Raw genomic sequence first — 115,343 nt, 5'->3', positions numbered from 1 at the left:
TAGCTGATATTTTGAGTTTCATCCAGTAACTTCTTGATCATTTTGCTCCTCCTTTTATTTTTAAATTATGATAAAGTAAGTATATTACATTAATTCATACTATTGTTTATTTTCACCTAAACTTTAGTGAAAGGGTAGTGAAAATGGAAAAATTATTAACTTATATGAAGACAGTAGGAAATTCTTCTATTCAACGTATACAGCTTCAACATCGCCTAGGGCTAGTACAGGCATTTAATATTGAAAAGGGCATGAGAGTGCTAGAAATCGGGTGTGGTCAAGGTGATACCACAGTTGCATTGGCAGATGCAGTAGGTGAAACAGGATTTGTAATGGCAATTGATATTGCTGGCAGAGATTACGGTAAACCCATAACCTTAGGAGAAGCAACTGACTTTATAAAATCCTCCCCAATAGGTAACCGAGTATCTTTTGATTTAGAAGCAGACTTCCTCATGATGAATATAGAAGAGACATACGATGTAGCTATTCTCTCTCACTGTCTTTGGTATTTTCAAGAACCTGCTACATTGCTTTCTTATCTTAAACGATTAAAGAAGGTAGCTAAGCGCATATGTATCGCTGAGTGGGATTTAGAATGGACTAAGCCAGAGCAGCTTGCCCATTTTTACTCAGCGAGCATATTAGCAATATATGCAGAACAGTTTGAAGACGAGGGTAATATCCAAAATGTTTTTCACAAGCAACAACTTAAGAATATGCTGAAAGAATCAGGTTGGAACCTAGTTGACTCAAAAAATGTGGATGCATCGTTCCTACAAGATGGCAAATGGGAAGTAGATTATGCGATATCAGTGAGAGAGAAATTTAATCGTTCTCCCGTTAAAATACAGACGCTAATTCAGAGTTATTATGCCTTACTAGAGAAAGCTTCAAATAAGAATGTTCAATCATTAAACAGTATAGTATTAATCGCAAACTAGCCTAACACGCCATAAGATTGCTAGACTCTTATGGAATGTTAGGCAGGGTTTGTCTCATCATTCACGATATCGGTTATTTCTTTAACAGCCTTTGATGTTTTCACAAAATGAAGCCACTTTGCATTAGCGGTGATTTTATTTTTCACATGGAGCTCTACTATATCTTTATCCTTTAAAATTGTTTGAAGTGAGCTTATCTTGCCATTTACTTTGGCAAAGGCTAGTTTATTTGCCAAATTCGGATTAAGTGCATATGCAAAGTCAATGATGTTGGAGTTAATTGGTAACTTAATAATATCCATTTTTGGTGTGTATATTTCTATTTCTTTATAAAAAAGTTCTAAAGAGACTAGCTCACAAAATGCAATTGGGTTATTGGTAATGGATTTAGCAAAAGGAATCGAATTCCCTAAAAGAGAGGTACTTAGTGTTGTAGAATCAATGGTCTTTAAGCAAGCGAATATCCCATTCTGGTAGAAGTATTGTGTTTGCCTATCCTGTAAAACAATTGTCATTGGAATCCCAGCTACCCTAACCTTTGTTTTGAGCTGTTTGATAAAGGGGTGTTTTTCAATGGCAATTTGGTCTACAAAATGATCTGGCATTGTTTCAAATGTGGAATGCACGAGACCAAGAGCTGTATAGCAGTTGAAGGTAGAATCAATGGTAATGTGAACAGTAAACATATCAGAAAGGTAAAATCCTTCACTTAACAAGTTGTACCCTTGAAATAAGGGGATATTAATCCATCTATGTTTGGTAATTATGTGTGAAGTATCCTCTTTCATTAGTTTAGTAATAAATTCCTCATATGATTCTTCATAAACTTTTGTATAGTTATTTATCTTCTCTCGAAATTGCTTATACCGTTCCGGATGCAAATAGCTGAAGGCTAGCTCTTCCAACTCCCTTTGGAGTGTAAACAACCCTATTCTTTCTGCTAATGGTGAAAAATAAAGAAGTGTTTCGTTTGAATAGGGAATTTTCTTTTCCGTTCTTTTGATAGCCAGGGTTCTCATATTATGCAAACGATCTGCTAGTTTAATAGCTGCTATTCGTATATCTTGAATAGCATAGGATAGGAGCTTCTCCATATTAATGGCACTATACTCCTCTTTTTCAAACGTACCTTTTTCAAACTTCGTTAACCCATCCACGATAAAGGCGACATCTTTTCCAAATAAAAGCTCGATTTCCTTGAGATTAACTGTTGTATCTTCCACTACATCATGAAGTAAGGAGCAGACTAAAGTCGTTATGTCCGCCTTGTATTCGGACAAAATCAGGCACACCTCGAAAGGGTGGATAATGTAAGGTTCACCAGTTGCTCGTGTTTGGCCAACATGCGCCTTTTCAGCAAAATCCATGGCACTTTTTAGTTGAACTAATTCTCTTTCCTCTAAATAGTTACAGCTATGTATAAGCTGCTCTTTTACTTCCTTCATTGAAAATCACCTCCATTTATTAATATATGTATTAAGTCCTCCTTGAGCAAAGCAATTTAGACTAATAAGTGGTATTTATATTTATTCTACCGAAATGTCAGAATTCCTTTTTAAAGGATAGAACAATCCTAACCATTTGGAGTCTCCCCGTATGAGCGCCAATAAATGAATGGAGAGTGTCCCATAAGAGTGAAAACTCGCCCATAAAATATGAAATAGTGCCCCATAAAGATTAAGAAGTGTCCCATAAACGAGGAAAGCGCCCGTAAATGGTTGGAGAGTGTCCCATAAACAGTGAAAACTCGCCCGTAAAATATGAAATAATGTCCCATAAAGATTAAGAAGTGTCCCATAAATAAGGAAAGCGCCCGTAAATGGTTGGAGAGTGTCCCATAAACAGTGAAAACTCGCCCATAAAATATGATAAGTGTCCCATAAATTGAGTGTAATTCACTCGAGGTCACATGTTTCTAAACTATCTATTCGATGATCCTAATTTTTGATTAAAAGTTTCTTTTTAGATAAATTTAAAGTAATGCTTGAGGAGGGTTTAATATGAAATGTGGTGCAAAATGCTTTTTAGTGGAGATGGAAGTGAATGGAGTAGTAGAGGTTATACCGGTGAACGCCCGATCACCAATTGAGGCAAGAAAAACTATTCGTTTAGAATATGGGAAAGAAACTAAGGTTCTCACAGTTACTCCCGAAAAAAGTTAGCCAATAATTTATAGATTATTTTTCTGAACGTTATATTAAATGACGCAAAAAATGAGCTGGACCACGTACTCCAAGCTCATTTTTTGATTGTGGTGTTTTAATAAAAACACAGTTATTCAATTTAGTCGACCTTTTTAGTAAAAGCCCAGATAAGACTAATTATTACTGAGCTTAATATAGTTGCCATTAATAAGGAAAATAAACTTACAAATAAAAATGAACCATAATCCTCTAATTCCTTAAACGGATTATCTGTAATGAAAGAATCACTTATCAGAAATACTAATAAAGTTGGGATAAAGATATAGGGAAATAATTTCTTGAAATAGCTGTTGAAATCTAGATATTTAGAGTTTTTTGTTTTGCTTATCATATAAAATCCCCCATAGATAAACTACACCGTTGAGTGTCGCTCCAGAATTGAGTAATGCCACTTATATTCATTACTTTACATATATTAACTTATTCGACATAGTCGGATAAAACCTTCCTCTTCACCATAAACTTCAAAGTTAACCATTTACCCATTACAGAGATTGTTAGGAATCATAGTTTAAGTGAAGCATCTAACAATTAAAACTAAAAACTACCTTTTTCCTCTAAATATATTGAGTCTCCTGAAAATTCTCTTTTATTCGTTAATTATTGTGATATGATAATTTCATCGTAAATTTTAGTCACGGGGGATTATTATGAAAGTTTTTTGGAGATGGATGTTTCAGCTAGGTGTTGCGTTTATTGGTATTGTACTGATTAGTGGATTACCGTTGTTAATTACAGGCTTCCAGCAAGGGGAGTTTTGGTGGAAAGAATATAGAGACCACCTATTTGGATTGTTTCCTTTAAGTAAACTATTAGAAAAATATGCGGGTTTGCATATTGGAGAATACATCCAATATTCTCTCGAGACTTTATTTTTGGCACTTATAGTGGCTGTTCTGTTAGCTCTATTTTTTACTGTGATCACTATGTTATGTAAAGAACGAGTTAGACAGCGGATTAAAACTGTTTTTTTCTTTTTAGAATCTTTACCGGATATATTGATTGTTTTGCTCATTCAGCTTCTCGTGATTATCATCCATAAGCAAACAGGGATATTCATGAAAATCGCCGTTACAGGTGGGGAGAAAATTTATTTGCTTCCCGTAATATGCTTGATGATTCTTCCGATGGTTCAGCTTTACCGATTGAGCATGCTTACTTTTGAGGCAGAGGAACGGAAAATGTATACAGAGCTTGCAAGATCGCTTGGATTCGGCAAATTGATTATTTTACTCATACATATGTTTAGAAATGCGATTATTAGTATCTTTTTTCAATCGAAAAAAACGATGTGGTTTATGCTTTCCAACTTATTTATCCTAGAACGTATGTTTAACATGCCAGGTATTATGTTTTATTTGAGTGCCAATATAACTGGAGAGTTATTTTTTATAACAGTGTGTAGCTTCTTTTTCCCAGTGTTCCTCCTGTATAGCTTTGGTGAATGGTATTTTCTACGTCATGTGAACAAGGGGAGAGCAATAGGATGAAGCAAAAATCAGTGTGGAGACAGCCTTATTTTGTGTTTGGATTTATTATATTAGCCTTCTTTTTATTAGGCAGTTTTATATTTGAATGGATTTTTGGACCAGATCCGAAGCAAACCTACTTTTTAATGGAGAATGGCAGAGTTATAGAAGCTGCGCCACTATCCCCTAGCTGGATGCATCCACTTGGGACGGATCAGTATGGCTATGACATGTTTGCTAAAATCATGCTTGGTGCAAAATATACCATCATATCGGCAATGGGTGTTGCAGCTGTCCGAATGCTCATCGCAGTACCGTTAGGGTTTGCAATCGGTACTTATTGGCAGAAGAGACGTACGCTTATTAACAGTGCTATTGATCCTCTACATTATATTCCCATGACGATCTTTTCTTATCTAATGCTTTACCCTGTGTTATGGGAGCCGATGGAGGGATTTTCTACAACAGTATGGGAGCGAATTATTATTCAAGTGGTATTAATGGCAATCATTACGGTACCGATAGTAGCTTCACTTATAGGTAATGAGGCTAACCTTCTCTATCAGGAGGAATATGTTTTAGCTTCTAAAACACTGGGTGCCGGCCGACCAAGAATTATTACTCGTCATCTATTTCCAATGATGAGAGAGAAGTTATTTGTTTTATATGGCCAACAGGTAGTAGAAACATTAGTGGTGTTCACACATCTAGGATTGTTGCAATTATATATTGGAGGTACGGCAGTTAGCTATGATCCTATGTTTGGAGACCCTCCAAAATCGATTGCCTATGAATGGGCTGGACTTTTTGGATCATCTTTCCGATATCTACAAGGTGTGCCTTGGCTCCCACTAGGTCCTGCTATATGCTTTGCCTTAGTTATCTTAGCAATTTCCGCCATGATAGAAGGTTATACTCGGGCTGTGAATGGACAAGTCAGAATACCAAAGAGAAAGAAAGTGGCGTTTGTATCTGAGGACATCGTGGAATGGAATAAGCAACAGCTGCAAGAAAAAATGCAGCTTTTACAAGAGGGTAAGGAAAAGCAGAAAGTCTAGGAAAACCTATTAACCTCCTCTCATGTAAGCCAGAGGTCACTACGTAGAATGAATGAAGCTAGGCTCAGAACAAAGACAATCCTATGTTGTAACTAATGAGTTTACTTCAGAGGCGCAAACATAGTAAACACATAGTAAAGCGCGCTTGAATTCATAATGTAATTCACAGTGCGTTTTTACTGATTTAATTTTTGGGATTTAGTAAGTCAATTACACACGAAGGGCAATGGATATTTATGTTAAAATGATATCACGGATACTGGAAAGATTGTAAAATGGTGTTCTTGCGCTAATCGGGCAGGTTAATAAAATGGGGGTAAATTTTTGAAGAGAAGCAAAGTACTAATTTTCATTATATCTGTGATTTTTTTATTGTGCTTAGTATGGATTTTGTTTCCTAATAAAAGTGCAGAAGTAAAAAGTTTCAACTATGAGATAGAGGAAAACAATGATGACCTTATTTTTGAAGTTAACTTTCAATTCATTAATTATACAGGTGATTTTAGTTATGCAACTATTGTTTTAGACAGTTTTTTTTATCAGCGACTTAAGAATCCAGAATCTGTTGAACCCATTTTTTTAAACGGTTTAGTATCTGGTTCTACAACAATAATTATTAACAAAGAGGATTTAACTCCAGACTTTATTGAATCGTTAAAATCAAAGGAAAGAAATCCTTTTCGTGCTATAAGTATCGGGGAAGAAATTATTTTGTAATAAATCAACTAATTGAGGCATTCGTTAAAAAAGATAGAAAAGATCTGTGACATAACTAGTCAATAAATTAAAAGACGTGAGATCAGCAACTTGATTTCATGTCTTTACTTTTTTAAGATAACTGATTTCTAATAAAAAATAATTCCTCTCTTCTCATTGGTTGGAGCAAAGCGACGAGGAGATTGAAATCGTGCACCGCAGAAAGCGCCAGCCGTAGCGGAAAAAAGCTATATTGTATTTTGAAGAGACTTTTGTTGCAACCTTTTTTATCTTTGAAATATACTGTGATTCATTTTGTGAAATACTGTGTTATTAAGACGGTCATTTTACGTTTTGCACCTCACAAGTAAACCCGTAATTGTAATGAGTTTTTAAATTTAAAATGGCGATCCCAACAAAGGTCAGCCAGTCCGATACACCTCCTCCTCCAATGGTCTACATTACCATTGAATAAGAACGTACGTTTGTAATATACTAAGGAGAACAAATGTTTCTTTTGGGAGGAGAAGCTTTTATGTATGAGGGCTTAGAAAATCGAAGCATTATTTGTATAGACATCCGCAGCTTTTTTGCAAGCTGTGCTGCGGCAGAGGCGGGGCTTGATGTGATGAATACGCCTATTGCGGTTATTGGAAACTTGGAGCAGAAGGGGAGTATTGTGCTTGCTGCGTCACCTCCGATGAAAAAAAGGTTTGGTGTAAAAACGGGATCTAGATTATTTGAAATACCAGACGATCCTTCCATCCATCTGCTAGAGCCAAAAATGGAGTTTTTTGTTCGGGTTTCAATGGAGATAACACGTTATTTAAATCAGTTTGTCCCAAGTGAATCTATTCATGTGTACAGCGTGGATGAATGCTTTGCTGATTTGGGAGGAACTGAAAAGCTTTGGGGACCAATTGAGCGTACAGTCAAACGTATTCAGGATGGCCTGCATTATCAGTTTCAGCTTCCATGTGCAGTAGGATTGGGACCGAATATGCTTGTGGCAAAGCTGGCACTTGATTTGGAGGCCAAAAAAACTGGCTTTGCTAAATGGACGTATAAAGACATCCCTAAAAAGCTGTGGCCTGTTTCCCCGTTAAGTGAAATGTGGGGGATAGGATCACGATTGGAAAAAACGTTAAATAATATGGGGATTTTCAATGTAGGGCAGCTCGCAAACACTTCCTTGGATGTACTGGAGGAAAAATTTGGGGTGATGGGAAATCAGCTGTACCATCATGCCTGGGGGATAGATCTCTCGGAACTGGGAGCACCCATTGTAGATGGTCAGATAAGCTATGGAAAGGGTCAAGTATTGTTTCGCGACTATCGAACGAAAAAAGAAGTAATGGCAGTCATACTGGAAATGTGTGAGGACGTGGCAAGGCGAGCAAGAGAAGCTAATATGGTTGGACGCACTATCCATCTATCGGTCGGTTATAGTAAGGAAGTTTTTGGTGGTGGATTCAATCGTTCGCGCTCTATAGATGAACCGACGAATGCGACCATGAGAATTTACAAAATTTGCGAGCTGATTTTTGATGACTTTTACGACCGCAGCCCGGTAAGGAAGCTATCCATTTCGATCACCAATCTAGAGCCCGAGAACTCGATGCAGCTAAGCCTCTTTGAGGAAGGAAAGTGGAAGGAACGAAAGCTTGGAAAAACGATGGATTATCTTCGGAACAAGTATGGTTCAACAGCTGTTTTACGTGCAGTTTCCTATACGGAGGCTGGAACTGCTGTTAAGCGTGCAGGCCTACTTGGTGGACATAAGAAATAAAAAAGGGAGGACTTGGACGTTGGTCACAAGCCTCCTTTTTTACATGCTAGAACCACTATTTTAGACTAGCTTAATCATAATAGTGTCATGAGGCATTACTTTCATGCTTGGCTTAATGCATTGGTCATTTACCAAAATAGAACCGCTTTTTATTTTATCAACAACAACAGTCCTACTCCAATCAGGTATTTGTTGAGAAAGAAGAGAGTCAATACGATACACCCCTTCTAAAGACTTAATCATTATATGAACTTCCGATACTCGATTTTCTAGATAAAGATGGACGGGTATTTCTGTCAAAATGCTTTTTTGATGTATAGGCTCTCGTCCATAAACCCTCTCATGCTTACGAAAAGCTTTATAAATGTCTGGCTTTTTATTCCATGTATGGTTTTTTTCACATTTGTAAATAGCAAATCGGTATATATGCTTCCTATTAGAATTATGTCTTCGTATGTTAGTGTCGGTAAACGTAGAGTTTCTCCCGCACATTTTACAATGCTTTACCTCTGAACGAACTGTTTCCTTTTTTAGAATTTCCCAATAATGATGTATAACGGTCATTTCCTTCACCTCTATAAGATAAAGGAACAATTGCATCCGTTTGGACATTTGCTAGAATCGTTATTAATTTGTACAACAAAAAAAGAACCTAAAAGGATCCCTAAAAGCATACGAAACTACTAGTTTGCTCTTGTTCCTTTGTAATGGTAGATGGGCAGACTAATCCCTTGGTTAAAATAATTAGGAAAAGTGCTATCCAATTTAGTTAATCCATTACAAAGTAAATGTTGGCATAAGAGTTTTGTATCCTTTCTCCAAACAGATTTAATCGTATTGTAGCATAAAATATTTATTTTTAGAATAGTTAAATTAATTAACTCTGTTAAAGGCTAGAGTTGTTTTTGCGTGAGGCGATTTAGTTTGTGAAATGTTACACTTAAGCTAACGTCGCAGTTTGATTGAACAAGAGGTCCTTTTTATAGCTTTAAAGAATATACATGTAACAATAATTATAAATGGGGGATGTAATGGAGTTTAGTGGGAAGGTAGGTTTAAGTGTTGGTTGGATAACATTGTTTTTAATGGGTATTGACTTATTTGTAGTATCTCCTTTACTACCGTTCATTTCGGAAGCCTATAATGTTAGTTCAGCGATGACTGGATGGATGGTAACAGTTTTTGCAGTCACATATGCTTTTTCCGCTCCTTTCTTTGGATGGCTTTCAGATAAAAATGGACGGAGACCATTAATTACATTTGGCTTATTGTTGTTCGTCATTTCTAACATACTAACTGCCTTTGCTCCTTCATTTTTTTGGTTAATTGTTAGTCGTATTTTAGCTGGTTTATCTGTTGCTTCAATTACTCCTTTGATTTACGCAATCATTGGAGATGCTGCACCACCAAATCGGACAGGGACATGGCTTTCGATTGTTGTTTCAGGACACTTAACAGCTCTTTGGGCAGGAGCTCCATTCGGTATGTTATTAGAGCATTTTCTCGGTTGGCGTTCAGTATTTGTTATAATGGCTGTTATAGGAGCTATATTGGCAGTAGTAAATTTCAACACCTGGAAATATGTTCCTAGAATCTATTTAACAAGGAATCTATTAGAAGGAAATTTGCTAAAAATACTTGGTTCGGTAAGTGTTACAACCTTTTGGGCGATTTCAATGTATGCTCTTTATGTTTACTTAGGAGCTTCTCTTTATTCTGAAAATAGATTCTCATCAACAGAAATCGCATTAGCTATAACTTTTTATGGTATCGGAGCTGTTTTAGGAAGTCTTATAAGTGGTCAATTAACAGATAGATTTGGAGAAAGGAATATATCGAAAGTTACGCTCATGTTCTTGACTCTAATATTTGTTTGTTTAGGTATATTCTTCACATCAGGTGATTGGATCTATTTCTTCTTGTTCTTATGGGCTTTAGTTGGGTATGCAGGATTTACTTCATACCAAGCAAGATTAGCGGTTGAATATTCAAACGAACGAGGAATTGTCATGGCGTGGAATAATACCGCTTTGTATATTGGTATTACCCTTGGCTCAATGATTGGTGGTTTTGTCATTTCTAAATGGGGATACTCTTTCCTTCCGTATGTTTGTAGCATTGCAGCAGTTCTTAGTTTTGTCCTAAGTACCCAAAAAGTCAAAGAAACAAAAAAGGCATCAGCTGTTTCAGATACATGACCTCCGAATAAACTCTTTTTGTTGAACTAACGAGGTGCTTAGTAAAAAATCAATATCAAAGCAAAATGAGCCAGGAGGAAATATCCTAGCTCATTTTTTATGTGTATTTAAAATCAACCTTTACCTTTAACATAGCTAATTAATTTAACTGTTTGGTCATTAAAAGGTGGGGAATACCATCCTCCATGAAAGGATCGGAGGCTGTGTGATAACCAAGTTTCGCGTAGAAGCCCTCGGCGTGCGTTTGACCGTGAAGCTTAACCTTAGAAAGACTCATATCCTTCGCTATTTCCTCTAGGGAATGGATAATGACTTTTCCTAATCCGAGTTTACGGAATGGCTCTAAAATGCAGATGCGTTCTAGCTTTCCTACTCCATCGACTGCTCGAATACGACCCGTGCCTACTGCTTTATGATCGATAGACACTAAAATATGCTGGCACTGCCCATCCCACTGATCAAATTCATCAAATTCATCCTCTAAAGGGACACCCTGTTCTTCAACAAACACACTTTTTCTGATGTCAAAAGCTTCTTGTAATGAAGCATCAGATGCAATCTTTTCTATGTACATTATCATCATTCCTTTATAAATCAATATAAATCTATTATTTCATAAATTGAATCTATTTCCCAATTCGAGTTTTCAGTTAACGCTGTTTTTAAGAAGGTTTTTAACCTTCGAATAGCGCATACTAAATTTAATCGTGAAAGTATTCTTCTTACAAGGAAGTGGAAGCTTAGTTGTTCACTAACCCTAAATATTACTAGATAAGGCTGCCAACTTCTTCAGGCAGCTTTTTCATTTTGATTGGGGATTGCGGGAAATTGGACTTAAACGGCGTTAAACACAATGGAAGTCTTTGGGGATAAGGAAGGTATTTTGCACATAAACAAAGAATTATTAAAACTAGGGGGTGAAAGCTCTGTATTTAATTGTCGCGCTAATAATAGTAATAACCTTTATAGTTTCAACTTTCTTATCCTTGTTTGTGTTAAAAAGGTGGGGTCGACGGAAGGCAATGCTGACAAGCTGTATAGTAAATGTGTGCTTTTTAGGAATAGCCGCGGCTAATTTGTATGCAATGGATGCTAAGGTATTTGTGAAGCTCACAAATAGCTCTTTAATTATCCTGTTATCCGTACCTATTCTCACATGGATCAATTGCTTCGTAATCATGCAAAAAAGTAAAAGATAGTAGTATTTTTATCATTATTTCAGAGCAATGGATAGACAGGAAGGGGGAGATATTTAGTTGAATGAAATTGTAGAAAACCAAATAGACATACATATTTTTAAGTTACTAGAGCTTGCCACGTCAACGGACAAAGTAATAGAAGAATATAATGCTTATCAACAAATAGAAACAAGAACGCTTTATGGCTGGAAAACCAATGACGTCTATGTTGCATGTATAGGAATAGAAATGATAGAGAGACATCATGCAGAAATAAAGCATACAGCAGTTACCCCAGATAGTCGAAAACAAAAGCTAGGAAGCAGGATGCTAGATTATGTCGTGCAGGAGTTAGGGCTTCATCGATTAACCGCGGAAACAGACTGTGAATCGGTAGGTTTTTATCGGCGATGTGGATTTACTGTTTCGAGTCTTGGTGAAAAGTATCCTGGGGTAGAGCGGTTCTTGTGTGTGGGGGAAGAAAAGATCCTTGTTCATCAAACGAGATAGTGTGTCTAAGCATAATAAACGTATGAAGCAGGAGACAAAAACCAATATACAATCAAGTTAAATAACGGAGGAAAGCTAATGTTTTTTGAAATGACGGTCCAGATAAGAGTATCCGATTTCCAAAAAGGTCTTCAATGGTATAAAACGTTATTAAAAAGAGAGGCAGAGCTTATTCCACATGATGGGTTTGTGGAATGGGAAGTAATCTCAGGATGTTGGCTTCAACTTTCAGTAGGCGTTCCAGCAAAGGGGAGCGGTCCATTGCGTTTAGCTGTGAAGGATTTGGAAGCAGAACGTGAACGAGTGATGAAGGAACTTTGTGTAGAATACTTCGAAATTCACTCGAGGGAAGAAGTTGGGGCCAAATGGGCTACTTTTATGGATCCATGGGAAAACCAAATTGGCTTTTTTGAATACATGGATAAACAGGAAGAAAAAGAGCGAATACAGTTGTTGAATAAGAATCAAAGTAATTAATAGCTCGTCTTAAGGAAGAGGGATTTTTTAAATGAACATTAGTATTGAAAGGCTAAAGATGGAGGATATAGAAGAGCTATATCTTTTTGAATCCAAAAACAGGACTTATTTTGAACAGACCGTACCTTCAAGGGGTGGAGATTACTATCACCACGAAATATTTATGAGGAAGAATATTGCTTTGTTAGAGGAACAAGCAAGGGGAGAATCCTATTTTTTTCTCATCAAGGAATCCGAATCTATAATAGGGCGTATTAATTTAATAGATATTGACAAACAACAAAAAAAGGCGGATTTGGGCTACAGAATTGGAGCAGAGCACACAGGGAAAGGGATTGCTAGTCTAGCAGTAGCAGTGTTGCTACAAACCATTTCATGGGAAGAAATTAATCAAGTGAATGCTAAAACCACAGCTAATAACATCGCTTCACAAAAGGTTTTAGAGAAAAACGGATTTCAAAAGGTCCAAGCTAAGGAATTTTACATAGCCGGAGAAAGTATAGAGTTCGTTCATTATACGTTAATAGGTGGACATATTTGATTCCCAATCAGCGCTAAGCAATCTATACATAATAACTTTTACAGATCAGTAGCTTAACGCACCTACAATTAATAGTGAAGTCAGTTCCTAGTGTAATCCTCAAATAATATAAAAAAATATAAAAATCCTTTCACCCTCTTATATAAAAGAATGAAAGGATTTTCTTAATTTAGAAGAGGGACTCATGCCTCATAGATCATCTTTTTTGTCATACCACCATCGATTGTTACATTTGTGCCTGTTACAAAGTTGTTAGAAGGATCCGTCAAATATAGACAGGCCTTAGCGATATCACTTGGTTTTCCTACACGACCCGAGAAATGCTGAGCATGGTCTACCTCCCGGAGGTCATTATAATCCCCAGTTTCAATCCATCCGGGAGATATACAATTAACTGTAATATTGTCCTTAGCTAATGAACTTGCTAAGGAATGGGTCAGTGAAATAATGCCGCCTTTAGTAGCAGCATAGGACTCGGAGTTGGGCTCGGACATAAAAGCTCTTGTAGAAGCCATCGATACGATGGAGCCACCGTACTCATTAGTTCTCATAATTTTGGCTGCTTCACGACTACAAAGGAAAACACTTCGTAAATTTGTATGAATGACGTCATCCCACTCATCCAACGATAAGTCGTAAGGCGAGCTCGGTTGAAATTTCCCTGCATTGTTAATCAGTATGTCAATCGTTCCGAATTCTTTAGTAGTTTGTTCCATTAGATTTATAACGTCTTTTTCCACTCGGACATCCGTTTTTATAAAAAGACAAGAGTGCCCCTGCTGTAAAAGAGATTCCTCCGTTTCTCTACCAAGCGATTCATTGCTATCAGCTAAAATCACGTGAGCACTGTTCTCTGCGTAAACTTGCGCAACTCCTCTGCCAATACCCTGAGCTGCTCCAGTAATGATTACTACCTTGTCATCGAACATTTTAATGCCGCCTTCCTATGTTTTTTTATTGTTTAGGAAATTATAAAATTGTGAACCTGTCGTTAAATTGATGTCTAGCTTCATCGCCTTGCCCCTCGGGGTCAAATGGATAAAAGCTCCGGTGGCTGAGGAACTGCCTCCTCGCTTTTCTCCATTTGCCTGTCGGGGCAGACATAGGCGCTTGCGCTTTTCTAGTTAAATGTATCATAGTTATAATTTCTTGTACGAACACAATTGATATTATTTAATAAAATATTTCTGTTTCCGAATTATTTTGTTTTTCCATCTTTCGTAATGTTCAAACATTTGCTAAACTAGTAAAGTCTTAATTTGTAATATGGGGGAAATATAGTGAAAGTATTCTTGGAGTTGGGCTGGTATTTTAAACAAAGGAAAAAGCAATATTTATTTGGCGTTTTAATGCTTCTATTTGTTGCATTTTTGCAGCTTTTTCCACCAAAGATTATTGGGTTAGTAGTAGACGAGATTCATGCGGGGACACTTACTAACGAGTTTTTATTTAAATGGCTTACTATTTTAGCCTTAGCAGCAATAGGGATGTATGTTCTACGTTATTACTGGCGTATTATGATTTTTGGTTCTTCTATTTATCTCGCTAGGTTATTGAGAGAAAAGCTATTTAATCATTTCACCAAAATGGCTCCTTCCTTTTACCAGAAAAAACGGGTTGGAGATCTTATGGCTCATGCGACAAACGATTTGTCTGCAGTACAACAGACGGCTGGATCAGGTGTTTTAACCTTGGTGGATTCCTTGGCAACGGGGGGCTTTGTTATAGCTGCAATGGCAATTACGATTAACTGGAAGCTGACGATCATTGCCTTACTGCCATTACCATTGATGGCCATTTCTACTAGTTATTATGGAAAGCTGCTCCACCAACGTTTCCGTTTTGCACAGGAGGCTTTTTCTAGTTTAAATGATAAAGCTCAAGAAAGTATTTCCGGCGTAAAAGTCATTAAAACATTCGGTCAAGAGAAAGAAGACACAGACGATTTTGTTAATCTATCAAAAGAAGTTGTCGCTAAAAATATGCATGTAGCCAAGGTAGATTCTCTATTTGACCCAACGATTTCTTTAGTCGTGGGAATGTGTTTCTTCTTGTCTATTGTGTTTGGAACACGTTTTATATTAGCTGATGAGATGAGTATTGGAGACCTATTTGCTTTTACTTCCTATTTAGGATTACTAGTTTGGCCGATGCTAGCATTTGGCTATCTATTTAATATTGTAGAGCGTGGAAGAGCTTCCTATGATCGGATAAGAAATATATTAGAGGAAGAAATTGAAATCGATGACCATGTAGGAGCATTGGATCATAAGCCTAAAGGTGATATTCAATTTAATATTGAAGATTTCAAATTTACTGGTGACGATCGTGTTGCTTTGCACAATATCCAATTTACCCTAAAGCAAGGTGAAACATTAGGAATTGTAGGGAAGACTGGCTCTGGGAAAACAGCAATTTTAAAATTGTTAATGAGGGAGTTTGAGGGGTATCGCGGTACTATTATGTATGGCGACCATTCCATAGTTGCCTATAAGAAGAGAGCTTTGAGAGAGGCGATTGGTTATGTTCCTCAAGATCACTTCCTATTCTCTACGACCGTTGCTGGTAATATAGCGTTCGCAAATGCAGATGCAACGATGGATGAAATCTATGAAGCAGCAAGATTGGCCAATATCCACGAAGATATCCTTCAATTTACGGACGGCTATAACACGATAGTAGGAGAGCGGGGAGTATCGTTATCAGGTGGACAGAAGCAGCGTATTTCTATTGCCCGTGCCTTGATGATGAAGCCAGAATTACTAATACTCGATGATTCTCTTTCAGCTGTTGATGCGAGAACAGAGGAAGCAATATTAGAATCATTGAAGAAAAGTCGTACAGATGAAACGACTATTATTACTTCCCATCGTTTAAGTGCCATTGCGCATGCTCATCAGATTATTGTGATGAATGAAGGCACTATTATAGAAAAAGGGACGCATGAAGAGCTAATGGAGCTAAAAGGAATGTATTATGAAATGTATCAATTACAGCAATTAGAGAATCTTGTGGAAAAAGGGAGGGACGTCTGATGAATGAAAAACAGCCAACACTTACAGGGAAAGATCAATGGCTAGTTCTTAAAAGACTGCTAACCTACTTAAAACCACATAAAAAAATGATTGCTTTTGCATTGTTTTTATTAATATTAACGGTTACTGGAGATATCCTTGGACCATATTTAATAAAAACGTTTATGGATAATTATTTAACACCTAGAGAATTTCCTACTGGACCACTCGTTGGTCTGGCATTGGGATATATATTTATCCAAATTGGAAATGTTCTCGTAAGTTACTTCCAGTTGTTAAAGTTCCAAGAGATTGCATTAAAAATCATTCAACAGATGCGTATTGATGTCTTTTCGAAAGTCCATCGCCTAGGAATGCGTTATTTCGATAAGACTCCTGCAGGTAGCATCGTCTCTAGGGTTACCAATGATACCGAGGCCATTAAGGATATGTTTGTTAGTGTATTAGTAGGCTTTGTACAAAGTGGGTTCCTAGTTATTGGAGTCTATATTGCTATGTTCTTATTGAACGTAAAGCTTGCATTAATTACTACCATTTTGTTGCCTATTTTGTTTGTCATCATCATCACCTACCGTCGATACAGCTCGGTAGTTTACCAGGACTTGAGAGAACGACTAAGTCAGTTGAATGCGAAGCTGGCAGAGTCTTTACAAGGGATGACTATGATTCAAGCATTTAGACAGGAAGATCGGTTGCAGGATGAGTTCAATGATATCAACGAATCACATTGGAAGGCTGGAAGAAGAAATATAAAGCTAGACAGCCTGTTACTGCGACCAGCAATCGATATGGTATATGCTTTAGCAATTATTATTCTCCTCAGCTATTTTGGAGTCACTTCCATGGATAATATCGTGGAGGTTGGGGTGATCTATGCTTTTGTTACTTATATAGATAGATTTTTTGAGCCAATCAACCAAGTGATGCAAAGGTTATCGATTTTTCAATTAGCCATTGTTGCTGCCTCTAGGGTATTTAAGCTGTTAGACGAGAGTGATTTGGCGCCTACACAGAAAAACGTGGAAACAGCTACGATTGACAAAGGGAAAATAGAGTTTCAAAATGTTACTTTTTCCTATGATGGAAAAACGGATGTCTTAAAGAATATCTCATTTACTGCTGAGCCAGGCCAAACTGTAGCATTAGTAGGCCATACTGGAAGCGGGAAAAGCTCAATTATAAATCTACTTATGCGTTTCTATGAATTTGAACATGGAGATATAAAAATTGACGGGTACTCTGTGAAAGATTTCCAGACTGCTGAAATTCGAAACAAGATGGGGTTAGTGCTTCAAGATCCATTCCTTTTTTATGGGGATATTGAGAGCAACATAAGACTTCACGGTCACGATTTGACTGACGAAGAAGTGAGAGAAGCAGCTGAATTCGTGCAAGCCGATAAGTTTATAGAAAAATTACCAAATGGATATAAGCAGAAAGTGTCGGAAAGAGGGTCTACGTTTTCGAGTGGTCAAAGACAGCTAATAGCGTTTGCAAGAACTATCGCAACGAATCCTAAAATCCTTGTTTTAGATGAAGCAACTGCAAATATCGATACTGAGACTGAGGTTGCCATCCAAAGCAGCTTAGAAAAAATGCGTAAAGGAAGAACGACTATTGCTATTGCGCATCGTCTAAGTACAATTCAAGATGCAGAATTGATCCTCGTTCTTCACCATGGGGAAATAGTAGAAAGAGGCACGCATCAGCAATTATTGAATGAGAAAGGTCTATATCACAAAATGTACCTGCTTCAAAATGGGGTAGTCGAGGATATAGCATAAAAAATTCAAAAAGCTGTCACAAGCTTTAATAGGGTAAAAGTAAAGGAAATTTGATACGATAGGAACAGTAATTTGGAAAGGAAGACTGCCGTGAGTACAGATCTTAACTTACTACTGGCGTTCGGTGCTGGGTTTTTAAGCTTTATTTCCCCATGCACTTTACCGTTGTATCCTGCATTTTTATCCTATATAACTGGTATGTCACTAGAAGAAATTAAAACAGATAAAAAGCTAATGCAAAAAAGAGGCATGCTACATACATTATTTTTCTTGCTTGGTTTCTCAGCTATATTTATCGCATTAGGGTTTGCCACATCGTTAATTGGTACATTTTTTATCCAGTATGATGACTTAATCCGTCAAGTTGGTGCAATTTTTATTGTTGTATTTGGATTAATAGTCGTTGGAGTTTTTAAACCGGAATTTTTAATGAAAGAAAAAAAATTACATTTTAAAAACAGACCATCTGGGTACCTAGGGACTTTTTTAATAGGTATGGCTTTTGCAGCAGGTTGGCAGCCTTGTACTGGTCCGATTCTAGCGTCTGTATTATTACTAGCTGGATCTAATCCTGGTTCAGGCGTCTGGTATATGCTTGCATATGTTCTAGGCTTTGCAATCCCATTCTTTGTTCTGTCCTTCTTTATCACTAGATTGAACTGGATTCGTAAAAATAGTAATCTGATTGTTAAAGTCGGTGGCTATATTATGATTGCTTTAGGGATTCTATTGTTTTTCGACGGATTAACTTATATAATTCGTATATTAAGCCCTATTTTTGGAGACTTTACTGGATTTTAAATAAGGAGGCAACGATATGCCGACAGTTTTAGTAGTGGATGACGCAGTATTCATGCGTACAACGATTAAACGAATGCTAGATGATCATCCATTTGAGATAGTGGGCGAAGCCGCTAATGGGCTTGAGGCTATCGAGCAATATAGAAAGTTAAAACCAGATGTAGTCACAATGGATGTTACTATGCCAACGATGACGGGACTCGAAGCAGTAAAGCATATTATTGCAGAATTTCCAGAAGCCAGGATAGTAATGATTACTGCACTTGGGCAGCAAAAGCTTATTGTCGATGCGTTGGAATACGGAGCAAAGGATTTCATCACTAAACCGTTTGATCCGGACCAACTCATCAATGTGTTACGCAATGTAACAGACATATATTAAATCTACAAAATGAAGAAACTAAAAGATATGGGGAATACCAATGTTAGAAAATATTCCGGCCAATGTTATGATTATTGTCTCAACAGTCATTGCGCTAGGTATGGGGATTCTAGTAACAACCTTACGGGCAAAATCAGCAAAAAAACCAGCAAGTGCTAAAAAAATATTATTGCCCCCTTTGTTTATGTCAACCGGGGCATTAATGTTTGTGTTTCCCTTCTTTCGAGTAACATTAGCGCAAATAGGTGAAGCTTTGTTAATCGGAATGTTATTTTCTATTGTTCTGATATGGACATCTAAGTTTGAGCATAAAGATGGAGAAATCTATCTGAAACAGTCAAAAGCATTCATCTTCATATTAATCGGGCTTTTAATCATTCGTTTAGTTGGTAAGATTGTTCTTAGTTCTACAATTGATGTGGGAGCATTAAGTGGAATGTTTTGGATTTTAGCATTTGGGATGATTGTCCCTTGGAGAATTGCAATGTTCATACAGTTTAAGAAAATGCAAAAACAGCCAATATAAAAACGAGCATCCTTTTTATGGGGTGCTCGTTTTTTTTCGATCCTCTGACAAAGCAAAATACTTTTCAAATGGTGAAACATCTACTTCCATTTCCTTGAGTTTCTTACGTAAAAACTTATGATCTCTTTTAGGAGTAGCGATGATATAGCCACGTATCAACAGTTCCTGTGTGATAGCCTTGGCATTTTCTTTTAAAGCAATTTCTCCAATTTTCCCAGCTATTTTTTGTTTTGCAACAGGTCTGAATAAATCAGGTACTGGAGTAACTAGCTCATTTAACAAAGCTTTTTGTTCATCGTTCCATAGGTGTATCGTTTTATCTACATAATATTCTTCCCAGTCGAGATCAGATTTACCATCTCTTTTAGGCATCGATTTGAGGAACTTTCGGAACATGAAAAATCCGCCTATTCCCATCAAAGACACTAAGACAACAACCCAAAAAAGTATAAACCACATAAACCATCCTTCTAACAATCTCTTCACCTCATTCTTCTATCTATTAGTATAAGGTGTTTGAAATAATTTTTCATCAGGAATGTATCCTTTCGAGTAAAAACTTTCTATATAGAGAGTGAAGGGAGGTGATTCAGATGGCTAATTTAGAACACAAGCATTCCGTATTAAGAATTACTTTTGAAGCTGGTATGGGTGGAAATGGCAAGTTAAAAACAAAGTCAAAAACGTATCGAAATGTAAAAGCTAGTGCTACTGCAGACCAATTAGAAGCTGCGGTAATAATTCTCTCAGGCTTATCCGCAAGTCCATTTATCATAGCAGAGAAAGTACAAACATCTAATTTAAACTAAAAATAGGGAGGGTAAAACATGGCTAAAACATTACAACTTCAATTTGAAACAGATAATGGGAAGGAATTGACCTTATCAGTAGACGAGCCTCGCGAAAATCTAACTCGTGAGGAAATAGAAGCAGGGATGCAATCACTCATTAACAGCAACACTTTTCATGTAGATAGCTTTAGTCTAAGCGGTATTAAAGGTGCTAAAGTTGTGGAACGTAATGTCAATTCTATAATCTAACATGGTTAGGGGGGTATTAAGAGAGAACTGCTCTTAATACCCTTTCAATTTTGAACCGGAGATTGGAAAAATAGCAGAGAGCATGTTTGAAAAATGGCTTGGATCTTCTAGTAAATAGTGTTATAGTCGCTTGTACTTTTGGAGAAGATGAAAAGGAGGTTATCCCTATGGACCAGTGGCTTTCAGTTATTCAAGATGTAGGCTTTCCTATTTTTGTGTCATTCTATTTAATGCACAGAGTAGAGAGCAAGCTTGAAGAAATTAAAAATGCACTGTTATCCTTGAGCAATGTATAGACACAAAACTGTTGAAATCTAAAAGACAGAGTAGTTGAACGCAATATCCACATTGGTTAAGATTAGGCTAGGATGTTATAAAGGAGTCATACAATGAAAAAAATATTGGGTATTATAATGATAAGCTTATTGGTACTAGCAGGTTGTGGAAGCAGTGACTTTAAAGCCCAAACAAACTGGGAAATAGAAGAATTTGAGTTTGACAATCAACGAGGCGAAGAAACTTCTTTAGAAGATTTAAAGGGAACGGTTTGGTTGGCTACTTTTATCTTTACGAATTGTGAAACAATTTGTCCGCCAATGACCTTTAATCTTGCAGAAATACAAGGAATGCTAAAGGATAAAGGTATAGAGGATTATAAAATTGTGGGATTCAGTGTAGACCCTGAGGTGGATACGCCGGAAGTTTTACAAGAATACTTGGACATGTTTGAAGTGCCTGATCAAAGTAACTGGGAGCTTTTAACTGGTTATTCTCAGGAATATATCTCCCAATTTGCCGAGCAATCGTTTAAAGCACTCGTTCGAAATAATCCAAATGATGACCAAGTAATTCACGGATCTCGTTTTTATTTGATCGATCAAAACGGTGTTGCAGTTAAAAATTACACCGGATTCGAAGACGTACCTAAAGAAGAAATTGTAATTGACATGGAAACATTGATTGAAGAAGGTAAATAAATTTATACTTAAAACCTATTAAAGATTCCTTGGAGTTTTTAATAGGTTTTTTTATTGCCTAATTAGAGTGAGCTTTCAGCTCAAGTTCAAATCAAACTATTTTTAACAACCACAGGCTTTTAAATTCAACAAAAAAAGAGGCTACCTCCAATTTTTGATATTAATCAAAGCTTGGGGCAGTCTCTTTTTTTAGAAATGATTTTTTAAATCCGTGTTAGCTTCATTAAAATTATTTACGCATACTTTTCAAGATTAAACTTAAAATAGCAACTAGGATAATAGCACCGATTAATGCTGGAATAATTGCCATGTCCCAAATTACTGGTCCCATATCAGGGAAAATCATTCCACCGATCCAAGCACCAATGATACCAGCGATAATGTTTCCTATAATTCCACCAGGAATATCCTTACCAAGAATTAGTCCTGCTAGCCAACCGATGATCCCACCGATGATTAAGTATAAAATTAGTCCCATTTTCTTTCATCTCCTCAAATATTTATTATTTCGATTACACTCTTTGTATAGCCAACATGAGAAGACGTTAAACCTCATACTTTTTAATTTAAATATTCCGTCTTTAGTTTCCCGGAAAATTCATGATTTATTTCTCGAATAGCATACTGAGAAACACACAAGCTAAAATAACATAATCATATTTCTCAATATAGTTTCTAAGAGTATAATGAAAAACACTAGGAATTGGTTACCGACTTCTATAAAAGGACTTAACTATGGAATAGAAAACGATTAACACACCATTCTAATAAAAACCAAATAATAGTGATTCCATGGTGATTGCCTTAATCGCATACCAATACCGAGCGTGTCCGATTATACGAAAGGGAAACAATTAATTCACCTTTTGTAAAGTACATAGATATTAGAAGTAAAATAAGTGAAGTATAAAGAGAGAAAAGAAATTAGATTGCAAGGTTGTATAGTGGGTATAAGAATAGATATAAACAAAACATAGTGTAGTGGAGGTAAATAATGTTTCTTGAAAAAAACAATACAATACGTGCAGAGCTTTTTAGACTTGTAGATTCATTAAGCGAGGAGGAGTTCAATCGAAAACCTGATCAAAACTCTTGGTCACCAAAAGAGATTATGGAACATTTGGTTAAAATGGAGAATACGATTGTAAAAGGGATTAAGTCGGAGTTAGCTAATCCTAATAGTCCGCATGCGAAAAAAAAGCCGATTCAGGTTTCGACCCTTCGTTTGATCAAAGTTAAGGCGCCAAAGTATACCGTGCCGAAGCCAGATTACGAGACAAAAGAGGTGATGAAAAGTCAATTACATGCAGCTAGAATGGAATTATTAAAAGTATATGCTAATAATGATTATCAAGTTTTTCAAGATAAATCACTAAAGCATCCTTTATTCGGCAGGGTACCACTTGTACAGTGGTTTCCATTCGTTGGTTTACATGAAAAAAGACATTTAAAGCAATTAGAGAAAACTATTAAAAAGATAAAAGGTCATAAGAATTAATTATTACTTATAATAATTTTAATGTAATTTACTTATCGCTAGAGTTAAGTTATGATTAATGGTGGAGAAAAGTTACTTGAATAGAGTCTTTTCAATAGATATTAGGAGGAATACAAATGGCAAAAGATAGCTTACACAATAGCCGTACTTCTTTCACGCTAAATGGAAAAGAATATACTTATTATCGTTTAGCTGCTTTAGAAGAAGCAGGAATTGCAAACGTATCACGTCTACCTTACTCAATTAAAGTATTACTAGAGTCTGTGTTACGTCAACATGATGGATATGTAATTAAAGATGAGCACGTTGAACAATTAGCAAAATGGGGTAAAGATGCGGATCCAGAAGCAGAGGTTCCATTTAAGCCTTCTCGAGTTGTCCTACAAGATTTCACAGGAGTACCAGTAGTAGTTGATTTAGCAGCATTACGTTCTGCGATGAACGAAATGGGCGGAAATCCAGATAAAATCAACCCTGCTATTCCAGTTGACCTTGTTATCGACCACTCCGTACAAGTAGATAAATACGGTACGGCATCAGCTTTACAAGCAAACATGGATCTTGAGTTTGAACGTAATGCAGAACGCTACAATTTCTTGAAATGGGCACAAACTTCATACGATAACTTCCGTGCTGTACCTCCAGCAACTGGTATCGTTCACCAAGTTAACCTAGAGTACTTAGCACCAATCGTTCATGTGAACGAAAGTGCTGACGGAACACTAGAAACATTCCCAGATTCAGTAGTAGGTACTGATTCACATACAACAATGATCAATGGTCTTGGTGTTCTTGGATGGGGTGTAGGTGGTATCGAAGCTGAAGCAGGAATGCTTGGTCAACCTTCTTATTTCCCAATCCCAGAAGTTATCGGGGTAAAATTAGTAGGAGATCTTCCAAACGGAACTACTGCAACTGACTTAGCGCTTAAAGTTACTCAAGTACTTCGTCAACGCGGTGTTGTTGGTAAATTTGTTGAGTTCTTTGGTCCTGGTGTATCTAAATTACCACTTGCTGACCGTGCAACAATCGCTAATATGGCTCCAGAATATGGTGCAACATGTGGATACTTCGCAATTGATGAAGAATCTCTTGAATACTTGCGTCTAACTGGCCGTGAAGAAGAGCATATCGAAGTAGTTGAAGCTTACCTAAAAGCAAATGACATGTTCTTTGATCCAGCTTTAGAGCCTGTTTATACAGATGTAATTGAAATTGACCTTGGAGATATCCAAGCTAACCTTTCAGGACCAAAACGTCCACAAGATCTAATTCCTCTTACTGATATGAAATCTCGTTACCGTGAAAGCGTAGTAGCTCCTCAAGGTACACAAGGCTTCGGATTATCAGAGAAAGAATTTGATAAATCTGCAACTGTTAAATTTGAAGACAGAGATGTTGTTATGCCAACTGGTGCTGTAGCTATTGCTGCAATCACTTCTTGTACAAACACATCTAACCCATATGTAATGCTTGCAGCTGGTTTAGTTGCGAAAAAAGCAGTAGAAAAAGGATTGAAAGTTCCTGCTTACGTAAAAACTTCATTAGCACCAGGTTCTAAGGTTGTTACTGGTTATTTACAAGATTCAGGACTAGACAAATTCCTTGATGAAATCGGATTTAACACAGTTGGATACGGCTGTACAACATGTATCGGTAACTCTGGTCCATTATTACCAGAAATCGAGAAAGCAATCATTGACGAAGATCTTTTCGTAACTTCTGTTCTTTCTGGTAACCGTAACTTTGAAGGTCGTGTACATCCATTAGTAAAAGCTAACTACTTAGCTTCACCACCATTAGTAGTGGCTTATGCTCTTGCAGGTACTGTTGACATCGATCTTCAAAAAGATTCATTTGGTAAAGACGCAGATGGTAACGAAGTATACTTTGCTGATATTTGGCCTTCAACTGAAGAAGTTAACCAAGTGCTTTCTAAAGTAGTTACTCGTGAGCTATTCCAAAAAGAATATGCACGCGTATTTGATGAAAACGAAGCTTGGAATGCTATTGAAACTTCAACTGAATCATTGTATTCATTTGATGACAAATCAACTTATATTCAAAACCCACCATTCTTCCAAGGATTATCTAAGGAGCCAGGTTCAATTGAAACGCTTGCTGGACTTCGCGTAGTTGCGAAATTCGGTGACTCTATTACAACTGACCATATCTCTCCAGCAGGTGCTATCGGTAAAGATACACCAGCAGGTAAATACTTGCGTGAGAATGGAGTAGAAATTCGTGATTTCAACTCATATGGTTCACGTCGTGGTAACCATGAAGTAATGATGCGTGGTACATTCGCTAATATCCGTATCCGTAACCAAATTGCTCCTGGTACAGAAGGTGGATACACTACTTACTGGCCAACGGGCGAAACCATGTCTATCTATGATGCTGCTATGAAGTACCAAGAAGAAGGTACTGGTTTAGTAGTAATCGGCGGAAAAGATTACGGGATGGGATCATCTCGTGACTGGGCAGCAAAAGGAACAAATCTTTTAGGTATTAAAGCTGTTATTACAGAAAGCTTTGAGCGTATTCACCGTTCAAATCTTGTAATGATGGGTGTTCTACCACTTAACTTCTTACCAGGAGAAAATGCTGAAACTTTAGGATTGACTGGTAAAGAGGAAATCAGCATTAACATTGCTGAGGGAGTTAAACCTCGTGATATCCTGAAAGTAACAGCTAAAGCTGAAGATGGTTCTGTAAAAGAATTCAACGTGCTTGCTCGTTTCGACTCAGAAGTTGAGGTAGATTACTACCGTCATGGTGGTATCCTTCAAATGGTATTACGTAACAAAATGCTAGAAGCTTAATAAATAAATGAAAGAACCTAAATCTTAAATGATTTAGGTTTTTTTTGTGGGAAATTAACAAAATATTCTTTATGGGAACATGTATTCGTGTTAGAATCTAAATAATAACTACAGGGGTGATTTTTTGTAAATAGATGGTTATAAACTGGCAGAGCGAATGAAATTTTATAACGTACCTGGTGTAAGCATTACATTTATTGATCAAGGGCAAATAAGTGAGTGTGTAAGCGAAGGTTTATTAGAAAAAGGTTGTGAGAAAAAGGTTAAAGATGATACTCTTTTTAACGCTTGTTCGATAAGCAAGTTTTTAACAGGAGTGTTAGTCCTGAAGCTCACACAATTAGGAATACTAGACCTAGATGAAGATATAAATAAGAAACTTATAAGTTGGCATTTACCCGAAAATAAATTCACAAAACTAAAAGCGGTGACACTACGGAACTTACTTAGCCATCAGTCAGGTATTAAAGATCCTACTAATAGTTTTACAGAATTAAATTCAAACTGTAGTGCTCCATCCATGATTAAAATTTTGGAAGGAGAAAGTCAATACAATCCTTATCCTATACATGCAATATATGAACCGGAAAGTGAATTTCATTATTCAGATGCAGGATATTGTATCATTCAGCAAATCATAGAAGATGTTCAAAAAAAGCCATTTCCGCAGGTAATGGATGAATTTATTCTTGGACCATTAAATATGGAACATAGCAAATATGTTAGTAGTTCGTCTAGTATAAGCAGTGAAAACTTTTCATGTGGTCACAGCAAGCACGGAGAAGTAGTGGAGGGTAAATATACCATCTATCCCTACGCTGCTGCTTCAGGTTTATGGTCTACATCTCAAGATATAGCCAAGTTAGTCTTAGAACTAATGAATGCACTAAAAGGAGAAAGCATAACAGGCATTTCTTCGACGGTTGCAAAGGGATTGATTACTTCCCAAGGAAGAAAAGAATGGTCTGGACTTAGTGTGTTTCTTGATAAAGTGGAGAATGAGCTAGAAATTACATCACTTGGATGGGGTGTTGGCTATCAAAGTATGGTGGTGGCATTTCCATTTTTAAATAAAAGTGCTGTGATCATGACTAATGCTGATCTTGGTGTTCATCAGCTAGATGGTATCATCGGTGAACTATATAAAGCATGGTTAAATTCTTAAGGGAGGGGAATGAATGCAGATAATAATAGCTTCACCAACTGAAATACATAAAGTTAATTCCTTTTTCACAGAGCATTTAAATCCTAATAGCAGTGAGTTATACTCTGCTGAGTTTTTATGTCCTCTTGGCATACAAGCAGCCATTAGAAGAAATCAAATGGTTATAGCCGTAGTAGATGGAGAAATAGTTGGAGCAATGCGGTTTTATCCAAAGAAAACAAATAATACTATCTCGCTTTATCAATTTGCTATAAGTAAAGAGCATCGTGGAAAAGGGATTTTAAAGAAGATGTTACTTTTTATAAAGGCTGCACCTATTCTTGCTCTCTGCCCAGTTGCTTCTGAATTTAACCATTACTTTTTAAAAACAGATTGGCAGCTGCAGAAAAAAAGAGGAGAGTATAATGAGTGGATATTTAAATAAGAGCAGCTTTACAAAATTCTTAAGTTATTTAACTACCAAGGCTGAATAAAAAAAGGGCAATAGTGATTCCCAATTATTTAAGACAATCTTCTTTAAAGAGGTAGGCGGATTCTAGCGGGGAAGTGAAGCAGATAGGGTCTCACAACGTACACGAAAGCTACCGCCTTGAGCAAAAATATCTGAAACTATACGGGCAAATCGTTTTGAATTTGGCGATTTAATGGTACACAATTGTGTCTAAGATTTATTAATTCCTTGACAATTCTCTACTTGGACCAAATCCGGTATAGGGTACTTCACTTCTGAAAAGTTATGGATTAGCAACTCTTCTTTTATCATTTGTCCTGTTCTTTTATCGATAGTCTTTCTCCAAATCTCATTTTGACGATAGTTTTTTCCGTCTCGTTTTAAAAATTGGTGTTTTCTTTCCTCTATATGATAGGAATAAGGCATTTCTTCATTGGAAAAAATAGCTCCCTTCAAATGCTTATCGGTTAGCCAAACCTTTATTTGAAAAGAGCTAGACGTTGGATTATAAAATCTTAAATCCACGTAATTGTAAAAAACACTTGCCCCACTTCCAAATGGGAGGGTACGCCCTGAATCGGGGAAGGGGTCGAAACTATGATGATGTCTCTCGATCACACTAAGAGGTGTATGTAGCGTCATCCAATATAGTAGATTTGCAAGCTGACATATTCCACCGCCAATTCCCTTTTTAACTTCTCCTCTGGATAGCTGCATGCCTTCTATGTAGCCCTTAGCTTTTGTTGTTTTCCCTACTAGTTTCCAAAAGGAAATAGTTTCACCAGATTTTATAATGATTCCGTCTATTTCTCCGGCAGCAATCTTCAAGTTTATGATTTTGTTTTCTTGCAATTGAGGATCGCTATCGCCCAATGTCCTTCTCAGCAATGACTGGTGCTTCTTACAAGTATAAGGAAATGTAGTGGATAGCAATTTCCCAATGGCAAACCTTTTTTGATCTTTTAAATCGCCAAGAACTCTAAAAAATCTTTTTTGTTGGATTCGTAGGTGATAGAAAAGAGGATGTAATTCAGAAAGTCTCAACTTTGCAACTCCTTCTTTTTCTTTAAATATTAAAACCCTAAATATAGGAGATTTAGCTTAACGTAATTTCCAATCAGGCTGAGTAAGGGAAAAGATAAAAGCATCATGTGATTCGTTATCTTGATATAGATAACCTTTTAAAACACCTTCTTTTTCAAAGCCCAGTTTTAATAGTAATGTGAATGATGCCTCATTTTGAGGAAATGTTACAGCCCCTATCCGATAAAGTTTTAATTCATTAAAGCAATAAGCAATCACTGCTTCTACAGCTTCCGTCACAATTCCTTTTCTCCAATGGGCGGGCAATAAATCATAGCCGATTTCTGTTCTTTTGCTAGTGAAGGATAGGTTGTTTAACCCTACTGTACCTAATAATTCTCCTGTTTCTTTCCAAACTATTCCCCAACGCATAGATCTTTTTTGCTCAAACCCATTCGCAAAGGATTTTAACATGGTTGCTGCTTGGTCGATGCTTGTTAATGGAGACATTCCGTAATACTGAATGACTTCTTCATTGGAAAAAATCGAGTAAATACTAGCAACATGTTCTTCTTTTATCTCTATTAAATTTAATCTTTTTGTAGAAAGTACTGGGAAACTCATTTGAAAACCCCTTTTTATTATAGTTATCTTATTATTCATTTAATTATATAGTAATATGTATATATATGGTAGTTATGTTTAGGGTAACAGGCAGCAATAAAATTGGTGAGGTTAGCTATAAAATGGTGATGCTGCTTATATAGATGAAGATACACCTATATATGAAGTAGAAGGCCTTCCTTCTTCGCTAGCCGTACTAGCGAATGGAAGAGTTATCGTGGAAACAAACAAAGAAGCAACAACTGCTGGAGAACTTTTTCCTATAGAAGGGTTTGTGAAAAATATTTATATTGAAAGCACGGAGGATGGAAGAAGAATACACACGTTTCATCAGGAATCCGTCAAGCGTTTATACTGGAGTGGCAAAAGTTAAGCATTGAGGATGTTGAAAGTTTACATAAACAGGAGAAAATGGAGGGCAACCGAGTATTCCTAGGACTGGAGTTAATCAATGGGGTTTCCTTTACACAGCTATATTGGATAGATTCTAATGTATTTAATAACGGGGCAATTGGAACAGAAGATATAAAAGAGATTATTAATTATGAGTTATCTATGTTGAAATAATGGGATAAGTTAACAAAATACTCTAATATAAATAATAGCAGGCACCGACATAATCATTTTTTCTATATGCTTTTTTCAAAAAGAGACGTTTGTAACGACCCATATAAGCTTTTTTAACAATATTTTTGTATAATAAAGAGCGAGGTGACATTAAAATGTTTATAAGTGAAAAAGAAATTGAAGTACGATACGCAGAGACCGATCAAATGGGAGTCGTATACCATGCAAATTATTTAGTGTGGCTAGAGATGGGTAGAACTCAACTTATACAAGATTTAGGCTTCTCCTACGCTGGTTTAGAGAAAGATGGATACCTATCGCCAGTAACCAATGTGAACATAAATTATAAGGCTCCTGTCAAATATGGAGATAGAGTCAAGGTAAGAACATGGATTGAAGAGCATGGGAGACTAAGAACAACTTACGGTTATGAAATTGTACATACAGATGGCGCACTGTCTTCTACAGCAACAACAGAGCACGTCATCGTTCGAAAAGAAGATTTTAGACCTGTATCGCTTGCTAAGATAGATGCAGCTTGGGATAAAAAATATAAAGAAATCGTGAAGGAATCTTAATTGTGGCATTTGGTATCAATAGAGATGAGCTAAAAAGTTGGAAACAGTCAGTGGAAAATAAGGAAATTGCTTTTCTTACGCACTATTGGTTGGATGAACGCTTTCCTGGATGCAACACGGTTACTAAGGTTGGCTGCAGTGATATTAATAAGCTGATCGAGTGGGGAAAGCAGTATGACTTAAAGGAAGAATGGATTGACTATAAGGAAGGTTATCCCCATTTTGACCTTTTTGGTAAATATGAATATGAGATTATGGAAAAAGAAAATTTATTGGAGCAGTTACAAAGGTTTCGCCCAGTAAAATAACTTTTGACCCTATTCATGACTAATGGAAAAAAGGTTACCTCAAGGAGGTAGCCTTTTTATTTTTCTTTATACGAAGACTATTCTTGTAAACTTTTTTTCTTATAAAAGATGTCAGCAATTTTTATATACCCTTCCTGTTGATGCTTTCAAGCATTCTAAAAGACTTGACGTAATTCAATCTGACCTTCCCCATATCCTTGCGGGTCAGGCATTTGCAACGCCCACTCAACCGCTTCTTCTTTTGACTCCACTTCAATCAGTATAAACCCGGCAATTATATCTTTCGATTCTGTAAATGGGCCTTCCGATACGACTGGTTTCTCCCCGGGTGTTGGGAAAGAAAGACGAATTCCGTTTGAACTTGGATGTAGCCCTTTAGCCATAACACGTACGCCTGCCTTCACTAAATCCTCATTAAATTTTGTCATGGCTTCCATGAGCTCTGGGCTCGGGAGATTTCCGGCTTCTGAATTCCTTGAGGCTTTCACGATTAACATAAATAGCATGATAAATTCCTCCCTCTTTTTAGAAAAGTCATATTCAAACAAATAAATATTAGTGAAAATCCACTCCCTCAAATTGTACTATAACCCTAATTTTACCACAATACGAATTCTTGTAGTTTCTAATAAAATCTGCCAGAGTAGTCAGTATAAAAAAGTTAAAGTTCCTTAAAAAATATCAGCACTTTTTTCATGACTACGTTAAGGAGAAAGGTTGATAAAAGATGAGCTAGGATATTTTATCCTGGCTCATTTTACTTTTTTTGCTAACACAACCCGTTAGTTAATTAAGTACCTTCATCATAATATTGTCTATATAAAACTTCATCCATATGATAAAGTTTACCAGAAGAGGAGGCTACATGATGATTTCATTTTCATACAAGGCAATGGGCTTTGTTTTCTTATTTTCATTAGGATTTATTTATTCATGTTTACGGATTGGACAACTGACGGGAGAAGTATCCGAAGCAGTAACCTCACATATACTTTTCAAATTATTTTTTTCTGTCTTTTTTATAATAAGTTTAATTATATTTATTTACGGGTTGAAGAAGGATAAGTAAATATATGTCTTAAAGTATTCAACGTAATAATGCTAAATTTTACTTAGACTAACTTATGCAGTTTAAGTGTAACACTATAAACAAAACTATCTTACGAAAAATCAAGCCAAGCTATTTAAATAGACTTTTCATTAAAAAAGGCAGTAACGCTTTTGAAAACGTTACTGCCTTTCGCTATCTAGCTTTTTTTATAGGAATATTCAAGCTCATTTGATTGGTCATTAAATGAAACATAAAGGTCATGTCCAGTGAAATACCATTCATCTCTCTCTTCTATAAAGAACATGATTTCTTCATGTAAGAGAGTTACAGATGGTTCGAATGGAGTATCCTTTGTCACACCTAGTGAGAAAGCCTCTTGTATTGGACTTGAGCCTCCATATCGAGCATAGAAACGAATTTTGTCTCCTTTTTCTGCTTCCATTTCCTCGCGGAACCATTTTAAAGCATCACTAGAGATATTGATTTTCAATCGAACCACCAAGCTTTCTTTAAATTTTACGATGTTTTTCATGGGTTTAGTCTAAAGCTTTTTAATAGGTTCCGCAAAGAATTTGTTTAACTCTTTAGAAGCAGGATGCTTCGATTTAATAGTTAAATCCACTTGACCTTTGGCTCAGTTCCATTTTTAATGCGCTCTATATTCGAACGATGACGATAGAAAATAAAGATTGCAAGCAAAAGTACGATTACGATTAGTGGCCAATCTTCTTTGACCGTAAAATAGTAAACAATAGAGTAAATGAGTGCAATGATGGCTAAACACATAGAGGTTAGAGATACCATTTTGGTTATTTTTAATATAATAAAAAATCCTACTACTAAAATTACAAATATCGGCCAGTTATAGCCTAATAGGATCCCTCCTGATGTAGCTACTGCTTTTCCGCCTTTAAACCCAGCGAACACAGGATAAATATGTCCAATTACAGCAACTACCCCTAAAATTAGAGGATGCACGTTTGTTGAAGCAAAAAACGGAAGCAAGCCTAACAAAGTGGCTGCTGTCCCTTTAAGAATGTCCATAATTGTTACGGCCAATCCAGCCTTTTTACCGAGCGTTCGGAAAGTGTTAGTTCCACCAAGATTGCCACTACCATGCTCACGTATATCAATGTTATAAAATAGCTTTCCAACCCATAATCCTGATGGGATTGATCCGATTAAATAAGCAAGCAAAAGTAAAATGAATATTGTCATAGTGTGCTCCTTCTATATGTATCTATTAATGAATATAATAACTTTCTTATTTTACCATGTAGACAACTTTTTATTCAATGACAAGTAATGTCGTTATAACGGAGAGTTCGAGCGCAATATAAGTCTTTTTGGACCACAAAGTAAGTGTAAAACCTATTATAAAAAAATTTTAAGTAGGTTCCTAATGAAAAATTCCAAGTTTATACGATATACTTAATATACAATTGGTCTTTTAAGCAACTGGATGAAAACATTGTTTAAAAGTAAAGAAGGAATTATCTAGGTGAATAGAGAATGCATGAAAAGGGTAGATTGCATTCTAATTGAACTTTCACTACAATTGAAGTCTGGCCTGTCCTTCAGCGCTATTGACATAATGACAATCTGTTTGTAGGCTTAAATAGAAAGAAGAACAAACGTTTTGTTTTTTTGGAGGGAACGAATTGAGTAAAAACAATAATTTAACAAGCTATGGCGATGATGATATTCAGGTGCTTGAGGGCTTGGAGGCCGTAAGAAAAAGACCGGGAATGTATATTGGATCAACAGATTCTAGAGGTCTTCACCATTTGGTCTATGAAATAGTAGATAATGCGGTGGATGAAAGCCTTGCTGGATTCGGTGAACATATTATAGTTACAATCCATTCAGACCAAAGTATAACGGTAAGAGATTTTGGACGAGGTATGCCTACTGGTATGCATAAGACAGGCGTTCCTACTGCGGAAGTGATTTTTACTGTACTACACGCAGGTGGTAAATTTGGACAAGGCGGCTATAAAACAAGTGGAGGTCTACATGGTGTAGGTGCCTCTGTAGTAAATGCTCTCTCCTCATATGTAGATGTAGTCATTCATAGAGATGGGAAAAAATTTGCACAACGCTTTGAAAATGGTGGGAAAGTAGTCGAATCGCTAAACCAAATAGGGACTACAAAAGAAACGGGAACATCCGTACATTTCTTACCAGATACCAAAATCTTCTCTACTACTAAATTTAACTATGAAACACTTTGCGAAAGACTTAGAGAATCCGCTTTCCTCTTAAAAGGATTAAAAATCGAATTATTTGATGAACGTACCGAAGCCCACGATGTGTTTTATTATGAAACAGGCATCGAAGCTTTCGTTGCTTATTTGAATGAAGAGAAAGACGTTTTACATCCAGTGTTTTATATGGAAGGCAGCCACGAAGAAATTGAAGTGGAATTCGCTTTCCAGTTTAATGACGGCTATTCAGAAACGATTTTATCCTTTGTAAATAACGTGAGAACTAGAGACGGCGGTACACATGAAACAGGTGCCAAGTCGGCGTTGACACGTGTATTTAATGATTATGCTAGAAAAACAGGATTATTAAAGGAAAAAGATAAAAACTTAGATGGCTCGGACATTCGTGAAGGAATCTCCGCTATCGTATCTCTTAGAATTCCCGAGAATCTTTTGCAATTCGAAGGGCAAACGAAAGGGAAACTGGGTACTAGTGAAGCAAGAAGTGCGGTAGATTCTGTTGTGTCTGAAAAGCTACAATACATCCTCGAAGAAAACTCCGAGTTGTCCGCCTCTTTAATCCGAAAAGGGATTCGTGCTCAGCATGCTCGAGAAGCAGCAAGAAAAGCACGTGAAGATGCTCGAAATGGGAAAAAGCGCAAACCATCCGAGTTATTATCAGGTAAACTTACTCCTGCTCAATCTAGAAATGCAAAGAAAAACGAGCTTTATCTAGTAGAGGGTGACTCTGCTGGAGGTTCTGCTAAGCAAGGTAGAGATCGAACTTTCCAAGCTATCCTTCCCCTAAGAGGAAAGGTTATAAATACGGAGAAGGCTAAGCTTACTGACATCATGAAGAACATCGAAATTGCTACGATTATTCATGCAATTGGCGGTGGAGTTGGAGCAGACTTTAAGATAGAAGATATTGCTTACGACAAAATCGTTATTATGACAGATGCCGATACAGATGGAGCACATATCCAGGTACTATTGTTGACGTTCTTCTATCGATATATGAAGCCATTGATTGAAAACGGCAAAATCTATATCGCCATGCCTCCTTTGTACAAGGTATATAGAGGAATGGGGAAAAAAGAGGTCTCCGAATATGCATGGACCGAAAAAGAACTCAATGCAGCGATGGAGAGAATTGGAAAAGGCGTTATGCTACAACGTTATAAAGGTCTTGGTGAGATGAATGCCGATCAATTATGGGATACAACTATGAATCCTGACACTCGAACTTTAATACGAGTAACGATTGAAGATGGGGCACGTGCCGAGAGACATATAACAACTCTAATGGGGGATAAAGTAGAACCTCGCAGAAAATGGATAGAAGCAAATGTTGACTTTAGTTTAGATGATGATTCTAACATCTTAGAAAATGACAGAATTCACACGGAGGATGAATTAGTATGACACAAACCGAAAGATATCAAAATTTACCCTTAGAAGAAGTTATAGGTGATCGGTTTGGACGTTATAGTAAATACATCATTCAAGACCGCGCTTTACCTGATGCTAGAGATGGACTTAAGCCAGTTCAGCGTCGTATATTATTTGCCATGCTTCAGGAAGGGAACACCAATGACAAGGCGTTTCGTAAGTCAGCTAAGACCGTTGGAGTTGTAATTGGTAACTACCATCCTCATGGTGACTCTTCAGTCTATGAAGCGATGGTGCGTATGAGTCAGGACTGGAAATTGCGACATATGCTGGTTGAAATGCATGGGAACAACGGTTCAGTGGACGGAGATCCACCAGCTGCTATGCGTTATACAGAAGCAAGGCTTTCTGCGATTTCTCATGAGCTATTAAGAGATATTAATAAGAATACGGTGGATTATATTCCTAACTTCGATGACTCGGACATGGAGCCTATGGTTCTCCCCGCTCGTTTTCCTAATTTACTAGTAAACGGTGCAACTGGGATTTCCGCAGGATATGCAACAGATATACCTCCACATGCTCTACACGAGGCGCTTGATGCCGTTTTAATGCGCATGGAGAATCCAGCATGTACTGTGGACGAACTCATGACCGTTATTAAAGGGCCAGATTTTCCAACAGGTGGGATTATCCAAGGCGTTGAGGGTATTAAAAAAGCTTACGAAACGGGCAAAGGCAAAATCGTTGTGCGCTCTAAGGCTGAAATTGAAACCATCAAAGGCGGTAAAGAACAAATCGTCATCACTGAAATTCCATATGAAATCAATAAAGCTAATCTAGTCAAAAAAATTGACGAGCAACGATTAGACAAACGTTTAGATGGAATTGCAGATGTTCGAGATGAATCAGACCGAACTGGATTGCGTATTGTAATAGAGATGAAAAAAGAAATTGATGCTCATGGTATATTACAATACTTATTTAAAAATACAGATTTACAAATCACCTATAATTTTAATATGATTGCCATTCATAATCGTAGACCAACTATGATGACATTGCCTTTATTACTTGATGCATATATCAATCATCAAAAAGAGGTTGTTACTCGTAGAACAATTCATGATCTGAATAAAGCTCAAGAGCGCCTCCATATTGTCTCAGGTTTGATGAAAGCCTTATCTATTTTAGATGAAGTTATTAAGACGATACGAGCTTCTAAAGATAAAAAAGATGCCAAAAACAATCTGATTAAATCCTTTGACTTTTCTGAGGCACAGGCGGAGGCAATCGTTTCCTTGCAGCTATATCGTTTAACTAATACAGATATAACGGAACTACAAGAGGAAGAGAAAAAATTAAATCTGCTGATCACGAGTTTAGAAAACATACTTGCGAAGGAATCTGTTTTGATGAAAACTATCAAGAAAGAACTACAGGTTGTCCGCAAACAGTTTGCTGAACAACGTAAATCAGTTATCGAAAATGAAATTGAAGAGATAAAAGTTACTTTAGATGTGCTTATACCATCTGAAGAGGTAATTGTAACTGTTACAAAGGATGGCTACATTAAACGAACAGGCATGAGGTCCTTTAATGCATCCAGTGGACAGGACTTTGCTATAAAAGAGTCGGATTACCTTCTTTATCAGCAGTCCATCAACACCCAGCACCACCTGCTGTTGTTCACATCGAAAGGGAACTATATTTATCAGCCAGTGCATGAATTGCCTGATATTCGATGGAAGGACCTTGGTCAGCATATATCTAGCATTGTTCCTCTTGATGCAAATGAGACAATTATAAACGTCATCGGTATTGAATCATTTGATTTAGACTTATGCGTTTTAACTGCAACGAAAGAAGGACAGATTAAACGCTCACTCCTTTCAGATTACGTAGTACAGCGTTATGCTCGACCTATAAAAACGATTAAACTCAAGCCAACAGATGAGCTTATATTGGCTCAGCTAGTAGCACCGTCAGATGAAATACTAATGACAACTCATTTAAGTTATTCTGTTCGCTTCTCTTTAGACGAAGTGCCAATTACAGGAGTAAAAACAAGTGGCGTGAAAGGGATCAATCTGAAAGAGGATGATTATGTCGTAAGTGTAAACGTAATATCACAACAAAGTACAGAAGACATTATGCTGATCACTCAGCGTGGTTCCATTAAACGAATGCACCTTTCTGAAGTCGAGCCAGGAGCTCGGGCAAAAAGAGGACTTGTCACACTTAGAGAATTAAAAACTAACCCGCATCGCGTGTTTGCAGTTGTTCTAGCTAACAAGTCAGAAGGCTTAGTAGTAGAAACGGTAAAAGGACATCAGGAAACGATTGAAGTGAATAGCTTCCGTCCAACAGATCGTTATTCTAATGGCTCATTTGTGATAGATACAGAGAAGGATGGCCAACTTCTAAGAGCTTGGAAGAAGCCAGTAGAACAAGAATCCTAAAAGAGGGAAAAAGGATATGTGGAGAAATAGAAACGTTTGGATTGTTCTAATAGGGGAATTAGTTGCTGGCTTAGGACTTTGGAGCGGTATAATAGGAAACCTGGAATTTATGCAGGAAAAGGTCCCCTCTGATTTCCATAAGTCCTTGCTGCTTGCTAGTGGTTTACTTGCAGGAATTCTTGTAGGCCCACTAGCAGGTAGAATCATCGATCAGTCCAATAAAAAAAAGGTATTAATCCTTTCTGGTATCGGTCGACTATTTAGTGTGTTATTTATGTTTGTTGCCATTGCTACAGGATCCATTTGGTGGATGTTATTATTTCTAATAAGTCTGCAGGTATCCGCTTCCTTTTACTTTCCAGCTTTGCAGGCTACCCTGCCGTTAATTGTTAAGGATGAGGATTTACTTCAGTTAAATGGTTGGCATATGAATGTTTCCACTATTGCTAGAGTAGCAGGTACTGCAATTGGAGGTCTTGCGTTAGTTTACTGGCCAATCCAATCTCTGTATATTATTTCAATGATTGCTTATGCAGGGATTCTTGCATTTACCTTTATGCTCCGAATCGACGAAACTGCTAGAGAAAAAATGCTAGTGAGTAATGGACCTAGAAGAGATGGTTTTAAAGAGGTTTTTCCTATGCTTAAAGGGAATATGCCTGTCATGCTGACACTACTCCTAACCCTAATACCTGTTTTATTTTTAGGTTCCTTTAACTTGATCGTCATTAATATTAGTGAGATTCAAGATTCATCTTCTATAAAGGGAGTCATTTATGCAGTCGAGGGTGTAGCCTTCATGATTGGTACCCTTGCTATTAAGTATATTGGGAAAAGATATAGCACTAAATCTATTCTCTTCACTTTTGTATTTGTCATTGGTCTTGCTGAGATATCTATGTATTTTGTTGCAAACCCAATATTAACACTAGTAAGCTTTGTTTTGTTTGGTTTCTCTATTGGCTGTTTTTATCCAACAGCATTAACCATTTTCCAAAAGCAAGTGCCGAAAGAGTATCATGGTCGATTCTTCTCTTTTCGAAATATGCTGGACCGAATTTCGTTCCAGATTGTTTTGTTATCGACAGGTGCCATGTTAGATTTAATTGGTCTTCCGTACATGATGGTCATATTCGGTGTATTTAGTATAGGGTTAACAACTATTTTTCTATTGCAAATTCAAAAAAGAAAGCTATCGTTTCAGATACCAACTGCATGAACATAATAAAAAGCATTTCCATCGGGGTATAAACCTTGTTGGAAATGCTTTTTATGTTTGTTATGAAGGTGATGCAATTTTTCCTTTTTAGTTTTAGTTTTTCTAACATGCGTGCTGAATTCAATGTCATTTCTCATCGATGATACATCTTTTCCAGTTGTTCTTAGCTGATGAAGTCTTTTTTTCTTGGCATGTGATTTAGCCATATGAATCTCTCCCTTTATAATAGTTTACATCTTCCATATTAGAGAAATTGATTGTAAAATTCAATCTTTATCGTAATTCTATAGAATGTGGTATAAGTAATAGAGAGCACTATATTTATTTAAGCATACATACTACTTTGGAGGTCAAACTTATGAAAAAAATATTAAGCTTAATTGCGATCTGTTTATTTCTATTTGGAGGGAAAGCTTTTGCTCATACAGGTTTAGAAAGCTCAAATCCTTCGGATGGAAGTACAATCACAGATCCAATAGAAGAAATAACACTTACTTTTTTAACTAAGATAGAACAAACTAGTTCTTTTAAGATAAAAGGAACAAATAATAAAGAGATTCCGGTAAAAGACATTGTTGTGGTCGATGATCTAATGACTGGAACAGTAGAAGGTATGGATAATGGAGAGTATACACTAACATGGAATATCATAGGTGCTGATGGACATCCGATTCAAGGAGACCTATCATTTACCGTAAATCTTCCTGTTGTTGAAAATCCAGCGGAGGTAACTGAAGAAGCTAAGACTGATTTTGAAGAGGCTGCTCCTATCGTAGAGACAAACGAGGTGGAAAGTGACTCATCCTCCAACGGTTTCTTTACATGGATGATTATCGGTTTAGTAATTGTTTTAGCTGCTAGTTTCTGGGTGATAAATGGGCGAAATAAAAAATGATGATGCTTTTATCAACCATTAGCGAAGCCTTTCTATATGCCTGCTTTGCATTGTTAATGGGGAGCTTTATATTTTCACTCATCCCAGAAGATCTAAAGCCAACAATTGTAGTTTCTAAAAAGGCAAAGTTAATAGCAGTTGCTGGTGTAGCAGTATTTTCCTTTATGCCAGTATTCAATATCATGATTTATTTGCTGGAGGAATACAGTTTTCTCTATGTATTAGAATCAGTATTATTGACATTTGAAATAGGTAAGGCTTGGATCGTAACGATTGTGATCACCATTTTTCTAGTAGTCTTTATTTGTTTATTTGACGATAGAAATTCACCTGCCTATCCTATTTTGGGGATTGGATTACTGCTTGCGATGGTCGCAGCAATGAGCTGGACTACTCACTCACACGCTGTTTATGGTATACAAGGCTTTATCACGCATTTTATCCATTTTGGGACTGTGACTGTTTGGATAGGCGTATTAACAATGGTAGCTTGGTTTTCTATTAACAAAGAGAATTGGATAGCCTTTTTAAGCTGGTTCCATACAATGGCTGTTTTTTGCTTTGCAATTATCTTTGTGACTGGTCTAACGTTAATGTCATACTCGATGACTATCACGGAATATCCGAATTCATGGATGCAGCCTTATGGTCAAAGTCTTCTGATCAAACATTTACTTATCCTTCCCTTGATAGGCTATGCATTCATTAATGGATTCTTGATGAAAAGAAAGCTACGTGTAAAAGAAAATATGGATCCAAGACCTTGGACTAGGTTAGAATCTGTTATCGTATTATTGATCTTTGCAGCAACAGGTGCTATGAGCCAGCAGGAGCCACCACACAACAATGTGTTGCTAAGTAAAGAAACACTTTTACAAGCCTTCGGTATCTTACCGTCTAGTGAAGGCTCTTTAGTTCCTTTAACTGTGGAGTTTGTGGCAAATTATAAAGGTATTTCTTTTGGTATTCTAGCTATTGCCTTTTTAGCTATTAGCATCTATTCCTTTATCAAAAGAATGCCGCCATTATTCTCATTTATTATGAGTATCTTATTAGTCCTATGTGCATTATTTGCCATCTCATTTAGTGTAATAGCGTATTAACTAAAAAAGCACTTCTTACAAGGGATCTATCCTTTATAAGAAGTGTTTTTTTATTATATTTATATATAAACTCATAATTACTTGTCGTATAATATGAGAAAACATGGAGAAATGAAGGGATAAGGCATGATTCATAAAGAGATTACTATCAGAAAACTCATGGAGAACGATTGGGAAAAGGTGCGCGCCATTTTTATAGAGGGTATCCAAACCGGAAACGCAACGTTTCAAACGGAGGCTCCTACATGGGAGGAATGGGATGCTAGCCATACAGCCAATTGCAGACATGTAGCGGTGTTGGAGGATCAAGTCGTTGGTTGGGTTGCCCTTAGCCCAATTTCAAGTCGAGAGGCCTTTTCTGGAGTTGCTGAAGTAAGCATTTATATATCTGGTTCAGCGACAGGCATGGGGATTGGCGGAAAGCTATTAAAGTATCTGATTGAAGAAAGTGAAGAACAAGGATTTTGGACAATTCAATCCATGATCTTCCCAGAAAATGAAGGAAGTATTCACTTACATAAAAAATATGGGTTTGAAACAGTCGGTACGCGAAAACAAATGGGTAAGCTTAACGGTATCTGGAGAGACGTCGTATTATTAGAAAGAAGAAGCTCTACATTAGGAAAGGATTAAAGTTTATATATGGAAGAGTTATGAGATATAATAGATATTAAATAGATTAGTAATCTCATGGGTGGTTGGCACAATGATCCCTTATGTCACGGCAAAGCGAGACAGGAGGGAGGTGCTGCCTTTTTGACTGTATTTGAATCCCTTGTAATTATGATTAGCTTCGGTTCGCTAATTATTGCTTTAATTACTTTGGCACTTTCAATGACACAAAAAAAGTAACCCACCTGTGAGTTAGCGCTCGGATGGGTTACTTTGCCTTAAGAGCCAATCCCCATTGAAGGGAACTAGTCTATTTTGCCGCTCGGATGCTACCAACATCTAAGCGGTTTTTATTGTTTAGGAAATTCTAAACATATGGACCGATAAAATCGATGTCTAGCTCCATCGCCTTGCCCCTCGGGGTCAAATGGTTAAAAACTCTTGGCTGAAAAGCTGCCTCCTCGCTTTTCTCCATTTGCCTGTCGGGGCAGGAATAGGCGATTGCGCTTTTCTTATTTTATACATTTCTTAACACGAGTATACCAATATTATATGCTAGTATCAATTTAAAGGGAGTGGTGAGATGAATATTAAGCTGGCTGAAAGAAGTGATCTCGTTTCCATTGTAAATATCCTAGACAAAACGACACTGAAGCTATTAAGGAAAGGAATTGAGCAATGGTCTTATCCATGGCCATCATCAATCGTGGAAGAGGAAATAAATAAAGGCTTAGTCTTTAAGATGGAGCTAGATAATGAGATATTGGGAACTTTTATGATAAAGCCTATCCATCGACTAAATAGCCTTCATATTAACCCAAACAGTCTATATGTTGGAAGAATTGCTATTATACCTGAATACCAAGGTAAAAACCTCGGTGCCTCCATTATTAATTTTTGCCGTGCTATTTCTCAGGAACACAAAAAAGATATGTATTTAGACTGTTGGGCCGGAAATAACAAGCTTAAGTCATTTTATATGAGCTGTGACCTTGATTATTTAGGCGATTTTCCTGAGGATGATTATCATATCAGTATATTTCAATTTTAAGAAGTGTATTTAATTAGGAGGTGGTTTGTTTAAGGAACTTGTTCCATAAAGCATCAAACAAATATGCTACAACTACACCTAATGTATATCTCCATAGATCTTCGATTAAAAATCCTCTTCCAAGTATTAAAGCCCCAAGTGTATTTCCTCGAATACTATTAATCCACTCACCTTGATATAACTGACTAAACTCAATTCCAAAACAAAAGAATAAACTGGTGTAGAATGAAGTTTGAGGCAGTTTATTAACGAAAATAAATCGTGCCCCGAAGTACACCATGGCTGCCCAAAGTGTGTCACCAGCATTATCGGCTACCACTTCTATAAGCAAGTAATCATATCTTCTAGAAGCTAGTCCTAACACGATCATGAGAAAAGTAAGTGCCAAATACGTGATGCGAAAATGAATAAATGGCTTCAAAGTATACACTCCTACAAATGAGTAATAAATATGGAAAACCCTATATTTTCTGACAAAATAATAGTTTATTTAGATTTACATAGTATAATTAATATTGTATTTGTCTGAATAAAGAGTTAAATGAAAGATTGCTTAAAGAGAAGGAGAGTGAAAATGGAAAGAATATTATTTAACCTAGCAAGTGCTCCCAGAAGAATTATAGCATTTTTAGTGGATAGCTTACTCTTTTTATTACTGACTATTATCGTTTCATACATTGTCAAAGGTGATTTTGATAGAACTTTTATAGACAGCAAATATTGGGACGCGATCTTTGCATTATATTTAACGATTCTCCCAGTCGTTTGGATCGGCTATACCACTAGCAAGAAAATGTTCAACATTAAAATAGTTCGTGTAGATGGTGAACTGGTAACCTTCCAAAATATGCTATTAAGAGAACTAGTCGGCAGATACTTATTGGGGGTTGTAAGTTTTGGTATAACTAACATTGTAAGCTTTTTTATGATTATATTTCGCAAAGACAAGCGAGCTATACACGATTTAATAGGTGGGACAATAGTAGTTCCAAGTAATAAGAAAAAAATGCATTATTCATCTGAAGAGGAATTATTAACTGGTGAGAGAGAAACTATACGTCTTTAGATTATGAATTTCTTATTGTCTTAGCATACATACTGAGAAATGGTGGGGAGTAGATGAGCGAGCGATTTGATTTGAGTTTTAAAAACAAGGAAGTTAGGATGTGGTTTTATATTATATTGCCGACAGTTGTCGCATGTAGTATAGCCTTATTAATTATTAATCCTTATTACGCTTACATTCCACAAGTGATAATTTTTGTTGCCTGGATCATCTATTACTTATGGAGATTTTTTCATAGACGTCATAGAGATCAACGTGATCCTAATATAGACGGTCATTAATACATTAAATATTAAGTTGTGCTCTGAAATGGAAACGCTGTCTTTTTAATTATATGATTACATACATAGCTAAGAAAGTGACTATCACTAAAGTGTATTAATTTTATTCTAAGATTGTGTGTGCAATATAATTAATAAATTGCGGTCCCATCTTGAGTTCCTCACGGGTTAGATAATAAGAAATTATAATTATATAAAAAGGAATAACTAGTTCAGAAGATAAATATAAATACAAGAAAACGGTTACATAATAACAGGGTTTTCAAAAATGTTACGACTGAGAAATATAGGGTTTTAAATTTAAAATTAAAAAATAAATATAGAGGGGGAAAAACATGTTTACATTTTTAATTTCAATTGTAATTCTTGTGATTGCTTATTTTACGTACGGGAAGTTTATTGAAAAGATATTTGGTCCCAAAGAAGACAGAATGACACCCGCCTATGCTAATCAAGACGGGGTAGATTATGTACCTATGAGCAAGAATAAAAACGCTTTGATACAATTACTAAACATAGCCGGAACTGGACCAATCTTCGGACCAATTATGGGAGCTTTATATGGACCTGTCGCCTTTATCTGGATTGTCGTGGGAGCTATTTTTGCTGGAGCAGTACATGATTATTTAACAGGCATGATTTCTATTCGGAACCGTGGAGCACATATTCCCGAACTTGCAGGGAAATTCCTAGGAAAGTTTTCCAAACACTTAGTAAATGTTTTTGCACTATTATTGCTATTACTAGTTGGTACTGTGTTTGTTACTACACCAGCTTCTTTATTTAGCGCACTCCTGGATAATAGAATAGCACTAGGTTATATTATTGCAGCTATCTTTATTTATTATTTCTTATCTACCATTTTACCAATTGACAAAATCATTGGTCGCTTTTATCCAATCTTCGGAGCAGTTTTATTAATCGGGACACTTGGAGTTGGCGGAGCATTAATGTTCTCTGATTATACAATTCCTGAATTGACTTTAACGAATATGCACCCAGCAGGGCTGCCTATATTCCCAATCCTATTCTTAACGATTACTTGTGGAGCTTTATCTGGCTTTCACGCAACACAATCCCCGATTATTTCTAGGACTACTCAAAATGAGAGTCAGGGACGATACATTTTTTACGGAATGATGATTACCGAAGCAGTTATCGCAATGATCTGGGCTGCTGCTGCAATGAGCATGTTCGATGGGCAAGGATTACAAGGATTAATAAACGAGGGTACCGCTTCTTTAGTAGTTAAAGAGGTATCTATGACCTTACTAGGAGCAATTGGTGGAACAATCGCTGTATTAGGTGTAATTGTACTACCGATTACATCTGGGGATACAGCATTCCGTGCAGCTCGTTCGATTATTGCTGATTATTTAAATATCAATCAAGCAAAAGTATCCAAACGTCTAGCAATCGCGATACCATTGTTTGCGATTTCATTCCTATTAACGAAAATAGATTTTAATATTTTATGGAGATATTTTTCTTTTGCGAACCAAGGAACTTCTGCACTAGCTTTATGGATTGCTACGATGTATCTAATGGTAAAAGGGAAGAATTACTATGTCAGCTTAATTCCTGCACTGTTTATTACCGACATGATAGCAGTCTATATATTAAATGACGCAAAGCTCGGGTTTGGATTAGCTTACGGAACAGCACATATTGGTGCATTAATCTTTACAATCATTATTACGATACTCTTCTTTATGAAGGCGAAGAAAAATAAAAAAGAAGGCTTACAAGTTGATTTAGAAGAAACAAAAGTAGTACCAGTCGCTTAAACAACCGAGATGGGTAGTTCGCTGCCCGTCTTTTTTTATGGTTTAAATTATAAAATTCTGAACCTGGCGCTTGCGCTTTTCTTGTGTCAAACCCTCCATTATAACCCCAGCGAAATAATAATTGTTAGAATTGGCTTTGGTGTTTAAAGGGAGGGCAAACAATGATGGATAAAAAAGAGATAACATATTTTGAAAAGATTGAAGCTGACCTTGAAGAAGCTTATCAACGTCTATCTGAAGATATAAATAATCAGGATCAAAACTATAAAGAATTACAAAAATATACGATTGAGTATAAAAATGAGCTCGATAAATTTGAAGTGTATGATTATCAACAGACGCTAAATATGATTGATAAACAAGGGCTTGCACAAGTATTAGAAAGAGAACAAATAAAAAAGCTGATTGAGTCACCTTATTTCGGTCGATTTGATTTTGTCTATAATGGTGAAGAACAGGACGATGCGGAAACCTTTTACATTGGGCGATTTGGTTTTAGAGATGAAGAAGGTACTTCGCTTATCTATGACTGGCGTGCCCCTATTTGTAATATGTATTATGAATTTGAGCTAGGAAAAGCTTACTACGAAGCCATGGGAAAATGTTTTGAAGGAGAACTCATAGGCAAACGTCAAATCAAAATCGAAAACTCACAAATTAAATATGTCGTAGAAAGCTCATTGACGATTCAAGATGAGGTTCTACAACAAACACTCAATCAACATGCAAGTGAAAAGATGAAAACGATTGTGACGTCGATTCAACGGGAGCAAAACAAAATCGTACGTAATGAGTCTGCCTATAACGTCATTATACAAGGGGTTGCTGGGTCAGGGAAAACAGCGGTTGCATTACACCGTATAGCTTATTACCTTTATAAATATAGAGATACTTTACGTGCAGATCGAATTTTCATACTGTCCCCAAACAAAGTATTTGGAGACTATATCTCTTCTGTACTACCGGAACTAGGGGAGCAGCCTATTCGTTCCTTTACTATTGATGATCTGACGGAAAGCTTATTGCCGCCGGCTGTAGCGTTCACATCCTATGAGCAGGAAACGCGAGCAATTATAATGGACCCTTCTGGAGAGCTAGCTACACGTGCGAAAATAAAGTCTAATTATTCATTTGTGGAACAACTAAACACATTCTTAAGCGACTTAGATACAAAGTTATTAAAGAAAGAATCCATATCGATTGCAGATACAGAATTTACAGCTGATTATTTAAAAAGACGTTTCTTTCAGTATCGAAAAGAACCAGTTGCTACTCGTTTAGAGCTGCTAGCTGATGATATTCTTCAGGTATTAAAAGCTAAACGGAACGGGGAAGGGACATACCCAAGTAAGAATGAGATTGTGAAGAGATTAAAAAAACGATTGCTATACACGACTCCATTAGATATCTATCGTCATTTTATAGAGGAACTGGGAGAAGATTCATTTAAGTACTCAAAAAAGACGTTTGAATTCAATGACGTATATCCGTATCTATACGTTCAGTTATATTTTAAAGGCATTAAAACCTTCGAGTTGGTACAGCATTTTGTGCTTGATGAAATGCAAGATTATACGCCAATTCAATATGCGGTTCTATCGAAAGTGTTTAACTGTAAGCGGACTATAATAGGTGACTTCAGCCAAGCATTACTGCCATATGAAACTATTTCAAAGGAATCCTTTGAGAAAATATTCTCTAATATAGAATACGTGGAATTGACGACAACTTATCGATCCTCATATGAAATAGCCATGTACGCAAAGAAATTTATGCGAACCGGTGATATTCATCCAATTGCTCGCCATGGGGAAGAACCAGGAGAAATCATTTATGAAACTTTTGATGAGATGATAGAGATAATTCATCAAATGATTCAAAATGAATATAAGACGACAGCTATTATTTGCAAGACAGAAAACGATTTAAATAGGCTAACAAGCAGCTTAACCGTTCCATTTCATATTTTAGACGGACAAACAGAAAAATTTGAAGCTGGCCTTCTTGTCACAACCATCCAGTACGCAAAGGGCTTAGAATTTGATGCAGTTCTGGTGCCCTTTGTAGATAAGTTTAACTACCATACGTTATATGACCAAGGCTTACTTTATATAGCCACTACTAGAGCAATGCACCAATTAACAATGTTCATCGATGCAAACAACAAATCTCCATTATTGTAGCTTTTCTAAAATCGCAATGATTAACTTAACGTTATTCATTGCTTTTTTTAGGTTTACCTCCAGTTCATCGGTTACATGGTAAAATTCATCTTTAAATTTAGCAGAGCTCAAAAGGGATTGAATATTCGTTACATGGTTTACCGATTCAATTTCTTCAAAAAGGTGAAGGATACTTGCGATAGAGAAATGGGCGCTACGTAATGTACGAATGATCAACAGCTTTTGCATATCTGAAGCCGCATACTGACGACGATTTTGTGCATTTCGAGAAACTGCAAATAAACCGTTCCGCTCCCAGTTTCGAACCGTTTCCTCTGTTAATTGCAGTTGTTTGCAAGCCTCTTTATGTGTGAAAATAGGCAAATTTGTTGTTTCCTCATGAAGCAATTTATCCACCGACTGAATAGCCTTCGTCATATAGTCGTATTCCGAATATAAGAAGCTTAGATAGGCTTTGGCAGACAGCAAACTTTTATGAAACAATTCCTTTCCGCTAAGTAAAACAATTTCGGTAGCCTTCTTACGTAAATTATTTTGGATAAACTCTTGTTTAAAGGCAAGCCGAGCAATATATAGTTGTTGTAAATGAACCTCACTATATTCCCGGTAGCCATTTTCTTTTCTAGGAACGGGAGAGATAAACTTCCACTCCTCGTAAAGACGAACGGTATTTGGATGAATTTGCGCTTTTTTAGCAATCTCACTTGTTCTCATATAAGATCGCCCTTTCTATCTTTAGGTAGTATAAGTATGTACATCCACATTAAACGTAACATAATAATTTTAATACAGTATAGGAAAGATGCGTACATTTTTATAGATTTATGGATAAAGAACAGTACGATTTAAAAAGGCTTTTAACGGAGCAGCATTAGTAACGTATAAGAGCAGATTCTCTAGATAGCTAGTAGCTAGAGACTGAGCAAGTAGCAAGTAGCAAGTAACCTATTGTCTGAAATTGCCAAGCTATTGTATTCTTTATATAAAGGTTAGTACCTTTAAAAGTGGAAGGTGAGTTACGATGGAAAAAATGATAGAACAAGCATTACATTTAAGAAAAGAGGGCCAATTATTAGAATCGAACCGTATTTTTCTTCAATTGGTCAAAGAATTTCCTCAAGATGCTTATATTAACTACCAATGTGCCTGGAGCTTTGACACACTAGGAGACGAGTCACAGGCCGTTCCGTTTTATGAGACAGCAATTAGCCTAGGTTTACCTGAAAAAGACCAGGAAGGGGCATTTATAGGCCTTGGAAGCACCTATAGAACTCTGGGAGAGTATGATAAGTCCCAAAAAACCTTGGAGCAGGGGCTAAAACAATTTCCAACTAATAGAGCGATGCAAGTTTTTTTAGCCATGACTCTTTACAACTTAGAGAGCCATCAGCAAGCAATGGAACTTTTACTGAAAAATATAATGGAGACGTCGAATGATGAACATATTCAAAGCTATAAAAAGGCGATTGAATTTTATTCAAACAAGTTAGATCAGACTTGGAAATGAACAAATATTTCGATGAAGAAGTAATTGGAATTATTAAGGGACTTTATAAGTATGTTTTATCAAGCTATTATATAAAAACGAAAAATCTGTTGGAAGATAGCAGGCGTTTTTTATCCAAAATGATGAATTTTACGGGATGGAAACAAATGTTCTATTTATGTTTAATGGAAGTTTTGGATGAAGAATGGTGCTAGAAAAAGCTCGTATTGGCTTATTTCGTAAATCTATAACGCTTATAATAGGGAATAACTTTGCTACTAAATCCCTTTAGAACAATAGGTGTCTACTGTCTACGAAGAGGGAGCATAGGCGAAATGAGTTTATTATAGTGTTCTAATAGAAAAAGTTTGCTTACTAATTACCAGTATAACTATCCGACTAGCTGACATGGATATTCGACAAAGGAATACATTAACTCGTGGAATACACATATAACATTTTCCATTTAAGAGGAAGATGTTGAAAACTTCAGAAGGCAATATTTTTTTCTGTGATACAAATATAAAGAGAAAGAATATTTGTTGATCTGGATGGTGAAAAATTATAACGGAACATTGTAAGATAAATTGAACTATTAAAAGAAGGAATATATAACAAGGAATTAAAATCGAAAACAAGGCTAAGAATTGCAAACAAATATTAAAAAGAAAAAATATAAATTTTAATGCTGCCAATAAATCTAATGAAATTTTATAAACAAACCAAAAAAAAACACGTTTTTCTCAAATATCTCACTGTTTCAAGTATACTTATGTAATGAAACGTAACTTCGTATAATTTATATTATGTAAACTAAAATATTTTTAGTAATAGCAATAACCAATCACTTACCTTCCCGTATATGTACATGAACAAGAATCTACCGTCACTTCGGACAATAATATCCAGACACTCCTTTTTCAAATATTAATTCAATTTTTTATGTTAGAAATATTATTTTATCTCTTTTTAGTGGTGTTAATTTAAATGATTAAATATAGTTTTGCTGTTTAATTTGCGATCACTTCACTTAAAAAGTCATTCTAATCGCAGATCTTTCTTCTCCTCTACAAATAACTAATTGATTAGTCATTAAAGCAATACTTACAGTACACAATTGAATTCACTTGCTAAATAGCTTATTAGAGCTACTGGAACTTCATCTGTTACCTTTGTTACTAATATAGTAAGATTATCTCTATAATTTGCAAACGTATCCTCTAGTCTTTCAATTTTTAATCATTTCAACAGTTTTTCATTCATAAAGAATTGTAAAAAGTTCCCATGATAATTCACCAAAGAAGGAAGTCAAATTCTTCTTTGTATATTTTTAATCCAAAAGCCAGTTTTCAATAAAATAAAATACTTTTTCCTAATAATGGTAATATACAATTTCAGGTGTTGACACAAAAGGAGGATGGAATATTTGGAAAAACTACTGACAGTAGCACTCGTTTCGATTATTTTAGCCGGTTGCTCGGACGAGAAAGACAATATGGGCGCAGGTACAGACTACAAGAAGGAAATCGAGGCACTACAAAAAGAGAACCAAGAGTTAAAGGACATCATGAGTGATTACAGCTCGTTCCTACAGGAAACCGACAGAACTTCTAGACGTTTCATGGATCTACTTGCAGCTGAGGATTTCGAGACGCTAAAAGCCGAGTTCCCCGTCGAGTTCGAAGTGATAAACAAAGCGATACACCTTAAAGAACCGGAGAACAACGCACCGTTCGAAGTCGAACTGGCCAAACAATCAAAACACATCGGTTTCTTTAACAAAGACGATGAAATGACCGAGATAGGCTATTACATGTACAACCCTCAATACGACAGCAACAGTCTAGTCGTGTTCCATTACGGCAAGGACAATCAACTGGAGTACGTATACTTGGGTGCCAGATAGAATAAGAGAAGGAGTTCGGAAATCCGACACCCCTTCTTTTTTTGGATTTATTATTCCGGCAATGTTTCGATATAGTTCTTGATTCGCTCAGCAACAGCCCTTCCTGCTGCCTGACTCTTAGCGAGGGTATCTAGCTTACTCACATCGGAATTGTTACTTAAAAAGCCGATTTCGCACAGAACACCTCATGCCTTCTGTTCAAACTATTTTTTTCGATTACGTATTCCCTGTTCAATTAATATACTAAAATATATAAAACGTTACTCTTTGAACGTGTTGGGTTGAAATGAGTGATGAAATTAAGCATTTCAACGACTTGATTACTTCCTTTATCAAAAAATTGTAGATCTTTTGGGTAAAAATCAGACTTGTTTATAATTAGGCTTTTACACCATAGAAACAAAAAACCAGACTCCAGATAATATGTAAGCCCAGTTTCGTTGTTAAGCGTTTATTATAGACTTTTTAAAGGATGGTTTCACTTCCGCGATAATAATAGCGGTAAATATCAGGCAGCTTCCAAAAATCATTCTCCCTGTTAAAATTTCACCTAATAATAATACCGAGAAAAATGTTCCAAATAAGGACTCTGTCGACAGAATTAACGCAGATTTTGTTGGATCTGCATACTGCATTCCAATATTTTGACATACATAAGCAATTAAAGTACAAAAAACAGCTAGATATATTATTGTTAAAACGCCCTCCACACTTGCTGAAGTAGGAATTTCTCCAAGTATAAGAACACCAATCCAACTAAAAATCGAAGCTACGAAGAATTGGACAATTGTTAATGCTAGTGCATCTTCTTTTTTTACGAAGATATTCGTATAAAAAATATCAAATGCAAACGCGAATGCACACAGAATTGATAACATATCTCCGACATTAATTGTAAATGAATCTTGTAGAGATAAAAATCCAATACCTACAATCGCGATGATAGCTGCCAAAATCTCAAAGTGGTCATATCGACGTTTATAAATGATGTAAGCAATAATAGGTACAATGATCACATTAATAGCTGTTAAAAAGGCATTTTTTGAGGGAGTTGTATACTCAAGCCCTAGTGTTTGTAATGAAAACGCAATAAATAGAATAGCACCTAATATAGAGCCTTTCCAGAAAACACTTTTAGAAATTAGTTTTAGTTTTTTAGAGAAAATAATGGCTAATAGAACTGTTGCTAATGTAAAACGAAGCGCCATTAATTGCATTACACTCCAATGTTCTAAGCCTACTGACATTCCAACAAATCCGCTCCCCCACATAACAGCGGTAATAATCATTAATAATTCACCTTTATACTTCTTCATGCTGAACCTTCTCTCTAATACATAGCAAGAACATTAAGATATAATCTTTTTTCAATTTAATCAATATAAGAATCATATTATTACTTTTTCACAATATCAACTAGACAATAAAATTTTTTTTAATTTTTGTTATTAACTATCTCAAAGTAATTACAATAAGCGTAGATTCTCAAAATCTTAGAAAATAAAATAGGACTGCCTATAATAGACAGTCCTTACTGTATTAGTTTTCTATTCTAACTAGCTGAGTTTTTTCTACATCATATTTCAATCCATCAGCACTCGGATCTTTATCATATTTAAGTACAGCCATCGTTTTTTCCGTACCTTCTATTGCATCATAATCTGCATTAGTGACGATTAGGAACATATCTGTGTATGCTCTACCTTCACCAATGATTAAATTACCTTCATATTTTACGTTTTCCATAGCATCCAGTTTTTCCACCTTTTGCTTTGCGAAAAGTAATCCCTCACCTTCTGAAACTTTCGAAAGAGACTTAGCTACTTTTGTTTTTCCTTTTTCTTGGTTAGTTATTTCTCGGATTAATTGTTTGCTTACAAGTTCTTTTGCTGTTTCTTCCGTTAGAACCATTACCTTTTGTTGACCTTGCTCTATCATTTTAATAGTGAACTGTTCTTCTTCGATTATTTCTTTTTTATCACGCTCTACAGAATCTATAATATCTTGTTGTTCGCCATACAGAATGACCCCATTAGCTTTTGCCAAAAGATTGCACCCTGTTAATACGGTTGTTGCTATAACGGTAGTAAGAAATATAATTAGTAATTTTTTCATTTTTTTTAGCCCCTTTGTTTTTTAATCTTCCTTGCTATAACCCTATTATAGGGGAGATTTTTACAAAGAGCCTTCGCTTTAGATGACGTTCACATTACATTATTGCAACCTTGGATTTCCAATTAAACAAAAAAGAACCATTCTACTTCAAGTCGTAGAATGGTTTAAAATGAATACTTTTTATTGTCCCAGTAACGCTAGCTTGCTTTTAGATGGCGTTTCGTATTTTATATTGGAGGACTTCTGGATGTAGCTCCCCCCGCCTACGCCATATAATCCGCCATTGTTGCTCTTGTAATTATATACGCGGTATTCTTCGCCTTTTTTAAGCGTACGGACAGTCGTCAATGAACCGTTGCTATCCATTTTTACTAGGTTTGTATTCGATAGGATAGTAACTTTACCTATTTGTCCTAGTTTAAGTTCAGTTTTCCCCCACATTACCTTTTTAACAGGTTGAGTATTCGTTTTTTTGTTAATGTAAGCAGAGGATATAAAACCAACATGTTTTTTGTCTTCTGTTCTAACTGGATACCATACAAATTGATTTATGCTCGTTAGTGACTGGTCATATAAAAATGTTCCTTCAATAATTAAGGTCGTATTCTTACCTAAAGTAGTTGAAGCAGATGAAGTGCTGGGTTGCGATCTTAGCCTTACATTGTCTTGAGCTACACTAACCTTGTCTCCTTTTTGGAAATGATACGAGGAAGCATGCATAGGACTCGTAAATGTGTACTCTTTCTTCTTAAAAACTATGTTTTCGGTGCTGCTAGTATCATATTCAAAGTCCTCTGAACGGAAGTCTAGCTTTCCTAATTTAGAATTGTTCAAGTAACTGTCCTTTTCGATAAAAGAAAAGACCTTCTCCTGATATGCCTCGGTATTATTTAAACCATTGGATTTATAAACAGGGCTATTAGCTGGTTTTATACCGTTATAAGCCATGACTGGAAAATACCAGCTCTCGATAATTTCTGGTCCTGCTCCTTTTATTTTCGGTAGATCATTACGTTGATACATACTCTTAAGGATTTCCACACCAGCCTGAATATTGTAGGTGACATGGTATTTTAATCGTTCTTGGTCATAAGCTGCCTGATTAGTTATCTGCATAATACCTATCCCTTGGTCCGTTGAAACGATTGGTTGTCCATTTTCATTAAATTGTTTCCATCCACCATTTTCTTTGGACGCCACAGCTTTCACAACCTCCGGAGGAATATTAGCATCTAAAGCTGAATTTGTAAGTAGGCAATTCATATGTTGATATGATGGATTTTGATTTTGCTTAATATCTCCATATGAAGAACATTTAGCTTCCCATGTCGGCTCGGCTGAAGCTGTATCATATATTCCAACTAGTAGTACCAAACAAGTTATATGGCCCGCAATGATTCTAGATATTTTCATTAATAAATACTCCATTCATTGAATATTTTATATTTATTAGTATATTTTACCATAAAATATTAAAGATGAGCTTTATTAATTACAAAAGGTGGATTTAGAAAAAAAGATAATCAGATACAGATATTAATATAAAGTTAGAGTTTTTTCCCAAGTTAACTCATTTCCCTGGTCATCCTTGAAAATAAATTTAACCTGACCTTCCTCGCCTTTCATAGCATCAGAATAGAAGAACCCGGAATACTCGCCGTTTCCACTAATATAGAACCCTTCTTCTCCGCTAGCTCCATGTTCAATGGCTTCTTGAACAGTATTAATAACTTGACTTTTATTTGAAATCCACTGCATTTCTGTTAAGGAGAATCCCTCTGGTACTTCTTTTATGACAAAGTCAAAGCTATTCCCTTCAATTGGTTTAGCTGTTTGGTCAATAACAATTAAAATCTCCTCGTCCGTCACTTGTTTCAGTTGATTGTCTTCAGTTTTAGTTTCATTTTCGTTATCCGATGTTCCTTTTGCTGCTGTTGATTCATTTTGACTATCTTCCGACTTGTCAGATGTAGTAGAATTTATTTGTGTTCCACAGCCGCTGGTAAAGAAAAGTACCGTTATAGCTATAATGTAAATAGATTTATTCATCTTGTTCTCCCCTATCCTCATTTAATGTAAAAGAAAATGCTACTCCTTGATTTGTATTCATCCCTCGATATTCACTTTGATGAAGCTCGAGTATATGTTTCACTATGGCTAGCCCCAAACCGGTACCACCGGATTTGCGGTTTCGTGAGTTTTCAATACGGTAGAATTGTTCCCAAATATTGCTTAGCTCTTCCTCCGCGATGAATGAGCCAACATTTTCTATTATTACTGTCACTTTATTCACCTCTGTTCGAGTAATACTAACGGTTATTATAGTATTCTCGGAAGCATGCCGAATTGCATTGCTCAAAAGATTCAAGATAACCTGTTCAATTCTTCTGTAATCTGCTTTAACTAATATTTGATCAGCTTCAAAGTCATAGCTGAGTAATAATCGCTTGCTCTCCAACTGCTGAGAAAAAGATTCAGCTACATTCTCTATTAAATCGGTTAAAGAGAAGTTTTCCATCTGTAAGCGGATAGCCTTTGCCTCATATTTCGAAAGCTCTAGCATATCTAAAATTAAGGCATTCATCCGATCTGTTTCACTAACGATCAGAGATAGATACCGTTCGCTTTTTTCTTTAGCTATATTATCCTGCAAGCCTTCAGCGAAGCCTTTTATAATTCCAAGAGGGGTTTTCAGCTCATGAGAGAGGTTTGCAATTAACTGTTTGCGAAGTTTCTCAGCCTGCTGTTTCTCTTTTATTTCCCCTTGTAGTTTCCCATTTGCAAGTGTTAAATCATTTAAAGCTGCTTGTAAATTATTCGATAAGGAATTCATGTCTCGCGCAAGCCCACCAAATTCATCCTTGGAACGGATTTCTATTTGCTCAGAAAAGTCGAGTTTAGCTAAGCGCGTTGCAGAACGGCTTAACATTCTTATCGGTCTTGAAACAATCCTAGAGTAAATCATAGACAGGATAATAACCAGAGCAATAACAATAGGAGCTATTAAGATAAAGTATTGTTGAAGTACCTCGACGGCCTCTCCAACAGGCTGTAAAGAAGCCATAACCATTAAATACCTGTCCTGATCCTCTAGTGCGGATGTTAAGACAATGTAATTTACTCCACTCCATTTGTCCTGCCATTGTCTTTGTACGACAGATCCATCTTTCAAAAGTGATAATTCTCGAGAATTAGGTATCCAATCATTTAAGACTTCATCGATGAGAGTGTCTTGATAGAGAGGGTTGTATGACCTTTGTTCTGGTAGTAGAAAATCAGTTACCTTTCCATGCACTCTTGACAGTCCCATTTGGACGTCCCTAAATTGAGGAGGGTTAATCTCAACTGGCTGTAAAATTTTATTTTTTTCATCTATGAAAATTCCATCTATAACTAATGTATTGCCAATCTCGAGTTCTTGTGGAAGTGATCCCACCTCCATCCCCTCATTGGGAATTCGAATAGAGATCAAGGTTTGGTCAACGTTTAGCTCGATACAATATGGTTCTATTGGGATGTGGTTAAAGTATTCATTTAGTATAGAAATTGTTGCATCTTTTTGATTCATTAAGGAAGCAATTTGCTCGTTTATTTGTTGTTCATTTAGTTCCTCTTTATTGATTTGATCTTTTAAATAAATCATATTCTCTTCTAATGTTTGTACCTTTGACGAATGGTAGAACTTTTCGAAAAAGAACACTTCAGCTAGCATGATAAAAGAAAAAACAATTAAAATAAGAGTAGTCGTTACAATAAACAGTTTAAAAACCACACTATTTCTTCTCATGATTCCACTTCAAATTTATAGCCAGATCGTATAACGGTATAAATATATTTCCCTTCTACTCCAAGCTTCGCTCTTAACTTTTTTATATGTGTATCTACGGTGCGTAAATCTCCCATATAGTCATACCCCCATACAGCGTTTAAAATATATTCTCGGTGTAATACCTTGCCATAATGCTTGATAAGAAAGATGAACAAATCATACTCTTTTGGTGAGAGAAGTATCTTTTCGTGAGCAACCGAAACGGTATGTGCCGATCGATTAATACGTATATTCCCGTAAATCTCCGTCTCTCCATCCTGTACGACAATACCTTCCCTTCTTTTTATCAATGCATTGGCACGGGCTACCAATACCCTTGGACTTAGAGGCTTAGTAACATACTCATCTGCACCTAGCTCAAATCCCAAGATTTGATCATCGTCTTCTGATTTTGCGGTAATAATTATGATAGGTACCTCCGATTTTTCACGAATGTACTTGCATACAGACCATCCATCCATTTTAGGCAACATGATATCTAAAATAACTAAGTCAAAGTTTGTTTGATTTAAACATTCAATCCCTGCTTTTCCGTCATCTGCTTCATAAATTTCCCAATTATCCCTTTTGAAATAGTCTGTTATAAATTCCCTCATCAACATGTCATCCTCAATCAACAATACCTTTAGTTTCATAGTTTAAGACACCCATTTCTCCCTCAATCTTAGTCATCACCCCTAAGGCTCACTATAAAGGCCTTATGTGTACTTTGTGTGTATTTTATATTATTTTTGAAAAGAATTATATAATAGTAGTTAAAATCTTCCTATTTTCCTATATTTGTAGTTCCTTAGCACAAGGTCTGTTTTCCATAATAATAACTGTCTAACTCCCTCAAAGATGCTGACATATACTAATAAAGGGTCGAATCAACTGTTATTGGAATGATTGAAAATGTGGACTGAATCACAAATAAGTGCTTGGATTGAAGCAATAGGAACTGTTTTATCTGCTATAGGAAGCACTCCTTCATCCGTTTTATCAGATGAGATACTAAACGATTTAAATGTCATTGGTTTGGCATTACAGGCTATTGGAAGTAGTCTAATCCCTCAAAATCAGGATTATTTATTCGTTGTAGGCAGCCAGCTGGAGGCGATTGGAAACTTGGTATCCTTACAAGCAGAGTTTATAGAAAACGAAAAAGTTAGCTCGGTGTTAGATTCCCAAGGAGATTTGCTCGAGGCAGTAGGAGGAGCATTAACGATTGATTTCACAGGAAACCAATCCATACAGAATGCTCTAAATAATCTAGGTGATGTTATTCAAGTAATTGGAGCTGCTTATCAAGCATTATCGGTTAGATATCCACCTAATAGTTTAAAAAATCAGGAAATCAATACAGTAGGTAGCTGGATACAAGCTGTTGGTGCCGTTCTATCTGCTATTTTTGTGGAGGGGTAAGGAAACTAGTAATTGTATCCTTTATACAAAGCATTTTCGATGATCTTCCTTCCCTTTTACTTAAACCTTTTCTCCAGTCGTATATTCCCTTTTATGTTTGGTCATTATTGCTATGGGTAATTAATCATTATAATGGAAAATTACAATTAGCAATCAAGAAGGGAATGATTCTAGTGGAAAACCGAAAAAATGAAAAAATTCCAGCACAAGAACAGAAACGTCAACCAGGAATTGAAGCAGAAATGGAGCCAAGACCTGACTTCTCTCAAAACCTTGCTGGTAAATCTCAAAGACTAGCCGGAAAAATTGCTTTAATCACTGGTGGAGATAGTGGTATTGGACGAGCAGTAGCAGTAGCTTATGCTAAAGAAGGTGCAGATGTAGCAATCTCCTACTTAGATGAGCATGAGGATGCGGAAGAAACCAAAAAAATTGTAGAGAACGAAGGAAAAAAATGTTTACTACTACCTGGAGATATTGGTGAGGAGTCTGTTTGTCAGGAAATTATAAGTAAAGTAATCGGCGAATTTGGAAAGCTCGATATACTAGTTAATAACGCTGGTGAACAGCATACTCAAACATCTCTGAAAGATATAACAGCTGAACAAATGGAGAAAACTTTCCGTACAAACGTGTTTAGTATGTTCCATTTGACTAAAGCTGCGCTTGATCATTTAAAAGAAGGAAGTACGATTATTAACACTACTTCTATCACTGCATTCCAAGGTGCACCTAATTTGATTGATTATTCCGCTACAAAGGGTGCTATTTTAACGTTTACTCGTTCACTAGCAGGTTCCCTTGTAGAACAAGGAATTAGAGTAAATGCTGTAGCTCCAGGACCAATATGGACGCCGCTTATTCCTGCCTCCTTTGCTGCTGATGAGGTGGATGGTTTCGGTAGTCAAACACCTATGAAACGACCAGGTCATCCAAGCGAGTTGGCTTCGGGCTATGTATACTTAGCATCTGAAGATTCGTCTTATGTAACTGGACAAGTACTTCATATTAACGGCGGTACTCCTTTGTAATACGTTGTATATCATCCTAAAACAGGTTCCTCTTTCTTAAGATGAGGAACCTGTTTTTAGATTTTACATAAATAAGCAATGGGATGTGCTGAATATGGAGATTTTAAATCAGTATGCTTCCCCCTTCACCTCCTCTCCTCTAGTATTATTAAACAAAAGACTAGATAAGACTGCAGACTTAGACAATTTTAGCCACGAGCCTGATAACCAGTTAACACTATTACGGTATGATGAGTTAATAGATGGAATATTTCTGTAAAATAAGAAAAATACAGGAGGAAAAGTATTGAAAAAATCTATTGATACGAAGAAACTAGGCTTTGTTCTTCTTTTAATATTTATCCTATTAGCTAAGTTACCCTTTCCCTTTTTAGGTGAAGTATACGCTAATCACACCTTTAAAACTGAAGACATTGATAAGTTTGTCACTAGCTATTTAAAGCAGCACGGACTACCTGGTGCTTCCATAGTAGTTGTAAAAAACGGTCAATTAATATATGAAAAAGGATATGGTCACGATTCTGAAGGGAATCCTATAACGGAAAAATCGTTAATGAGAATTGGTTCCGCATCTAAATCATTTTCTGCATTTGCTGTTTTACAGCTTGTTGAGGAAGGTAAAGTACAACTCGATGATCGAGTAATTAAGTATTTGCCAGAGGTCACACTTGATGATTCACGCTGGAAGGAAGTTACGATTCGTCAACTTTTGAGTCATACATCAGGTATACCAAATCCGATTATTGTTCCACCAGCGAATAATTTAAAAGCGGGAGTAGAACGTTTAAGTGATTGGAGGCTTCAAGCAAACCCAGGAGAGAAATATTACTATAGTAACGCAAATTACTGGATCATAGCACTTTTAGTAGAAAAAATTAGTGAACAGGAATTCTCTGAATATCTTAAACAAAAGTTATTCTCTCCGCTTGGAATGGACGATTCACTTGCTAATGTTAATTCGGGAGACTTAGTAGTTGGTCTACCTAGAGGATATGTAACCGTATATGGAAAGGCAATGCCTTGGTCAGAGCTAGAAGCGATGAATATGGGGGCTGGAAGTATTATATCTACAGCATCTGATATGGGTAAATGGCTTTCTATGCAAACAAACGAGGGTAAATCTGAAGAAGGAGAGCAATTACTATCAAAAGAATTATTAGAAGAAACTTATTCTCCACAACTTGGAAGTGAAAAATATGGTCTTGGTTGGGAATTAAGCTCACCTAATGTAAAGCCAGCACGCATTTCACATAGCGGGGTGGAAACAACCTATCAAGCGCAACAAGATATAATACCGAATAGTGGTTATGCAGTTGCAGTTCTATTAAATAGCTTTACTCCTACAATTGAACACGCTTATGAGATAAGTACAGGTATTATCCAATTGACCGAGGGGCAAAAACCTGAACTAAAAGCTCCAGTATCTAAAATAATTGATTTATCACTTGGAGTTATTACAATGATCTATTTGTTATTAGGAATTAGAGGTATTCTGCTGAGTAAAAGATGGTCTGAGGAACGAAAAAAACAAACCGCTTGGAGATTTGTCCTTGGATTAATGCCTCAAATAGTTCCAGCATTATTAATCGGATGGTTGTTTTTTATTGTTCCCACATTACAAAATAATAGTTCAACCACGATGAATGCAATTGGTCTTTTTCCAGCTGCGATGTTCTTACTAGCTATTGTTTTCATGATTGGTGTAGTTCTTACCGTTTTAAGAATCTATTATCGAATATCATTCAAGGATAAGAATTACACGAAAAAACGCTCAGAATTACTCTGAGCGTTTTGTTTGCCATTAATTATGTTGAATTTTTTCGAAATATATTGCTAACACTTAACTCTGCCTTTGGAAATATACCTCTTCATAAGGTTGTACAATAACAAAGCCGTCTCCTTGGAACTTCATTTGAATCGACTCTCCACTACCTCTACCGACGAAGGTTTTAAAGGAGACGTCTGTTTGGAAATCAGGCTGAAGGTTACCGGACCAAGCCACGGTAGCATTAGGATCTGTAAAAACAGGCTTTCCTGGAGTCACACGCAATGTAAGAGGCTCGTAATGAGATGTAATAGCCACTAAACCAGTTCCTTCACACTTTACATTAAACAAGCCCCCAGACATCATTCCTGCCACTTTTTTCATGATTTTAATATTATGCTTAATCGTAGGCTCAAAAGCTAGCAAATCATTCCCATTTACAAAGATCGCTTCATTTTGTAGATGAAGGATAATGATTTTCTTTCCACTGTCGGCAAGATATAACTTACCATGGCCATTTGCTTTCATAAGCGAGGCGCCTTCTCCTGTTAAAGCTTTTTTGAACATTGCACCCATCCCCTGCTCAAAAACGCCCTCACGCTCAAACTTAATCTTTCCATGATAAGCAACCATGGATCCTGCCTTTGCCCAAACTAGCCCCTCCAGATTAACCTCCAGTAGACGTTCCGTTTCTAATTCAAAAAAGCCTTCTCCCTTATCTTCCTGCTCCGTACTTTTTATAAATTCAGCTATTGAATATCTACTCATCAACAAACACCCCTTCTACTTATCATATACGTTGAAGATTCAAACTATGATTTAATTCGATTAATAAAATCTATAAATCTAGCATGATATCCATGATCTTGCTACTGATATCACGATGGACGCTACTATCAAAGTTTAAAAGAATGGCGATGCCAATACTTTCCTCTGGTATTAATGATATTAATGCTCTAACTGCCATTTGCCCTCCGCCATGCTCTACAATGGTTTGGCCCTTATAATCCTCTATAAACCACCCTAGCCCATAAAAGCATGTATTCGTCTCGTTATCCCAATCTTGAGAAACGCGACTCTCTCGACTTTGCATTTCCTTTTTTGAAGAAACGTCAAGTAACTGGTTAAAATCTTTGTTCAAATGAAACAACATATAGGCTGCCAAATCTGTTGCGGTAGAGTAAAGGAAGCCTATCGGAGCAGCCAATGAATTCGTTGGATAAGGCGTTTCAATTTTATCAGGCCCCATATAATATTTAGCATAATTGTCATCGTCCATTATGATACGGACATCTGCCGTAGTTCTCTTCATTTGTAATGGTGTAATAAACCGATTTTGAAGGAAGGATTCCCAGCTTTCACCTGTAACCTTCTCTATCAAATCTCCTAAAATAACATAAGCATCCGTACAATAGTTCCAAGTATGTCCAGGAGGGTAATCTAACTCAACCTTGCGAAACCATCTAGTGATATCCTCTCTACTATGGATACTAGTTACCTCTTCTTCTTTTAACCGATAATGGGCTAAAGCCTCACTCCATTCAGTTGGTGTATCTGAATAAATCTCCCTTACATTTGGCGCAACCAAATTGGCTATCCCTAAATCAGCTGGAAAACCAGAAGTGTGACTTAATACTTGCTTTACTGTGATATGATCACTCGAGTCTTTCTCTTTTGTCCGAAAGTAGGGCAGATAATGTACGATAGGCTTGTCTAGTTGAATCAAGTCCTCTTCGACTAATTTCATCATACATACTGCAACAAAATTTTTAGTTACACTCTGAATACTCATATACGTATTTTCATCAATTAATTTAGGGGTAGGTTCCAGCTGAGCGTATCCATACCCTTTAGCAAAAATTAGTTTCCCATTTTTAACAATAGAGACACTAATTCCAACTCCTTTTTCTTCTATCACTCCATTTATTAAAGCGTCTATTTCTTCTAGTTTAGTATTTATTGTTTTCATATTTTCTCCTAAACTTTTACTTTATTAACCGGTTTAGTTCTCGTTTACATAAAATCAAATTTCTTATCTTTTTATTCTTTTAAAATGACTGATTGTTATACCTCTCTACTTCTCTATCTGAGTTGGCTTGGGCAGCTACCTGGTTCATTGTTTTCTTATGCTCCAGATTATATTTTCTACTACCTAAACGATCCACAAGATAGGCAGCTAGTATGATACCTAAAAAGAAGCCCCAAAAAACCCACATAATCCAGTGCATGACACCCTCCCCTTCTACACGCTAGTATACATACGTTTAAATATTTGGAAAGTTTCAATTATTATAACTAAAATAAGAAAAGAACCCTATCGCTAGGATTCTTTTTTAAAACTCCTTCAGTAAGTTCATCTCTTTTTTATATCCAATAATAGCTTTGGTGGTTAAAATAATCCAGAAAAACGTCATAAATGTTATTAGGTACTTTAATACAATAGTAAATGTAGACGAAGGCATATCTAATACCCACTGCATATACAAGGATTGGCCTAAAACTAGTAATAGGAATAGAGTGATTGTTATATTCATTTTAAATGCTTTTTTTATTTGCTGTCGTTTTTCTGCTATATCATAAGTGAACGAAGGTTTAGGTGCTTGCTCACTATAAGGCATTGACCAGATAGAGTAATTCAGCACGGACATATTGGACGTATACTTAAGCTTCCATCCGATTTCCTTGTGAAGCGTATAATAATCGGATTTCAGCTTAGGCTCAAAAGTAACCTCATATGCTATTTTTTCATGCTTAGAAGGAACAAAAGTAAATATGGCAGCATATACGCGATCAAGCTCATAGCCTTTCCTGTGCATTTCATCTAACCACTTTTTAGTTTGAAGCGGTTGATACATCCATGCTAAACGGATTTTCCTTATTCTCTTTCTACTATTTTTGACCTCTTCGTTAAGATTAAACATATATTTTTCATATGCTCTATAGGATATAAAGACAAAAATCGTAACACTTGCTAATAGTAATAATATAAGTAACGGAATAATAATAGATGCAAAGTTAGGATTATTATCATCAAATGATTTTAAAATCAAGAAATTCACGGGACTTGTGGATAAATAAAAGATGGATATGATCAAAAATAAATATGCATGTAATCGAATCCGTTTAAACAAGCTATCGCTAGATGGGTAAAACGGAACATGAGATGCTTCATTTTTGAGAATACTCCATTTACCCGCCTTTAATGGATCTCGCCAACCGGCTTTTTGTAACCGATCGGGTAAACTGCAAGATTTGTATTGTATCGAATAGGTTACTTTCTTAGGTGTTGTTTTATTAAATGTAAATATACGTGTGAATCTATTGAAATCTTTTAACATAAAACCTTTCAAAGCCATGCTTTCTAACCATTTCTCGGTCGATTGTATACGGTAGCTCCAAAACCATCTAAATCTCTTCATCAAATTCCCCCTTATAAAGCGAAATATTGTTTTGCACTTCCTGTAACCTCTCCATTTCCTTTCGCATAATCAGTTTGCCTATTCCTGTAATTTCATAAATTGTTTTTCTTTTTTCATCTGAAAAGACAGTGATCATTTCATCTTTTTGCATTTTAGTGAGCGTTCCATAAATCGTTCCCGAACCTAGATGAAGCCTTCCATTTGTCAGCTCTTCTACTCTTTTGATAATTCCGTATCCATGACGTGGTTCTGTCAAAGAAAAGAGGATATAAAATGCGGTCTCCGTCATCGGTATGTATTTCTTAATTAATTTCTCCAAGCTGCTCCACCCTCTTTATAATATGTCACATCATGACTATATCACAACGTGACATATTAGCCAATATGTTTTTAACTGATTATTTGTTTATTTTACAAAGTAGTAAATATTACCTTTTTCGATATTTATCTCATAAATAATAGTTTAAAGTTCATACTTAAAATAGTTTATTGAATCGGGAGGTATCTTTTTGACTACTAAAAATTCGGCCGTATCTGTATTTGCACTTGGTGGTATAAATGAAATCGGAAAGAATATGTATGTGATTGAATCATACGATGATATTGTGATTATTGACTGTGGTGGAAAGTTTCCAGATGAAAGTCTGCCAGGTGTTGATTTAATTATTCCTGATATTACATATCTGCAGGAAAATGAAAGCAAAATACGTGGATTGATCGTCACCCATGGACATGAGGACCATATTGGAGCAATCCCTTACTTTCTAAAGCAGCTGAATGTGCCAGTCTATGCCACAAACCTCACACTTGGTCTAATTGAGATTAAGTTAAAGGAGCATGGGATTCTTAGGGATAGTAAGCTATTTTTGATAGATGAGGATAGTGTTTTAAGGCTCGGTACCATACGGACAACCTTCTTCCGAACAAGCCATAGTATACCAGATTGCTTAGGAATTACTTTTCAAACTCCATTAGGCACAATCGTTCATACGGGAGACTTTAAGTTTGACTGGACTCCCGTGGATAAACAGGCGGCAGACATTCATCGAATGGCGGCAATCGGTCAAGAAGGTGTGCTGTTGCTTCTTTCTGAAAGTACGAATGCAGAGAGACCTGGCTCCTCCCCTTCTGAGAAGCTTATAGAAGAGCATTTAGATGAAACCTTTAGGAAGGCAACGCGGAAAATTTTTATTACGACCTTTGCGTCCAATGTTCATCGTGTACAGCAAATAGTAGACGTTTGCATTAGAAACAATAGAAAGATCCTCTTACTCGGTAGAAGTATGGTGAATGTCGTTCGAGTTGCTATGCAGCGTGGGTATTTGAGAATACCGGAAGGAATGTTACTGGAGGAAAGTGAGGTGCCAACCATGTCTCCCGAGGAAGTGACGATTCTTTGTACTGGTGGACAGGGTGAGCCTATGGCTGCTCTTTCAAGACTAGCAAGCTCTAGGTTTCGTAAACTCGAGGTTCATCCTGAGGATACCGTAATCTTTTCATCTAGCCCCATCCCTGGTAATGAAACGAATGTCACAAGGGTAGTCGATAATCTGTTAAGATTAGGAGCTAACGTGATTTATGGCTCTGGAAGCAAGACTGGTATGCACGTTTCAGGTCATGCTTACCAGGAAGAGCTGAAGCTCATGCTAACATTGATGAAGCCAAAGTACTTTGTCCCGATCCATGGAGAATATCGCATGCTCCATATACATCGCGAGCTAGCACAGTCCGTGGGTGTTAAACGATCTAATATTTTTCTACTGAACAATGGAGATGTTGTGGATATTGTAGATACTAATGAGGTCATACAAACACGGTCCGTAGAAGCAGGTGACGTCTTTGTAGATGGATCAGGCATAGGAGATGTTGGTGAGATTATTCTACGTGATCGAAGAGTTCTTGCTGGAGACGGGATGGTTGTGATCGTCATTAGTTTACAAAAAGGATTGAAAAAAGTATTAAATGGACCTGATACTCTTACTCGAGGCTTTGTATATGGTCCAGACTCTGAAGAGCTAATCAATTTAATCAATCAAACCGTTCGTACAACAGTAGAAAAATGGGATAACAATAAGAATCAGCGTACACTCAAAAAGAATATTAAAAACTCGGTAGAAAACCTAATATATGCTCGTACAAAGAAAAAACCCATGATTCTGCCAATCCTTATTGAAATATAAACACACTAGCGCATCCTAACTTATAGTAGGATGCGCTTTTTGAAAAAAATTGAACTACCCAAAAGCAACATCTAGAATCATCATGATTGTAAATCCGATCATCAAGCACACCGTTGCTAAATCACCGTTCCCATACTCCTGGGAGCCTGGAATTACCTCCTCCACCACAACAAAAATCATTGCTCCAGCTGCGAACGCGAGTGCAAAAGGTAGAATAGGGGACATAAAGGAGACTGCAAGGACACCGACTACCGCAGCTATCGGCTCGACCATTCCGGAAAATTGCCCATAAAAGAAGCTCTTTCTACGAGACATGCCATCTCTTCTCAAAGGTAATGCAACCGCTGCACCCTCCGGTAGATTCTGAATACCAATGCCTATTGCTAATGCCAAGGCTGCAGTTAAAGAAGAGGTATCTAGTCCTGCAGCGACTGCTCCAAAAGCAACCCCGACAGCAAGACCCTCTGGTATATTATGGAGGGTGATCGCAAACACAAGCAACGTACTTCTTCTTTTGCCTTTTGGCTTTATCCCTTCTGTTTGGTTCGAGTTAGAAGATGGATGCATATGTGGAATGAGTTTATCGGCCAGCCACAAGAAGAATCCACCTAGTAAAAATCCGGTAGCTGCTGGAAACCAGGCAGGGAATGCCCCTTCCTTCGACATTTCAATAGCAGGAGCAAGAAGCGACCAAAAGCTTGCCGCTATCATGATTCCTCCAGCCGAGCCAAGCATGCCATCCATTAACTTTTGATTTACTGATTTTGTAGTGAAAACTAGAGCTGCACCTAATGCTGTCATGCCCCAAGTAAATACAGTTGCTAACAATGCCTGCAGTACCGGACTGAGCGTAGATATGTAAGCAATCATAAGACCTGTCCCTTCTTCTGTTCTTCTACTATCGTATGATTGACCACACATTTTTATCTTTAAACAAGTCCGTTGTTTGTTACTAAATATTTGAATACAAAAACGCCTGGCAGGTATTAAACTGATCGGCGCTTGTTCAATCTATTTCTTCCAGTCACTTGCTAGCATACCGTAGACCTGATGATCCACATAATGATCGTATAGCCATTCCGATTGACGAATGGTGCCTTCATGTGTAAAACCAAGCCTTTCAGGAATTGCTCTACTTTTCTTGTTCTCTACTGCAGCGCGAATTTCTACTCGATTCAATCCTAAATCGATTAAAGCATAATCTACAAATGCTTTTACGGACTTAGTCATGAGACCATTACCCACATAATCTTCGCCCAACCAATACCCGATGCTTGTGGATTTGTTATTCCAGTCTATTTTATGAAATCCGATAACACCTGCAAGATTGCCTTCATACCATATACCTGCTTGGATTCCATTATTGTCACTGAACTGCTTCATCGTCGATTTGATGAAGTTCTCCGTATCAGCAACCGTTTTTGTATAATCAATAAACGGTAGCCATTCTCTTAAGGAATTCTTAGACTCTACAGTTAAAGAGAATAATTGTTCGGAGTCTCGTAAATCTAGCATTTTTAGTTTAATTTTGTCATCAATTGCGTATGTAAACAAAATATATCCCTCCTTATAAAGAGTATAAATTATTTTTAGAATAATAGAAATAGTATTTAGTTTACATAATAAAATTATGGTGAATAAAAATGGTTACCCAATATCTCATGGATAACCATTGTTTAGTTTAACTTAAGCTTGTACTATCTTTTATAATTGCTTTTTGTGAAATTGCACAAGAGTTGCGCACCACAAGCTGATGTGGAATGATAATGCGCTTCACAGGTTCGTTCTCATTTTCCAGTATTTGAATTAAGCTTCTGGCTGCCTGATAACCTAACTCCACGATATTGATATTAATGGATGTCAATGGCGGTCGAGACATTTCTGCAAACAACGCATTGTTGAAGCTTATGATAGAGACCTGGTTTGGGATGTCGATTGCCATTTCTGTAAGAGTGTTAACTACACCTAGGGCCATCAAATCATCCGTCACGATTAAAGCGGTTGGCGAAACACTTGCTGAGAATAGTTTGTTGACCGCTTGCTGGCCCCCTTCTCTCAAGAAGTATTCAGAATGAATGATATAGTCCTCTAGTAATGGCAGATTTTCCTCTCTCAAGGCATTCTTGTAGCCTTGGAGTCGGTCCAATGTAACGGTTAGGCTTGGACTACCTCCAATGAAACCAATATGCTTATGTCCAAGTCCTATAAGATACTCGGTCGCCTCTTTTGCTGCAAGAAAGTTGTCGTTATCTACATGAGTTATTTTTTCTACATGCTCAAAAGGCTTACCGATCATCACAAATGGGAAATGGCGTGTTCTTAAATAACTTAAAATCTCATCATTAACACGAGAGTAAAGAAGTATAATTCCATCCACTCTGCCGCCTTGGACCATCTGTACTACTCCATCAAATAGTTCTTCTTCTGTCGTTCCAGTAGTCATTTGAAGGGCATAATGTTTTTCATGCACACCATCGCTTAGTCCGTGCATAACCTCTGCAAAGAAAGGGTTTTGAAAGAAAGCACCTGAAGAAGGCGGTAATACCAGGCCAATTACTTTCGTGGATTGATTTGCTAGACTTCGAGCAATGAAATTAGGATGATAACCTAGCTGCTCCATCGCCTCTCTTACACGCTTCTTAGTTTTGTCACTAATGCGGGGATTATTGGCAATTACCCGAGAGACCGTCGAGGGAGCTACATCTGCTAATTTTGCTACATCTTTAATCGTAACCGCCAAAGGAATTCACCACTCTTTTTCTGTTTTCTTCAATATTCTTTAGAATATCATTATATAGATAAGGAAAGTTATTAACTAGTCTCTATAGAAGTTAAACCTATTATTTAGACAGATATACTCTGGTCTCATAGGGCTTTAAAGTAGCCTTTTTGGTTAATGTATGAGGTGCCCCCTCAAAATTACTTAGCACGAGGCGATAATCCTTTTGCTCCACCTCATGAAGGTCCAGTTCTACTGTCTTGTTACGGAAATTGCATAGGACAACCGCAAATACATTATCTAAGTATCTTGTATAGACATATACATCTGGATCAGTTTCTAAAAGAAGATTATATGCCCCATAAACAAACACTTCATGTTCCTTGCGAAGCTTAATCATACTCTTAAAAAAGTGGTAAATAGAATGTTCGTCCTTTATTTGAGCCTCTACATTAATAGAGGAATAGTTCGGATTCACTTTCATCCAAGGTGTACCTGTAGTAAACCCGGCATTATCTGTGTTATCCCACTGCATTGGAGTTCGTGAATTATCTCTTCCACTAGTCCAAATAGTTTCCATCACTTCAAGATGTGGACGACCCTTTGCTATTTCTATCTCATAGAAGTTACGCATACCAATATCATCGTAATCATCTATAGAAGGTAGTTGGACATTTGTCATACCAATTTCTTGCCCCTGGTAGATGAAAGGTGTGCCCTGCATAAGGAAATAGCAGGCCCCAAGCATTTTAGCACTCTCATTCCAATATTCCTGGTCATTTCCCCAGCTAGAAACACTTCTTGTTTGATCATGATTTTCTAAAAATAGCGCATTCCAGCCTCTTTCATGGAGTCCCTTTTGCCATTTTGTTAGCGTCTTTTTTAGACCAATGACATCCACAGATTTATTGGCATCCTTGTTCCAAAGCCCTAAATGTTCAAATTGGAAGATCATACTAAATTTCCCGTTTGACTCACCAACCCATTCATCTGCCTCTTCTATACCAACACCATTAGCTTCTCCAACCGTCATGATGTCATATTTAGAGAACGTTTCTTCCTTTAATTCACTTAGGAATGTTTGAATGCCTGGTTGGTTTGTATGCATATCAAAAGAGGAAACAAACTGCTGTCCATCCGGATTTGGCATGTCTGGAAAGCCTTCTCGTTTTTTAATATGACTGATCGCATCTACACGGAAACCATCTATCCCCTTATCCAGCCACCAATTAACCATCTTATATAATTCCGTTCTTACTTCTTCGTTTTCCCAATTTAAATCTGGTTGTTTGATCGCAAAAAGGTGCATGTAATATTGTTCCGTTGCCGTATCATATTCCCATGCGCTCCCGGAAAAAATGCTTTCCCAATTGTTTGGTGGCTCCGTTCCTTTGCCATCACGCCAAATATACCAGTCTCTCTTTGGGTTATCTTTAGAGGACCGTGACTCTATAAACCATGGATGCTCATCACTTGTATGATTGATAACAAGGTCTAAAATAAGCTTCATACCTCGTGCATGCGTTTCTGTTAATAATTCATCAAAATCCTTCATATCTCCAAATTGCTCTGAAATCCCTTGATAGTCGCTAATATCGTAGCCATTATCCGCATTTGGGGATTTAAAAAAGGGAGATACCCAAATGACATCTATTCCTAAATCTTTTAAGTAATCAAGCTTTGTTATGATTCCACGCAAATCTCCTATGCCATCACCATTGCTATCCATAAAGCTTCTAGGATAAACCTGATAGCTGACCGCTTCTTTCCACCAATTTCGATTCATATAAAAAATACTCCCTTCGTTATGAGTTGTGTACATTTATCCCATAACTTTTAGACTTTCTTTTAAAGCTTCTTTCAGTCCTTACAATCTAGACCGTTTGTTCACTTCTTTAATTCCTAGTATAAGAATAATGATGAATGACACAATTACTGCAGATGAAAGAACTATAAATAACCAGTTAGGTCCTGGCTTCTCAGCTAGCTCGAAGATTTCTGCTTGACCACTCTCTAATTTAATCGAGTATTCATTCCCATTCGACTTAACGATAGCTTCAGTGAGCTGGCTAACTAACCGTTTCCCATTTTCAAGCTTATCCTTAAGCACAATGGTTTGATCACTCGACATGTTGTTTATGGCAACAACAATTGTCTCTCCATCTAGTTTTCTAGAATAAACTGCGGTCCCTTCTTCTTCATATAGCAGCTCCATCTCACCATTGGTCAAAGCTGGATGCTCTTTTCTTATTGCTCCAAGCTTTGATATGTAGTCAACTACATTTTTTTCTGTATTAAAATCCAGCATACGACGATTATCCGGGTCATTTCCTCCATCCATCGCCATCTCGGTACCATAATAAATGATAGGCACTCCAGGAGCGGTATATAGAAAGGTGAGACTTTGCTTAAGCTGAGTCAAAGGATTTTCTTTTTGATTGATCACCAGATGACTAAACCTTGTCATATCGTGGTTATCGACAAACTGTCCAAGCAAATGGGACCGATCAAAAACCTTCTCGTTTCTTTCAGCATTTGAGAACAGCCAGCCAAGTGATTGATTTGATCTCTCGAAAGCAGTGCGCAGACTACCATTTTGGGAAAAGTCAAAAAAGCTATCTATTCCTGTCTCCTCATAGCTGGCAACGACATTTGGATTGTCATGCCACACTTCCCCTATCAAATATAAGTCTTCCTTTTCAGCCTTTACAGCAGAAGCGAATTCTTTCCAATAATCCTTTGATACATGTTTGACTGTATCTAAACGGAAACCATCTATATCTGTTTCTTCTATCCACCATTTCGCTGCATCTATTAAATAGGCAGCTACCTCTGGATTGCTTTGATCTAAGTCTGGTAAATCATATAGCCAGCCATTTTCTACTTCCTGCTGGTCATTCCAATTAGCTATGGGCTGTTGGGGATGAAACCAGTCTTCCTTAGAAGGGTCACTTAGCCAGTCATGATTTGGTCCCACATGATTGACAACAAAATCTAAGATAATTTTTATATCTCTTTTATGTGCTTCATCAACAAGGGTCTTAAATTCATCCATTGTTCCGAAATATTCGTTTGTTTTATAGTAATCCTTTGTCCAATAGCCATGGTACCCTTTTGGCATATTTTCAAAGATCGGGGTCAGCCATATAGCTGTGAAACCCATTTCTTCTATATGATCTAGCTTATCCGTAATTCCTTTAAAATCGCCACCATGATAAGCATAAGGGTCATCAGGGTTAGCATCCTTATCATTGGACGGATCACCATTATGAAAACGATCTACCATGATCATATATATAATCTCATCCTGCATCGTACGCTCTCCACTGGCAAAGACTGAAAGTGGCTGGAAGCTAACTAAAAGTATAAGAATGAAAAGTAAATGTCTACCCCTTTTTATAGTCATACACCCCCGATAGTTTCTTTGAACATTATTATCCCTTTGTTCCCCCAGCAGTTAGTCCGGAAACAAAATACTTTTGGAACGCTAAGAACAAAATAGTTATCGGAATTGCGATTAATACGGAGCCCGCAGCAAAAGTGGTGAACTCATTCCCAAATTGCTTAGATACTAGCTCATACAGCCCCACGCCCATCGTAAATTTTTCCTCTGAGCGAAGCATTACGCGAGCCAATATAAAGTCTCCGAATGGAGCGATAAAAGAAAACAACGCAACTACTGAAATAATAGGCTTTGCTAGCGGCATAATGATCTGCCAAAAAATTCGAAGGTGTCCAGCACCGTCCATCCTTGCAGACTCATCAAGCTCTTTTGGAATGGTATCGAGATACCCTTTCATTAGCCACGTATTCATCGGTATTTGGCCGCCTGTATAGATCAAAATTAATCCTAAATGAGTGTCTAAAAGGCCAGTTCTTTGAGCTAAAACAAAGATTGCAATTAGCGCTGCAAAGTTAGGAATCATTTGTAGTACTAAAAACGTTAGTAGGCCATTTTTGCGTCCGACAAAGCGATAACGTGAGAAGGCATATGCAGTTAGTGATACACTGATGACCGACAAAGCCATCGTGATCAAGCTAATCTTCATGGAGTTGATATACCATAAAACATAATTAGAATTATCCATATCAAACAACTCTAGGTAATGCTTAAAAGTCGGGTTTTCGGGAAACATTGTAGACCCGGAAAGACTCTGACCTGGATTTAGTGATGACCCAATTACCCAAAGAAGCGGATAGATAACGACTAGAGCAGCTACTAGGAGAATAAAGTACGAAAGTGTCAGTCTAATAATTTTCTCTGTTTTCGTATTCATATCACATCATATCCTCCTCTTTGAATGAATTTGTACGTTTGAACTGCCATAAAGCTACGGCTACTACAACTAATGATAAAAGCATCGTGATTGCTGCAGCTTTACCATATTGAGCAGAAGTCATCGTTAGCTTGTAAATCCAAGAGATTAAAATATCTGTTCCTCCGGCATTTTGACCAGGTAATGCAGGGCCTCCACCGTTGAATAAGAAAATAACATTGAAGTTGTTAAAGTTGAACGTATATTGCGTGATTATGATAGGAGCAGTTGCGTATAGCACCATCGGCAAAGTAATACTACGGAACTTTTGCCAAATAGATGCTCCATCTACGTTAGCTGCCTCATATAGTTCATCAGGAATTGATTGCAGAACACCTGTAGTCATTGCAAAAACAAATGGGAATCCAAGCCAGGATTGTATTCCTATTAATGCAATACGGGTCCACATTTCAGAAGTCATCCACGGGACAGGGTCTATACCAAGAAAGCTTAATATTCCATCGTTAATAACCCCGAATGATTCATTGAACATACCAGAAAATATTAAGATAGATATAAATGCTGGGACTGCCCAAGGAAGTATTAAAATCGTACGGAAAACCGCTTTTCCTTTTAAATCTTTTTGATTAATGACAACTGCAAGGAATATACCAACTGCAACCTGTAGTGTTGTAGCTCCAAAAGTCCAAACAATCGTCCATCCGAGCACACTGAAGAATGTAGAGCGCCACAATTCTAATTTAAAAATGTCTATATAGTTTTGTATACCAACCCAGTCCACTAGCTTTGCAGGTGGCGTATGGTACAGGTCATAATTTGTAAATGAAAGAAGGATAACGAAAAAGATTGGGAAAATAACTACAAAGATTAACAGTAAAAATCCAGGGGAAATCATTAAATATGGAAAACCATTATCTAATAAGTTATGGTACTGCTCTCTTACGCTATTTAACTCGAAGCCTTCATCTCTCTTTTTTCCATTGTTATAGGCATCATAAATATTAAAAGCATATATACCTAACCCGATTGCTGCTACGAGTAAGGCAATAACTCCATCAACTAAAAGGAACACGGAATGATCTAAACCTGGAATTTCTCCAAGCGTAATTAGTCCCCAAAAGCCCCAGTTAAGGGTTTGATAGAAGCTACTGAAAAAAGCTACTGTTAAAACTAAGAAAATGATTCCTTTAACATACTGTTTATTATAAAGCTGACCCATACCTGGAATAATCGATAAAAGCCCAGCAGTTTTTCTATGTTTGTTTGTGACATTATTGTCCATCGCTAAAGCGGCCTCCCTCTTTCCTTTGAAAGGAGAATTTCTTTTCAAAATTATATTATATATAAGCAAAGCCATGTTCCCATGATAGGAAACATGCCTTTGCAATTTAAATCATCAGTTAGGGTGATTTGTTTCAATATTTGTTTTGATGTTTTTAACTGCATCATCCATTGCTGCTTTAGGCTCAGCTTTTCCTGTTGCAATAGTTTGTAGTGCTGATGCTGCAGGACCCCATACCTCTGACATTTCTGGAATGTTTGGCATTGGTACTGCATATTGAGATTGAAGTGCTACTGCTTTTGCCCCTTCGTTGTCTGCAATAATCGGATCGTCGATTAATGTTTTAACTGGAGGAATTTCTTGTGTTGTTTCAAAGCGAATTTTTGCATTTTCTTCATTTGTTAACCACTCTACTAATTTTGTAGACCAATATTTGTGTTCAGTGAATGCTGTTACATGCCACCCTTTAACTCCCATGAACGTTTTCATAGGTTCACCATTAGGAAGCTTAGGCATTGCAGAAATACCGATGTCAATTCCAGCATCCTTCATGCTTTGGAAAGACCAAGGACCATTCATAACGGAAGCAATTTTACCTTCGTTAAATAGTCCATCTCTTGTAGAACCACCGCTTTCCCCAATAACCCCTTTAGGGAAAAGACCTTCTGAATACCATTTTTGGATATAAGAAGCTCCTTCAACTGCTCCTTCGTTGTTTAAACCAATGTCGTCTCTATCAAGAGCGCCATCATTTTCTTTGAAAACGTATCCGCCCATACCAGCAATTACACCATGTGCAAAATAGAAGTCATCCCAAGTTGCAATGAAGCCAAACTTTTTACCATCTGTAAAGCCTTTAGAAAACTCATAAACATCATCCATTGTTTCTGGTGCTTCTGTCATAAGAGCCTTGTTATAAATAAATACAGGTGTTTCCGTTGCTTTTGGAAGCCCGTAAAGTTTTCCATCATATTTTTGTGCATTTACAGAAGACTCACTAAATGTAGAAAGTACTTCGTCACTTACTTCAATTTCTTGAAGAAGCCCTTCTGTAACTACCTGACCAATTTGGTCATGCGGCAAAGTAACAACGTCAGCACCAGTTCCTGATGGACCATCCATACGTAGCTGGTCGCGCATCTTATCTGCCATTCCTAATTCTTTAAATTCTACTTTAATCCCATATTCCTTTTCAAAAGACTCAATTGCAGGTTTTAAGGCTACAGATTTATCTGTATCTTCCCATACAACAAGTTTTTCAGGCTTTGCTGGTTCTTCCGCGTTGCCTTCACTTTCTTTATCACCTGTGTTAGATGACCCTGTGCTTGTTTCTCGATCTGGTCCACATGCTGCTAACATAGCCATCAATAAAAGTAGAATCGATAAGAATGATAGTGTTTTTTTCATTTCTTTTAACCCTCCCAATTGTTTATCTCTTTTTCCTAAAGTTGTACAACCGTTTGCACAAATGAATAAATGAAAACGCTCACATAAAATTAGAATATGAACATGCTAATCTACTTATTCTAGCTATTTCTAGTATATTAAGATAAATAGAATCATAATGTTTCAATAAAATGTTATGAAAGCGATTGCACAACTTATGGTTTTATTATACATTTAAAGTACGTTTGCACAATACTTTTTTTAATATTTATAAAAATTATTTTATTTCATAATATTGAAGTGTGCTGTTCTCACTTCTAAAAAGGAGCAATCATATGGAAAAGTCCGCTGTATTTCATAGACCAGTAGATAACCTAGCTTATTTACTCGATAACAAAACGTTACACATACGATTAAAAACGAAAGCAAATGACCTTCAAGAAGTTTTACTGATTCATGGAGACCCATACATTTGGGCAGATGGTGAATGGATGCATGATATGGAAAGGATGTACTTAGCTGGCACAGACGGCGTACATGATTATTGGGAGATTAAGATTTTCTCAGAAACAAATAGAATCCGATATGGCTTTAAGTTAATTTCTAGTAATGAAGAAGTAATTTATACAGAAAAAGGGTTTTACTCTACTCCCCCTAAAGATTCAGACTACTATTTTTGTTTTCCTTATTTGCACAATATTGACCTTTTTGACGCACCAGCCTGGGTAAAGGACACCATTTGGTATCAAATTTTCCCAGAACGCTTTGCTAACGGTGATCCTTCTATAGATCCTCCAACGGCTAAAGCCTGGGGCAGCGAGCCCCCCGCTATAAACAATTTCTTTGGTGGGGATTTCGCAGGTGTCATTCAGCATTTAGACTATTTGAGTGATTTAGGTGTAAACGGTATTTACTTCACTCCTGTGTTCAAGGCAAGCTCCAATCATAAATACGATACAATTGATTATTTGGAAATAGACCCACAGTTTGGAGACAAAGAATCGTTGAAGCGACTTGTAAAAGAGTGTCATAAGCGTGGCATTAAAGTGATGTTAGACGCTGTTTTTAATCATAGTGGCTACTACTTCCCACCGTTCCAAGATGTTTTAGTTAATGGGGAAAGTTCACGATATAAGGATTGGTTTCATATCCATAGTTATCCTGTTCGGGGTGGTGAAAGACCCAACTATGAGGCATTTGGTTTTGTCGAGTCTATGCCGAAGCTAAATACTGCCAATCCGGAAGTGAAAAAGTATTTAATGGATGTAGGTGCATTTTGGATAGAGGAATATGACATCGATGGCTGGAGATTAGATGTGGCAAATGAAGTGGACCATAAATTCTGGCGTGAGTTTAGGGAAACTGTTAAAGCAATTAAGCCTGACGTATATATTCTAGGTGAAATTTGGCATGACTCCATGCCGTGGCTTCGTGGAGATCAGTTCGATGCAGTAATGAACTATCCGTTCAAAACAAATCTATTTAATCTTTTAGTAAATGAAAGCATTAATTCTACACAGTTTGTAGAAAATATCACAAGGGTTTACTATAACTATCCTAAAAATGTTTTTGACTATACATTTAATTTAGTTGGTAGCCATGACACTGCTAGATTATTAACAGAATGTGACGACAATATAGGTAAAGTGAAGCAAATATTTACCCTTCTACTAACTTTCATGGGGACGCCATGTATATACTACGGAGATGAGATTGGCTTAACTGGTGGTCAGGACCCTGGTTGTAGAAAATGTATGGATTGGGATGAGTCGACACATAACCTTGATTTAAAAAACCACATTAAAGAACTTATTAGTATACGTAAGCAAGAAAGGCTGCTTGCCAACGAAGGCTCAGTTAGGTTTATCCTTCCTACTACTGAAAATGGGATTTTTGGTTATGAAAAATTCAATGAAAAATATTCTATCACAGTGTTATTTAATCCAGAACGATTGGAGCAATCAGTGGAGTTGGACATAGCTAGTGAGCAGGTGTTGGTGTATAGCGATCCAATGTCTGTCGAGGGCAGTACGCTTACGATTGGAGGAAATGGTTACGTCATTATCAAATCAAGGCTAACGTGATTTAAGCATACTTTGAGGATTTTCCATTAACAGTTAATGCACAGCAAAAAGGTCGGATTCCATCGTTTTGGAATTCGACCTTTTCATTCTGTTAAAATCCTATTTTCATTGGATTATTGAAACCATGTTATTCAGCATTCCTTCTATTATTCTAGCGTTACTATCATTTTTGGGAGCAACCTTACGTACGATAAAGAGAATTTGGTCATAATTTGGGCTCTGTCACATACAATCAATTGATAGACAAATATACAAAACATTATTTATTTATGTATGGAGGTGTAGTCCTTAGATGAGATTCCCGATCCAAGAAAGACGCACTCTATTTCAATGGATAAATATGATAATCCCTTACATTTATACTATTGGAATATTAATCATTGTCGCATGGATGGCCACCTCCTCCTTGCTTATTGGCATTTCTATATGGCAGGAGAACCCCAAGGCATTTTTCCTTCAAAATGCCGAGATTAAAGAAATAGAAGCCGAGCAAGTGATCCAAGACACTGCTTTTTCGATTATCATAAAACCCTTTGTACAATCTAATTTTCATCAGGTCATATTTAGAGGCATCTTTTTGCTTTTTATATGGTTTTTGCTTTTTCTATTGATTCCAGTTGCCTTTAAGAGATTGAAAAGGTTTAAGTTTATGAATTTAGAATTTGAAGTGGATAATATTGAGCAGGCGGCTATTGAAACTGTGGAAATTAGTGGAACAAAGGCAAAGCTCATGGCATATTTTACAGGAGACGATGCCTCAGGTAGGACATTAGAATTTTTGTTCAGATCAGCAATCGATTTCAAAGAGGTCTTGGAGTACTTTTTAGAGGAAACACAAATCGGATACAAAAATTATCCGATCCATGGAGCGTTCTCTTTTCAGGTCTATACAAGAGATACCCCAGAAAAGCTGATTGATTTAATAGAGGAATCGAAGGAAACAGGCGAGGCTGTCGTGTTTAATAAGACAGATGAGTTAAATATATGGAAGAAAAATTTTTTAGTTTACCATTTCACGTATGACGACCTAGAATTTATAACCGTGATTGAAAGCTTTACCTATTCATTTGATATTATTGACAAATATCTCTTTGAGCTGCTTCATAAAACTATTGCAAAAAATATTGAAAACATCGAGTACATGGTAGCTTTAACTAACTCGGAACAAATGGAAAACCAATAAATATTTATTTCTTAAGGAGTGTTGAGTATGCTAAGTGAAAAGGTTCCTATTTGCACGGAAGATGTGAGGAGTCGGGCAGCAAAAAAGCTAAGTGGATTCAATGCATCCAAAAAAAGCAACAAACATGTTAAGACGGTAGCGATTACGGGAGACCTAGTTAAACCAATCCACGTAAAAAAGACAGAGCCATTAGTGAAGAGAATAACTTATTTTGAAAACAACAGTTAGTACCCACTATATTAAAGTGGGTACTTTCTATTTTTTTCTTTGAAATGCTTCGAGTGCTTTTCAGCCATTTCCTGCATAATTGGCGATGGTCCAACCAAGTCTGCTGGATGCTTCACAGGTAATTGGTTTAGCTTTATTTCACTGACGTCTTTGAACTTCTCACCCTTTAGTAAACGATTATATATGTCCCTTATTTTCATTGCTTCCCCTCATCTTTTCATATTCCTGTTGTAGTATATTCGTCCATGAAAAAATGACTTAAGTTATCGGTAAAAAAGGATGAACAATTAGTTTACATAATAATATTATAAGTAAATAAAAAGAAAACAACCGTTATTTTGTACCCTTTCTCTTATATTGTCCACAAGACCGATGCCTTTTAAATGTAGTAGAAGAAAAATAAGGATCTTCGCTTTAATCTAATCCATGACTATCAGCTGTAAGAAAAACAGAAAAAATCGAATCCTTATGTAATCGGACTCGACTTTTTCTGTGTTGATTCTAATGCATTACACTACTCCATTACGATCTAAAGGATAAGAAGTTAACAGAATCCAGTGTTTGTCTTTAGGCTATGTTAAAGGTTAGGGTTGATATAAGATGTACTCTTATTCGGGAAGTAAAATTGATTTCCGCGCCAAACGGACGCTGCGCGCGTGGTTGTGACATCCTTATCTGTCTCCCTAATCCCTGCTTATGTCTCCGTTTAACACCCCGAACGATAAATGGAGAACAGCTTTCATTTATAAAGCTCTATTGGTATAAAACACTCGTATAAACAAAGCCGTAAAAATGACTCCAACACACTTCATAAATTTATTTATTTCTTAATAGTCATTTAAATTGTACTCGGAATAAAAAGAAATGTTAAGTTAAAATCTACCAATAACCTTAACGTAGCTTTCTTAAAACGATTTTAGTTTACATAATAAAGTTATATGTAACTAATTGATTTGATTGAATGGATTGCTCTCTAAAACTTGTTGTATTTCTTTGTCTTCCACATGCGTATAGATTTGGGTCGTGGAAACGCTCGTATGACCTAAAATATGCTGTAGACTTCTTATGTCTGCTCCATGCTTGTACATAATCGTTGCAGCTGAATGACGTAGCTTATGGGGAGTTATTTTATCATTTTTAAGTCCAGAGTCTACGTTGATCTGCTTCACTATTTTAGCAACGGTTTGTCTTGTCAGACGTGTTCCTTTTTGAGATAAAAATAAAGCATTATTGTCTTTTGCCCCTTGAATAGTTGGTCTTTCCTTTTCAAAATACATTTGAATAGAATTAATACAGGCGTTATTTAAGTATACCGTACGTTCCTTGTTTCCTTTACCGACGATTCGAAGGGTTCGATCATGTATCGAATTAAGATCTAGGCTACATAACTCAGAGACACGAAGTCCTAAATTCAAAAACAGCATAATCATACAGTAGTTTCTATAGTAATGATTGCTCCGCTTTATACCTGCTATAAATTGTTCTGCCTCTACCTGATTCATGTAAATAGGAGACTTCTTCCCGATTTTAGGACTTTCCAGCTCATCTGCCGGATTATCCTCCAATAATTTTCGTTTCCCCTTTAAATATTTGAAAAAGGATTTCAGAGTTGCAACCTTTCTCGCTCTAGTTGCTGCACTATTATTTCTCTGTACCTCACAAAATTCAATAAACATATAAAGATCCTCTAACGTGACTTCTCTTATTCGATCAATCTTAATATCTTTTATATTTACTTTTTCTATTTTGTTTGCAGGAATGTCTTCATCCATAGATTTTATAAAACGTAAGAACAGACTAATATCATATTCGTACTCTTTTCTAGTTCGAGGAGATTTTCCTTTAATAGTTGTCAAATATACTAAAAAATCCTTTAATAATCTCGGAATTTCTTGTTGCATTTCGCTCACCTCATAACATCCATTTTATCACAAAATAAGGTTCCCAAATATGAATTTGGGAACCTTTTTAAAATTTATAGTTTTATATTACTTTTACTGGAAAGTTTGCTATCTATTAGGGCGCTTGAGATTAGCTCTGAGAGCGTTTTAAATTATTATTTACGTATAGTAACCCCTAACTGTTCTCTTATTGGAAATTCAGAAAAACTAAGTTGAAAGTTGTAGATATTCCTTTATAGAGTCAAAATCCTTTGAAATATACTGCGCGTTTTGTATAGTTTGGTTATACCAAGTAACTATTTGCTCCTTATCTTTCTGCAAGATCTCTTCTCCTTCTGATTCTTTTTGAACTACGAAATTAACTAAAGCTACTCTATCTCTGTAATACAAAATATGTTGCATGAAACGATCTTTTACTTCTGGATTAAATAACTCCCCCATTTGTATAATTCCATTATTTATATGCTCTTCGGCATAAATTGCTGATGCAGTCACTGCAAGTTCTTCCTTAAACGAGTTACTTTTTACCATTTCATTTTTATATTCCTCACATAATTCTTCTGCTATATGGGCGATTTCTAACAAGCTATTCTTGTTAGGCTCATCTAAACTTTTTTTACTATTAAAAACTTCTGCTATTTCTAGTACTTTTTTTAATTGTTGAGTAATGATATCTATTTTTTCAACATTAAAAGCACCATTATTCAGAATACCTTTTGTTTTTTCAAAAACATATAGTCTTTGAAGATAACCATTTAATAATACTAAACCGTTATATTGTGTAGCGGCATTCATTGGTACACCCCTTTTCTATATTTATTTAGACGCTTCCCTTTATAAGAACCTTGTAAACGAATATATTCCAAAAAGTGGATTTCAGAATCTATTTACTAATTTTTACGCTAAATAAATAGAGAACTATGACATTTATATGCTTTCTAAGGAAGTTAATCAAATAAAAAAATACCTATTTTTCTATATCACATTTCTCCTTCTTCAATTGATATCTTTTTAAGACAGCAACACTTACTGAGCTAAACTTCCCAGTTTCTACAATAAGTAATTCAATTTAAGAAGGCGTTAATCCTTTCCGGATCAATGCCTCTTAATTGAAGTAAGTTAGTTCATATCATTTGTAAGTTTTTAGTTATAGATTATTGTGTCTTTAAGAGAAGTATTCATCTAACCAAGGTGGATAGCTGGACTAACATTAATGAGAATTTAAGTATGTATTGGCAAGTAGATTTCAACTTCTTCCTCACCATTTGCCAATGGATGATATGTTTCTACAATGTAATCATCTAATTTCCTTTTATAACCTTTATTATCCGTCCATTTCAATAATTGATTATGCAGGCTCCCGATATTATTTATATTTCCTCTCGTAGTAACATATACTTGGCTTAATTCAATGTAATCCATTCCAGGTGGTATTTCAGTTATTGTCTGGTTAACTACTACTCCTACATAATAGATACCTTCCAGATGGTTTTTATCTATTTTAGGTTCAAAAATAGATATTTCAGTACCAGAACTATTTTTAATTTCATCTATCCGAACTAGAAATTTTTGGGCAGCTTTTGGAACCTCTGTATTAAAATTCGTAAAAGCTCCATTACCTCTTTGTGCTACTATTTTAAAAATTTTCTTAACTATTTTACACTCCATGCCGTTTTCCTCCTTTCACTTCCTTAACAATATATTTCTACCTAAATCCACTTATTTCCTTCTGTAATACACTATATTCAACTCAAGCAATAACTTACTCAACAAGGAAGCTACGAAAAAGTTGAGTGCTTATGTAAGATATCTCCCAGTTCGGATCCTTATCTTCGATTGCCCAGCAAGTACTCAAAGTTCCCATTATAAAACTAGCTTTAATTAGTTTTTGTTTATCTAAATGTAATAAAGTAGAAATTTTATTTATTCTGTTGTGTATTACTTGTTTCACATCCTGATTTTTCGGAAGATGATTGACCATAAAGGAAGTAAAGTCAAAATATAGATGACCTATCACTCCTTTTGGATCTATAGCTGTCCAACCATGTGAGTCGGAAAATAGGATGTTTTCATGATGCAAATCTCCATGCAAAAGAAATATCTCATCTTTGTTGTTTATAAAGTCGCTAACAAAAGATTTGGCTTCTAATACAAATTCCTTCAAAGGATACTTGTCTGCATACTCACTCCTCAAAAAACGGTCAAAACCTGAGAACCATGTAATGATTTCTGTCATTGAGTATGTTGGATTTACTGTTCTTGGTAGTTTGCTCCATACCTCAACATATGTCTCGATTGCCTCTTCCTCCGGCAAATCAGAAAGCATATTGCCTGGGGATAGTTTTTCGAGTAACATAATCCCATCCTTGTGATTAAAACGAAGTAATTTTACACATCCTGTTCCGTTATATGTAATAAGCGTGTTAATTTCATTAGAAAAATCCCAGTTAGGAACTCCTATTTTGAGAATTGCTTGTGTTCCATCTTGCTGCTTTACGTTTAATACATAGTTATAAGACAAGTTGTCTACTGGTTCCTCTATCGACAAATCCCATTTTTCTTTATATTCTTCGATTATTAGATGTAATCGATCGAGCCATTGCCTTCCTTCTTCTTGGAAAGCTCCTGTTATTTTATCTACAAATGCTGCTGGATACTTCATTTTGCCTTCATCCTTTATTGTTATTTGGCCTATACTTGAAAAACTAGTTTTCTCTATTATATTCCTTGTTTATTTTATAAAGTAAGAAAATTTGGATTTTAAAGTTGCAAAAACATAGCACTCTAGTAAAATAAATTAAAGTATATAGTATAAGTAGGAGACATAGAATGGAAATATTAATAGAATGTGCAACTTTAGATGATTTTAATTCGATTAATTTATTAGTTAAAGAAGGGCATGACGAACATTCCCTTGCCTTACCAAATATTTTTAGACAGGTCGACCAAGTAATGCCGGATGAATACTTCCATTCGTTGTTAACAAATCCATCCAGTGAAATATTAATTGCGAGGCTGGCTAACGAGGTTGTTGGGTTTGCGGTAGTAGAGGTTAAAGAAGCTCCTTTGTTCGACTCATTAATTCCAAGAAAATTTGCATATATCAATGACTTTGGAGTGGCAGGCAAGCATAACAGAAAGGGTGTTGGCAAAAAAATATTCCATGCATGCCTGGATTGGACAAGAAGCCAAGGAGCAACTACATTGGAATTGAACGTGTGGGAATTCAATAATGGCGCCATTTCCTTTTACGAAAGTCTTGGAATGGAAACAGTTAGCAGGAAGATGGCAGTTCGTATAGATGAATAATTTTTAATTCGAGTAGTCTGATATCAAGGTGGATGTAATCAAATATTATGACCTTTCTGGTAAGAACATACAACTATTGATTTGCAAGTAACTATTGATGTGAAGCGCTTCTTGCTTGCACTTTGCAAGGTTCTGGTTCATTTCCGCAAGGTTTGAGTTCATCTCTGCAAGATTGTTACCCATCTCTGCAAGATTCTCTTTCGTCTCCGCAAGATTTATTTACGACTGTGCAAGGTTTTTATACTCTAGTAGGTTTGATCAAAACCTTACCCATTAAAAAAAGAATGAACTATAAAAGTCCATTCTCACTCGTATTATATCTTCTATAAAAATTTATTTAACAGATATACTGCCTAAATCCGTATCCAGCTCAATTTGATACTTGCCTTTGCCATATGTGATGGTTTTATCAGAGGATCCGTAAATATTAATACCACCGAAATCATAGCTTGCTGTAATGGTTGCGTTTGTAGGCTCCTGATCAGAGTTCACTTCAATGCTACCATTATCCGTGCTTAGGCTGATATGCTGATCTAGTGTTTTTGTATTCAACGTGATGGATCCATTGTCTGAATCTGCCTCGATTTTTCCTTCGACATTTTTCATGAAAACTTTACCGTTATTCGTTTCGGCATAGACATCTTTGCCAATAATGTCTTCTAATTCTACTGAGCCATTATCAGATTCAAAAATAAGTTGATTTGCCTTAATCTCCTTCCCTTCCACACTGCCATTCGATGTAGACACCATTATTTCTTCATATTCTTTTTCAGGTAAATAAATGATTAGCTTATTACTGCTCGTGTTTATTACAAATCTAAAATTATTCCACCACTTTTGCTTTAGCTCTACTAATAGAGTATTGTCCTTCACTTTAACCGAAAGATTTTTTCTGTTTTGTTTGGATGAATATTCAACTGACGCATCCGAACTAGACGTAGGTAATACACTAATAGATGCATTGTCAGAAGTGACTTCCACATGATCAAACTGCTCAGTTATGGTTGTTACCTTAGCAGCGTCTACTTGATAAAATCCTCTTACATTAAAGGCAATATTAATAACAACTCCAACCAATAAAATGGTTATACAAACGTATACTATTCTTTTTAAATTCATATACTTTCCCTCCATCCCTTCTATGTCAAAGGGGCTGTGTTTTGAAACAAATATTAATTAAGCGTAATCGCTCTGCGTTATAGGCTTTGAAATAAATGCAAGGTACATCCAACGGCTGTTTACGATCAGCAATAAAATACTAATTCCTATTGCTATAAATAGCTGTATTCCTATCGAATAGATCGCACCAATAATCACAAATGCAATAATTAAAAAGAATATGCTAATTGCACCTAAAACACATGCAACAGCCATAATATATTTCATAAAAGAAATACCGAAGGAATATAAAAGTAAGGGTACTAGATAGCAAATTAATAAGAATGCTAAACCTAGCCACATGCCCGCTGTTCCAAACTTATTTGAGTTTTCACCAATATCAGCCATTGGAGATAAAGAAGTCACGACTAAGAGGATACTGAATAAAATTGCAGAATAAATTGTACAAATAATTAACTTCTTTTTATTGTTTTTCACGAACTCACCACCTTTTTTAGACCTTTCCTAAATTATAGTAAATGGTAGAGTGAACTAAAATAGACCTAAGACTTTTGTTTACTAAGCCTTAGGTCTGATTATTTATCCATGATTGTTTTTTTGAAATTCTTCTGCCAATAATTGCGTCTGGTCATTTAACAGCTCTGTATATAAGGCAAATTCATCTTTATTTTTTACTTGTATAAAAATGGGTTCCCCAAATATGATGGTAGCTTTTTTCATTTGCTTTAATTCCTTTAAAGTACGAGGTCCCTCATAATAAGCTGGAATAATTGGAGTTTTAGATAGGTTTGCAATCGTCACTGCCCCTCTTTTTAATGTAGCTCCTTCGGAATTGCGTGTTCCACTTGGGAAAATACCTACTACTTCCTTGCTTTTTAATAATTTAACTGGAATTTTTATAGTACTCGGTGAAGGATTGTCACGATCTACTGGAAACGCATTGATTTTACGTAACAGAAAACCGATAATTCTATTATTGAATAGCTCTTTTTTTGCCATAAAATGAACTGGTCTTGGAACTGCAATTCCTAATATAACTATTTCCAGCCACCCTCTATGAGTACATGTGACAATATACCCCTCTTCTTTTGGCAAACGATCCTGGTGCAATACCTCTACTTTACCAAAAGATCTTACAATAATTTTAGCTATACCTAATACAAACTTATACATATTAACCACCTTATCATCTACAATTAGTACCTAGTGCCAATTGTAGATGAGTATATAAAAAAATACTAGACATTTTTATATTTACTAGAAGAATAGTTGCTCACTATGTGATCAGGCACTAGCAAAATTCCCTTACGATATTTAAATGACAGGAGCAGTCTTCTTCTACACTTTAGTTATTGATCGGTATACCATTTAGGTATTAAAAGCTGGAAATTATTAAATTGGTCTAACGTAAATCGGGTAAATGCTTGGAACTTTTCTTTTTGTTTGATTGCAACTTGATGTCCCCATACCTCAGCTGAAATTAGATGAACTGCAGCATAAAACCGATGTAACTCCCAAAAGCTAGAAGGTATTTCCCCTTGCTTATGATATCCATCTAATACTCCCTTTGAGTATGATTTACTAACCTGTACATTAAAATATTCAAGCTTATAAAATTCATTGACTGGATCGGCATATCTAATTTTTTGCATATCGATTAAACCACTAAATTTTTCGTCATCTATTAAAATATTACCAGTGTGAAAGTCATAATGCTGAATACAGCTTGGTCTTCCTTTTAACAGGTGAATTTGACTGTCTATAAAAGGAAGTATGCAGTTATAATCAGGATTTGCCTCTACTATAGGTAGAAATTGAGGTGTCAATTTTATAATACGCTTTGTCCATACTTCCTCCCAACAAGGAGTATTAGGTGGAGCTGTGATACTATGCATTTTACGGAGTGTTTCTCCAACCTGTATACCTACTTGATATTGAACCTTTTTTGATAGAGTAGGAAGTTTCATTTCTCCATTTTCGCCTTTTATGTAATCTAAAATTACGTAACTTCTATCCTCTAAAACCCCAACCTCATAGACACATGGGATATGGTGGTCTAATTTATGTACTTTATTTGTGAGCTCGGCTTGATTTTTTAATTGTTGAAGATCTGTATGACTGGATAAACGAAGTAAATATTTTTGATTTACACACCATTTCTCGTCCTCTGAGTAACCTTCCTCTATTAGTTGGAAAGACGAGTAGTTTTGGAGGAAATGTATTTTGTGAAACTCCATAATTAGCACCCTTCCTAAAATTAGTTTAAATAGCAAAGGCACTAACCAAAGCTAGTGCCTCTACAAAGATTTATTTCTTTCATATTGAATATATATGTAAGTTACCTATTCAATAAACTCAAGTATTTCAGGTGGAACTGTCATAAAAATTAGGATTTCTGCATTTTCATATGGCCTATTTGCTAAATAATCCTCGATACTGATCATGCTTTCCCAGTATTGTTTTACTAAGGTTTCCTTAGAAGGGAGCCCCTTAGTAAAATAACCTCCCCCTGTTTCTTCTTTCATATAATCGTCCTCTATGTAAGCAAACAAATCACTAGAGATTTCTCTATTAAAAATGAGGATTTTGTTAGTGAAAATAGGAAACTTGAAACAAGGCTTGGAAGGTGCCGTAAATTCAGCTCCTATTGCTTGACTAAAATCAATCCATGTCGGTGCACGTAATGGTCTATATTTTTCTGTTACTTTAGAAAACAAGCGTCCTCCGTTTGTATAGGAACCTGTTTTTGTAGAAATATTTAAACCATGTTTCATCGCTTGCTCTGGATTGATGTATTCATTACTATCTTGCTGGTATCCTACATAATGGTATAATTCCATTTGTTATTCCCCTTTAATATATGTTCATAATTAGGAAGTTAAATTTATTTACTTTATTAAGTCCCAAGATCACTTCCTATAGGCGACTAGCTCACTTTTTAAATCAAAACCACATGACTTATAAAGACCTATCGCTTCATCGTTACCAGAACTAACGCTTAAAGTAATTTCCGTAATACTTTCGTAGGAAAATAAGTATTGTAAGGCAGCTTGCAGAAGCTGGGTCCCTACTCCTTGTTTCTGATATTCAGTAGAAACTGCTATATACTCTATTGTCCCATCGTTAAAACTAGGCTCTGCCTCTACATAAACATAACCTTTTATTTTTTTATTTCCACCTCCTACCACCATTAGTCTATTATGTTTGTCCAACCTACTTAAAATTTCTGAACTATTATAGTAGGTCTCTGGAAAAGTAACAGTGTGAAGGGCTTCAAATGATTCTTTAAAAGAATGGTCATATTCAACGACTTCTGTACTTTTTGAACAAAAGCTCTCTTTTTTAGCTGTTAGGATCAAATGCTGACCGGTTTCCACTCCGCCAGTTTCACGAATATATTCTCTTGTACGAAAGTTTTCCTTACCGACAAAGAATTCGAAGGTTTTAATTTCAAAAGGCAGCTTTGAAACCAGGTGTTTCCACATGGCATCGGCTATTTCCTTATATTGCTCTGACTCTAAAACAAATGGTCCCCATACCTCAATGGTTCTCTCTTCCTCATCTATGTCAAAGCCAAGAGCACCTTTAATCGTGTCTAGCTCAGAGGCTACCGCAAAGGAGTGCTCTAAATCCAAATCAGAAAACTCATGTAGTATTGTATATTTTATTTCCTCGGCGTCTTGTCCACAATAGCCGATATGATACTTTGCTTGATTGTTGAGTGTTTCGAGAAATGCAGAAAGCTTTGTTAAATTTGTTGCCTTGTTAATTTCAACCATGTAATTGCCTCTATTCTCGTTATAATATAATTATTCTAATGAAATATGGTTACGACCTTCACCTATTATTAGCCTAATACAGTAATTCTATAAATAAGATAGAAATCCTCTTAAATTATAGGACACTAGTAAAAATTACTGGTAGAATTTTTTAATAAAACATTTAGCTTAAGGTTCGTGATTAGAGAAGCGTAACTAATTATGTTAAAATTAGAATAATAAGAAAATTATAAGGAGGGAGATAAAGTATGAACTACATTTTGGACATGGCGCGTATTTTACTACCTATTATAATAGTAGGTGGAATTGCAGTGTTTGTTATTCTTAGAATGAAATATAAGTATGAAAACGGCACACTTGGAAAAAAGAAAACAAAAAGTAGTCAAAATTTGCTGGATAGTTTGATACCACTTGGAATGATGATTGGATTAGTACTTGCCATCGTTTTAAACATGTTTACCACAGTTTCGCTTCTATCAGCTATTACATGGGGACCGGGATTGGGCTTATTAGCTGGGTATTTAGCTTATGAACAGTACAGTAAAAGTGACAGCTATTCCTATTAAATCGTGATATGTTCACTAAAATAAAGCATGGTTGTTTTCCGTTCCCGCTGCTTTCCGAGGGCACGACTTCAATCTTCTCGTCGCTTCGTTAGCTTATTCCCCAGGAGTCGCCCCTCCTCTCCAAACAACGATAATAGAGGGTTATTTACTAAAAAATAAGTTACCTTTATAAAAGTATAGACGAGAAATCAAGTAGTGGATTTCTCGTCTTTTAATTTTTAGACTAGTTATCTAGTTATGATTCAGTCTCTTTCCTATATTTTGGATTAAGCTTAGACTAGCAATCCAATATAATATAGATCGCATTGCCTCATATCTTTAACTTTGTTTTTTAAGAGATTACTTTATTTTTGGAAGCATTTATTAAGTTACTAATTAGCTCTAAATCTTGTTCTCTAAATGCCTCTACAATTGCACTTCCCACGATTACCCCATCAGCCATGACATTCATTTTTTCTACTTGCTCTGGAGTAGATATCCCAAACCCAACCATCACGGGTAGATTACTCAGCTCTTTAATGGTATGTAGGTACTCATCTAAGTCCTTATTCATTCCTTCCCGTGCACCTGTTATACCATTAACGGTGATCGCATATATAAATCCTTCTCCTGCACGCACTATTTTGGCTATTCGCTCTTTAGGGCTAGTCAGCGAAATGAGCGGTACTATTGCTAGATCTGTTTCTTTTAAGGCATCTCTTAAGACCTCACTTTCCTCATAAGGTAAATCAGGTACAATTATCCCTGCAATGCCTAGACGCTCACAATCCTCTGCAAAATTACTTAGTCCGTAACTTAATAAGGGATTGAAATACGTCATCAGCACCAAAGGAACATCAACCTCTTCATAAAACTCTTCTAGCTTAGCTAGAATGTTCGACAAGGTGGCTCCGTTTTGGAGGGCTCTTTCTCCTGCTTGCTGAATGGTAGGTCCATCTGCCACCGGATCTGAAAATGGTATGCCTAATTCAATAGCAGTGGCACCCGCCGCTTGGAGAAATAGAATTCTATCCTTCAGCTGATCGAGACCGCCATCACCTGCCATAATATAAGGGATGAAAGCTTTATGTCCATTACGTAAGCAATTAACAATTGCCTGTTCCAGATTCTTTTTAGTCATGATTCATCCCTCCCAATGCATCTCTGACAGTATGAACGTCTTTGTCACCGCGACCAGAAAGACAAATGACGATTGTTTGATCAGGTCTCATTTCCTTTGCAAGCTTAGCTGCATAGTAGATGGCATGTGCACTCTCTAGGGCTGGAATGATTCCTTCTGTCTTCGCAAGTAACTTTAATCCATCTAATGCCTCTAAATCTGTCACGGAAAGATAGTTGACCCTGCCAATGTCATGTAAATAACTATGCTCTGGACCGACTGCAGGATAATCTAAACCGGCGGATATTGAATGAGCCTCCTGTATAAATCCATTATCATCCTGCAGAATGTACATATAGGCTCCATGCAATACACCTTCCTTAGCCCCAGCTATTGCAGCAGCGTGTTTTCCAGTTTCAATTCCCTCTCCTGCTGCCTCCACTCCGTATAAATTTACATCTGTATCGTCTATAAAAGGATGGAACATTCCAATCGCATTACTTCCTCCCCCGACACAGGCGACGATGGCTTCAGGTAGTTTGCCTTCCTTTTCTAATATTTGTTTTCTAGTTTCTACACCAATTACTCGTTGAAAGTCACGTACTATTCTCGGAAATGGATGTGGTCCAAGAGCAGAACCTAATATATAGTGAGTGTCTTCCACATGTGCGACCCAGTATCTGAGAGCTTCATTCACAGCATCTTTTAAGGTTCCAGATCCTTGATCGACTGATACTACCTTTGCACCTAGCAGCTCCATGCGAAAAACATTTAGCTGCTGTCTACAAACATCTTCTTTACCCATAAAGACGATACACTCTAGATTAAATAATGCACAAACGGTAGCGGTCGCAACTCCATGCTGACCTGCTCCAGTTTCTGCTACAATTTTCTTCTTGCCCATCCGAACGGCCAGGAGCGCTTGCCCGATCGTATTGTTTATCTTGTGGGCACCTGTATGGTTTAAATCCTCGCGCTTCAATAAAATCCTTGCTCCGCCTACTTCCTTTGTGAGACGTTCTGCAAAGTAGAGAGGTGTCTCTCTTCCTACATAATCTTTCAGGTAATAATTTACTTCCTCTATAAAGGTTGAATCCTGAATTGCCAAATCGTATGCCTTTTCTAATTCTATTAGTGCCGTCATTAATGTCTCCGGCACATATTGGCCACCGAAGCGACCATACCTTCCAGCTTTTGTTTGTACCATGCTCATCTCTCCTCATCCTTGACCGTTCGTATGAACTCACGTATCAATTGCTCGTCTTTTCTACCACTTATCTCTACTCCACTCGAAACATCTACCATATAGGGCTTTACTCGATCAATTGCTTCTCTAACATTCGATTTTTTCAACCCACCAGCAAGAATAATCCGGTTGGTAGAGATGCTATGACCCCTTAATAATTGCCAATCAAACGTCATTCCGCTGCCTCCTTTAAAATCTGTACCAGGGGCGTCAAATAACAAGTAATCTGTATCAAACCTTTTTGCTGTCTCCATGTCACTTTTATCTCGGATTGATATCGCTTTAATACATGCAGTTTTAATATCTTTAAAAAAGTCTGGCTCCTCTTCGCCATGTAGCTGTATAACATCTAAAGGAACCTCTAAAATAGCTCGCTCCAGTTCTTCCTGATCCGGATTAACAAAGACTCCTATTTTTAAAACATCTGCTGGAACTATTTTCGCTAGCTCATGCGCCTGGGTTATTGTGATTCTCCTTTTGCTAGGTGCAAAGACAAAGCCTATGGCATCGGCGCCGGCTTCTACTGCTGCAAGGACGTGAGTTTTCTCCATCAATCCACATATTTTCACCTTAGTCATAGGACAACCACTTCCCGTTCGACCTGTAAGCTACGGATAGACTGCTGCACCTCACCGCTTCTCATTAAGGCTTCTCCTACTAATACTGCACTGGCACCATAGCCCGCAACTCTTTTGGCATCCTCGGTAGTCCATATACCGCTTTCACTAATTAACACCCGTCTCTCTTGAAATGGAAAATGCTTTGCCAATTCAGCGGTATTAGTTAAATGAACTTCAAATGAATGTAAGTCTCTGTTATTCACTCCAATAAGTTTTGCATCTAATTGAAGTGCTACATCAAGCTCTTGGGCGTTATGAACTTCCACTAGCACCTCTAGACCATTTGACACTGCATATGCATATAAATCTTTTAACTTTTCCTTCGAAAGTGCTGCGACAATGAGAAGAATGATAGATGCACCAGCACTTTTAGCAAAATCAATTTGTATTTCGTGTATGATAAAGTCCTTGCACAAAATCGGTATGTCTATTGTATCTGCTACAGTCATTAAATCTTCAAAACTACCTTGAAAGAAAGGAGTATCGGTTAAAACGGATATGCAGGCAGCCCCTGATTTTTGATAAAGTAGCGCCTGGTGAGCAGGGTCTACCATTCCTTGTATTAATCCCTTGGAAGGGGATGCTCGTTTAATCTCAGCAATGACTTGGAGCTGCTTGTTCTTATATAAAAGCTCAAAAAGAGAAGATCTTTTACTGTCTTTTTTAGATATCGGTAGCTTTTTTTGCATCAACTGATTAACATAGCTCTCTTTTTCTTTAAGAATTTTTTCGAGAATCGTAGTCATAGTATTACCTCCTGCGCTGCTGATGAGCTATAGGCGATAACCGCCTCCAATTTATTAAAAGCTTTGCCAGAGAGAATGCTGTCTTTAGCTAGTTTTACACCCTCAGGTATATTATTAACCGCTCCATTGGCAAAAAGACCGATACCTGCGTTAAATATAACGCTATCAAAATAAGCATCTTGCTTACCGTTAAGCAAGTTCCGCATGATCATGGCATTTTCTTGAGCAGTTCCTCCTTGTACAGCTGAGGCTGGATATGTGGGTAGGCCAACATCCTCAGGAGAAAGGGTGAAAGGGATCAAGTCACCCTTTTCTACTAACACGAAAGAATTACTGCCTACAAGGGAAGCCTCATCCATACCTCCAGTCCCGCATACTACAATGGCTCGTTCTCTTCCAAGCATATGCAGCACCTTTCCATATTCCATCGTAAAATCTGACCGGTTAATGCCGGTATATTGACTGTTGAGTGGAACTGGGTTTGTAAGTGGACCAACGAGATTAAAGATAGTTGGTTTACCTATTTGCTGCCTCACTAGTCCGATTCTTCTTAGTTTCGGATGTACAATTGGGGCATATAAAAACGTAATGCCTTCATTTTTTAAAATATTTAAAGAACCTTGTATATCAATCATAGGTTCTATTCCAAGTGCCTCTAATACATCTGTACTCCCAGATGCACTGGAGATTTTTCGATTCCCGTGCTTAGCTACCTTTACACCCGCACCTGCCATAACAAACGCTGAGGCTGTACTAATATTAAAGCTATTAGATCCGTCACCACCCGTTCCGCAATTATCCATATAATTTCCGGAAGGTATATCAAGCTTGACGGCTAAAGATTTAATTACCGTAGCAAGAGCTGCTACTTCGTTTGCCGTTTCTCCTTTTTTAGATAAAACAATCAAAAATTCCTGTATCAAGTTTAAATCTGTGCTTTCCTCAAAAATAATTCTGGAAGCTTCCTTCATTTCCTCGAATGATAAATGCTCTTTCTTATTAACCTTTTCAATATACTCTCTCATCTAATCTCTCCTCGTCTCATCTCAGCTAAATAAAAAAATCCTCTCCATAGGAATATAAAAATTCCCATGAAGAGGACGATGTTAACCGCGTTGCCACCTCTAGTTGGAGTATATATACTCCCCCTTTGTTCCTTATAACGTAGGAAATACGTCTACCTCTAAAACAAAAATGTTATCAAGGTAGCTCTGATAAGTCCATTCACATCAGTTGCAAATCAGTTCACACCTACCACTGACTCTCTTGATTGCATCACTGATGCTACTTCTCTTATTTAAACAATTTCTCAGCTATACTCATCTCGGCTCGTCTGTTCTATTGGCGACATTGCTCTCAATGCCTTCTGCCTTTACCCGAACATAAAAGTTATTGTCTATGTTAATAGGAATACTTTAAATTGTCAAACTATTTTTGTTCCTAAATAATAATTTCAATTTCAAGACCACCATGTGTCATACTTGCAAAAGGTATATGATCAGACTCTTTGTCAGGCTTTATGCCAATAATGATACTTTGTGCAGATATTTGATGGCTGTAAATGTAATTAATGAATTGCTCGGAAGCAGTTAACCCCTTTTCTCCTGTTTGGGAAACCTTCACCATTGGCTGAATCCCAGGAGAAGTATTTCGAAGCTTAACCTCTAGTCCCTTTTCATTGCTTTCTATGATTGAAATATAAGATTGTCCACTTTTAAATTGCACGGCACCATTCCCATTATTTGCATTGATAGTAAAGACAACTGAATGACCCTGAAGTGGCTGAAATGCAGCATTTCCTCCATACAAGGTGTTGTGCGCTACTATCCCTGTTGTTTCCGCATCCAAAGGTATTCCTTCTGGACCCATTTTGACCGTATTTCCAACTGCTCCTACGTCCTTACAGTTCCATAATCTTAAGCCGTAAAGAGTCAATGGATTCTGTGTTTTAATCGTGTTACCTAGAACAGAGCCTTCCTCCAAATTTCGAACTAAAATCCCCCCAGCTATTTGTGGATGATTTACATCGATCACGTTATTAGAAATATTACCAGCAAAGTTTGGCTGTGTAGCAATCGAATATCCAACATACATTACATATGGCTCAAAAGTGGTGTTAGCTACGTCTAATTCCCGTGGTGTTCCATGAACGATATTTCCCTCGATAATCAGTCGATCAAATGCCCCAGCAAAAATCACACCTTCTGTACCAAAACAATTCTTTATATGATTATTTGAGATTATCGTATTCATTTCTTGGTTTTCTCTTGATTCTCTTTGTACACCTCCAACATATATCGCTCCAAGAGGATTTTTAGCATATCCGCAATCTTCAATTTTATTATTTGCAACAATACAATCTTTCGTAAACTGATCGACATTTGTCCATTTATAGAACACACCACCGACCATGGAGTCCGAGATTAAATTATCAGTTGCGATTAAGCCACCTGCTGCATGTCCATCAATCGCTTTACGTTTATTTCCTCTTAAGGTGCATCCGGTCACTAAAAGGTCGTTTGCCTTAGGGAACATAGTCCCAAGAGCATTTATTCCATAACCCGGGTCGACATACGTATGCAGCTTAGAGGCATTCGGATGCCCTGCTCGATCGCTTATACAATTGATCACTCGTGGTCTCTCCACAGCAGAAAAAACAAAATTACTTGAGTAATTGTCATGGGCATTACATTCTAGGAAAGTAATGTCTTTATTATCCTCGTATTGTAAATCGGTTGGTAAGTAGTCTCCCAGATGACCAACTGCAAAACCTGAAAAGTTAAATCCACTGCTCTCACACGATTTAAAAAGAACGTTTTTGCAGCCACGATGCACTAATACTCCGCTGCCGACATTCCCGATGAACCCACCACCAAATATTCCAAAAGGTTTTCCATCATTTCTTGCGCGCTCGCTTGTATCAAAGCTATTATTTTTACGATAGTTCCAAAAACCAGACGTGGGATACCCTCCAGCTTTCGTTCCTTTTTCCCCATATCCTGTTACTGGATCTATGCCAGGGAATTCCCCATACCCTTCAAATGTGATTCCCTCGATTACACAATCCTCACATTGCTGAAGCTCTAAAATTCCTTGGGCATGTGTCCTTGTAAACAACACTGCACCGTAGCCAACTAAATGCACTCTTTTTTTCCCTCTAAGGAGCAGGCATGGCTGGTCATTATTGGGGAAATCCTTTAGTTTGTTGTTTTTTTCTAGCCAATAACGTCCTGGTGGGAGAATTAAAGTGTCTCCATCTCTAGCGTGATCAAAAGCAAGCTGGATTAATTCTTGAATCATTGTCCGTCCGGTTGTGTCGGCCTTAATCGTCTTAGCTGTACCACCATCCATTTCATCTAACATTTCAAAATTACGTGTTATTCCTTGAACGAAATCCTTTGAAAGTTTGTCTTCAATGTTAGTTGGAATATAATATTTTTTCTTGGGTGTATAATTAGTCATTTTTATATCTCCCCTTTTAAATTATTTTTTACAGGCTAATTCCTTATCAATGTTCTTTTCCTTCCCCCCTTATGTTTTTATAAAACGATTAACCCCCTACACACGGGATTAGTATTTTACTAATTCGATGTGTAGGGGGTTATTTCCTTTACTATGTATGGCAGAAACGACATTTCAGTAAAAAAGGCTAGTCCAAGATATGCTAATTTACCTACAATTAATTGTTGAAGTAGGATTATTTTTTTATGTGTAAAGTAGAATTGATTTCCGCTCATATCTCGGACGCTTTCCGTGGCTGATGGCTTTTTTGTTTCAAGCAATGTTAAAGTTAGGTTTTTAGCATATAAACTATCATGACATTCCATGCACAATTTTCGAATTCATTCGTTTTTCGCCACTAATATAAAGCGATGTTGTAGACTTTCTATATATCCTTGACTTTCCCTCATTTTCTCTAATTCTATTAGTCGTTCCAGACAGGAGTCGACTGTAAATCCTGGAAATTCCCAATCTATAATTTTTGCATAGTACACAATTGCTCCGACATCCCTAAATTTCAACGAAGGATATGATTCGTTTTTATATAGAAGAGAAAATCCTTCAGCTATAAACTTTTGGGCTTCGTTCTCGAGAGAAAAATTAGGATATAGAGACTTGAAGTTAGGGATTAAATTGTTAGAAAGCCACTCATTATCCCTTCCCCCTACCTGCTGGGTTATAAAGATGCCTTCTTTTTTAAGAACTCTTCGAACTTCCTTCAAATTATAGGATTCATGGCGATTAATAATAACATCAAAGGTTTGGTCCTCAAAAGGTAATAGATTGTCATCAAACACCTGCTTAACACGTATCCCTAATGGCTCCAAAGTCTCCTTGCATAAATTTATATTGAGTTCCCACCCTTCTGTAATGGATGTATTTTCATAGGGATGACCTAAGGTGAGCAGGAACTCACCTCCACCTGTTCCCATATCTAGAAGAGAATGCTCATTAGATAAGTATTGATCTATAATTTTTCGATAATCCCATGGTGTCGCTTGCTCTTCCCAACGGTTTTTTAAATGAGAAAAATCCCATCCTTTAAAGCTTTTCGCTTCTTCCATTAGCCACTCTTCTTTTAGTCTTATTATATTCATCTAGACCATACTCCTAAATTTATTTGCTAATAAAAATGTCTTATGATATTTCAAGTGGAGAGCTATCTAATCAAGTGTTTGGATCACGAATTTATGAAATTTTTCTGCTTCCTCAGAATATGGAAAGTGATTACTTTCGTTAAAAGAAACAAACGTTGAATTAGGCAATAATTGAGCTATCTCTTCTCCATACTTGTATGGACATTGTGTATCAAATCTACCAGCATAAATGTACGCAGGTATAGAGACACTTTTCAATTCTTCTCGAATATCATATGTAGCACATTCTACTTTTCTAAAATAATCAAGCCTTGGTCCCACTGTCTTTCCACTGTTAGGTGTCTTTAAGGCTTCCTTTAAGTTCTCCTCTTTATGATAAGACATCAAAGTCCATTCATAGCTTATGTTTTGGCGAATTTCGATTGGAGTTTGTACATCGTTTAGTAAATCCATTATTTCTATTATTCTTTTAAAATTAGGGTTTTGTTGATTATAAATACTTTCTTCATCCTGACTATAAGCAACACTAGCAGAAGCTCCACCTGCTACTATTTTGTCTAATGACTTCTGAGCTAATGTAGCATATTTTAAAGCAAGCATGCCCCCTGTGGAATGTCCACCAAATGCCCATGTATCTATATTCAAGGCTATCCGTATTGCCTCTAAATCTAATACCGATTCATCCATGCTATATTCCGATTCCTCTTTAGCCTGTACGGAATTTCCGGCGCCTCTAAGGTTTATCAAATAGACATGGTAATGGTCTGTGAAAGGATTTGCAAAATGATTTCCTCGACTATCAAACGCACTATAAAGGTGTGTAATAGCCATAGGTGGTCCAGATCCTTTCTCAAATAATTCAAATGTACCTCTAGTCGTCTCAATAAAACCTTGCGTCCACATACAATGCCCCCTATTTTCGATACTGCTAATATCCTACTTTTGTAAATCATACATTTCAGCCTTCTACCAAAGCTATAAGAATAGCCATAAAAAGAAATATCAAAATGACTACGATGCAAAATTAATTCAAGGTAGACACCCTTATGGAAGATCCTATATTAGTATTCCATATCAGAATAGTTAACTCCTTTAAATTGAAATAACTACTCCTAATATTTTGTAAAAACATGAACAATAACAGAGAGAATAGTATTTCTTTGAATTGTAAAGTAGAATTAATAGGCTATGTTATAACAAGTGGACTAATTTTCGATTGAACGCTTAACCATATATGTTGATTAGGCGGCGACGCTGGTTAGTTTAATAACAATAAACGAAACTTTAACTGAAAATTAACGACTTATTAGGAAAAGGAGGAAAAGCAAATTAGAATAAAATACTTTTTCTTTTCATTAATAGCTATTGCTATCTTATCGGGTTGCACTAACGATTCATCAGCTATTAGTAACAATTCATCGGAGAAAGAAACTACTGAAGAGCCTGAAATTAGCGAACCTACTCCACTGCAATGGATAAATTATGGTGGTGAGAAGTATGTTTTTAAAAGGATTATTCCTAAAGATGAAGTGGATATGAGTCAAATTGTCTCAACAAACACATTAACAGCATTAGGAGATGGTGCTGAATCTGGGAATGAAATTTTTCTTTATAAGAAAGACGGTAGTTTATTCATAATAGATAACACAGGACCTACTGACCAATGGGTTAATTTCACTAAAAATAATTAAAAGGAGCTACGTTTCTTGTTGAAATAACGGTGTGCTTTACTTCGAGAAGGAAATATTTATTTGGAATCTATTCATGTTGACTTTCGTATATAATCCGAGGGGGAATTTCTTTGAAAAATACAAAGTTAAGAATCGCATGGATTATACCTAATGTATTTTGTTACTTAATGCTATTTGGATTATCCATTTGGACAGTGGCAAACGGCGAAGGCTTACTAGAAATCAATAGACTTTCGATTTACGTTATAATTATGCTTTTACTTTTCTTAGCATCAGTGTTCGGAAGTTACCAAATTCGGACATGGATAAAAGAAGGTAAAATATAAAAAGGTCTTATCAAGCTAGAGGGTTCGTTAATCAAAATAATATTAAAGTAAAATGAGCCTAGAAAAAATATCCTAGTTCATTTTTTATGTGTATTTAAAATCAACCTTTACCTGTAACCTAGTCAATTGATATTAGCACAGGTTCCGGTCTCTTCCCGTTCTATGAAATACATCCCTGCAAAAAAGAAGTATTGCTAAACGTTTCCGTTGCAATACTTCTTAATAGTTTTAAATTATTTATAAACTAGTTTCCCATTGCTTATCCTTCCAATACACAGTGATCACAAGCCCCACCAACATAACAAGTCCCGCAAACAGGTAAGGATAATGAATATTCACATCGAAAAGAATACCTCCGAGTGCTGGTCCTACTATATTACCTAGGCTCGTATAAGTGGAATTCATGCCCGCAACAAATCCCTGCTCTTTTCCTCCCGCTCTTGATAAAAATGTCGTTAAAGCAGGACGCAGTAAATCAAATGCTAGAAAAATAAAACTTGTGACTAATAGTACCATAAGGAAGCTTGTAACCATTGTAGAAACAAACGCTAATAAGACCCCAACTATTAAACAGATTTGTATTAACTTTTTTTCTCCTAGCCAATCAACAAGCTTGCCAAACATAAATATTTGCACGACTACACCGAATATCGAGCTGATAGTTATAATGAGAGCAATGTCCTTTGGAGTGAAGCCAAATTTATGATCAGAAAATAAACTGAACACAGTTTCGTAAGCAGACAATCCGAATGCTAACACAAATATAATAATAAAGGCTATGAAGTACATTGGTTTAAATGATTTTTTCAAGTCGCCTATAAAATTGGTTTGCTTACTGTTAGCGGATATTTCTGCAAGCTCTTCTTTAGAGAGTGGTTCCTTTAGGATAAATAAAGAGGTGATACAAGCAATAAATGCTATACCTGCTGCAAAGTAAAAAGGTACTCTTATGCCAAATTCAGCTAAAAACCCTCCGATTCCTGGTCCAATGATAAAACCAGTACTAATAGCTGCTGAAATATAGCCCATCGCTTTTGGACGTTCCTTTATCGTAGTTATATCTGCAATATAAGCAGTTACACCAGGCATTATAAAGGCTGCACTAATCCCACCCAATGCTCTTGATAAGTAAAGCACCCAAACATTTGTTCCAGCTCCAAAAATAAGCTCGGAAATAGCAAATAATAATAGTCCTAGAGTAATCATTTTCTTACGGCCGATTTGATCAACCCATCGACCTGCAAAGGGGGAGGTTATCAATTGGGCAACTGCAAATACCGCAACTAGATACCCCATTGTACTTCCTGTAAGATTCATGATATTCATAAATGATGGCATAACAGGTATTACTAAGCCTACTCCTAAAAAAGCAATGAATATATTGCTAAGAAGTATAATAACTACGGATTTTTGTTCTTTTAATGGTTTGTTCATCCTACGCACTTCTTTCTTTAACTTTAATGATTAGATATACCACGACAAAATACCTTCCAGGAGGCATCTAGTCTCTCTGATAAACGCTTCTCATCGTTGTTATAGACAAGTTCAAGCATCATCGAATCTATCATGCTTAAAAAAGCATATGTCAAAATCAATGCTGACTCACCGTCAACTAGCTTTGCATCTATCCATTGTTGAAATTTTTCTTCTAATACAGCTTGCACTTGTTTCTCTATATCAAGTACATCTTCTTCGATATCTTTAGCTAAGTGCGCTGGAGGAAAAAATGACATCCTTAGCCAAAATTTTAAATGCTCGTCTTTTTGAAAAAGATTAATAACCATTTTTAAGAAGCCATATAAATCCTTTAAAGGATCTTCAGCATCAAGAGGACGAAAATAATGAAGCTTTGTGTTCAGCTCGATTTGCTTGGCATCTCTTAAGACTTGAAGAAAAAGGTCATCTTTTCCTTTAAAGTGTGCATATATGGACTGTTTTTTCATACCCACTTCTTCAGCAATTTGAGATAATGAGGCTCCTTCATATCCATGAATCGTAAAATACTTGAGAGCAGCTTCTTTTAATTCTATATGTTTCACACCTATCGCTCCTTTTAACGAACGTTCGTCAGTTATAATATCAAATGTTCACTTAGGAAGCAAACAATTTATCTCAAAATAAAAAACGTGTCCGGGGATGGTACCCGGACACGTTTTATTTACCTATTGATAAATCCTTTACTTCTTCTACATCTGCTTTATATGTAGTACTACCTAGGTTGGATTTTAGCTGCTCCCCGACTTTACTAAGTGAGTCTTCGTCTGGAACAAAATACCAAAGGTCCAGTCCTGCTTCTTTACTGTAGATCATTTTACCACTGCCATCTAACTGTAAATGCTCAATAGGACTGTTTTTAAATTTTTGATACATTTTGGCTAGTTTTAAATAATCTGAAGACGGGATATTCGTTTTAACATTTTCTCCTACATCCTCAATTAAATCATCGATTTTAGTAATCATGCCCACATTGGTCATCTTGTTTAATAATGATTCGATAACTTGCTGTTGCCGTTCATTACGGCCCTTATCTCCCTCAGGATCTTTTTTTCGCATTCGTACATACGCCAGTGCCTCGTCACCTTCTAAAAACATAGGACCTTCCGTAAAAGTTTTCCACTCAAAGTTAGCGAGTTGAATTTTAAATGTAAAAGGTACATTTACCTCAACGCCTCCTATGGTATCGACTATATCTTGGAAGCCCTGAAAGTCAGTGGAGACATAATAATCGATAGGTATACCTAGCATGGTCTCTATTGCTTCTGATACCCAATCAATTCCCCCGTTTGCATAAGCATGGTTAATCTTATCTTCCCTGTCTAATCCTTCGATATGAACTAACGTATCTCTAGGGATGCTAACCATAGAAATTTTGTTTGTAGACGGATTAACAGTTGCTACAATTAGCATATCTGAACGACCATATTTTTCCGTCTTTCCTCGCTCAACGCCTGTTAAAAGAATAGTAAAAGGTGAGTCATCCGCCTTTGCTACTAGCTCATTCTTAATCGAAGTGTCTTTAAGGTCTTTTTCCAATGGCACAAACATTTTATTGTTTGCATGCTTGGCTTCCCAGGATAAATTAATCGCGAAGAAAATTATAGCCGAAGTCAATGCCATTAAACTAATTAATACTATATTTTTAATCTTTCTCTTTTTTGAAGAAGATTTCTTCTTCAACCTGCTTTGAGAATTTCCCATCCGTTCTTTTCTCCCTTGAACAACAATATATGTATTTGCTTTATTATAAAATCGCTCACTTTTTCTAAATTATACCATTTTGGATTAAAATTACAAGTTGAGGTAACTTCTATATTTTAACCTACTTTAATTTGTTCTGTTAGTGTTCTTAACTGTTCTGCTTGAGTAATATTCCGTTTAAGGTAATCTGGAAACTCTTCCCCATTTAAGATTTCTTCCGTGGTCATCCATATTACTTCATCTAATTCTTCTTTGCATTTCACGTATGGTTCCCCAAAGAAGTGGTCACAAACGAAGACAATATCTACAACAGGTTTTCCTGTATCTGATATAAAGGTCGAGCTATTCACATATTGAAGATTTGTTACTTCAATGCCTACCTCTTCATCAATCTCTCGAATTAGCGTTCTTTCGAAAATATCACTTGAATTCCCTTCTTGATCTACCTGACCACCAACAAGAGCCAGGCCTCCCGCACCATGCTCCTCCTGCTCACTTCGTTTCACTAGAAGCCACTTTCCTTCTTTATATATAGCACCCTCCACATTAACGATGAACATGTAACTCCTCCTTAAAGGTATAGACTTTGAACTCTCCATTATTTGAGGAATAGCGTAAGATATTTTTATCTTTCGGTATACCTTCAAAATAAGCACCTATACAACCTGTCGTACAACGGTGCCCAGAGATGAGTATATTTCCTTGAAACTTGTTGTATGTCTTTTCTAAGTGAAACATGAAATCAAATACTCGTGTAACATATATAGTGATATCTTCCACACCCCTATAAATAGTTGGATCAGGTATCGCACCTGCCAGCTTCACTTCTTCTTTTTTTACTCTGTCTGCCCCACCCAAATCAAAAACATCTAGCCTGGAATCTATGGTAGCTGTTCTACCCGTTACAATTTCTGCAGTTTGTATTGCTCTTTCCTGAGGGGAAGAAAAAACTAAGTGAAAAGGAACTTCTTTTAAAAGTTTTCTTACGTATTCAGCTTGCTGTTTTCCTTTTTCATTTAACGGGAGGCCGTTTCTACCTTGTAAGCGACCTTCCTTGTTTAAATCTGTTTCTCCGTGTCGTACTACATATATCATCGGCTCATGTACCTCCATACGTTAATCGAAGATCGTTTCTTTATCTGGATTAATGAGAAATTCAAACATAGTCTTAATCTGAGATTCTGTATTTCTGTTAGTAGATAGTGTAGGTAAGTTAGTTGGAGAAAAGAATTGAACATGATTTGTCTCCACTCCGCTAGCAGGTGCCCCTCCAGTAATTTCACAACGAATAAAAATTTTATAGTAATGGTAAGCCTCAGGTGGATGGGGATGCTTGTCCTTATCCATTAATGCAAGCAATTTTACTGGCCTTACTTCATAACCAGATTCCTCTTTTATTTCCTTTACGATATTTTCCGCTGCTGATAATCCGATATCACAAAAACCACCCGGTAATGACCATTTGTTGTCCAGGCTTTCACGAACCATTAAAATTTGATTGTCCTTAAAAACTACCCCACGCACGTCTACTTTTGGGGTTTGATATCCCTTATCTGTAGCAAATAAGTCACTTACCTTTTGAAATTCTAAACCCGTTTGCTCCGTCAAAATTTCAACACTTATGGCTCTTAACTCTTCATATCGCTCGATATCGTATATATCCTTTGAAAAAGCCAATCCAGATTGTGATAATGCTTGTATTCGTTTAGCCCACTCCAACCATTTTTGGCTCACTATTAAACACTCCTATTTCCTATTAATTCATACTTTTTTAGAGTTAAACTCATAGTAGAATTTTTAAGTTTTTAATACACATTTTTAAAATTAAATCTGAATGATGATAGGTTAGTCTTCTTTTTATGTGGAAAATCTACGAGTTTATGAGACATATCTAGATTCTTAGGGACTTTTTCTAAGTTTATGGATTACTAGTCCTCCTTAATAGCAAAACGCTCATTGATTGTAGAGACAGGCGGCTACTCCTAGGGGAACAGCACGTGAGAGACTACAGGCTCGAGCCGTGCCCAAGTAAAGCGCCTGCGTGAGAGCGGAAAACTGTGATTTATCATTCTACTTCATAACCTTCTTTTCCCTTTTCTACAACAGGCGGAGCATGTTATACTGTAATTCTGTTGTAAACAAAATAATCAAAAAACTTATAATTAATATATCATCTAACTAGTTATAAATATATATAAATTAAAAAAACTACCAACAATCTGAGGGATTGTAGTAGTTTTTCATGTAATTATTTATTTTCCAGTTCAAAGATGTTAATTAATTTCTTCAGCAATTGTATTTGTAAATCGTATTGACTATACATATTTTCAAAAATGAGCTCTGTAACTTCATCAATTTTCATATGTTCTTTTTTTATTTGGATACCTTTCTTTTGCATCTCTAATTCTTTTTCCAGTATTGTTGTTTGTTTATAAAATGCTTCTAACACATCTTCTCTTGGAAGGTTTTGTATAAAGCTTAATGCAGTATATAGATTGCTTGGCAGGTTTACTGATAGTTCTTCTAATGTATCTTTCAATAATTTCTGAAATTCTCTTACGCCATTCTCGGTTATCTTATATATTGCTTTACTTCTATTCCCAGTCTGTTCAATTGCCTCAACCTCAACTAGCTGTTCCTTCTCCATTTTCTTAAGAGCGTGATAAATAGAGCCAGCTAATATACCTGCCCAACGATCTGCTTCACTAATTTGAAGAGTTTGTTGAATTTCATAACCACTCATTGGCTTCGTTTTTAATAGTCCTAATACCATCAATCTTGTCATAATAATGTTTCTCCCCAATTTAAAATAAACAACATTGAGTATTATTATAGCACAAGACAATAAATGTTTAGTTTGAAAAAACCTTATACTCTGTTTTAAGTTTTTCCTCCCACTTGAAAGTAGCTGTTGCTAGTAGTACGCTGATCAACATGTAAAGCAATAATATTAACATAGCAGATCCCATTTGGAGTATTGCTTCCTCCATCCCTGCATTTAATCCTTTTACATAGTGATTAAATGGTGATAACTTACTTAGAAATTGAATCCATCCTGGTGCATTGCTTAAGGAATAAAACGCTTCACTAAACAATATAAATGGAATTTGGAACAAATTTGAAATCATATTAATGTGCCCCTCATTATTAGCCAGGTTAGCGATTAGAAAGCCGATGCTAGTAAAACAGAGTGTTGCAACTGTAACTAAAAGTATAGTTCCTACTATTAGTGAAAAACTTAATGATATCTGAAATAACAAGACTCCGAAAGTCCAGACAGCCATATTCAACCCTACACCCAAAGCTGTTCTGGCAAGCACCATAGAAATAATAAAGTGTGCAATTGGTAAGGGAGATATTTTGAGCATTTTATAAACACCTTTATTCCTTTGATAGAGGACTTGAAAAGCAACTCCTTGCATCCCCCAAAATATAGTTCCAATTGCAGTCACACCTGTTAATATACGTTCATCCATATTATCCATGTAAATGCTCAAACCAATCATCACTACTAGTGGAAATAGAAGAGAATAAAATACGGTAATCTTATCACGTAGAGAGCTAATAATCATAGAGCGAAAGATAGTTAACATTCAACTCCCTCCTTAGAAACCAATTTTATATAAAGGCTCTCTAAATTTGTTACTTCATGTTCAGCTATCAGTATTTTGGGCTCACCCTCACAAATAATTTTCCCTTTATTAATAAATATAATTCTATCTGCTATGTGGCCTACCTCTTCCATGTCATGAGAGGTAAATACAACTGTTCTTCCTTCATTATTCACTTGGCGAATCAAGGCTTGTATTTCCTTTCTAGAAATTGGATCTAATGCTGCTGTTGGTTCATCTAAAAAAACTAACTTAGGTTGATGAATTAGAGTAATGGCAATTGCTAGACGTTTTTGCTGTCCACCGGAGAGCTTGGAGGCTTCAGTATTAGCACTCTCCGTTAATCTACATTTTAAAAGTATATCGTTCAGTTCATACTTGTTTACATTCCTTTTGTAAAAGGCTCCAAATAGCTTTAAGTTTTCTGAGACAGAGAGCCCTGGGAAAAAGGAGCTTGCTTGTAGTTGAACTCCTATATTTTCTTTAAAATCCTCCAAGAAATATTGTATGGTCCCTCCATCTCTTTCCTTTAATCCTATTAGTAACTCTAAGCAAGTAGACTTTCCTGCCCCATTCGGGCCGATAACACCTAATATTTCGTTATCTTTAATTTCAAGATTAATACCCTTAACAATGTGTCGATTACCATATTTCTTTTCTAAATTTGTAGCTTGTAAATACAGCATTACATCACTCCTTCTCCCTTTATACTCAACATTGACTATTCAACGTTAATTAAAATTTATAGTAGCGCTAGATAATTGTCAATACAAAAATAAAAAGGTACGGAATTTTCACCATACCTTTGAAAAACATTAAAATATTCAACGTTCAATCCATCCTATTTCCCCATTTTCATTTTTAACAAGGAGATATCCTTCACATGTGTTATCAACTACCCAAACCTTTTCTCCTCGCTTTACCGAAAGGAAGGTAGTGCTTACATCTGTTTTACATAGGATGGAATCATTTTTTTCTATAATATATTCATTTTTAATCCATTGTTCTGTTCCTAGGATTACATTTTGACATCGTGTAAAAAATGCCCCCCTTTTCATTATTTTTAATTCATAATTAGGATAAGTGACTGTACCAGTTCTGTTTAAGCCAGCCTTATGATCATGTTCTATTATTATGTAATGATTAAGACTGTCCACAAATCTATAGGAATATGTCCCGTCCTGAATGATTAAAGCATTCAACTGACCGTCTTGTTTTAGTTGGTTCCCACCATCAATGGCTATTATATTCTTCTCTAAATCTACCAAAGGGTTATGGGAGCTTACAGCGGTTGCTCTGTAGTTAATCACTGGCCAATGACCAACAATTACTGGCTTACCTGCCTGATGTGATTTATCTAGAAAAGAGGAGGTATATAAAGCAGTTTTTTCGTCCGTTTGCTTCCAATCTGTTTTAGGATCAATTCCTGCATGAATGATGATAAAATCATCGGTTTCATAAGCGACCGGTAGAGCTTCTAGCCAATCAATTATGTCTTGAAAATGTGCTTTATAATACGTTGACAAGTGTTTTACGCTATTAAATTCCTCAACACGCTTGTTATTCTGTGCAAGCATCTCATTTAAAATAGATTTTCGACTTTTCATGTAAGGAATTATTCCTTCACTTTCTTGAAAAACGTACCGATGAACAACGTCACAATTACCTTTGACAATAAAAACGTTGCTTGAGCTCTTTTGAAGCGAGCGGACAAATTCCACAACCTCTAAGCTGTTATCTCCTTTTTCGCATAAGTCCCCATTAATAAATAGATAATCATCCAGCTGGTAATTGACTCTGTCTAATAACTTTTTAAATAGCTGTAAGTTTGCATGGATATCCGAGATCACTATTACTCTTTTGCCAGGCTCTAAACTAATTTTTTTTATATCTATCATTTTCGTTGTCTCCTATAAAACGCTAATTACATAATACCCTCTTAATCCTCTTGATTTATAATCGCTAGAATGAGATGGTCCTGCCATTTACCGTTTATTTGTACATTTTCTTTAGCAATCCCTTCTTTATGAAAGCCTGCTTTTTCCAACACTTTTATTGAAGGTGTATTGTGAGGCATAACTCCAGCCTCAATTCTATGTAATTTTAAGGTTTCAAAGCCATAAGCAACAGCCATCTTAACTGCTTCCGTCATGTAGCCCTTCCCATTTTGCTGTTCGTCTAAGGTGTAACCAATCATACAACTTTGAGCTGGACCTCGAGAGATATGTGATAGGGCAACATTGCCAATTAATTCATCTGTTTTGGATAAAAAGATGCCGAACGCATACAATGTATCATTTGTTGCACCTGTTATCCCATTTTCAATGCGTTCCTTTATTTTTTCATATGTGTAAAAATCCGGCTCTCTTAAAACTGAATAGTGCTTGAAAAATTCCTTGTTTCTTATTTCTAAGTCCAGTGCCGCTTCTGTATCTTTCATTTGAAGAAGACGAATATATATTCCTTCTTGAGTGCCCATCAGTAACCTCCTCTATTTTATTAAATTATATGAAAATTCCAGCAAAAATAAAAGCCCTGTTATAAACAGGACTTTAACATGAATTTACTTAACTACTAAAGCTGGGCATTGAACTCGTTTTATTACCTTATGACTGACGCTTCCTAAAACCATTTCTTGTAGGGAATTTAAACCCCTGCTGCCTATAACTAAAAGGTCCACATGGTTGTCATTAGCAAATTTCACAATCTCAGGACCAGGGATACCATGCAGTATATTGACTTTATAGCTAATTTCCGATTCCTTTAATAGTAGCTCAACATTTTGTATTTTCTTTCGACGTTCTAATTTTAAAACCTCTGTAGAGCCTGCATGCAGTACCTCTGTTCTTGCTTTTTCAAAATCTGCTACATAAACTATTTCCACCAAACATTGCTTATTTAAAGAAGCAATTTTGATTGTCTCCTTCGCCGCTCGAACAGCATTTTCAGAGCCATCTGCTGCTAAAACAATATGGTTATACATGGTGCGGATTCCCCCTTTAATGAGTGGATAGAGCATCTATTTGAGCAATCATTTTTTTACTATATGAATCTAAGCCGATTAATTCTACTTGAAGTCCTCGCTCACTTAGTAAATCCTTCACTTTAAATAATGCTCCTACCCCGGAATCATCCCAGATCCTACTATTAGTAAAATCAATTTGTATAGTATTCGATAGTGTAGTGGACTTTTTAAAGTAATCTACAAAGCTATCAGTAGAGGCAAAAAATAGCTGCCCTTCTATAATGTATCGCTGATCCTGTTCTATAACTTTTAGGGTAGAAATTTTTACAACAAAGAAAACCGCGCTTAATATAACTCCTGCGATAACTCCCTTTGACAGGTCGTGTGTATACACTACAATTATTACAGTAGTCAGCATGACCAGTGCATCTGTTCTTGGTGCTTTTACTAAATACTTAAATGAGTTCCAGTCAAAAGTACCGATACATACCATAATCATGATTCCAACTAATACTGGCATTGGAATTTTAACGACCAAGTCACCTAAAACAATGATTAGGAATATAAGGAACAAACCTGCTACTAGAGTAGAAAGTCGACCTCTTCCTCCTGATTTAACGTTAATCACTGATTGTCCAATCATTGCACATCCTGCCATACCACCAAAGAATCCTGTTACGAAGTTAGCAATACCTTGACCTCTAGCCTCTTTATTTTTATCACTTTCGGTTGCAGTCATATCATCTAAAATTTGAGATGTAAGTAACGACTCTACTAATCCCACTATTGCAAGTGCTATAGAAAATGGGAAAATTATCTGTAGCGTTTCTAAATTTAGAGGAACATTTGGAAGCAAAAAGGATGGTAAGGTTTGTGAAATATTTCCTAAATCACCTATCGTTTTTAATTCAAATCCACTGTAAATAGCAACGATAGTTAATGTGACGATCGCTATTAACGGTGCCGGTATTACTTTGATGAAACGTGGTAATGTATAAACAAGAATAAGTGTAATTCCTACAAAAATATACGTCATCGTTGAGATCCCAATGAAATGTGGGACTTGAGCCATGAATATCAGTATCGCTAACGAATTGACGAATCCAATCATCACTGCATTAGGAATATACTTCATCAGCTTAGCAATCTTAAAGACACCAAATAGTAGTTGAATAATCCCTGTCAAGATGGTTGCTGCTAATAAGTAATCTAATCCGTATTCTTTAACAAGAGGCACCATAACTAGAGCCATTGCCCCAGTCGCTGCAGATATCATACCTGGTCGTCCGCCTACAAAGGCAATAATGACTGCTATACAAAAAGAAGCATATAGTCCAACCATCGGATCAACTCCAGCTATGATTGAAAAAGCAATGGCTTCAGGAATAAGGGCAAGAGCAACTACTATTCCGGATAAAATATCGCCCCGTATATTTCCAAACCATTGTTGTTTTAAACTTTCCATGATAATCTCCTTTGAAAAAAATTCTTCGATTATCATATCATCTTCTTTCCGTTAAGGGAACCTTTGCTCTTAAAGATGCTAATTACTTGCTGAAGAGTACAAGAAGATTGGAGTTAAAGCTATAAGACCTATCCAAAATATTTATATGTAGATATAAAAGAATGAGAGAGTAACATACGAATATGAGTGAAATTTTGTTTTATATGTTAATATATAACTAAAAGTAAATATTTACAAGTTAATGGAGGTGGCTTCTTGCAAAAAAATAATCTTCTATATTTTTCCTTGTTTTTCTATTTAGCATCTACTATACCCTTTGCTTTGATAATATTTCTTAACTCTTCAGACTATTTTACTTACGGGATTGATGGAAACTTAGGATTTTTTATGCCAATAATTTTGGTACTTGTGGCCTTATTACTAGCAGCACTGGGTAAAAGGAATACCTTTAGAAATTATTTACTTTTTATAATTATATTTAGTTTGATAAATTATTCAATGATAATATTTGCTGGACTCTATGGTTTTAAAAACCCCTAAATAGAGTATTATTAAACAACTCAGGGAGTGATTAATTGAATCTTAAAGATACTCAAGATACTAAACAATTACGTAACCTCAGTATTCTTATTTTTGGATTCTTGGCCTTTTTGTTAATACTATCTATTTTCAATGTTTATCCTGGTGGATACTCCATTGAAAATGAGACGACTGAATCATTTTCTATTGAAAAAACCAGTTTTCTAAAAAAAGAAAACATAGAAATTACAATCACTCATGATAACGAGCTAAGGGCTATCTTACTAAAAAGTGAAATTACCAGTTTGAAAATACTTTGGATTGTAAGCTGTATGGTCATTCTAGGATTTATATTTGATATCGTTTCATATATAAGCAAAAATAAAAAGAATATGTTATTTTATATAACCATAGTTTTATTAATCATAATTATACCTTTGAATGTGTATTTATATTTATCTAAACTAAATAATATAGAATCATATCTCTCTTCACTTAACTTGAGTTAATGTCATATCCCTCATCAATCAATAAACTACCTTCTTAATTGGTAAAAAGCAAACCCGTGTTAAAGGGTTTATTCCTTTAACACGGGTTATAAGTTAGCTTAATTTACTTTTTGCTTCTTCTATTTGTATTTTAACTTGATCGAAACCTGTACCGCCTAATGAATTTCTTCTTCTAACTGCAGCTAATGGGGACAAGACATCATAAATGTCTGCTTCTATTAAGCTACTAGCTTCTTGTAAATCACTTAATGGAAGATCCAGAAGGAAATATCCTCGTTGTATACAAAGGAAAACTAGTTTACCTGTTACTTCATGAGCTTCACGGAAAGGAAGTCCCTTTGCAGCTAAGTAGTCTGCAAGCTCCGTTGCATTAGAGAAGTCTTTGTGTACTGTTTCATGCAAACGCTCTGTGTGCACGGACATTGTTCGAACCATTCCCTCAAAGATTTTAAGGGACCCAACAATTGTTTCTACTGTGTCAAACATCCCTTCCTTATCCTCTTGCATATCCTTATTATACGCTAGAGGCAGTCCTTTTAATGTTGTTAAAAGACCCATTAAATTCCCATAGACACGACCCGTCTTACCCCGTATTAACTCTGCCATGTCAGGATTTTTCTTTTGTGGCATGATGCTTGAGCCTGTTGAAAAGGAATCATCCAATTCAATAAAGTTAAACTCTGAGCTAGACCATAAAATTATTTCCTCCGCAAAACGAGAAAGGTGCGTCATAAGTAAGGATGAGTTGCTTAAAAATTCAACGATAAAGTCGCGATCACTTACAGCATCCATGCTATTTGCATATACGCTAGTAAACCCTAGATAATCTGCTGACAGCTTGCGATCTATTGGAAATGTTGTTCCTGCAAGTGCCCCAGACCCAAGAGGAGAAATATCTATACGTTTCATGGAATCTAAAAAGCGTTCCTTGTCTCTCTCTAGCATCCAAAAATAAGCCATTAAATGGTGGGCAAAGGAAATGGGTTGTGCACGTTGTAAATGTGTATAACCAGGCGCCAATGTTTCTATATGCTTCTCAGCTTGGTTAACTATTGTTTCTTGAAAAACTCTTATCAATTCAATGATTTCGTTTACTCGGTTCTTTAAAAACAAATGCATATCTGTTGCAATTTGGTCATTACGGCTTCTTCCTGTATGGAGCTTTCCACCAACCGGACCTATTAGATCAATGAGCATTTTTTCTAAATTTAAGTGAATATCCTCATTAGCAACTGAGAATTCAAGCTTGTGTTCAGTAGCAAGCTGCTTTAGCTGGAGTAAGCCACCAAGAATATCCCTTACATCTTCATGGGGTAAAATATTGCAATCGAAAAGCATTTTAACGTGTGCCATACTACCCTCGATATCTTCCATTACTAGTTTTTGGTCGAATTCAATAGAAGCTCCGAATTCATCCACCCATTGTTCGGCAGATTTCTGAAATCTTCCACCCCATAGCTTACTCATACTTGCACCTTCTTTTCTCCTTTGTTTACCATTGCATGTACTTTTGTTGGAAGTCCCCACAGTTCAATGAACCCAACAGCAGAAGAATGGTTAAATTCGTCATCTGCAGTGTACGTTGCAAGTTTTTCATTATATAAAGAGTTTGGAGATTTACGCCCTTCCACAATTGCATGACCCTTAAATAATTTCACACGTACAGTACCATTTACATATTGCTGTGTTTCCTTTAAAAATGCCACAAGAGCAGTCTTTAATGGAGAGAACCAAAGACCCTCATAAATAAGTTCTGTCAATTTCTTTTCCATTACTGGCTTAAAGTGAGCTAGCTCTTTCACTAACGTAATGTCTTCAAGCTCCT

126 protein-coding genes and 1 other annotated feature (2 of these 127 cut by a window edge) are annotated in these 115,343 nt (G+C 36.4%); of the genes, 56 read left to right on the top strand and 70 right to left on the bottom strand.

Annotation, left to right across the window (positions count from 1 at the left end):
* On the bottom strand, positions 1–41 hold the beginning of the coding sequence (locus M3627_RS04930; protein WP_251553170.1) for a hypothetical protein. 424 nt of this gene lie to the left of the window's left edge; 41 of the gene's 465 nt are visible here — the first part of the coding sequence; its start codon is at positions 39–41; its stop codon lies beyond the left edge, outside the window.
* Between the two features lie 102 nt (positions 42–143).
* Between M3627_RS04930 and M3627_RS04925 the strand changes: the two genes are divergently transcribed.
* A complete protein-coding gene (locus tag M3627_RS04925; RefSeq protein WP_251553168.1) occupies positions 144–944 on the top strand; it encodes a class I SAM-dependent methyltransferase in 801 nt (266 codons plus the stop codon).
* A gap of 38 nt (positions 945–982) precedes the next feature.
* On the opposite strand, the gene M3627_RS04920 is transcribed toward M3627_RS04925, so the two are convergent.
* Positions 983–2,389, bottom strand: a complete 1,407-nt coding sequence (locus M3627_RS04920; protein WP_251553167.1) for an HD domain-containing protein — start codon at positions 2,387–2,389, stop codon at positions 983–985.
* A 555-nt stretch (positions 2,390–2,944) separates the two neighbouring features.
* Here M3627_RS04920 and M3627_RS04915 point away from each other — a divergent pair.
* Complete coding sequence (locus M3627_RS04915; protein WP_169359217.1) at positions 2,945–3,106, top strand: hypothetical protein; 162 nt, start codon at positions 2,945–2,947, stop codon at positions 3,104–3,106.
* 121 nt (positions 3,107–3,227) lie between these two features.
* Here the strand turns inward: M3627_RS04915 and M3627_RS04910 are convergent, their stop codons facing one another.
* Entirely contained in the window at positions 3,228–3,479 is a 252-nt protein-coding gene (locus M3627_RS04910; RefSeq protein WP_169359216.1) for a hypothetical protein, read from the bottom strand.
* Between the two features lie 319 nt (positions 3,480–3,798).
* Here M3627_RS04910 and M3627_RS04905 point away from each other — a divergent pair, with 319 nt between their 5' ends.
* From M3627_RS04905 to M3627_RS04890, 4 genes are all read left to right on the top strand, one after another.
* Positions 3,799–4,638 (top strand): ABC transporter permease subunit, encoded by an 840-nt coding sequence (locus tag M3627_RS04905; protein WP_251553166.1) that lies wholly within the window; start codon positions 3,799–3,801, stop codon positions 4,636–4,638.
* Positions 4,635–5,675: an ABC transporter permease gene (locus tag M3627_RS04900; RefSeq protein ID WP_169359214.1), complete on the top strand. Its 1,041-nt coding sequence runs from the start codon at positions 4,635–4,637 to the stop codon at positions 5,673–5,675. The genes M3627_RS04905 and M3627_RS04900 overlap by 4 nt, the downstream gene beginning before the upstream one ends.
* 324 nt (positions 5,676–5,999) lie before the next feature.
* Positions 6,000–6,392 (top strand): hypothetical protein, encoded by a 393-nt coding sequence (locus tag M3627_RS04895; RefSeq protein ID WP_169359213.1) that lies wholly within the window; start codon positions 6,000–6,002, stop codon positions 6,390–6,392.
* Between the two features lie 514 nt (positions 6,393–6,906).
* Complete coding sequence (locus M3627_RS04890) at positions 6,907–8,160, top strand: Y-family DNA polymerase (protein ID WP_251553165.1); 1,254 nt, start codon at positions 6,907–6,909, stop codon at positions 8,158–8,160.
* A 60-nt stretch (positions 8,161–8,220) separates the two neighbouring features.
* Here M3627_RS04890 and M3627_RS04885 read toward each other — a convergent pair whose 3' ends face one another.
* Positions 8,221–8,772 (bottom strand): DUF1062 domain-containing protein, encoded by a 552-nt coding sequence (locus M3627_RS04885; RefSeq protein ID WP_251553164.1) that lies wholly within the window; start codon positions 8,770–8,772, stop codon positions 8,221–8,223.
* A 419-nt stretch (positions 8,773–9,191) separates the two neighbouring features.
* On the opposite strand from M3627_RS04885, the gene M3627_RS04880 reads away from it, so the two are divergent.
* Positions 9,192–10,358, top strand: coding sequence for an MFS transporter (locus tag M3627_RS04880; protein ID WP_251553163.1), 1,167 nt, complete (start codon positions 9,192–9,194; stop codon positions 10,356–10,358).
* A 139-nt stretch (positions 10,359–10,497) separates the two neighbouring features.
* Here M3627_RS04880 and M3627_RS04875 read toward each other — a convergent pair whose 3' ends face one another.
* The gene (locus M3627_RS04875) at positions 10,498–10,932 is read right to left on the bottom strand and encodes a GNAT family N-acetyltransferase (RefSeq protein WP_169359210.1); all 435 of its coding nucleotides are present in this window, start codon (positions 10,930–10,932) and stop codon (positions 10,498–10,500) included.
* Positions 10,933–11,614: 682 nt separating this feature from the next.
* Between M3627_RS04875 and M3627_RS04870 the strand changes: the two genes are divergently transcribed.
* The 3 genes from M3627_RS04870 to M3627_RS04860 all read left to right on the top strand — a co-directional run bounded on the left by M3627_RS04870 (position 11,615) and on the right by M3627_RS04860 (position 13,064).
* Positions 11,615–12,046, top strand: a complete 432-nt coding sequence (locus M3627_RS04870; RefSeq protein WP_251553162.1) for a GNAT family N-acetyltransferase — start codon at positions 11,615–11,617, stop codon at positions 12,044–12,046.
* Positions 12,047–12,124: 78 nt separating this feature from the next.
* Positions 12,125–12,523: a VOC family protein gene (locus tag M3627_RS04865; RefSeq protein WP_169359208.1), complete on the top strand. Its 399-nt coding sequence runs from the start codon at positions 12,125–12,127 to the stop codon at positions 12,521–12,523.
* 31 nt (positions 12,524–12,554) lie between these two features.
* On the top strand, positions 12,555–13,064 hold the full coding sequence (locus M3627_RS04860) for a GNAT family N-acetyltransferase (protein WP_169359207.1): 510 nt from the start codon (positions 12,555–12,557) through the stop codon (positions 13,062–13,064).
* 182 nt (positions 13,065–13,246) lie between these two features.
* On the opposite strand, the gene M3627_RS04855 is transcribed toward M3627_RS04860, so the two are convergent.
* Both M3627_RS04855 and M3627_RS04850 read right to left on the bottom strand, forming a co-directional pair.
* Positions 13,247–13,993: an SDR family NAD(P)-dependent oxidoreductase gene (locus M3627_RS04855; protein ID WP_251553161.1), complete on the bottom strand. Its 747-nt coding sequence runs from the start codon at positions 13,991–13,993 to the stop codon at positions 13,247–13,249.
* Between the two features lie 40 nt (positions 13,994–14,033).
* On the bottom strand, positions 14,034–14,225 hold the full coding sequence (locus M3627_RS04850) for a hypothetical protein (protein ID WP_251553160.1): 192 nt from the start codon (positions 14,223–14,225) through the stop codon (positions 14,034–14,036).
* A gap of 119 nt (positions 14,226–14,344) precedes the next feature.
* On the opposite strand from M3627_RS04850, the gene M3627_RS04845 reads away from it, so the two are divergent.
* The 5 genes from M3627_RS04845 (at position 14,345) to M3627_RS04825 (ending at position 19,592) form a co-directional block, all read left to right on the top strand.
* The gene (locus M3627_RS04845; RefSeq protein ID WP_251553159.1) at positions 14,345–16,099 is read left to right on the top strand and encodes an ABC transporter transmembrane domain-containing protein; all 1,755 of its coding nucleotides are present in this window, start codon (positions 14,345–14,347) and stop codon (positions 16,097–16,099) included.
* Positions 16,099–17,883 carry an ABC transporter ATP-binding protein gene (locus tag M3627_RS04840; protein WP_169359204.1) on the top strand — a complete coding sequence of 595 codons (1,785 nt, stop codon included), beginning with the start codon at positions 16,099–16,101 and terminating at the stop codon, positions 17,881–17,883. Before M3627_RS04845 ends, M3627_RS04840 begins: the two co-directional genes overlap by 1 nt.
* A 90-nt stretch (positions 17,884–17,973) precedes the next feature.
* Complete coding sequence (locus M3627_RS04835) at positions 17,974–18,684, top strand: cytochrome c biogenesis CcdA family protein (RefSeq protein WP_169359203.1); 711 nt, start codon at positions 17,974–17,976, stop codon at positions 18,682–18,684.
* Between the two features lie 16 nt (positions 18,685–18,700).
* Entirely contained in the window at positions 18,701–19,066 is a 366-nt protein-coding gene (locus M3627_RS04830; protein ID WP_169359202.1) for a response regulator, read from the top strand.
* Positions 19,067–19,106: 40 nt separating this feature from the next.
* Positions 19,107–19,592 carry a CcdC family protein gene (locus M3627_RS04825; RefSeq protein ID WP_169359201.1) on the top strand — a complete coding sequence of 162 codons (486 nt, stop codon included), beginning with the start codon at positions 19,107–19,109 and terminating at the stop codon, positions 19,590–19,592.
* A gap of 15 nt (positions 19,593–19,607) precedes the next feature.
* On the opposite strand, the gene M3627_RS04820 is transcribed toward M3627_RS04825, so the two are convergent.
* Positions 19,608–20,051: a DUF2621 domain-containing protein gene (locus tag M3627_RS04820; protein ID WP_169359200.1), complete on the bottom strand. Its 444-nt coding sequence runs from the start codon at positions 20,049–20,051 to the stop codon at positions 19,608–19,610.
* 134 nt (positions 20,052–20,185) lie between these two features.
* Here M3627_RS04820 and M3627_RS04815 point away from each other — a divergent pair, with 134 nt between their 5' ends.
* From M3627_RS04815 to M3627_RS04800, 4 genes are all read left to right on the top strand, one after another.
* Complete coding sequence (locus M3627_RS04815) at positions 20,186–20,401, top strand: DUF1659 domain-containing protein (RefSeq protein WP_251553158.1); 216 nt, start codon at positions 20,186–20,188, stop codon at positions 20,399–20,401.
* Positions 20,402–20,419: 18 nt separating this feature from the next.
* Positions 20,420–20,632, top strand: a complete 213-nt coding sequence (locus tag M3627_RS04810; RefSeq protein ID WP_169359198.1) for a DUF2922 domain-containing protein — start codon at positions 20,420–20,422, stop codon at positions 20,630–20,632.
* A 167-nt stretch (positions 20,633–20,799) separates the two neighbouring features.
* A complete protein-coding gene (locus tag M3627_RS04805; protein WP_169359197.1) occupies positions 20,800–20,928 on the top strand; it encodes a YvrJ family protein in 129 nt (42 codons plus the stop codon).
* A gap of 93 nt (positions 20,929–21,021) precedes the next feature.
* Positions 21,022–21,609 carry an SCO family protein gene (locus tag M3627_RS04800; RefSeq protein WP_251553157.1) on the top strand — a complete coding sequence of 196 codons (588 nt, stop codon included), beginning with the start codon at positions 21,022–21,024 and terminating at the stop codon, positions 21,607–21,609.
* A 229-nt stretch (positions 21,610–21,838) separates the two neighbouring features.
* Here M3627_RS04800 and M3627_RS04795 read toward each other — a convergent pair whose 3' ends face one another.
* A complete protein-coding gene (locus tag M3627_RS04795; RefSeq protein ID WP_169359195.1) occupies positions 21,839–22,087 on the bottom strand; it encodes a GlsB/YeaQ/YmgE family stress response membrane protein in 249 nt (82 codons plus the stop codon).
* Positions 22,088–22,603: 516 nt separating this feature from the next.
* Between M3627_RS04795 and M3627_RS04790 the strand changes: the two genes are divergently transcribed.
* The 4 genes from M3627_RS04790 (at position 22,604) to M3627_RS04775 (ending at position 27,521) form a co-directional block, all read left to right on the top strand.
* Entirely contained in the window at positions 22,604–23,107 is a 504-nt protein-coding gene (locus M3627_RS04790) for a DinB family protein (protein ID WP_251553156.1), read from the top strand.
* Between the two features lie 116 nt (positions 23,108–23,223).
* Positions 23,224–25,932 carry an aconitate hydratase AcnA gene (acnA, locus tag M3627_RS04785; protein WP_251553154.1) on the top strand — a complete coding sequence of 903 codons (2,709 nt, stop codon included), beginning with the start codon at positions 23,224–23,226 and terminating at the stop codon, positions 25,930–25,932.
* A gap of 157 nt (positions 25,933–26,089) precedes the next feature.
* A complete protein-coding gene (locus tag M3627_RS04780; protein WP_251553152.1) occupies positions 26,090–27,097 on the top strand; it encodes a serine hydrolase domain-containing protein in 1,008 nt (335 codons plus the stop codon).
* 13 nt (positions 27,098–27,110) lie between these two features.
* Positions 27,111–27,521 (top strand): GNAT family N-acetyltransferase, encoded by a 411-nt coding sequence (locus M3627_RS04775; RefSeq protein WP_251553151.1) that lies wholly within the window; start codon positions 27,111–27,113, stop codon positions 27,519–27,521.
* A 237-nt stretch (positions 27,522–27,758) separates the two neighbouring features.
* On the opposite strand, the gene M3627_RS04770 is transcribed toward M3627_RS04775, so the two are convergent.
* Positions 27,759–28,592 (bottom strand): VanW family protein, encoded by an 834-nt coding sequence (locus M3627_RS04770; RefSeq protein ID WP_251553150.1) that lies wholly within the window; start codon positions 28,590–28,592, stop codon positions 27,759–27,761.
* Positions 28,593–28,649: 57 nt separating this feature from the next.
* Positions 28,650–29,195: a GNAT family N-acetyltransferase gene (locus tag M3627_RS04765; RefSeq protein WP_251553149.1), complete on the bottom strand. Its 546-nt coding sequence runs from the start codon at positions 29,193–29,195 to the stop codon at positions 28,650–28,652.
* A gap of 217 nt (positions 29,196–29,412) precedes the next feature.
* On the opposite strand from M3627_RS04765, the gene M3627_RS04760 reads away from it, so the two are divergent.
* The 4 genes from M3627_RS04760 (at position 29,413) to M3627_RS04745 (ending at position 30,648) form a co-directional block, all read left to right on the top strand.
* Positions 29,413–29,568, top strand: a complete 156-nt coding sequence (locus M3627_RS04760; protein WP_251553148.1) for a hypothetical protein — start codon at positions 29,413–29,415, stop codon at positions 29,566–29,568.
* Between the two features lie 38 nt (positions 29,569–29,606).
* Positions 29,607–29,762 (top strand): hypothetical protein, encoded by a 156-nt coding sequence (locus tag M3627_RS04755; protein ID WP_251553147.1) that lies wholly within the window; start codon positions 29,607–29,609, stop codon positions 29,760–29,762.
* A 155-nt stretch (positions 29,763–29,917) separates the two neighbouring features.
* Positions 29,918–30,340 carry an acyl-CoA thioesterase gene (locus M3627_RS04750; protein ID WP_251553146.1) on the top strand — a complete coding sequence of 141 codons (423 nt, stop codon included), beginning with the start codon at positions 29,918–29,920 and terminating at the stop codon, positions 30,338–30,340.
* A 2-nt stretch (positions 30,341–30,342) separates the two neighbouring features.
* Positions 30,343–30,648, top strand: a complete 306-nt coding sequence (locus M3627_RS04745) for a hypothetical protein (RefSeq protein ID WP_251553145.1) — start codon at positions 30,343–30,345, stop codon at positions 30,646–30,648.
* Between the two features lie 155 nt (positions 30,649–30,803).
* Here the strand turns inward: M3627_RS04745 and M3627_RS04740 are convergent, their stop codons facing one another.
* The 3 genes from M3627_RS04740 to plsY form a co-directional block, all read right to left on the bottom strand.
* Positions 30,804–31,154: a YciI family protein gene (locus M3627_RS04740; RefSeq protein WP_251553144.1), complete on the bottom strand. Its 351-nt coding sequence runs from the start codon at positions 31,152–31,154 to the stop codon at positions 30,804–30,806.
* A gap of 741 nt (positions 31,155–31,895) precedes the next feature.
* Complete coding sequence (locus M3627_RS04735) at positions 31,896–32,189, bottom strand: HesB/YadR/YfhF family protein (protein ID WP_251553143.1); 294 nt, start codon at positions 32,187–32,189, stop codon at positions 31,896–31,898.
* Positions 32,190–32,311: 122 nt separating this feature from the next.
* On the bottom strand, positions 32,312–32,917 hold the full coding sequence (gene plsY, locus M3627_RS04730) for a glycerol-3-phosphate 1-O-acyltransferase PlsY (RefSeq protein WP_251553142.1): 606 nt from the start codon (positions 32,915–32,917) through the stop codon (positions 32,312–32,314).
* Positions 32,918–33,360: 443 nt separating this feature from the next.
* On the opposite strand from plsY, the gene parE reads away from it, so the two are divergent.
* Genes parE through M3627_RS04715 form a run of 3 tightly spaced genes read left to right on the top strand, consistent with a single transcriptional unit; the run spans position 33,361 to position 38,979 of the window.
* Positions 33,361–35,331: a DNA topoisomerase IV subunit B gene (gene parE, locus M3627_RS04725; RefSeq protein WP_251553141.1), complete on the top strand. Its 1,971-nt coding sequence runs from the start codon at positions 33,361–33,363 to the stop codon at positions 35,329–35,331.
* The gene (parC, locus tag M3627_RS04720; protein ID WP_251553140.1) at positions 35,328–37,760 is read left to right on the top strand and encodes a DNA topoisomerase IV subunit A; all 2,433 of its coding nucleotides are present in this window, start codon (positions 35,328–35,330) and stop codon (positions 37,758–37,760) included. Before parE ends, parC begins: the two co-directional genes overlap by 4 nt.
* A 16-nt stretch (positions 37,761–37,776) precedes the next feature.
* Positions 37,777–38,979 carry an MFS transporter gene (locus tag M3627_RS04715; RefSeq protein ID WP_251553139.1) on the top strand — a complete coding sequence of 401 codons (1,203 nt, stop codon included), beginning with the start codon at positions 37,777–37,779 and terminating at the stop codon, positions 38,977–38,979.
* Here the strand turns inward: M3627_RS04715 and M3627_RS04710 are convergent.
* Positions 38,961–39,185 (bottom strand): hypothetical protein, encoded by a 225-nt coding sequence (locus M3627_RS04710; protein WP_251553138.1) that lies wholly within the window; start codon positions 39,183–39,185, stop codon positions 38,961–38,963. The genes M3627_RS04715 and M3627_RS04710 overlap by 19 nt on opposite strands.
* 152 nt (positions 39,186–39,337) lie before the next feature.
* Here M3627_RS04710 and M3627_RS04705 point away from each other — a divergent pair, with 152 nt between their 5' ends.
* The 5 genes from M3627_RS04705 to M3627_RS04690 all read left to right on the top strand — a co-directional run bounded on the left by M3627_RS04705 (position 39,338) and on the right by M3627_RS04690 (position 42,640).
* Complete coding sequence (locus M3627_RS04705) at positions 39,338–39,874, top strand: copper resistance CopC family protein (protein WP_251553137.1); 537 nt, start codon at positions 39,338–39,340, stop codon at positions 39,872–39,874.
* Positions 39,871–40,977: a copper resistance D family protein gene (locus M3627_RS04700; RefSeq protein ID WP_251553136.1), complete on the top strand. Its 1,107-nt coding sequence runs from the start codon at positions 39,871–39,873 to the stop codon at positions 40,975–40,977. The genes M3627_RS04705 and M3627_RS04700 overlap by 4 nt, the downstream gene beginning before the upstream one ends.
* Before the next feature lie 126 nt (positions 40,978–41,103).
* Complete coding sequence (locus M3627_RS04695) at positions 41,104–41,610, top strand: GNAT family N-acetyltransferase (protein ID WP_251553135.1); 507 nt, start codon at positions 41,104–41,106, stop codon at positions 41,608–41,610.
* Positions 41,611–41,667: 57 nt separating this feature from the next.
* Positions 41,668–41,829, top strand: a complete 162-nt coding sequence (locus M3627_RS21030; protein ID WP_353056452.1) for a putative holin-like toxin — start codon at positions 41,668–41,670, stop codon at positions 41,827–41,829.
* Between the two features lie 343 nt (positions 41,830–42,172).
* The gene (locus M3627_RS04690; RefSeq protein ID WP_251553134.1) at positions 42,173–42,640 is read left to right on the top strand and encodes a GNAT family N-acetyltransferase; all 468 of its coding nucleotides are present in this window, start codon (positions 42,173–42,175) and stop codon (positions 42,638–42,640) included.
* A gap of 13 nt (positions 42,641–42,653) precedes the next feature.
* On the opposite strand, the gene M3627_RS04685 is transcribed toward M3627_RS04690, so the two are convergent.
* The gene (locus M3627_RS04685) at positions 42,654–43,061 is read right to left on the bottom strand and encodes a ribosomal maturation YjgA family protein (RefSeq protein ID WP_251553133.1); all 408 of its coding nucleotides are present in this window, start codon (positions 43,059–43,061) and stop codon (positions 42,654–42,656) included.
* A 153-nt stretch (positions 43,062–43,214) separates the two neighbouring features.
* Between M3627_RS04685 and M3627_RS04680 the strand changes: the two genes are divergently transcribed.
* The 4 genes from M3627_RS04680 (at position 43,215) to M3627_RS04665 (ending at position 47,957) form a co-directional block, all read left to right on the top strand.
* Positions 43,215–43,706 carry an RDD family protein gene (locus tag M3627_RS04680; protein WP_251553132.1) on the top strand — a complete coding sequence of 164 codons (492 nt, stop codon included), beginning with the start codon at positions 43,215–43,217 and terminating at the stop codon, positions 43,704–43,706.
* Between the two features lie 53 nt (positions 43,707–43,759).
* Positions 43,760–43,987: a hypothetical protein gene (locus M3627_RS04675; RefSeq protein ID WP_169359163.1), complete on the top strand. Its 228-nt coding sequence runs from the start codon at positions 43,760–43,762 to the stop codon at positions 43,985–43,987.
* A gap of 335 nt (positions 43,988–44,322) precedes the next feature.
* Positions 44,323–45,774, top strand: a complete 1,452-nt coding sequence (locus M3627_RS04670; protein WP_251553131.1) for a carbon starvation CstA family protein — start codon at positions 44,323–44,325, stop codon at positions 45,772–45,774.
* A 161-nt stretch (positions 45,775–45,935) separates the two neighbouring features.
* Entirely contained in the window at positions 45,936–47,957 is a 2,022-nt protein-coding gene (locus M3627_RS04665) for a HelD family protein (protein WP_251553130.1), read from the top strand.
* On the opposite strand, the gene M3627_RS04660 is transcribed toward M3627_RS04665, so the two are convergent.
* A complete protein-coding gene (locus tag M3627_RS04660) occupies positions 47,949–48,671 on the bottom strand; it encodes a MerR family transcriptional regulator (protein WP_251553129.1) in 723 nt (240 codons plus the stop codon). The genes M3627_RS04665 and M3627_RS04660 overlap by 9 nt on opposite strands.
* Positions 48,672–48,978: 307 nt before the next feature.
* Here M3627_RS04660 and M3627_RS04655 point away from each other — a divergent pair, with 307 nt between their 5' ends.
* The 3 genes from M3627_RS04655 (at position 48,979) to M3627_RS04645 (ending at position 51,349) form a co-directional block, all read left to right on the top strand.
* On the top strand, positions 48,979–49,464 hold the full coding sequence (locus M3627_RS04655; RefSeq protein WP_251553128.1) for a tetratricopeptide repeat protein: 486 nt from the start codon (positions 48,979–48,981) through the stop codon (positions 49,462–49,464).
* Entirely contained in the window at positions 49,461–49,658 is a 198-nt protein-coding gene (locus tag M3627_RS04650; RefSeq protein WP_251553127.1) for a hypothetical protein, read from the top strand. Before M3627_RS04655 ends, M3627_RS04650 begins: the two co-directional genes overlap by 4 nt.
* A gap of 1,211 nt (positions 49,659–50,869) precedes the next feature.
* On the top strand, positions 50,870–51,349 hold the full coding sequence (locus M3627_RS04645; protein ID WP_251553125.1) for a hypothetical protein: 480 nt from the start codon (positions 50,870–50,872) through the stop codon (positions 51,347–51,349).
* A gap of 443 nt (positions 51,350–51,792) precedes the next feature.
* Here the strand turns inward: M3627_RS04645 and M3627_RS04640 are convergent, their stop codons facing one another.
* The 6 genes from M3627_RS04640 to M3627_RS04615 form a co-directional block, all read right to left on the bottom strand.
* A complete protein-coding gene (locus M3627_RS04640) occupies positions 51,793–52,665 on the bottom strand; it encodes a DMT family transporter (RefSeq protein WP_251553123.1) in 873 nt (290 codons plus the stop codon).
* 223 nt (positions 52,666–52,888) lie between these two features.
* Positions 52,889–53,464 (bottom strand): lipoprotein BA_5634 family protein, encoded by a 576-nt coding sequence (locus tag M3627_RS04635; protein WP_251553122.1) that lies wholly within the window; start codon positions 53,462–53,464, stop codon positions 52,889–52,891.
* Positions 53,465–53,644: 180 nt separating this feature from the next.
* Positions 53,645–54,877 (bottom strand): transglycosylase SLT domain-containing protein, encoded by a 1,233-nt coding sequence (locus M3627_RS04630; RefSeq protein WP_251553121.1) that lies wholly within the window; start codon positions 54,875–54,877, stop codon positions 53,645–53,647.
* Between the two features lie 123 nt (positions 54,878–55,000).
* Complete coding sequence (locus M3627_RS04625; RefSeq protein WP_251553120.1) at positions 55,001–55,513, bottom strand: hypothetical protein; 513 nt, start codon at positions 55,511–55,513, stop codon at positions 55,001–55,003.
* Positions 55,506–57,236 (bottom strand): sensor histidine kinase, encoded by a 1,731-nt coding sequence (locus tag M3627_RS04620; protein ID WP_251553119.1) that lies wholly within the window; start codon positions 57,234–57,236, stop codon positions 55,506–55,508. Before M3627_RS04620 ends, M3627_RS04625 begins: the two co-directional genes overlap by 8 nt.
* Before the next feature lie 11 nt (positions 57,237–57,247).
* The gene (locus M3627_RS04615) at positions 57,248–57,928 is read right to left on the bottom strand and encodes a response regulator transcription factor (RefSeq protein ID WP_169359152.1); all 681 of its coding nucleotides are present in this window, start codon (positions 57,926–57,928) and stop codon (positions 57,248–57,250) included.
* 259 nt (positions 57,929–58,187) lie between these two features.
* On the opposite strand from M3627_RS04615, the gene M3627_RS04610 reads away from it, so the two are divergent.
* The 4 genes from M3627_RS04610 to M3627_RS04595 all read left to right on the top strand — a co-directional run bounded on the left by M3627_RS04610 (position 58,188) and on the right by M3627_RS04595 (position 61,514).
* On the top strand, positions 58,188–58,697 hold the full coding sequence (locus tag M3627_RS04610; RefSeq protein WP_251553118.1) for a DUF6944 family repetitive protein: 510 nt from the start codon (positions 58,188–58,190) through the stop codon (positions 58,695–58,697).
* 164 nt (positions 58,698–58,861) lie between these two features.
* Positions 58,862–59,728 carry an SDR family oxidoreductase gene (locus M3627_RS04605; protein ID WP_251553207.1) on the top strand — a complete coding sequence of 289 codons (867 nt, stop codon included), beginning with the start codon at positions 58,862–58,864 and terminating at the stop codon, positions 59,726–59,728.
* A 94-nt stretch (positions 59,729–59,822) separates the two neighbouring features.
* On the top strand, positions 59,823–59,987 hold the full coding sequence (locus tag M3627_RS04600; protein ID WP_251553117.1) for a hypothetical protein: 165 nt from the start codon (positions 59,823–59,825) through the stop codon (positions 59,985–59,987).
* A 27-nt stretch (positions 59,988–60,014) separates the two neighbouring features.
* On the top strand, positions 60,015–61,514 hold the full coding sequence (locus M3627_RS04595) for a serine hydrolase domain-containing protein (protein WP_251553115.1): 1,500 nt from the start codon (positions 60,015–60,017) through the stop codon (positions 61,512–61,514).
* A 54-nt stretch (positions 61,515–61,568) separates the two neighbouring features.
* On the opposite strand, the gene M3627_RS04590 is transcribed toward M3627_RS04595, so the two are convergent.
* The 5 genes from M3627_RS04590 to M3627_RS04570 form a co-directional block, all read right to left on the bottom strand.
* On the bottom strand, positions 61,569–62,261 hold the full coding sequence (locus tag M3627_RS04590) for an AIM24 family protein (protein WP_251553114.1): 693 nt from the start codon (positions 62,259–62,261) through the stop codon (positions 61,569–61,571).
* 70 nt (positions 62,262–62,331) lie between these two features.
* Positions 62,332–63,462: a serine hydrolase domain-containing protein gene (locus M3627_RS04585; protein ID WP_251553113.1), complete on the bottom strand. Its 1,131-nt coding sequence runs from the start codon at positions 63,460–63,462 to the stop codon at positions 62,332–62,334.
* A 79-nt stretch (positions 63,463–63,541) separates the two neighbouring features.
* A complete protein-coding gene (locus M3627_RS04580) occupies positions 63,542–63,721 on the bottom strand; it encodes a hypothetical protein (RefSeq protein WP_251553112.1) in 180 nt (59 codons plus the stop codon).
* Between the two features lie 105 nt (positions 63,722–63,826).
* Entirely contained in the window at positions 63,827–64,912 is a 1,086-nt protein-coding gene (locus tag M3627_RS04575) for a DUF2812 domain-containing protein (RefSeq protein ID WP_251553111.1), read from the bottom strand.
* On the bottom strand, positions 64,899–65,201 hold the full coding sequence (locus M3627_RS04570; RefSeq protein WP_169359219.1) for a PadR family transcriptional regulator: 303 nt from the start codon (positions 65,199–65,201) through the stop codon (positions 64,899–64,901). The genes M3627_RS04575 and M3627_RS04570 overlap by 14 nt, the downstream gene beginning before the upstream one ends.
* Before the next feature lie 220 nt (positions 65,202–65,421).
* Between M3627_RS04570 and M3627_RS04565 the strand changes: the two genes are divergently transcribed.
* A complete protein-coding gene (locus M3627_RS04565; RefSeq protein WP_285841632.1) occupies positions 65,422–67,092 on the top strand; it encodes a ribonuclease J in 1,671 nt (556 codons plus the stop codon).
* A 54-nt stretch (positions 67,093–67,146) separates the two neighbouring features.
* On the opposite strand, the gene M3627_RS04560 is transcribed toward M3627_RS04565, so the two are convergent.
* From M3627_RS04560 to M3627_RS04525, 8 genes are all read right to left on the bottom strand, one after another.
* A complete protein-coding gene (locus tag M3627_RS04560) occupies positions 67,147–67,962 on the bottom strand; it encodes a ZIP family metal transporter (RefSeq protein ID WP_251553205.1) in 816 nt (271 codons plus the stop codon).
* A 141-nt stretch (positions 67,963–68,103) separates the two neighbouring features.
* Complete coding sequence (locus M3627_RS04555; RefSeq protein ID WP_251553110.1) at positions 68,104–68,646, bottom strand: GNAT family N-acetyltransferase; 543 nt, start codon at positions 68,644–68,646, stop codon at positions 68,104–68,106.
* Between the two features lie 127 nt (positions 68,647–68,773).
* Positions 68,774–69,832, bottom strand: a complete 1,059-nt coding sequence (locus M3627_RS04550) for a LacI family DNA-binding transcriptional regulator (RefSeq protein WP_251553109.1) — start codon at positions 69,830–69,832, stop codon at positions 68,774–68,776.
* A 100-nt stretch (positions 69,833–69,932) separates the two neighbouring features.
* Positions 69,933–71,597, bottom strand: coding sequence for a glycoside hydrolase family 13 protein (locus tag M3627_RS04545; RefSeq protein WP_251553108.1), 1,665 nt, complete (start codon positions 71,595–71,597; stop codon positions 69,933–69,935).
* An 81-nt stretch (positions 71,598–71,678) separates the two neighbouring features.
* Positions 71,679–73,217, bottom strand: a complete 1,539-nt coding sequence (locus M3627_RS04540; RefSeq protein WP_251553107.1) for an alpha-amylase family glycosyl hydrolase — start codon at positions 73,215–73,217, stop codon at positions 71,679–71,681.
* 28 nt (positions 73,218–73,245) lie between these two features.
* The gene (locus M3627_RS04535; protein WP_251553106.1) at positions 73,246–74,088 is read right to left on the bottom strand and encodes a sugar ABC transporter permease; all 843 of its coding nucleotides are present in this window, start codon (positions 74,086–74,088) and stop codon (positions 73,246–73,248) included.
* A 1-nt stretch (position 74,089) separates the two neighbouring features.
* Complete coding sequence (locus tag M3627_RS04530) at positions 74,090–75,370, bottom strand: sugar ABC transporter permease (RefSeq protein ID WP_251553105.1); 1,281 nt, start codon at positions 75,368–75,370, stop codon at positions 74,090–74,092.
* Positions 75,371–75,484: 114 nt separating this feature from the next.
* Positions 75,485–76,777 (bottom strand): extracellular solute-binding protein, encoded by a 1,293-nt coding sequence (locus tag M3627_RS04525; protein WP_251553104.1) that lies wholly within the window; start codon positions 76,775–76,777, stop codon positions 75,485–75,487.
* Between the two features lie 314 nt (positions 76,778–77,091).
* Between M3627_RS04525 and M3627_RS04520 the strand changes: the two genes are divergently transcribed.
* The 3 genes from M3627_RS04520 (at position 77,092) to M3627_RS04510 (ending at position 80,251) form a co-directional block, all read left to right on the top strand.
* The gene (locus tag M3627_RS04520) at positions 77,092–78,840 is read left to right on the top strand and encodes a glycoside hydrolase family 13 protein (protein ID WP_251553103.1); all 1,749 of its coding nucleotides are present in this window, start codon (positions 77,092–77,094) and stop codon (positions 78,838–78,840) included.
* Positions 78,841–79,132: 292 nt separating this feature from the next.
* Complete coding sequence (locus tag M3627_RS04515; protein WP_169359135.1) at positions 79,133–80,023, top strand: hypothetical protein; 891 nt, start codon at positions 79,133–79,135, stop codon at positions 80,021–80,023.
* A 27-nt stretch (positions 80,024–80,050) separates the two neighbouring features.
* Positions 80,051–80,251: a hypothetical protein gene (locus M3627_RS04510; RefSeq protein ID WP_251553102.1), complete on the top strand. Its 201-nt coding sequence runs from the start codon at positions 80,051–80,053 to the stop codon at positions 80,249–80,251.
* A gap of 11 nt (positions 80,252–80,262) precedes the next feature.
* On the opposite strand, the gene M3627_RS04505 is transcribed toward M3627_RS04510, so the two are convergent.
* The 5 genes from M3627_RS04505 to M3627_RS04485 all read right to left on the bottom strand — a co-directional run bounded on the left by M3627_RS04505 (position 80,263) and on the right by M3627_RS04485 (position 84,814).
* On the bottom strand, positions 80,263–80,451 hold the full coding sequence (locus M3627_RS04505; RefSeq protein ID WP_251553101.1) for a hypothetical protein: 189 nt from the start codon (positions 80,449–80,451) through the stop codon (positions 80,263–80,265).
* Between the two features lie 744 nt (positions 80,452–81,195).
* Positions 81,196–82,152 carry a tyrosine recombinase XerC gene (locus M3627_RS04500; RefSeq protein ID WP_251553100.1) on the bottom strand — a complete coding sequence of 319 codons (957 nt, stop codon included), beginning with the start codon at positions 82,150–82,152 and terminating at the stop codon, positions 81,196–81,198.
* Positions 82,153–82,359: 207 nt separating this feature from the next.
* Entirely contained in the window at positions 82,360–82,947 is a 588-nt protein-coding gene (locus M3627_RS04495) for a hypothetical protein (protein WP_169359131.1), read from the bottom strand.
* A 426-nt stretch (positions 82,948–83,373) separates the two neighbouring features.
* Positions 83,374–83,820 carry a GyrI-like domain-containing protein gene (locus M3627_RS04490; protein WP_251553099.1) on the bottom strand — a complete coding sequence of 149 codons (447 nt, stop codon included), beginning with the start codon at positions 83,818–83,820 and terminating at the stop codon, positions 83,374–83,376.
* Between the two features lie 94 nt (positions 83,821–83,914).
* Complete coding sequence (locus tag M3627_RS04485; protein WP_251553098.1) at positions 83,915–84,814, bottom strand: aminoglycoside phosphotransferase family protein; 900 nt, start codon at positions 84,812–84,814, stop codon at positions 83,915–83,917.
* A 167-nt stretch (positions 84,815–84,981) separates the two neighbouring features.
* Between M3627_RS04485 and M3627_RS04480 the strand changes: the two genes are divergently transcribed.
* On the top strand, positions 84,982–85,461 hold the full coding sequence (locus M3627_RS04480) for a GNAT family N-acetyltransferase (protein ID WP_251553097.1): 480 nt from the start codon (positions 84,982–84,984) through the stop codon (positions 85,459–85,461).
* Positions 85,462–85,794: 333 nt separating this feature from the next.
* Here the strand turns inward: M3627_RS04480 and M3627_RS04475 are convergent, their stop codons facing one another.
* The 6 genes from M3627_RS04475 to M3627_RS04450 all read right to left on the bottom strand — a co-directional run bounded on the left by M3627_RS04475 (position 85,795) and on the right by M3627_RS04450 (position 90,359).
* Entirely contained in the window at positions 85,795–86,580 is a 786-nt protein-coding gene (locus tag M3627_RS04475) for a DUF4097 family beta strand repeat-containing protein (RefSeq protein ID WP_251553096.1), read from the bottom strand.
* Positions 86,581–86,637: 57 nt separating this feature from the next.
* Positions 86,638–87,057, bottom strand: a complete 420-nt coding sequence (locus M3627_RS04470) for a DUF5391 family protein (RefSeq protein WP_251553095.1) — start codon at positions 87,055–87,057, stop codon at positions 86,638–86,640.
* Between the two features lie 102 nt (positions 87,058–87,159).
* Positions 87,160–87,753, bottom strand: coding sequence for a lysophospholipid acyltransferase family protein (locus M3627_RS04465; RefSeq protein ID WP_251553094.1), 594 nt, complete (start codon positions 87,751–87,753; stop codon positions 87,160–87,162).
* A 176-nt stretch (positions 87,754–87,929) separates the two neighbouring features.
* The gene (locus tag M3627_RS04460) at positions 87,930–88,817 is read right to left on the bottom strand and encodes an aminoglycoside phosphotransferase family protein (RefSeq protein WP_251553092.1); all 888 of its coding nucleotides are present in this window, start codon (positions 88,815–88,817) and stop codon (positions 87,930–87,932) included.
* Between the two features lie 105 nt (positions 88,818–88,922).
* Positions 88,923–89,420: a hypothetical protein gene (locus M3627_RS04455; protein WP_251553091.1), complete on the bottom strand. Its 498-nt coding sequence runs from the start codon at positions 89,418–89,420 to the stop codon at positions 88,923–88,925.
* 69 nt (positions 89,421–89,489) lie between these two features.
* Positions 89,490–90,359 carry a GNAT family N-acetyltransferase gene (locus tag M3627_RS04450; protein WP_251553090.1) on the bottom strand — a complete coding sequence of 290 codons (870 nt, stop codon included), beginning with the start codon at positions 90,357–90,359 and terminating at the stop codon, positions 89,490–89,492.
* 248 nt (positions 90,360–90,607) lie between these two features.
* Between M3627_RS04450 and M3627_RS04445 the strand changes: the two genes are divergently transcribed.
* A complete protein-coding gene (locus M3627_RS04445; protein ID WP_251553089.1) occupies positions 90,608–90,925 on the top strand; it encodes a hypothetical protein in 318 nt (105 codons plus the stop codon).
* Between the two features lie 331 nt (positions 90,926–91,256).
* Here M3627_RS04445 and trpA read toward each other — a convergent pair whose 3' ends face one another.
* The 8 genes from trpA to M3627_RS04405 form a co-directional block, all read right to left on the bottom strand.
* A complete protein-coding gene (trpA, locus tag M3627_RS04440; protein ID WP_251553088.1) occupies positions 91,257–92,045 on the bottom strand; it encodes a tryptophan synthase subunit alpha in 789 nt (262 codons plus the stop codon).
* Positions 92,038–93,231: a tryptophan synthase subunit beta gene (gene trpB, locus M3627_RS04435; RefSeq protein WP_483315276.1), complete on the bottom strand. Its 1,194-nt coding sequence runs from the start codon at positions 93,229–93,231 to the stop codon at positions 92,038–92,040. The genes trpA and trpB overlap by 8 nt, the downstream gene beginning before the upstream one ends.
* Before the next feature lie 2 nt (positions 93,232–93,233).
* On the bottom strand, positions 93,234–93,848 hold the full coding sequence (locus tag M3627_RS04430) for a phosphoribosylanthranilate isomerase (RefSeq protein WP_251553086.1): 615 nt from the start codon (positions 93,846–93,848) through the stop codon (positions 93,234–93,236).
* The gene (trpC, locus tag M3627_RS04425) at positions 93,845–94,636 is read right to left on the bottom strand and encodes an indole-3-glycerol phosphate synthase TrpC (RefSeq protein WP_251553085.1); all 792 of its coding nucleotides are present in this window, start codon (positions 94,634–94,636) and stop codon (positions 93,845–93,847) included. The genes M3627_RS04430 and trpC overlap by 4 nt, the downstream gene beginning before the upstream one ends.
* On the bottom strand, positions 94,633–95,661 hold the full coding sequence (trpD, locus tag M3627_RS04420) for an anthranilate phosphoribosyltransferase (protein ID WP_251553083.1): 1,029 nt from the start codon (positions 95,659–95,661) through the stop codon (positions 94,633–94,635). The genes trpC and trpD overlap by 4 nt, the downstream gene beginning before the upstream one ends.
* A 68-nt stretch (positions 95,662–95,729) precedes the next feature.
* Positions 95,730–95,946, bottom strand: a binding site (T-box leader).
* 130 nt (positions 95,947–96,076) lie between these two features.
* Positions 96,077–98,098 (bottom strand): right-handed parallel beta-helix repeat-containing protein, encoded by a 2,022-nt coding sequence (locus M3627_RS04415; protein WP_251553082.1) that lies wholly within the window; start codon positions 98,096–98,098, stop codon positions 96,077–96,079.
* 380 nt (positions 98,099–98,478) lie between these two features.
* Entirely contained in the window at positions 98,479–99,234 is a 756-nt protein-coding gene (locus tag M3627_RS04410) for a class I SAM-dependent methyltransferase (protein WP_251553081.1), read from the bottom strand.
* A gap of 66 nt (positions 99,235–99,300) precedes the next feature.
* Entirely contained in the window at positions 99,301–100,137 is an 837-nt protein-coding gene (locus tag M3627_RS04405; protein ID WP_169358302.1) for an alpha/beta fold hydrolase, read from the bottom strand.
* Positions 100,138–100,769: 632 nt separating this feature from the next.
* Between M3627_RS04405 and M3627_RS04400 the strand changes: the two genes are divergently transcribed.
* Together M3627_RS04400 and M3627_RS04395 are read left to right on the top strand one after the other, a co-directional pair.
* Complete coding sequence (locus M3627_RS04400; RefSeq protein ID WP_251553080.1) at positions 100,770–100,925, top strand: hypothetical protein; 156 nt, start codon at positions 100,770–100,772, stop codon at positions 100,923–100,925.
* A 110-nt stretch (positions 100,926–101,035) separates the two neighbouring features.
* A complete protein-coding gene (locus M3627_RS04395) occupies positions 101,036–101,251 on the top strand; it encodes a hypothetical protein (RefSeq protein WP_251553079.1) in 216 nt (71 codons plus the stop codon).
* A 237-nt stretch (positions 101,252–101,488) separates the two neighbouring features.
* On the opposite strand, the gene M3627_RS04390 is transcribed toward M3627_RS04395, so the two are convergent.
* From M3627_RS04390 to M3627_RS04330, 13 genes are all read right to left on the bottom strand, one after another.
* Positions 101,489–102,685, bottom strand: a complete 1,197-nt coding sequence (locus tag M3627_RS04390; protein ID WP_169358299.1) for an MFS transporter — start codon at positions 102,683–102,685, stop codon at positions 101,489–101,491.
* Positions 102,686–102,708: 23 nt separating this feature from the next.
* Positions 102,709–103,290, bottom strand: coding sequence for a TetR/AcrR family transcriptional regulator (locus M3627_RS04385; RefSeq protein ID WP_251553078.1), 582 nt, complete (start codon positions 103,288–103,290; stop codon positions 102,709–102,711).
* Positions 103,291–103,405: 115 nt separating this feature from the next.
* The gene (locus M3627_RS04380; protein ID WP_251553077.1) at positions 103,406–104,449 is read right to left on the bottom strand and encodes an LCP family protein; all 1,044 of its coding nucleotides are present in this window, start codon (positions 104,447–104,449) and stop codon (positions 103,406–103,408) included.
* Between the two features lie 116 nt (positions 104,450–104,565).
* Positions 104,566–105,009 carry an NUDIX domain-containing protein gene (locus M3627_RS04375; protein ID WP_169358297.1) on the bottom strand — a complete coding sequence of 148 codons (444 nt, stop codon included), beginning with the start codon at positions 105,007–105,009 and terminating at the stop codon, positions 104,566–104,568.
* Positions 104,996–105,544, bottom strand: a complete 549-nt coding sequence (locus tag M3627_RS04370; RefSeq protein ID WP_251553076.1) for a histidine phosphatase family protein — start codon at positions 105,542–105,544, stop codon at positions 104,996–104,998. Before M3627_RS04370 ends, M3627_RS04375 begins: the two co-directional genes overlap by 14 nt.
* Positions 105,545–105,565: 21 nt before the next feature.
* Positions 105,566–106,183, bottom strand: coding sequence for an NUDIX hydrolase N-terminal domain-containing protein (locus M3627_RS04365; RefSeq protein WP_169358295.1), 618 nt, complete (start codon positions 106,181–106,183; stop codon positions 105,566–105,568).
* 514 nt (positions 106,184–106,697) lie between these two features.
* Positions 106,698–107,234 carry a PadR family transcriptional regulator gene (locus tag M3627_RS04360; RefSeq protein WP_205963950.1) on the bottom strand — a complete coding sequence of 179 codons (537 nt, stop codon included), beginning with the start codon at positions 107,232–107,234 and terminating at the stop codon, positions 106,698–106,700.
* A 67-nt stretch (positions 107,235–107,301) separates the two neighbouring features.
* On the bottom strand, positions 107,302–108,042 hold the full coding sequence (locus M3627_RS04355) for an ABC transporter permease (protein WP_169358294.1): 741 nt from the start codon (positions 108,040–108,042) through the stop codon (positions 107,302–107,304).
* The gene (locus tag M3627_RS04350; RefSeq protein WP_169358293.1) at positions 108,036–108,746 is read right to left on the bottom strand and encodes an ABC transporter ATP-binding protein; all 711 of its coding nucleotides are present in this window, start codon (positions 108,744–108,746) and stop codon (positions 108,036–108,038) included. Before M3627_RS04350 ends, M3627_RS04355 begins: the two co-directional genes overlap by 7 nt.
* 138 nt (positions 108,747–108,884) lie before the next feature.
* Positions 108,885–109,958 (bottom strand): metallophosphoesterase, encoded by a 1,074-nt coding sequence (locus M3627_RS04345; protein WP_251553075.1) that lies wholly within the window; start codon positions 109,956–109,958, stop codon positions 108,885–108,887.
* 41 nt (positions 109,959–109,999) lie between these two features.
* Entirely contained in the window at positions 110,000–110,539 is a 540-nt protein-coding gene (locus M3627_RS04340) for a GNAT family N-acetyltransferase (protein WP_251553074.1), read from the bottom strand.
* 84 nt (positions 110,540–110,623) lie between these two features.
* Positions 110,624–111,043, bottom strand: coding sequence for a universal stress protein (locus tag M3627_RS04335; protein WP_169358290.1), 420 nt, complete (start codon positions 111,041–111,043; stop codon positions 110,624–110,626).
* 16 nt (positions 111,044–111,059) lie between these two features.
* Positions 111,060–112,493, bottom strand: a complete 1,434-nt coding sequence (locus M3627_RS04330) for a SulP family inorganic anion transporter (protein WP_169358332.1) — start codon at positions 112,491–112,493, stop codon at positions 111,060–111,062.
* Between the two features lie 252 nt (positions 112,494–112,745).
* Between M3627_RS04330 and M3627_RS04325 the strand changes: the two genes are divergently transcribed.
* Both M3627_RS04325 and M3627_RS04320 read left to right on the top strand, forming a co-directional pair.
* Complete coding sequence (locus tag M3627_RS04325) at positions 112,746–113,030, top strand: hypothetical protein (protein WP_251553073.1); 285 nt, start codon at positions 112,746–112,748, stop codon at positions 113,028–113,030.
* Positions 113,031–113,065: 35 nt separating this feature from the next.
* A complete protein-coding gene (locus tag M3627_RS04320; protein ID WP_251553072.1) occupies positions 113,066–113,518 on the top strand; it encodes a hypothetical protein in 453 nt (150 codons plus the stop codon).
* A gap of 93 nt (positions 113,519–113,611) precedes the next feature.
* Here the strand turns inward: M3627_RS04320 and argH are convergent, their stop codons facing one another.
* Positions 113,612–114,985 (bottom strand): argininosuccinate lyase, encoded by a 1,374-nt coding sequence (argH, locus tag M3627_RS04315; protein WP_251553071.1) that lies wholly within the window; start codon positions 114,983–114,985, stop codon positions 113,612–113,614.
* Positions 114,982–115,343: the 3' end of an argininosuccinate synthase gene (locus M3627_RS04310; RefSeq protein ID WP_251553070.1), read on the bottom strand. 847 nt of this gene lie beyond the right edge of the window; only the last 362 of its 1,209 coding nucleotides appear in the window; its start codon lies off the right edge, out of view; the stop codon is at positions 114,982–114,984. The genes argH and M3627_RS04310 overlap by 4 nt, the downstream gene beginning before the upstream one ends.

Source organism: Psychrobacillus sp. MER TA 171 (assembly GCF_023713305.1).
Taxonomy (GTDB): domain Bacteria; phylum Bacillota; class Bacilli; order Bacillales_A; family Planococcaceae; genus Psychrobacillus.
The sequence above is the reverse complement of the archived record's forward strand: the minus strand, read 5'-3'. Positions and strand labels throughout refer to the sequence as shown.

Bases quoted from the DNA above. Each gene is read 5' to 3' on its own strand.
- M3627_RS04925 (WP_251553168.1), top strand. From the start codon at position 144: ATGGAAAAATTATTAACTTATATGAAGACAGTAGGAAATTCTTCTATT.
- M3627_RS04920 (WP_251553167.1), bottom strand. From the start codon at position 2,389: ATGAAGGAAGTAAAAGAGCAGCTTATACATAGCTGTAACTATTTAGAG.
- M3627_RS04915 (WP_169359217.1), top strand. From the start codon at position 2,945: ATGAAATGTGGTGCAAAATGCTTTTTAGTGGAGATGGAAGTGAATGGA.
- M3627_RS04910 (WP_169359216.1), bottom strand. From the start codon at position 3,479: ATGATAAGCAAAACAAAAAACTCTAAATATCTAGATTTCAACAGCTAT.
- M3627_RS04905 (WP_251553166.1), top strand. From the start codon at position 3,799: ATGAAAGTTTTTTGGAGATGGATGTTTCAGCTAGGTGTTGCGTTTATT.
- M3627_RS04900 (WP_169359214.1), top strand. From the start codon at position 4,635: ATGAAGCAAAAATCAGTGTGGAGACAGCCTTATTTTGTGTTTGGATTT.
- M3627_RS04890 (WP_251553165.1), top strand. From the start codon at position 6,907: ATGTATGAGGGCTTAGAAAATCGAAGCATTATTTGTATAGACATCCGC.
- M3627_RS04885 (WP_251553164.1), bottom strand. From the start codon at position 8,772: ATGTCCAAACGGATGCAATTGTTCCTTTATCTTATAGAGGTGAAGGAA.
- M3627_RS04880 (WP_251553163.1), top strand. From the start codon at position 9,192: ATGGAGTTTAGTGGGAAGGTAGGTTTAAGTGTTGGTTGGATAACATTG.
- M3627_RS04875 (WP_169359210.1), bottom strand. From the start codon at position 10,932: ATGTACATAGAAAAGATTGCATCTGATGCTTCATTACAAGAAGCTTTT.
- M3627_RS04865 (WP_169359208.1), top strand. From the start codon at position 12,125: ATGTTTTTTGAAATGACGGTCCAGATAAGAGTATCCGATTTCCAAAAA.
- M3627_RS04860 (WP_169359207.1), top strand. From the start codon at position 12,555: ATGAACATTAGTATTGAAAGGCTAAAGATGGAGGATATAGAAGAGCTA.
- M3627_RS04855 (WP_251553161.1), bottom strand. From the start codon at position 13,993: ATGTTCGATGACAAGGTAGTAATCATTACTGGAGCAGCTCAGGGTATT.
- M3627_RS04840 (WP_169359204.1), top strand. From the start codon at position 16,099: ATGAATGAAAAACAGCCAACACTTACAGGGAAAGATCAATGGCTAGTT.
- M3627_RS04830 (WP_169359202.1), top strand. From the start codon at position 18,701: ATGCCGACAGTTTTAGTAGTGGATGACGCAGTATTCATGCGTACAACG.
- M3627_RS04825 (WP_169359201.1), top strand. From the start codon at position 19,107: ATGTTAGAAAATATTCCGGCCAATGTTATGATTATTGTCTCAACAGTC.
- M3627_RS04820 (WP_169359200.1), bottom strand. From the start codon at position 20,051: ATGTGGTTTATACTTTTTTGGGTTGTTGTCTTAGTGTCTTTGATGGGA.
- M3627_RS04815 (WP_251553158.1), top strand. From the start codon at position 20,186: ATGGCTAATTTAGAACACAAGCATTCCGTATTAAGAATTACTTTTGAA.
- M3627_RS04810 (WP_169359198.1), top strand. From the start codon at position 20,420: ATGGCTAAAACATTACAACTTCAATTTGAAACAGATAATGGGAAGGAA.
- M3627_RS04805 (WP_169359197.1), top strand. From the start codon at position 20,800: ATGGACCAGTGGCTTTCAGTTATTCAAGATGTAGGCTTTCCTATTTTT.
- M3627_RS04800 (WP_251553157.1), top strand. From the start codon at position 21,022: ATGAAAAAAATATTGGGTATTATAATGATAAGCTTATTGGTACTAGCA.
- M3627_RS04795 (WP_169359195.1), bottom strand. From the start codon at position 22,087: ATGGGACTAATTTTATACTTAATCATCGGTGGGATCATCGGTTGGCTA.
- M3627_RS04790 (WP_251553156.1), top strand. From the start codon at position 22,604: ATGTTTCTTGAAAAAAACAATACAATACGTGCAGAGCTTTTTAGACTT.
- acnA (WP_251553154.1), top strand. From the start codon at position 23,224: ATGGCAAAAGATAGCTTACACAATAGCCGTACTTCTTTCACGCTAAAT.
- M3627_RS04780 (WP_251553152.1), top strand. From the start codon at position 26,090: ATGAAATTTTATAACGTACCTGGTGTAAGCATTACATTTATTGATCAA.
- M3627_RS04775 (WP_251553151.1), top strand. From the start codon at position 27,111: ATGCAGATAATAATAGCTTCACCAACTGAAATACATAAAGTTAATTCC.
- M3627_RS04765 (WP_251553149.1), bottom strand. From the start codon at position 29,195: ATGAGTTTCCCAGTACTTTCTACAAAAAGATTAAATTTAATAGAGATA.
- M3627_RS04755 (WP_251553147.1), top strand. From the start codon at position 29,607: ATGGAGGGCAACCGAGTATTCCTAGGACTGGAGTTAATCAATGGGGTT.
- M3627_RS04750 (WP_251553146.1), top strand. From the start codon at position 29,918: ATGTTTATAAGTGAAAAAGAAATTGAAGTACGATACGCAGAGACCGAT.
- M3627_RS04740 (WP_251553144.1), bottom strand. From the start codon at position 31,154: ATGCTATTTATGTTAATCGTGAAAGCCTCAAGGAATTCAGAAGCCGGA.
- plsY (WP_251553142.1), bottom strand. From the start codon at position 32,917: ATGACAATATTCATTTTACTTTTGCTTGCTTATTTAATCGGATCAATC.
- parC (WP_251553140.1), top strand. From the start codon at position 35,328: ATGACACAAACCGAAAGATATCAAAATTTACCCTTAGAAGAAGTTATA.
- M3627_RS04715 (WP_251553139.1), top strand. From the start codon at position 37,777: ATGTGGAGAAATAGAAACGTTTGGATTGTTCTAATAGGGGAATTAGTT.
- M3627_RS04710 (WP_251553138.1), bottom strand. From the start codon at position 39,185: ATGGCTAAATCACATGCCAAGAAAAAAAGACTTCATCAGCTAAGAACA.
- M3627_RS04705 (WP_251553137.1), top strand. From the start codon at position 39,338: ATGAAAAAAATATTAAGCTTAATTGCGATCTGTTTATTTCTATTTGGA.
- M3627_RS04700 (WP_251553136.1), top strand. From the start codon at position 39,871: ATGATGATGCTTTTATCAACCATTAGCGAAGCCTTTCTATATGCCTGC.
- M3627_RS04695 (WP_251553135.1), top strand. From the start codon at position 41,104: ATGATTCATAAAGAGATTACTATCAGAAAACTCATGGAGAACGATTGG.
- M3627_RS21030 (WP_353056452.1), top strand. From the start codon at position 41,668: ATGGGTGGTTGGCACAATGATCCCTTATGTCACGGCAAAGCGAGACAG.
- M3627_RS04690 (WP_251553134.1), top strand. From the start codon at position 42,173: ATGAATATTAAGCTGGCTGAAAGAAGTGATCTCGTTTCCATTGTAAAT.
- M3627_RS04680 (WP_251553132.1), top strand. From the start codon at position 43,215: ATGGAAAGAATATTATTTAACCTAGCAAGTGCTCCCAGAAGAATTATA.
- M3627_RS04675 (WP_169359163.1), top strand. From the start codon at position 43,760: ATGAGCGAGCGATTTGATTTGAGTTTTAAAAACAAGGAAGTTAGGATG.
- M3627_RS04670 (WP_251553131.1), top strand. From the start codon at position 44,323: ATGTTTACATTTTTAATTTCAATTGTAATTCTTGTGATTGCTTATTTT.
- M3627_RS04665 (WP_251553130.1), top strand. From the start codon at position 45,936: ATGATGGATAAAAAAGAGATAACATATTTTGAAAAGATTGAAGCTGAC.
- M3627_RS04660 (WP_251553129.1), bottom strand. From the start codon at position 48,671: ATGAGAACAAGTGAGATTGCTAAAAAAGCGCAAATTCATCCAAATACC.
- M3627_RS04655 (WP_251553128.1), top strand. From the start codon at position 48,979: ATGGAAAAAATGATAGAACAAGCATTACATTTAAGAAAAGAGGGCCAA.
- M3627_RS04650 (WP_251553127.1), top strand. From the start codon at position 49,461: ATGAACAAATATTTCGATGAAGAAGTAATTGGAATTATTAAGGGACTT.
- M3627_RS04640 (WP_251553123.1), bottom strand. From the start codon at position 52,665: ATGAAGAAGTATAAAGGTGAATTATTAATGATTATTACCGCTGTTATG.
- M3627_RS04635 (WP_251553122.1), bottom strand. From the start codon at position 53,464: ATGAAAAAATTACTAATTATATTTCTTACTACCGTTATAGCAACAACC.
- M3627_RS04630 (WP_251553121.1), bottom strand. From the start codon at position 54,877: ATGAAAATATCTAGAATCATTGCGGGCCATATAACTTGTTTGGTACTA.
- M3627_RS04625 (WP_251553120.1), bottom strand. From the start codon at position 55,513: ATGAATAAATCTATTTACATTATAGCTATAACGGTACTTTTCTTTACC.
- M3627_RS04615 (WP_169359152.1), bottom strand. From the start codon at position 57,928: ATGAAACTAAAGGTATTGTTGATTGAGGATGACATGTTGATGAGGGAA.
- M3627_RS04610 (WP_251553118.1), top strand. From the start codon at position 58,188: ATGTGGACTGAATCACAAATAAGTGCTTGGATTGAAGCAATAGGAACT.
- M3627_RS04605 (WP_251553207.1), top strand. From the start codon at position 58,862: ATGATTCTAGTGGAAAACCGAAAAAATGAAAAAATTCCAGCACAAGAA.
- M3627_RS04600 (WP_251553117.1), top strand. From the start codon at position 59,823: ATGGAGATTTTAAATCAGTATGCTTCCCCCTTCACCTCCTCTCCTCTA.
- M3627_RS04590 (WP_251553114.1), bottom strand. From the start codon at position 62,261: ATGAGTAGATATTCAATAGCTGAATTTATAAAAAGTACGGAGCAGGAA.
- M3627_RS04585 (WP_251553113.1), bottom strand. From the start codon at position 63,462: ATGAAAACAATAAATACTAAACTAGAAGAAATAGACGCTTTAATAAAT.
- M3627_RS04580 (WP_251553112.1), bottom strand. From the start codon at position 63,721: ATGCACTGGATTATGTGGGTTTTTTGGGGCTTCTTTTTAGGTATCATA.
- M3627_RS04575 (WP_251553111.1), bottom strand. From the start codon at position 64,912: ATGAAGAGATTTAGATGGTTTTGGAGCTACCGTATACAATCGACCGAG.
- M3627_RS04570 (WP_169359219.1), bottom strand. From the start codon at position 65,201: ATGACGGAGACCGCATTTTATATCCTCTTTTCTTTGACAGAACCACGT.
- M3627_RS04560 (WP_251553205.1), bottom strand. From the start codon at position 67,962: ATGATTGCTTACATATCTACGCTCAGTCCGGTACTGCAGGCATTGTTA.
- M3627_RS04545 (WP_251553108.1), bottom strand. From the start codon at position 71,597: ATGAATCGAAATTGGTGGAAAGAAGCGGTCAGCTATCAGGTTTATCCT.
- M3627_RS04540 (WP_251553107.1), bottom strand. From the start codon at position 73,217: ATGACTATAAAAAGGGGTAGACATTTACTTTTCATTCTTATACTTTTA.
- M3627_RS04535 (WP_251553106.1), bottom strand. From the start codon at position 74,088: ATGAATACGAAAACAGAGAAAATTATTAGACTGACACTTTCGTACTTT.
- M3627_RS04530 (WP_251553105.1), bottom strand. From the start codon at position 75,370: ATGGACAATAATGTCACAAACAAACATAGAAAAACTGCTGGGCTTTTA.
- M3627_RS04525 (WP_251553104.1), bottom strand. From the start codon at position 76,777: ATGAAAAAAACACTATCATTCTTATCGATTCTACTTTTATTGATGGCT.
- M3627_RS04520 (WP_251553103.1), top strand. From the start codon at position 77,092: ATGGAAAAGTCCGCTGTATTTCATAGACCAGTAGATAACCTAGCTTAT.
- M3627_RS04515 (WP_169359135.1), top strand. From the start codon at position 79,133: ATGAGATTCCCGATCCAAGAAAGACGCACTCTATTTCAATGGATAAAT.
- M3627_RS04510 (WP_251553102.1), top strand. From the start codon at position 80,051: ATGCTAAGTGAAAAGGTTCCTATTTGCACGGAAGATGTGAGGAGTCGG.
- M3627_RS04505 (WP_251553101.1), bottom strand. From the start codon at position 80,451: ATGAAAATAAGGGACATATATAATCGTTTACTAAAGGGTGAGAAGTTC.
- M3627_RS04500 (WP_251553100.1), bottom strand. From the start codon at position 82,152: ATGCAACAAGAAATTCCGAGATTATTAAAGGATTTTTTAGTATATTTG.
- M3627_RS04495 (WP_169359131.1), bottom strand. From the start codon at position 82,947: ATGAATGCCGCTACACAATATAACGGTTTAGTATTATTAAATGGTTAT.
- M3627_RS04490 (WP_251553099.1), bottom strand. From the start codon at position 83,820: ATGGAGTGTAAAATAGTTAAGAAAATTTTTAAAATAGTAGCACAAAGA.
- M3627_RS04485 (WP_251553098.1), bottom strand. From the start codon at position 84,814: ATGAAGTATCCAGCAGCATTTGTAGATAAAATAACAGGAGCTTTCCAA.
- M3627_RS04480 (WP_251553097.1), top strand. From the start codon at position 84,982: ATGGAAATATTAATAGAATGTGCAACTTTAGATGATTTTAATTCGATT.
- M3627_RS04475 (WP_251553096.1), bottom strand. From the start codon at position 86,580: ATGAATTTAAAAAGAATAGTATACGTTTGTATAACCATTTTATTGGTT.
- M3627_RS04465 (WP_251553094.1), bottom strand. From the start codon at position 87,753: ATGTATAAGTTTGTATTAGGTATAGCTAAAATTATTGTAAGATCTTTT.
- M3627_RS04460 (WP_251553092.1), bottom strand. From the start codon at position 88,817: ATGGAGTTTCACAAAATACATTTCCTCCAAAACTACTCGTCTTTCCAA.
- M3627_RS04455 (WP_251553091.1), bottom strand. From the start codon at position 89,420: ATGGAATTATACCATTATGTAGGATACCAGCAAGATAGTAATGAATAC.
- M3627_RS04450 (WP_251553090.1), bottom strand. From the start codon at position 90,359: ATGGTTGAAATTAACAAGGCAACAAATTTAACAAAGCTTTCTGCATTT.
- M3627_RS04445 (WP_251553089.1), top strand. From the start codon at position 90,608: ATGAACTACATTTTGGACATGGCGCGTATTTTACTACCTATTATAATA.
- trpA (WP_251553088.1), bottom strand. From the start codon at position 92,045: ATGACTAAAAAGAATCTGGAACAGGCAATTGTTAATTGCTTACGTAAT.
- trpB (WP_483315276.1), bottom strand. From the start codon at position 93,231: ATGGTACAAACAAAAGCTGGAAGGTATGGTCGCTTCGGTGGCCAATAT.
- M3627_RS04430 (WP_251553086.1), bottom strand. From the start codon at position 93,848: ATGACTAAGGTGAAAATATGTGGATTGATGGAGAAAACTCACGTCCTT.
- trpC (WP_251553085.1), bottom strand. From the start codon at position 94,636: ATGACTACGATTCTCGAAAAAATTCTTAAAGAAAAAGAGAGCTATGTT.
- trpD (WP_251553083.1), bottom strand. From the start codon at position 95,661: ATGAGAGAGTATATTGAAAAGGTTAATAAGAAAGAGCATTTATCATTC.
- M3627_RS04415 (WP_251553082.1), bottom strand. From the start codon at position 98,098: ATGACTAATTATACACCCAAGAAAAAATATTATATTCCAACTAACATT.
- M3627_RS04410 (WP_251553081.1), bottom strand. From the start codon at position 99,234: ATGAATATAATAAGACTAAAAGAAGAGTGGCTAATGGAAGAAGCGAAA.
- M3627_RS04405 (WP_169358302.1), bottom strand. From the start codon at position 100,137: ATGTGGACGCAAGGTTTTATTGAGACGACTAGAGGTACATTTGAATTA.
- M3627_RS04400 (WP_251553080.1), top strand. From the start codon at position 100,770: ATGAGTCAAATTGTCTCAACAAACACATTAACAGCATTAGGAGATGGT.
- M3627_RS04390 (WP_169358299.1), bottom strand. From the start codon at position 102,685: ATGAACAAACCATTAAAAGAACAAAAATCCGTAGTTATTATACTTCTT.
- M3627_RS04380 (WP_251553077.1), bottom strand. From the start codon at position 104,449: ATGGGAAATTCTCAAAGCAGGTTGAAGAAGAAATCTTCTTCAAAAAAG.
- M3627_RS04375 (WP_169358297.1), bottom strand. From the start codon at position 105,009: ATGTTCATCGTTAATGTGGAGGGTGCTATATATAAAGAAGGAAAGTGG.
- M3627_RS04370 (WP_251553076.1), bottom strand. From the start codon at position 105,544: ATGATATATGTAGTACGACACGGAGAAACAGATTTAAACAAGGAAGGT.
- M3627_RS04360 (WP_205963950.1), bottom strand. From the start codon at position 107,234: ATGACAAGATTGATGGTATTAGGACTATTAAAAACGAAGCCAATGAGT.
- M3627_RS04355 (WP_169358294.1), bottom strand. From the start codon at position 108,042: ATGTTAACTATCTTTCGCTCTATGATTATTAGCTCTCTACGTGATAAG.
- M3627_RS04350 (WP_169358293.1), bottom strand. From the start codon at position 108,746: ATGCTGTATTTACAAGCTACAAATTTAGAAAAGAAATATGGTAATCGA.
- M3627_RS04345 (WP_251553075.1), bottom strand. From the start codon at position 109,958: ATGATAGATATAAAAAAAATTAGTTTAGAGCCTGGCAAAAGAGTAATA.
- M3627_RS04340 (WP_251553074.1), bottom strand. From the start codon at position 110,539: ATGGGCACTCAAGAAGGAATATATATTCGTCTTCTTCAAATGAAAGAT.
- M3627_RS04335 (WP_169358290.1), bottom strand. From the start codon at position 111,043: ATGTATAACCATATTGTTTTAGCAGCAGATGGCTCTGAAAATGCTGTT.
- argH (WP_251553071.1), bottom strand. From the start codon at position 114,985: ATGAGTAAGCTATGGGGTGGAAGATTTCAGAAATCTGCCGAACAATGG.